The 87420-nt window shown below is 62.1% G+C and carries 83 protein-coding genes; 37 read left to right on the forward strand and 46 right to left on the reverse strand.

Translation table 11 applies throughout. The annotated features are described in order from the left end of the window. The coding region (locus tag AD663_RS23285; protein WP_305728867.1) for a carbon starvation CstA family protein at nt 1-858 on the reverse strand (858 nt) is incomplete at its 3' end. 158 nt (nt 859-1016) lie between these two features. Here AD663_RS23285 and AD663_RS23290 point away from each other — a divergent pair. After that, nucleotides 1017-1373 carry a PilZ domain-containing protein gene (locus tag AD663_RS23290; RefSeq protein WP_003185643.1) on the forward strand — a complete coding sequence of 119 codons (357 nt, stop codon included), beginning with the start codon at nt 1017-1019 and terminating at the stop codon, nt 1371-1373. A gap of 46 nt (nt 1374-1419) precedes the next feature. On the opposite strand, the gene radA is transcribed toward AD663_RS23290, so the two are convergent. The 3 genes from radA to katB all read right to left on the reverse strand — a co-directional run bounded on the left by radA (nt 1420) and on the right by katB (nt 5034). Continuing rightward, a complete protein-coding gene (radA, locus tag AD663_RS23295) occupies nt 1420-2787 on the reverse strand; it encodes a DNA repair protein RadA (RefSeq protein WP_003185644.1) in 1368 nt (455 codons plus the stop codon). Between the two features lie 43 nt (nt 2788-2830). Next, nucleotides 2831-3379: an ankyrin repeat domain-containing protein gene (locus tag AD663_RS23300; RefSeq protein ID WP_053214617.1), complete on the reverse strand. Its 549-nt coding sequence runs from the start codon at nt 3377-3379 to the stop codon at nt 2831-2833. A gap of 113 nt (nt 3380-3492) precedes the next feature. Continuing rightward, the gene (gene katB, locus AD663_RS23305; protein WP_003185646.1) at nt 3493-5034 is read right to left on the reverse strand and encodes a catalase KatB; all 1542 of its coding nucleotides are present in this window, start codon (nt 5032-5034) and stop codon (nt 3493-3495) included. 283 nt (nt 5035-5317) lie between these two features. Here katB and mscL point away from each other — a divergent pair, with 283 nt between their 5' ends. After that, nucleotides 5318-5731, forward strand: coding sequence for a large-conductance mechanosensitive channel protein MscL (mscL, locus tag AD663_RS23310; RefSeq protein WP_003185647.1), 414 nt, complete (start codon nt 5318-5320; stop codon nt 5729-5731). A gap of 42 nt (nt 5732-5773) precedes the next feature. Here mscL and AD663_RS23315 read toward each other — a convergent pair whose 3' ends face one another. Next, nucleotides 5774-6550: a ferredoxin--NADP reductase gene (locus AD663_RS23315; protein ID WP_053214618.1), complete on the reverse strand. Its 777-nt coding sequence runs from the start codon at nt 6548-6550 to the stop codon at nt 5774-5776. Between the two features lie 265 nt (nt 6551-6815). Between AD663_RS23315 and AD663_RS23320 the strand changes: the two genes are divergently transcribed. Then, nucleotides 6816-7556 (forward strand): autoinducer binding domain-containing protein, encoded by a 741-nt coding sequence (locus AD663_RS23320; protein ID WP_172680634.1) that lies wholly within the window; start codon nt 6816-6818, stop codon nt 7554-7556. A 182-nt stretch (nt 7557-7738) separates the two neighbouring features. Next, nucleotides 7739-8863 carry a methyltransferase gene (locus AD663_RS23325; protein ID WP_003185652.1) on the forward strand — a complete coding sequence of 375 codons (1125 nt, stop codon included), beginning with the start codon at nt 7739-7741 and terminating at the stop codon, nt 8861-8863. A 71-nt stretch (nt 8864-8934) separates the two neighbouring features. Here AD663_RS23325 and AD663_RS28670 read toward each other — a convergent pair whose 3' ends face one another. The 3 genes from AD663_RS28670 to AD663_RS23335 are packed head-to-tail and all read right to left on the reverse strand — an operon-like array spanning nt 8935 to nt 11571. Further along, the gene (locus tag AD663_RS28670) at nt 8935-9099 is read right to left on the reverse strand and encodes a DUF2474 domain-containing protein (RefSeq protein WP_003185653.1); all 165 of its coding nucleotides are present in this window, start codon (nt 9097-9099) and stop codon (nt 8935-8937) included. 21 nt (nt 9100-9120) lie between these two features. Then, on the reverse strand, nt 9121-10128 hold the full coding sequence (gene cydB, locus AD663_RS23330) for a cytochrome d ubiquinol oxidase subunit II (RefSeq protein WP_003185655.1): 1008 nt from the start codon (nt 10126-10128) through the stop codon (nt 9121-9123). Between the two features lie 3 nt (nt 10129-10131). After that, complete coding sequence (locus AD663_RS23335; RefSeq protein WP_003185657.1) at nt 10132-11571, reverse strand: cytochrome ubiquinol oxidase subunit I; 1440 nt, start codon at nt 11569-11571, stop codon at nt 10132-10134. 495 nt (nt 11572-12066) lie between these two features. Between AD663_RS23335 and AD663_RS23340 the strand changes: the two genes are divergently transcribed. Beyond that, nucleotides 12067-13305 (forward strand): MFS transporter, encoded by a 1239-nt coding sequence (locus AD663_RS23340; RefSeq protein WP_003185660.1) that lies wholly within the window; start codon nt 12067-12069, stop codon nt 13303-13305. Here AD663_RS23340 and AD663_RS23345 read toward each other — a convergent pair. The 5 genes from AD663_RS23345 to AD663_RS23365 all read right to left on the reverse strand — a co-directional run bounded on the left by AD663_RS23345 (nt 13302) and on the right by AD663_RS23365 (nt 18285). Further along, a complete protein-coding gene (locus tag AD663_RS23345; protein WP_053214619.1) occupies nt 13302-15503 on the reverse strand; it encodes a xanthine dehydrogenase family protein molybdopterin-binding subunit in 2202 nt (733 codons plus the stop codon). The genes AD663_RS23340 and AD663_RS23345 overlap by 4 nt on opposite strands. Continuing rightward, on the reverse strand, nt 15503-16504 hold the full coding sequence (locus AD663_RS23350; protein ID WP_053214620.1) for a xanthine dehydrogenase family protein subunit M: 1002 nt from the start codon (nt 16502-16504) through the stop codon (nt 15503-15505). The genes AD663_RS23345 and AD663_RS23350 overlap by 1 nt, the downstream gene beginning before the upstream one ends. After that, the gene (locus tag AD663_RS23355) at nt 16501-17025 is read right to left on the reverse strand and encodes a (2Fe-2S)-binding protein (protein WP_053214621.1); all 525 of its coding nucleotides are present in this window, start codon (nt 17023-17025) and stop codon (nt 16501-16503) included. The genes AD663_RS23350 and AD663_RS23355 overlap by 4 nt, the downstream gene beginning before the upstream one ends. 171 nt (nt 17026-17196) lie before the next feature. Beyond that, nucleotides 17197-17763, reverse strand: coding sequence for a DJ-1 family glyoxalase III (locus AD663_RS23360; RefSeq protein WP_003185669.1), 567 nt, complete (start codon nt 17761-17763; stop codon nt 17197-17199). A 66-nt stretch (nt 17764-17829) separates the two neighbouring features. Continuing rightward, nucleotides 17830-18285: a DUF4879 domain-containing protein gene (locus AD663_RS23365; protein ID WP_053214622.1), complete on the reverse strand. Its 456-nt coding sequence runs from the start codon at nt 18283-18285 to the stop codon at nt 17830-17832. A gap of 205 nt (nt 18286-18490) precedes the next feature. On the opposite strand from AD663_RS23365, the gene AD663_RS23370 reads away from it, so the two are divergent. The 4 genes from AD663_RS23370 to AD663_RS23385 all read left to right on the forward strand — a co-directional run bounded on the left by AD663_RS23370 (nt 18491) and on the right by AD663_RS23385 (nt 22425). Further along, nucleotides 18491-19786, forward strand: coding sequence for an NCS2 family permease (locus tag AD663_RS23370; RefSeq protein ID WP_003185674.1), 1296 nt, complete (start codon nt 18491-18493; stop codon nt 19784-19786). Further along, nucleotides 19783-20862, forward strand: a complete 1080-nt coding sequence (trmA, locus tag AD663_RS23375; RefSeq protein ID WP_003185676.1) for a tRNA (uridine(54)-C5)-methyltransferase TrmA — start codon at nt 19783-19785, stop codon at nt 20860-20862. Before AD663_RS23370 ends, trmA begins: the two co-directional genes overlap by 4 nt. A gap of 265 nt (nt 20863-21127) precedes the next feature. Further along, a complete protein-coding gene (gene aroQ, locus AD663_RS23380; protein WP_003185678.1) occupies nt 21128-21568 on the forward strand; it encodes a type II 3-dehydroquinate dehydratase in 441 nt (146 codons plus the stop codon). A 5-nt stretch (nt 21569-21573) separates the two neighbouring features. Then, nucleotides 21574-22425, forward strand: coding sequence for a shikimate dehydrogenase (locus AD663_RS23385; RefSeq protein WP_371261238.1), 852 nt, complete (start codon nt 21574-21576; stop codon nt 22423-22425). A 117-nt stretch (nt 22426-22542) separates the two neighbouring features. On the opposite strand, the gene AD663_RS23390 is transcribed toward AD663_RS23385, so the two are convergent. Both AD663_RS23390 and quiC read right to left on the reverse strand, forming a co-directional pair. After that, complete coding sequence (locus AD663_RS23390; RefSeq protein ID WP_003185680.1) at nt 22543-23220, reverse strand: TetR/AcrR family transcriptional regulator; 678 nt, start codon at nt 23218-23220, stop codon at nt 22543-22545. Between the two features lie 102 nt (nt 23221-23322). Then, nucleotides 23323-25224 (reverse strand): 3-dehydroshikimate dehydratase QuiC, encoded by a 1902-nt coding sequence (gene quiC / locus AD663_RS23395; RefSeq protein WP_003185683.1) that lies wholly within the window; start codon nt 25222-25224, stop codon nt 23323-23325. A 277-nt stretch (nt 25225-25501) separates the two neighbouring features. Between quiC and AD663_RS23400 the strand changes: the two genes are divergently transcribed. Then, nucleotides 25502-26839, forward strand: coding sequence for an MFS transporter (locus tag AD663_RS23400; RefSeq protein ID WP_003185685.1), 1338 nt, complete (start codon nt 25502-25504; stop codon nt 26837-26839). A gap of 192 nt (nt 26840-27031) precedes the next feature. Here AD663_RS23400 and AD663_RS23405 read toward each other — a convergent pair whose 3' ends face one another. Continuing rightward, on the reverse strand, nt 27032-27910 hold the full coding sequence (locus AD663_RS23405; RefSeq protein ID WP_033046618.1) for a DMT family transporter: 879 nt from the start codon (nt 27908-27910) through the stop codon (nt 27032-27034). Between the two features lie 252 nt (nt 27911-28162). Here AD663_RS23405 and AD663_RS23410 point away from each other — a divergent pair, with 252 nt between their 5' ends. Next, on the forward strand, nt 28163-29047 hold the full coding sequence (locus tag AD663_RS23410) for a neutral zinc metallopeptidase (protein ID WP_003185689.1): 885 nt from the start codon (nt 28163-28165) through the stop codon (nt 29045-29047). Next, a complete protein-coding gene (locus AD663_RS23415; protein ID WP_053214624.1) occupies nt 29048-29995 on the forward strand; it encodes a hypothetical protein in 948 nt (315 codons plus the stop codon). Between the two features lie 117 nt (nt 29996-30112). On the opposite strand, the gene AD663_RS23420 is transcribed toward AD663_RS23415, so the two are convergent. The 3 genes from AD663_RS23420 to AD663_RS23430 form a co-directional block, all read right to left on the reverse strand. Then, nucleotides 30113-30706: an HAD family hydrolase gene (locus tag AD663_RS23420; protein WP_003185694.1), complete on the reverse strand. Its 594-nt coding sequence runs from the start codon at nt 30704-30706 to the stop codon at nt 30113-30115. Next, nucleotides 30703-31572, reverse strand: a complete 870-nt coding sequence (gene tesB, locus AD663_RS23425; protein ID WP_003185696.1) for an acyl-CoA thioesterase II — start codon at nt 31570-31572, stop codon at nt 30703-30705. Before tesB ends, AD663_RS23420 begins: the two co-directional genes overlap by 4 nt. Nucleotides 31573-31675: 103 nt before the next feature. Beyond that, complete coding sequence (locus AD663_RS23430; protein ID WP_003185698.1) at nt 31676-32245, reverse strand: GNAT family N-acetyltransferase; 570 nt, start codon at nt 32243-32245, stop codon at nt 31676-31678. A 72-nt stretch (nt 32246-32317) separates the two neighbouring features. On the opposite strand from AD663_RS23430, the gene AD663_RS23435 reads away from it, so the two are divergent. Both AD663_RS23435 and AD663_RS23440 read left to right on the forward strand, forming a co-directional pair. After that, on the forward strand, nt 32318-33238 hold the full coding sequence (locus AD663_RS23435) for a histone deacetylase (protein WP_003185700.1): 921 nt from the start codon (nt 32318-32320) through the stop codon (nt 33236-33238). Nucleotides 33239-33442: 204 nt separating this feature from the next. Next, nucleotides 33443-34690: a TIGR03862 family flavoprotein gene (locus AD663_RS23440; protein WP_053214625.1), complete on the forward strand. Its 1248-nt coding sequence runs from the start codon at nt 33443-33445 to the stop codon at nt 34688-34690. A gap of 63 nt (nt 34691-34753) precedes the next feature. Here the strand turns inward: AD663_RS23440 and AD663_RS23445 are convergent, their stop codons facing one another. The 5 genes from AD663_RS23445 to AD663_RS23465 form a co-directional block, all read right to left on the reverse strand. Then, on the reverse strand, nt 34754-36091 hold the full coding sequence (locus AD663_RS23445) for a DEAD/DEAH box helicase (RefSeq protein ID WP_003185703.1): 1338 nt from the start codon (nt 36089-36091) through the stop codon (nt 34754-34756). A gap of 58 nt (nt 36092-36149) precedes the next feature. Next, on the reverse strand, nt 36150-37052 hold the full coding sequence (gene yedA / locus AD663_RS23450) for a drug/metabolite exporter YedA (RefSeq protein WP_003185704.1): 903 nt from the start codon (nt 37050-37052) through the stop codon (nt 36150-36152). Nucleotides 37053-37280: 228 nt separating this feature from the next. Next, a complete protein-coding gene (locus AD663_RS23455) occupies nt 37281-37892 on the reverse strand; it encodes a PolC-type DNA polymerase III (protein WP_053214626.1) in 612 nt (203 codons plus the stop codon). 22 nt (nt 37893-37914) lie between these two features. After that, a complete protein-coding gene (locus AD663_RS23460; RefSeq protein ID WP_003185707.1) occupies nt 37915-38394 on the reverse strand; it encodes an NYN domain-containing protein in 480 nt (159 codons plus the stop codon). 138 nt (nt 38395-38532) lie between these two features. Then, nucleotides 38533-39312, reverse strand: a complete 780-nt coding sequence (locus tag AD663_RS23465) for a DUF2076 domain-containing protein (RefSeq protein ID WP_003185708.1) — start codon at nt 39310-39312, stop codon at nt 38533-38535. A gap of 180 nt (nt 39313-39492) precedes the next feature. Here AD663_RS23465 and AD663_RS23470 point away from each other — a divergent pair, with 180 nt between their 5' ends. From AD663_RS23470 to AD663_RS23480, 3 genes are all read left to right on the forward strand, one after another. Then, nucleotides 39493-40155, forward strand: coding sequence for a YciC family protein (locus AD663_RS23470; protein WP_053214627.1), 663 nt, complete (start codon nt 39493-39495; stop codon nt 40153-40155). An 88-nt stretch (nt 40156-40243) separates the two neighbouring features. Beyond that, on the forward strand, nt 40244-41323 hold the full coding sequence (locus AD663_RS23475) for an endonuclease/exonuclease/phosphatase family protein (RefSeq protein ID WP_033046297.1): 1080 nt from the start codon (nt 40244-40246) through the stop codon (nt 41321-41323). A 13-nt stretch (nt 41324-41336) separates the two neighbouring features. Next, a complete protein-coding gene (locus AD663_RS23480) occupies nt 41337-42572 on the forward strand; it encodes a hypothetical protein (protein ID WP_003185714.1) in 1236 nt (411 codons plus the stop codon). A gap of 18 nt (nt 42573-42590) precedes the next feature. On the opposite strand, the gene hrpB is transcribed toward AD663_RS23480, so the two are convergent. Then, nucleotides 42591-45110: an ATP-dependent helicase HrpB gene (hrpB, locus tag AD663_RS23485; RefSeq protein ID WP_053214628.1), complete on the reverse strand. Its 2520-nt coding sequence runs from the start codon at nt 45108-45110 to the stop codon at nt 42591-42593. A gap of 95 nt (nt 45111-45205) precedes the next feature. Between hrpB and AD663_RS23490 the strand changes: the two genes are divergently transcribed. Both AD663_RS23490 and AD663_RS23495 read left to right on the forward strand, forming a co-directional pair. Beyond that, complete coding sequence (locus AD663_RS23490; RefSeq protein ID WP_003185719.1) at nt 45206-45625, forward strand: hypothetical protein; 420 nt, start codon at nt 45206-45208, stop codon at nt 45623-45625. A gap of 28 nt (nt 45626-45653) precedes the next feature. Further along, nucleotides 45654-46547: a cation diffusion facilitator family transporter gene (locus AD663_RS23495; protein ID WP_003185721.1), complete on the forward strand. Its 894-nt coding sequence runs from the start codon at nt 45654-45656 to the stop codon at nt 46545-46547. Between the two features lie 67 nt (nt 46548-46614). Here AD663_RS23495 and AD663_RS23500 read toward each other — a convergent pair whose 3' ends face one another. Continuing rightward, a complete protein-coding gene (locus AD663_RS23500; protein ID WP_003185722.1) occupies nt 46615-47625 on the reverse strand; it encodes a DUF6515 family protein in 1011 nt (336 codons plus the stop codon). Nucleotides 47626-48039: 414 nt separating this feature from the next. Here AD663_RS23500 and AD663_RS23505 point away from each other — a divergent pair, with 414 nt between their 5' ends. Together AD663_RS23505 and AD663_RS23510 are read left to right on the forward strand one after the other, a co-directional pair. Beyond that, entirely contained in the window at nt 48040-48519 is a 480-nt protein-coding gene (locus AD663_RS23505) for an Lrp/AsnC family transcriptional regulator (RefSeq protein WP_003185723.1), read from the forward strand. A 244-nt stretch (nt 48520-48763) separates the two neighbouring features. Beyond that, a complete protein-coding gene (locus AD663_RS23510) occupies nt 48764-48973 on the forward strand; it encodes a DUF2788 domain-containing protein (RefSeq protein ID WP_003185724.1) in 210 nt (69 codons plus the stop codon). On the opposite strand, the gene AD663_RS23515 is transcribed toward AD663_RS23510, so the two are convergent. The 4 genes from AD663_RS23515 to AD663_RS23530 all read right to left on the reverse strand — a co-directional run bounded on the left by AD663_RS23515 (nt 48968) and on the right by AD663_RS23530 (nt 55459). Next, nucleotides 48968-49534: a pseudouridine synthase gene (locus tag AD663_RS23515; RefSeq protein WP_172680635.1), complete on the reverse strand. Its 567-nt coding sequence runs from the start codon at nt 49532-49534 to the stop codon at nt 48968-48970. The genes AD663_RS23510 and AD663_RS23515 overlap by 6 nt on opposite strands. Before the next feature lie 138 nt (nt 49535-49672). Then, nucleotides 49673-51172: an AMP nucleosidase gene (amn, locus tag AD663_RS23520; protein ID WP_172680636.1), complete on the reverse strand. Its 1500-nt coding sequence runs from the start codon at nt 51170-51172 to the stop codon at nt 49673-49675. Nucleotides 51173-51350: 178 nt separating this feature from the next. Continuing rightward, nucleotides 51351-53000, reverse strand: coding sequence for an acyl-CoA dehydrogenase family protein (locus AD663_RS23525; protein ID WP_003185728.1), 1650 nt, complete (start codon nt 52998-53000; stop codon nt 51351-51353). 74 nt (nt 53001-53074) lie between these two features. Further along, nucleotides 53075-55459 (reverse strand): hybrid sensor histidine kinase/response regulator, encoded by a 2385-nt coding sequence (locus AD663_RS23530; RefSeq protein WP_003185729.1) that lies wholly within the window; start codon nt 55457-55459, stop codon nt 53075-53077. A gap of 405 nt (nt 55460-55864) precedes the next feature. On the opposite strand from AD663_RS23530, the gene AD663_RS23535 reads away from it, so the two are divergent. From AD663_RS23535 to AD663_RS23550, 4 genes are all read left to right on the forward strand, one after another. Continuing rightward, nucleotides 55865-56662: a hydroxymethylpyrimidine/phosphomethylpyrimidine kinase gene (locus tag AD663_RS23535; RefSeq protein WP_003185731.1), complete on the forward strand. Its 798-nt coding sequence runs from the start codon at nt 55865-55867 to the stop codon at nt 56660-56662. A gap of 17 nt (nt 56663-56679) precedes the next feature. Then, nucleotides 56680-57306 (forward strand): thiamine phosphate synthase, encoded by a 627-nt coding sequence (gene thiE, locus AD663_RS23540; RefSeq protein WP_003185732.1) that lies wholly within the window; start codon nt 56680-56682, stop codon nt 57304-57306. A gap of 27 nt (nt 57307-57333) precedes the next feature. Beyond that, complete coding sequence (gene hemL / locus AD663_RS23545) at nt 57334-58617, forward strand: glutamate-1-semialdehyde 2,1-aminomutase (protein WP_003185734.1); 1284 nt, start codon at nt 57334-57336, stop codon at nt 58615-58617. A gap of 217 nt (nt 58618-58834) precedes the next feature. Next, the gene (locus AD663_RS23550) at nt 58835-59389 is read left to right on the forward strand and encodes a tetratricopeptide repeat protein (protein ID WP_003185735.1); all 555 of its coding nucleotides are present in this window, start codon (nt 58835-58837) and stop codon (nt 59387-59389) included. Between the two features lie 121 nt (nt 59390-59510). Here AD663_RS23550 and AD663_RS23555 read toward each other — a convergent pair whose 3' ends face one another. Beyond that, nucleotides 59511-59840 (reverse strand): DUF1820 family protein, encoded by a 330-nt coding sequence (locus tag AD663_RS23555; RefSeq protein WP_003185742.1) that lies wholly within the window; start codon nt 59838-59840, stop codon nt 59511-59513. Between the two features lie 133 nt (nt 59841-59973). Here AD663_RS23555 and miaB point away from each other — a divergent pair, with 133 nt between their 5' ends. The 5 genes from miaB (at nt 59974) to lnt (ending at nt 65412) form a co-directional block, all read left to right on the forward strand. Then, entirely contained in the window at nt 59974-61302 is a 1329-nt protein-coding gene (gene miaB, locus AD663_RS23560; protein WP_003185744.1) for a tRNA (N6-isopentenyl adenosine(37)-C2)-methylthiotransferase MiaB, read from the forward strand. Between the two features lie 218 nt (nt 61303-61520). Beyond that, the gene (locus AD663_RS23565) at nt 61521-62531 is read left to right on the forward strand and encodes a PhoH family protein (protein WP_003185746.1); all 1011 of its coding nucleotides are present in this window, start codon (nt 61521-61523) and stop codon (nt 62529-62531) included. Beyond that, nucleotides 62524-62982: an rRNA maturation RNase YbeY gene (ybeY, locus tag AD663_RS23570; RefSeq protein ID WP_003185749.1), complete on the forward strand. Its 459-nt coding sequence runs from the start codon at nt 62524-62526 to the stop codon at nt 62980-62982. Before AD663_RS23565 ends, ybeY begins: the two co-directional genes overlap by 8 nt. Nucleotides 62983-63022: 40 nt before the next feature. Next, nucleotides 63023-63862: an HlyC/CorC family transporter gene (locus AD663_RS23575; RefSeq protein ID WP_003185751.1), complete on the forward strand. Its 840-nt coding sequence runs from the start codon at nt 63023-63025 to the stop codon at nt 63860-63862. A gap of 26 nt (nt 63863-63888) precedes the next feature. Continuing rightward, nucleotides 63889-65412: an apolipoprotein N-acyltransferase gene (gene lnt / locus AD663_RS23580; protein WP_053214629.1), complete on the forward strand. Its 1524-nt coding sequence runs from the start codon at nt 63889-63891 to the stop codon at nt 65410-65412. A gap of 136 nt (nt 65413-65548) precedes the next feature. On the opposite strand, the gene AD663_RS23585 is transcribed toward lnt, so the two are convergent. After that, nucleotides 65549-66310: a YdcF family protein gene (locus AD663_RS23585; RefSeq protein WP_053214630.1), complete on the reverse strand. Its 762-nt coding sequence runs from the start codon at nt 66308-66310 to the stop codon at nt 65549-65551. 102 nt (nt 66311-66412) lie between these two features. Continuing rightward, nucleotides 66413-66733 (reverse strand): hypothetical protein, encoded by a 321-nt coding sequence (locus tag AD663_RS23590; protein WP_003185756.1) that lies wholly within the window; start codon nt 66731-66733, stop codon nt 66413-66415. A 291-nt stretch (nt 66734-67024) separates the two neighbouring features. Between AD663_RS23590 and leuS the strand changes: the two genes are divergently transcribed. The 5 genes from leuS (at nt 67025) to AD663_RS23620 (ending at nt 73066) form a co-directional block, all read left to right on the forward strand. Then, nucleotides 67025-69631: a leucine--tRNA ligase gene (leuS, locus tag AD663_RS23600; RefSeq protein WP_053214631.1), complete on the forward strand. Its 2607-nt coding sequence runs from the start codon at nt 67025-67027 to the stop codon at nt 69629-69631. A 90-nt stretch (nt 69632-69721) separates the two neighbouring features. Continuing rightward, a complete protein-coding gene (gene lptE / locus AD663_RS23605; RefSeq protein WP_003185759.1) occupies nt 69722-70327 on the forward strand; it encodes an LPS assembly lipoprotein LptE in 606 nt (201 codons plus the stop codon). Nucleotides 70328-70366: 39 nt separating this feature from the next. Next, on the forward strand, nt 70367-71404 hold the full coding sequence (gene holA, locus AD663_RS23610; RefSeq protein WP_053214632.1) for a DNA polymerase III subunit delta: 1038 nt from the start codon (nt 70367-70369) through the stop codon (nt 71402-71404). A 102-nt stretch (nt 71405-71506) separates the two neighbouring features. After that, the gene (gene arfA, locus AD663_RS23615) at nt 71507-71671 is read left to right on the forward strand and encodes an alternative ribosome rescue factor ArfA (RefSeq protein ID WP_003185764.1); all 165 of its coding nucleotides are present in this window, start codon (nt 71507-71509) and stop codon (nt 71669-71671) included. Nucleotides 71672-71743: 72 nt separating this feature from the next. Next, the gene (locus AD663_RS23620) at nt 71744-73066 is read left to right on the forward strand and encodes a lytic murein transglycosylase (RefSeq protein WP_003185767.1); all 1323 of its coding nucleotides are present in this window, start codon (nt 71744-71746) and stop codon (nt 73064-73066) included. A gap of 130 nt (nt 73067-73196) precedes the next feature. Here the strand turns inward: AD663_RS23620 and AD663_RS23625 are convergent, their stop codons facing one another. Further along, nucleotides 73197-74147, reverse strand: coding sequence for an LD-carboxypeptidase (locus AD663_RS23625; protein ID WP_003185769.1), 951 nt, complete (start codon nt 74145-74147; stop codon nt 73197-73199). Nucleotides 74148-74318: 171 nt separating this feature from the next. Between AD663_RS23625 and AD663_RS29460 the strand changes: the two genes are divergently transcribed. Then, nucleotides 74319-74444 (forward strand): hypothetical protein, encoded by a 126-nt coding sequence (locus AD663_RS29460; protein ID WP_256217239.1) that lies wholly within the window; start codon nt 74319-74321, stop codon nt 74442-74444. A 634-nt stretch (nt 74445-75078) separates the two neighbouring features. Here AD663_RS29460 and lipA read toward each other — a convergent pair. From lipA to AD663_RS23685, 12 genes are all read right to left on the reverse strand, one after another. Then, nucleotides 75079-76101, reverse strand: coding sequence for a lipoyl synthase (lipA, locus tag AD663_RS23630; protein WP_003185770.1), 1023 nt, complete (start codon nt 76099-76101; stop codon nt 75079-75081). 1 nt (nt 76102) lies between these two features. Continuing rightward, nucleotides 76103-76750, reverse strand: coding sequence for a lipoyl(octanoyl) transferase LipB (lipB, locus tag AD663_RS23635; RefSeq protein ID WP_053214633.1), 648 nt, complete (start codon nt 76748-76750; stop codon nt 76103-76105). Beyond that, nucleotides 76750-77025, reverse strand: a complete 276-nt coding sequence (locus AD663_RS23640) for a DUF493 domain-containing protein (RefSeq protein WP_003185772.1) — start codon at nt 77023-77025, stop codon at nt 76750-76752. The genes lipB and AD663_RS23640 overlap by 1 nt, the downstream gene beginning before the upstream one ends. 81 nt (nt 77026-77106) lie before the next feature. After that, entirely contained in the window at nt 77107-78264 is a 1158-nt protein-coding gene (locus AD663_RS23645; RefSeq protein ID WP_003185773.1) for a D-alanyl-D-alanine carboxypeptidase family protein, read from the reverse strand. Between the two features lie 166 nt (nt 78265-78430). Beyond that, on the reverse strand, nt 78431-79441 hold the full coding sequence (locus tag AD663_RS23650; protein ID WP_003185774.1) for a septal ring lytic transglycosylase RlpA family protein: 1011 nt from the start codon (nt 79439-79441) through the stop codon (nt 78431-78433). Further along, complete coding sequence (mltB, locus tag AD663_RS23655) at nt 79441-80451, reverse strand: lytic murein transglycosylase B (RefSeq protein WP_003185776.1); 1011 nt, start codon at nt 80449-80451, stop codon at nt 79441-79443. Before mltB ends, AD663_RS23650 begins: the two co-directional genes overlap by 1 nt. Before the next feature lie 17 nt (nt 80452-80468). Continuing rightward, nucleotides 80469-81572 carry a rod shape-determining protein RodA gene (rodA, locus tag AD663_RS23660; protein ID WP_050551607.1) on the reverse strand — a complete coding sequence of 368 codons (1104 nt, stop codon included), beginning with the start codon at nt 81570-81572 and terminating at the stop codon, nt 80469-80471. Between the two features lie 31 nt (nt 81573-81603). Then, entirely contained in the window at nt 81604-83499 is a 1896-nt protein-coding gene (gene mrdA, locus AD663_RS23665) for a penicillin-binding protein 2 (protein ID WP_003185779.1), read from the reverse strand. 10 nt (nt 83500-83509) lie between these two features. After that, complete coding sequence (gene rlmH, locus AD663_RS23670) at nt 83510-83977, reverse strand: 23S rRNA (pseudouridine(1915)-N(3))-methyltransferase RlmH (RefSeq protein WP_003185785.1); 468 nt, start codon at nt 83975-83977, stop codon at nt 83510-83512. Between the two features lie 9 nt (nt 83978-83986). Beyond that, nucleotides 83987-84481: a ribosome silencing factor gene (gene rsfS / locus AD663_RS23675; protein ID WP_003185787.1), complete on the reverse strand. Its 495-nt coding sequence runs from the start codon at nt 84479-84481 to the stop codon at nt 83987-83989. A 71-nt stretch (nt 84482-84552) separates the two neighbouring features. Then, nucleotides 84553-85269 carry a nicotinate-nucleotide adenylyltransferase gene (gene nadD, locus AD663_RS23680; protein ID WP_033046300.1) on the reverse strand — a complete coding sequence of 239 codons (717 nt, stop codon included), beginning with the start codon at nt 85267-85269 and terminating at the stop codon, nt 84553-84555. Next, nucleotides 85238-86509 carry a glutamate-5-semialdehyde dehydrogenase gene (locus AD663_RS23685; protein ID WP_003185790.1) on the reverse strand — a complete coding sequence of 424 codons (1272 nt, stop codon included), beginning with the start codon at nt 86507-86509 and terminating at the stop codon, nt 85238-85240. Before AD663_RS23685 ends, nadD begins: the two co-directional genes overlap by 32 nt. Before the next feature lie 186 nt (nt 86510-86695). Between AD663_RS23685 and AD663_RS23690 the strand changes: the two genes are divergently transcribed. After that, entirely contained in the window at nt 86696-87376 is a 681-nt protein-coding gene (locus AD663_RS23690; RefSeq protein WP_003185793.1) for a DNA-3-methyladenine glycosylase, read from the forward strand. The last annotated feature ends 44 nt before the right edge of the window (nt 87377-87420 follow it).

The raw sequence follows: 87420 nt of genomic DNA on the forward strand, positions 1-87420 counted from the left end.
CGACAGGTAGTCCCGCGGCGCCAGGATCAGCCACACCGGCAACACCGCTGCGACAAAACCGTAGCCGATCAGCATCCAGGTGATCTGGATCCCGGTGAACGAGAACGCCTTGGCCCAGACCGGATCGGCGGCAATCTGCCCGCCCAGCCAGATCGAGCCCAGCAGCAACAGCACGCCGATCAGCGAGATCTCACCGATGCGGCCCGGGCGGATGTAGCGCATGTAGACGCCCATGAACATCGCGATCGGGATGGTCGCCATCACCGTGAAGATGCCCCACGGGCTCTCGGCCAGGGCCTTGACCACGATCAGCGCCAGCACCGCGAGGATGATGATCATGATCAAGAAGCAGCCGAACAGCGCGATGGTGCCGGGGATGCGGCCCATTTCCTCGCGCACCATGTCGCCCAGGGAGCGACCGTTGCGGCGGGTGGACAGGAACAGGACCATGAAGTCCTGCACCGCACCGGCCAGCACCACGCCGGCGATCAGCCAGAGCGTGCCGGGCAGGTAGCCCATCTGCGCCGCCAGCACCGGCCCGACCAGCGGCCCCGCGCCAGCGATGGCCGCGAAGTGGTGGCCGAAGAGGATGTGTTTGTTGGTCGGGACGTAGTCCAGGCCATCGTTGTTGAGCACGGCAGGCGTGGCCCGGCGCGCATCGAGTTGCATCACGTTGTTGGCGATGAAGAGGCTGTAGTAGCGGTAGGCGACCAGGTAGATGGCCACGGCTGCGACGACGATCCAGAGGGCGTTGATCGCCTCGCCTCGGCGCAAGGCCACGACGCCCAGGGCGCACGCACCGATGACGGCCAGCACTAGCCAAGGTACATGGCGCAGCAGGCTATTATTGTTTTTCATTTTTATATTCCGGCCAGGGTGGACAAGAAAGACAGCACCCCGAGTTTAGCGCTTACCGGCGCAAAGGCCATACCCGACATTGGTCTGTCACCGGTCGAACGGTGAGGACGTGTTGCCAGTTGGGTCTATAGTCAGTGAATCTTCAGAGGGAACGCGTAATGAGCGAACGCCGCCGCTTCGTGCGAATCGAATTCCATGCCAAGACCGAACTGACCCAGGGCCCGTTCACCTGGCCGGTGAAACTCCTGGACCTGTCCCTCAAGGGACTGCTGATCGAAAAACCCCAGCCCTGGCTGGGCAACGCCCAAGAACCGTTCACGGCTGATATTCACCTGAGCAACGAAGTTGAGGTGAAGATGAAGGTCCGCTTGACCCACGACGATCACGGCCACCTGGGCTTCGTCTGCAAGCATATCGACCTGGACTCCATCGCCCACCTGCGCCGGCTGGTGGAGCTGAACCTGGCCGATCATGACGAGCTGGAACGAGAATTGGCCGCGTTGATCCAGATTTGACCGCCTGTGGTGACGCAACTTGCTCCCTCACCACAGGGAAGGCGAGTTACTCGAACAACGCATCCAACGCCTGTTCCAGGCGCGTCACCGCAATGATCTGCAACCCTGGCGGAGCTTCCTTCGGCGCGTTGCCCTTGGGCACGATGGCGCGCTTGAAGCCATGCTTGGCCGCTTCCTTGAGCCGCTCTTGACCACTGGGCACCGGCCGGACCTCGCCCGACAGCCCCACTTCACCGAACACCAGCAGGTCATGGGGCAGAGGCCGATTGCGCAGGCTGGACATGACTGCTGCCATCAAGGCGAGGTCGGACGCGGTTTCCAGCACCTTGACCCCGCCCACAACGTTAAGGAAAACGTCCTGGTCGTGCGTGGGAATACCACCGTGCCGATGCAGGACGGCCAACAGCATGGCCAGCCGATTCTGATCCAGGCCCAGGGTGACCCGGCGCGGGTTCGCCAGGTGGCTGTCATCGACCAGCGCTTGCACTTCCACCAGCATCGGTCGGGTGCCTTCCCACGTCGCCATGACCACGCTGCCCGGTACTTCTTCCTGGGCACGCGTCAGAAAAATCGCCGAAGGGTTCGAGACCTCTTTCAAGCCCCGGTCGGTCATGCCGAACACACCCAATTCGTTGACGGCGCCAAAGCGGTTCTTCACAGCCCGCAGCAAACGCAGGCGACCGTCGGATTCGCCTTCGAAATACAGCACGGTATCGACCATGTGCTCCAGGACGCGCGGTCCCGCCAGCGCGCCCTCCTTGGTGACGTGACCCACCAGGAAAATCGCCGTGCCGCTCTGCTTGGCATAACGCACCAGCAACGCCGCGCTTTCGCGCACTTGGGACACGCCGCCTGGGGCCGATTGGAGTTGCTCGGTGAAAATCGTCTGGATCGAGTCGATCACCATCACCTTGGGTTTTTCCAGGCGCGCCGTGGCAATGATGGTTTCGATGCAGGTCTCGGTCATGACCCGCAACTGGTCCTGGGGCAGTCCCAGGCGCCGGGCTCGCATGGCGACCTGTTGCTGGGACTCTTCGCCGGTGACGTAGAGCGCCGGCATACGGGTGGCAAGGTTGCACAAGGTTTGCAGCAGGATGGTCGACTTGCCGATGCCCGGGTCGCCGCCGATCAGCACCACCGAACCGTCCACCAGGCCGCCGCCCAGTACCCGGTCGAGTTCACCGGATGCGGTGGAGAAACGCGGAATCTCCTCGACGCTGACTTCGGCCAGGGTCTTGATCTGCGCCTGCTGGCCGGCCCAACCGGTGCGACCGGTAGGCGCGGCCGCACCGCCGCTTTCCACCATGGTTTCGGTCAGGGTATTCCAGGCACCGCACTCGCTGCACTGGCCGGCCCATTTGGGAAAGGTCGAGCCGCACTCGGTGCAGCCATACATGCGCTTTGCCTTGGCCATCTGAACTCCGGGATAAAAACCGCGATGATAGCCCAGGCAGGCTTCACTGCGGGGCCGGCATTCTGATTTCACCCTTGGCCAGGCCGGCCGCCGTATTGCCCAACGGGTCTTGCGCCTCCAGGTCGGCACCTTTGGCCCGCAAGGCGTCGAGCAACTCGGCACGCTTGAACAAACCGGCGTACATCGCGGCGGTCTGCCCGGCGCCGTTGCGCTGGTCCGGGCTGCAATCGGTCGCGAGCAAACGCCGTGCAATCTGCACCTCGCCCTTGAAAATCGCGCCCATCAGCGCCGTGTTGCCGCGCTTGTCTTGGGCGCAAGCATCGGCGCCAGCGGCCAGCAGCCGCTCGACTGCGGCGTCATGGCCGTGATAAGCGGCCAGGATCAAAGCCGTGTAACCCTTTTCGTCCTGGGTGCCCAGCGAATAACCGGCCTCGATAAAGGTATCGAGCATAGGTATATCGCCCCGGCGGGCGGCGTCGAAGTAATAGGTTTGCAGCTGCTCCTGTACCGCCGCCGGCTCGGTGGGTATTGGCTGATCGGCCAATACGCTGACCGACCAGGTCGCAAGTACCGTTAAAAAGAATTTTCCCATCGTGACGTCTCCTCATGACTCAACGCTTTGGGAGCGAACTTGCTCGTGATGCACACTGCTGCGGCCAGACCGAGTTGTCTGAATCGCGAGCAAGCTCGGCTCCCACAGACCCATCAGTCGGTCAGTTTTTCCGCCAGTGCCTTGACCCGGGCCAGATCGCCCTTAGCGACGCGGGCCACGCCGGTGCCGTACTCAGGGTCAGCCTTGTAGAGGAAGGACAGGATGATGTGCTTGCTTTCGTCATCGGTGGTCGCCAACGACCCGCCAAAACTGTCGATCAGGTCATTGCGCTCCTTCTGGTTGAACGAGCGGTACAGCTCGCCGGCCTGCTTGAAGTTCTGCTCGCGCTGGATCTTCGCCTGCTGGGTACTGCCGCTCAGCGCAGTCTGGCTGTAGCGGGCCGCTGGCGCCTCTTCACGTGGCGTCAGGCGGCTCGGCTGGTAATTCACGCCGGTGCTGGTGCTGCCGGGGTTCATCGCGCCGTCCTGGTTACCGTTGTTCACCGCCACCTTGGGGGCGTTGATTGGCAGTTGCAGGGCATTGGCGCCCAGGCGATACATCTGCGTATCGGCGTAGGAAAACACTCGCCCTTGCAACAGGCGATCCTCGGAGGGTTCGATCCCTGGCACCAGGTTGGCCGGCGCCATCGCTACCTGTTCGGTTTCCTGGAAGACGTTCGCCGGATTGCGGTTCAAGACCATCTGCCCGACCTTGCGCTCAGGTACGCCCGGCCAGATTTTGGTGGCGTCCAGCGGATCGAAGTCGAAGGAGGCCAAGTCCTGTGGGTTCAAGACCTGAACGTACAAGTCCCACTTGGGAAAGTCACCCTTATTGATATGGCTGACCAAGTCGGTGGTCATATGGCTGTAATCTTGACCTTGAACTTTCACTGCTTCTTTCGGATCGAGATTTTTCAGCCCCTGCAAACTTTTCCAATGAAACTTAACGTAATGAATCTCACCCTTCGCATTAACCAACTTATAGGCATGCACGCCGTTACCGTCCATTTCACGATAACTGGCCGGCGTGCCAGCGTTGGAATACAGCTCGGTCAGGGTTCGGGTCGATTCGGGAACATGGGAGAAAAAGTCGAAACGCCGTGAATCATCGTCCAGGTTGGTCCGTGGGTCGGGTTTGAATGCGTGGACCATGTCGGGAAACTTGATGGCGTCGCGAATGAAAAAGGTCGGGAAGTTGTTACCCACCAAGTCCCAGTTGCCGTCGGCGGTATAAAACTTCGTGGCAAAGCCACGGGGGTCGCGCAGGGTTTCCGGGGAATGATTGCCATGCACCACGGCGGAAAAACGCACGAACACTGGCGTGACCTGGCCGGCGGCAAACACCTTGGCCTTGGTCAGATCGCTCAGGTCATCGGAAACCGTGAACGAGCCATGGGCACCGGTGCCGCGGGCATGCACCACGCGCTCGGGGATACGTTCGCGGTCGAAACGCTGGAGCTTCTGGATCAGTTGCACGTCTTGAAGCAGGGCCGGGCCGTTGGGTCCGGCGGTTTGTGAGTTCTGGTTGTCGCCCACTGCCGCACCGTTGTCCCGGGTCAGGGTGGCCGCTTGCACGGACAAGGACAACAGGCTGGCGGTCAACACGAAAAAAGCGCGGCGGTGGCGAAAAGCCCCGTAGCCAAGGGAAGTGTTCATAGGCGTGTTCCTCTGATTTTATAGAGCGCATCCATGTGCGCCATCCAGAGGCTAGTGTTCGAAGAAGAAAAACCTAAATAGAAATCCCGTACCGCGTTGATAGAGAAAACGTTGTAAGGGATCACCTTGAAACCGCGTATCACGCGCGATTGATGGCACTTTGAAAACTTTCCTCCCTCGTCGGGGTCGATAACGGGAGCTTGTAAGCAGAGGTTTCAAGCAGGACGCGTTGGGCTGGCTTACACTGCCAACTATCCATTTCAAATGCCACAAGGAATAACTCATGGGCGTGCTAAGCGAGTTCAAGGCCTTCGCGGTCAAAGGCAATGTCGTCGACATGGCCGTCGGGATCATCATCGGTGCCGCTTTCGGCAAAATCGTCTCGTCATTTGTTGGCGATGTGATCATGCCCCCCATCGGCCTGCTGATCGGCGGGGTGGATTTCAGTAACCTGGCCATTACCTTAAAGGCCGCCCAAGGCGATGCGCCTGCCGTGGTTGTGGCCTACGGTAAATTCATCCAGAGCACCATCGACTTCATCATCGTGGCGTTTGCCATCTTCATGGGCGTCAAGGCCATCAACCGCCTCAAGCGCGAAGAAGCCGTTGCGCCAAGCGCACCGCCAGTGCCAAGCAAGGAAGAACTGCTGCTGAGCGAAATCCGCGATCTGCTCAAGGCCCAGAACGAGCGGCCCTGACGCATGCACCGTTAAAAATGGCGTCCGTTGGGCGCCATTTTTCTACCAGTAGTTTTCCACCGCCACCTGGCCTGGCCGGCGGCTGAGGCTCAGTTGCAGGCCCCTGGCCTTGAGCAGCTTGCGGGTGTCGTCAATCATTTGCGGATTGCCGCACAGCATCACTCGCGAATGCTCCGGCGTCAGCGCTACTCCGGCCGCCCGCTCCAGCTCGCCATTTTCGAGCAGCGTGGTAATGCGCCCATTGAGCGCCCCGGGATGCTGCTCACGGGTGACCGTGGCGATGAAGCGAAACTTGTGGGCGTACTCGGCCAAGTACTCGCGCTGGGGCAACGCCTGAATCAGCTCCTGATACGCCAGCTCCCGCGCCTCGCGTACGCTGTACACGAGGATGATCCGCTCGAATTTTTCCCAGGCTTCGAAATCCTGGAGGATCGAAAGAAACGGTGCGATTCCCGTTCCCGTGGACAGTAGCCACAAATCCCGGCCCTCCACGAAACGGTCCAACGTCAGATAGCCAAACGCCTGCCGATCCACCAACAGGCTGTCACCGGGGCGCAGGCGGCTGAGTTCGCTGGTGAACTCGCCATCCGGCACCACGATGGAAAAGAACTCGAGATATTCATCGAACGGCGAAGACACCATGGAATACGCCCGCCAGACGGTGGTGCCGTCCGCCTTGACCACGCCCAGCCGGGCGAACTGGCCAGCCTTGAAGCGAAAGCCGCGGTCCCGGGTTGTACGCAACGTAAACAGATGGGGCGTCAGTGGCTGGACTTCGAGGAGCGATTGGCGGGTGAACTTCTCTGCGTTGTCGGTCATGAGTCACTCCAGCGGGACAAGAAACACAGTGTCCCGCAAAGTGAGCGGCGCCACCACCCAAAGACGAGTAATGGCACTTTAATCGCAACTCTGATTTATCCGCCCATATCCTTTACCAAACTTGTACAACTTTAAGCACATGTAAAAACAAATTGACTAAAAGCGTCTTTCGCAAGATAGGACAGCATTGTAAGCAGATTAAAAAAAATCACTACGAAGCAAGAATAGTCCTACACTAAAAATTCGCATCAGGGATTGGATCCGCATGGACGAATCAACCCAGGAGAGAGCGATGGACAAGTGGAAGGACTTACAGCTGAGGAAGTTAGCCTGTGAAAAAGATCTGCAGACGGCTTATCGTCTGATTTTGAATTTCTTTAACAATCAGGGATTTGAATATTGCGCATTTGCCGCCTACCACGGGAGCCCAGACAAGCACGCCAGCAAGGTGAACCTCAACAATTATCCTTATGGATGGGACAGGATATATGAACAAAACGGTTATGCTTCAAACGACCCGGTAATAGCACATTGCAATCAATCACCGCTCCCGATCCTCTGGGACGAAGATGTTTACGCCCAGGCACCGAAGTTGTGGCGCGAGCTGAATCGACAGGGGCTCAAATATGGTTGGACCCAAGCGGTCCATGATGAAAAGGGCGTCCATCACAGCCTGTTCAGCCTTGCACGGACCCACTCCCCCATCGATATAGAAGAGCACTACGGGAACCTCGGCTACGCCATTTTCGCCAGCCAGAAACTGCATGCCCTGGCCGGCAAGAAAATGTCCGAGACCGCGGCCGACCAGCAGCAGTGCCACTTGTCACCCAGGGAGATCGAGGTGCTGAGGTGGTCAGCCCAAGGCAAGACCGCGTCGGAAGTGGGCAGAATTCTTTGTCTTTCCGAGCGCACGGTGAATTTCCATGTTTGCAGCTGCATGCGAAAGCTGAACGCCAGCAATAAAATTTCAGCGGTGGCCAAAGCCGCCCAGATCCACGTGATCTGAACCCACGACGCGGCATGGCCGCCCTGAAAAACCCACGGGTAATGCGCGACAAAAAAACGTACCATTTACGGTTCCACTTGAATGATGACGCGCTAGACGCGCGACGCGGTTCATTCAGGCGGTCCCGCACAGAACCTGCCTCCAGGCAGCGGGACATCCGTCGATCCCCAGAGTCCCCAGCCATGCCCCTGCTTGATACTCCCTTCGCCCAGCTCGACCTGATCCGCCAACCCGAACAGCAGAACGAACCGCTGCAAGCCTTCGATGCGGCCGATGAATACCTGCTCGCGTACCTGGCCGAGCAACAGCCTGACGCGCAGACACGGGTGCTGGTACTCAATGATGGCTTCGGCGCCCTGGCGGCCAGCCTGGCCGGCAAAGTGGAGGTGATCAGCAGCGGTGATTCATTCCTGGCGTTGCAGGCGCTCGGCAAGAATCTGGTGCGCAACGGCCGGCCTTTCGATGCGGTGCCGACGTTGCCGGCCAGCGAGCCATTGGCCGGCCCCTTCGACCGCGTCCTGATCAAGGTCCCGAAAACCCTCGCCTTGCTGGAAGAACAACTGATTCGCCTGCAAGGCCAGCTGGCGCCAGGAGCCCAGGTGATCGCGGGCGCCATGATCAAGCATTTGCCCCGGGCGGCCGGAGAGCTGCTGGAGCGTTACATTGGATCTGTACAGGCTTGCCTGGCGGTGAAAAAAGCCCGCCTGTTGATCGCGACGCCAGAGCCCAGGTCGTCCGTTGTATCGCCCTACCCCACCCGATACTGGCTGGATGAACCCCGGATCGAATTGCTCAATCACGCCAACGTGTTTTGCCGCGAAGGGCTGGACATCGGCACTCGTGCATTCCTCCCCCACCTGCCCAAAAACCTGGGCACGGCCCGGGTCGCGGACCTGGGTTGTGGCAACGGCGTGCTGGCAATCGCCAGTGCCCTGCAGAACCCTGAAGCCCGCTATACCCTCGTGGATGAATCCTACATGGCCGTGCAATCGGCGGCCGAGAACTGGCGAGCTGCGCTGGGCGAGCGGGAGGTGACCCTGCGCGCAGGCGATGGCCTCGCCGGACAGGAAGCGCAATCACTGGACGTGGTGCTGTGTAATCCGCCGTTCCACCAGCAGCAGGTAGTAGGCGATTTCCTGGCCTGGCGAATGTTCCAGCAGGCCCGCGAAGCGCTGGTGGTAGGCGGCGCGCTGTACATCGTCGGCAATCGGCACCTGGGTTACCACAGCAAGCTGGCGCGGCTGTTCCGCGGCGTCGAGCAAGTGGCCGCCACACCGAAATTCGTGATCCTCAAAGCTCGCAAATAACTTATCCACCGCTCAAAAAAACCCTCCTGACGGAGGGTTGAAGCCGTGCCGCAAGGCAACGGGATGGGAAATCAGTGGGTGGTCAGGCCTGCCGCGTTCATGAACATGCGCATCAGGCTCGCGACGATGAACAGCGCCAGCACACTCCCAGCCCAGATCAGCGCCAGCCAGCCGAGCCGCTGCCAGAGGGGTTTTCTTTCGGCGGCTTCGATGTCTTTCAATTCAGGCTTGGCCATGCTCAACACCTCCCGGCGCAATCAATGGTAACCATCGTCATGGGTCACCTTGCCGCGGAACACGTAGTAGCTCCAGAAGGTGTACACCAGGATCAACGGAATGATGAACAGCGTGCCGACCAGCATGAAACCCTGGCTCTGGGGCGGTGACGCTGCGTCCCAAATGGTGATGGAAGGCGGCACGATGTGCGGCCACAGGCTGATGCCCAAGCCGCTGTAGCCGAGGAAAATCAACACCAGGGTAAGGATGAAAGGTGTGTAGTTGGCGTTGCGGGCTACCGCGCGGAACAATCCGTACATAGTCACCAACACCAGGATCGGCACCGGCAGGAACCAGAACAGATTCGGCAGGGTGAACCAGCGGGCCGCGATATCCGCGTGGGCCAGCGGCGTCCAGATACTGACGATACCGATCACCGCCAACACCACGAACGCCAGCGGCCTGGCCAGGTTATGCATCTGCTCTTGCAACTTGCCTTCGGTCTTCATGATCAGCCAGGTACAGCCGAGCAATGCGTAGGCCGCGATCAGCGCCAGGCCACAGAACATCGTGAACGGCGTAAACCAGTCCAGGGAGCCGCCGGCGAACTGCCGATTGACCACCTCGAAGCCGTCGATGAACGCTCCCAGCGCCACACCCTGGAAGAAGGTTGCCGTCAGCGAACCGCCAATGAACGCCTTGTCCCACAGATGCCGCTTCTCGGCCTTGGCCTTGAAGCGGAATTCGAAGGCCACGCCGCGGAAGATCAAACCGACCAGCATCAGGATCAGCGGCAGATACAACGCCGAAAGCACCACCGAATAGGCCAGGGGAAATGCCCCGAACAGGCCGGCACCGCCCAGCACCAGCCAGGTTTCGTTACCGTCCCAGACGGGCGCCACGGTGTTCATCATCACGTCCCGGTCACGCTCGCCCTTGACGAAGGGGAAGAGAATGCCGATCCCCAGGTCGAAGCCGTCCATGATCACGTACATCATGATGCCGAAGATGATGACCACGGCCCAGATCAGTGGAAGATCAATACCCATGATTCAATTCCCCTTGTTCGAGCGGTCGTTGTGGTCCACTTCGTCGTCGCCTTGGTTGGCGGCCGACAGCGGACGCGCCGGGGTGCGTTTCTGGCCTGGCCCACCACCGGTCGGCTCGGCTTCGTGGGCCTCCGGCCCTTTGCGCACCAGACGCATCATGTAGCTGAGGCCAGCACCGAACAGCGCGAAATACACCACCACAAACATGACCAGGGTGAAGCTCATCTGGGCAAAACTGTGGCCGGAAGAGGCGTCGGCGGTGCGCATCAAGCCGTAGACGACCCAGGGCTGGCGGCCGATCTCCGTGGTGAACCAGCCGGCCAGGATCGCGACCAGGCCGGACGGGCCCATCCACAGCACCAGGTGCAGGAATGGTCGGGATCGGTAGAGCCGATCGTTTCGGCGCAGCCAGAGACTGCACAGGCCGGTGAAAATCATCAGTAGCCCGAGGCCGACCATGACCCGGAACGACCAGAACACAATGGTCGAATTTGGCCGGTCTTCAGGTGGAAATTCCTTGAGGGCAGGCACCTGGTCGGTCAATGAGTGAGTCAGGATCAAGCTGCCCAGGTAGGGAATTTCCACCGCGAATTTGGTCCGTTCTTCTTTCATGTCCGGCAGGCCGAACAGGATCAGCGGCGTGGGTTCGTTGCCGACGTTCTCCCAGTGACCTTCGATGGCGGCGATTTTCGCTGGTTGATGCTTGAGGGTGTTAAGACCATGGAAGTCGCCGATGACCGCCTGTATCGGCGCCACCAACAAGGCCATCCACATGGCCATCGACAGCATGCGGCGCACAGCCGGATTATCGCGACCGCGCAACAGATGCCAGGCCGCCGACGAACCGACGAAGAACGCCGTGGCAACAAATGCCGCGACCGACATGTGCATCAGCCGATAAGGGAACGAAGGGTTGAACACCACCGCCAGCCAGTCCACCGGTATCACCCGACCGTCGATGATCTCGTAGCCCTGCGGGGTTTGCATCCAGCTATTGGAAGAGAGAATCCAGAAGGTCGAAATCAGCGTGCCGATCGCCACCATGACCGTGGAAAAGAAATGCAGGCCACGGCCGACTCGATTCCAGCCGAACAGCATCACACCGAGAAAACCCGCTTCGAGGAAGAACGCCGTGAGCACCTCGTAGGTCAGCAGCGGCCCGGTCACCGCACCGGCGAAGTCCGAGAAACGGCTCCAGTTGGTCCCGAACTGGTAAGCCATGACCAATCCGGACACCACCCCCATGCCGAAGTTGACGGCGAATATCTTCGACCAGAAATGGTACAGGTCGCGGTAGGTGTCATCGCGCGTCTTGAGCCACAGGCCCTCGAGTACTGCCAGGTAACTCGCCAGGCCAATGGTGATGGCCGGGAACAGGATGTGGAACGAGATCGTGAACGCGAACTGGATTCGGGCGAGATCGAGCGCCTCCAAACCGAACATAAGTCTTCCTCTGTCAGGTAAAACCGGCTGCGGGCGAGGCTTGCATCAGCCCCCAGGGATATGGAGTGCGATGCTTTTCAAATCGTTCTTTTTTAAACCGTCACAACGCAGGACTCTGGCCGAATGGCCGCCAGGCCGACCCACTCAAGGGTATTGACCTGGATCAAGCAATGTTCAAAGAGTAGTCGCATTATTGCCGACGGACGGCGTGGTCTTTTGTCGCGTGGCAGGTTGTCTCAGTGCCGTAAACCTACCCTGGTCATGATTTCCAAACCCACACGGACCCCGTGGCGAGGGAGCTTGCTCCCGCTCGGTTGCGCAGCGACCGCAAAGTCGGGGGGCCGCTTCGCAGCCCAGCGGGAGCAAGCTCCCTCGCCACAAGAGCCCGCACCGGTTTGAAATTGATGCTTGGCTAACTATTTTTTTCGGCAGACGTAATTTCCGGTTACAGCTCGGTGATAATCTCCGACGCCTTCCTCACCGGACCCGTCATAGATGCCCAGCCAAGCGCCGTTGCTGCTCCGTCACCATCGTCCCTTCATTGCCTTCTGGCTGGCCAGGATCTTTACGGCCAGCGGCTTCCAGATGCTCACCGTGGCCATTGGCTGGAACCTCTATCAACTGACCGGTAACGTCCTGGACCTGGGCCTGGTGGGGTTGGTGGAGTTCGCCCCTCGCGTGTTGTTCATGCTTCATACCGGGCATGTGGCTGATCGCTATGACCGCCGCAAAGTCGCGGCCATCTGCCAGTCATTGCAGGCGATGATTGCCCTGGCGCTGGTGATCGGCAGCGCCACCGACAATGTCACCCGCGAAATGATCTTTATCCTTGCCTTCCTGCTGGGTGCCGCCCGCTCCTTCGAAATGCCCACCACTCAGGCGTTGTTGCCGAGCATCGTCCCGGCGGCGCTGTTTCCCCGGGCGGTAGCCGCCGCGCAATCGGCCCAGCAATCGGCCACCATCGTCGCGCCGGCGCTCGGTGGCTTGCTCTATGCCTTCGGCAGCGTCTGGGTCTACGGCCCGACGGTACTGCTCTACATCATCGCTTGCTGCTTGATGCTCAACCTTCCCGCCCGGCAGACGCCGCTGAACAAAGGCAAGGCGACGTTGGACTCGTTGCTCGCCGGGATTCGCTTCATCCGCAGCCGCCCGGACATTCTCGGGGCGATTTCCCTGGACCTGTTCGCCGTGCTGCTGGGCGGCGCCACGGCACTGCTGCCGGTGTTCGCCAAGGACATCCTGCTCACCGGTCCGTGGGGGCTGGGCCTATTGCGCTCGGCGCCAGCGGTCGGGGCCTTGCTGATGTCGCTGTGGCTGGCGCGGTTTGCCGTGGAGCGCAACGTGGGCCGGGTGATGTTCACCGCGGTCGGTGTGTTCGGCGTCGCCACCATTGCGTTCGGCCTCTCCACCTCGTTCTGGTTTTCCTTGGCGGTGCTGGTGGTGCTGGGCGCGGCGGACATGATCAGCATGGTCATCCGCGCCTCTTTCGTGCAGTTGGAGACGCCGGATGAAATGCGCGGTCGGGTCAGCGCGGTGAACGGGTTGTTCATCGGCGCATCGAACCAGCTCGGCGAGTTCGAATCCGGCCTCACTGCGCACTGGTTCGGCACCGTGCCGGCGGTGGTCATGGGCGGCGTCGGCACGCTGCTGGTGACCGGGACCTGGATCAAACTGTTCCCGACCCTGGCCAGCCGCGACCGAATGCACGAACCGGCCGAGGAAGCGAAAGCCTAAAGCAACTTGTCCAGGGTGATGGGAAAGTCCCGCACCCGTTTGCCGGTGGCATGATAAATCGCATTCGCCACCGCCGCCGGCACCCCGACAATGCCAATTTCACCGACGCCCTTGGAACCGAGCGCGTTGACGACTTCGTCATGCTCCTCGACAAAAATCACCTCGATGTCGCCGATGTCGGCGTTGACCGGCACATGGTACTCGGCCAGGTTGTGATTCATGTGGCGGCCCAGGACGTGGTCGGTCAGGGTTTCCTCGTGCAGGGCCATGCCGACGCCCCAGACCACGCCGCCCAGGATCTGGCTCCGTGCGGTCTTCGGGTTGATCACTCGCCCGGCGGCGATGGCGCTGACCACCCGATTGACCTTCACCGTCCCCAGGTCTTCATCCACCAACACCTCGACGAACACGGCTGAATGAGTGGCGGTGGCATAGGCTTGGCGTTTTTCGTCCGGCCCGGTGGTGACCTGGGCCTGCAACGGCGTCTCGCCACTTTTCTGTGCTAACTCGGCCAGGGCAACAGTCGCCTCGCCGAGCCGCAGTTGGCCGTCGGCGAAAGTGACTTGTTCAAGGGTCGCACCGCTGAAGGCCGGGCAGGTCTGCCGGGCCACGGCCAGCAGTTTTTCGTTCAGCGCTTCACAAGCCTTTTGCACGGCAGTGCCGACAGACGAGACGGTGAACGAACCGCCTTGCAGCGGTGCGGTAGGCAATGATGAATCCCCGAGGACAAAGGTGACGTCGTCCAGGGAAATGCCTGACGCCTCGGCGGCGATCTGGGTCATGACCGTGTAGGTGCCTGTGCCGATGTCGGTGGTGGCGCTGCTGACGGTCAACTGGCCGTCCGATCCCAACGAGGCTCGGGCACTGGCCTTTTGCTGCATGGCTTCCCACACACCGCCGGCCATGCCCCAGCCCACCAGTTGCCGGCCTTCGCGCATGCTGCGCGGCTCGGGGTTGCGCTTGTCCCAACCAAAACGGCGAGCGCCTTGGGCGTAACACTCGCGTAATTCCTTGCTGGAATACGGCTTGCCTTCGTTCTCGTTGCGCTCGGCGTAGTTGAGCAACCGCAACTGCACCGGATCGATCGCCAGGGCACAGGCCAGCTCATCCAAGGCGCATTCCAGGCCGATCAACCCCAGGGCGGCGCCGGGCGCGCGCATGTCCAGCGGCGTATAGACGTCCAGCGGCACCAGTTTGTAGGTCAAGGTCACGTTATCGCAGTGATAAAGCATGCCACTCCATTCCACCACGTGCTCGGTGAAGTCCTCGAAGCTCGAGGTCTGGCCGATGGCGGTGTGCGCCACGGCCAGCAGGCGCCCATTGGCTGCGGCCCCCAGTTGCAGGTGCTGGATGGTGCGCGGGCGATAGCCAAAGGTAAACATCTGCTGGCGCGTCAGGCTGACCCGCACGGAGCGCTTGAGGGCCAGGGCCGCCATCACCGCCAAGGGCAATTGATATTGAGGGCGCAGCCCGGAACCGAAGGCGCCGCCGACAAAAGCGGCGAACACTCGCACCTGCTCTTTTTCCAGCCCGAACACTTCTTGCACATAGGCTTGGCAGTTTTGCGTGCCTTGGGTCTTGTCGTGGATGTGCAGGCTGCCGTCGGGTTGATACAGCACTGTTGAAGCATGAGGCTCCATCGGGTTGTGGTGTTCCACCGGTGTGCTGTAGGACACGTCCACGCTGAGCGCTGCGCTGGCGTATTCACCCTGAAAATTCCCACGGGGTTTGGGCAGTTCGGCCGGTGCAGGATGGGCTTCGTTTTGCAGGGTTTTCAGATCGGTCTGATGGCCCTGGATGTCATATTCGATCTCGATGAGTGAACCGGCGTAGCGAGCCAGTTCCAGATTTTCCGCCACCACCAAGGCCAACGGTTGGCCGCTGTACAGGATCCGGTCGTTGTACAACGGTCGGAACGGCGAACCTTCTGCCGCGTCGGCATCCTGATAGGGTTCGTCGTAGCTGGCGATCCTCGGGCGGTTGGTGTGGTCGATCACCGCGACCACGCCGGGCAGCGCCAAGGCTCGGGAAGCATCGATACGCAACACCCGGCCACGGGCAATCGCGCCCGACACGACGCTGCCATGCAGCAGGCCATCCTCAGGGTATTCAGCGGCATAACGGGCCTGGCCCGTCACCTTGAGCAAGCCATCGACCCGGTCGAGTGGTTGCCCTATGGTTTTGCTCGAAGCATTCATCAGGCTTGCCCTCCCTGCGGTGCGGTACCCAGCGCGGCATCGCCCAAGGCCCGGACGATGGCCCGGCGCGCCAGTTTGATCTTGAAGCCGTTGTGCTCCAGCGGCTCGGCATTCTGCAGCAGCGCATCGGCGGCAGCCGTGAAGGTTTCGCGGCTGACGGTCTGGCCGGCCAGCCAGCTCTCCACCGCCCGGTCGCGCCAGGGTTTGTGGGCCACGCCGCCCAAGGCCAGGCGCGCCTGGCGGATCACCGGCCCATCCAGCTCCAGCGCCGCCGCCACCGACACCAGCGCAAAGGCGTAGGAGGCGCGGTCGCGAATTTTCAGGTAGTGGCTATGCTCGGCGAAACCGGGCGCCGGTAGCTCAATGGCGGTGACCAACTCATCATCGGCCAGTTGATTATCCCGCTCCGGGGCATCACCGGGCAGTCGATGAAAATCGGCGAATTCGATGGTCCGCGCTCCGCCCCGGCCCAACACGTGGACCACCGCTTCCAGGGCGGCCAGGGCCACGCACATGTCCGAGGGATGGGTCGCGACACATTGATCACTGGCGCCGAAAATCGCGTGGATCCGGTTCAAGCCGTCCCGGGCCGGGCATCCGCTGCCCGGCCGGCGCTTGTTGCACGGCACGCTGGCGTCATAGAAGTAATAACAGCGGGTACGTTGCAGCAGGTTGCCGCCGGTGCTGGCCATGTTGCGCAACTGTGGCGAGGCACCGGCCAGGATCGCTTGGGACAGCAGCGGATAACGGCGCTCGATCCAGGGATGCCAGGCCAGATCGGCATTGCTGACCAAGGCACCGATCATGACTCCGCCGGAAGGCGTTTCGCTGAGATCCGCCAAGGGCAACCCGGTGATATCGATCAGGTGCTCGGGGCGGGTGAGGTTTTCCTTCATCAAGTCCAATAGGTTGGTGCCGCCGGCAATGAAGCGCGAAACCGGGCTCGACAGGTCGATGGCCGCCTGAACAGTGTCGGGCTTGCTGTACTGGAACGGGTTCATTGATCGCCTCCCGACTGCTGGCAACGTGGCAGGGCTTCTTCGATGGCGTCACGAATGTTGGTATAGGCACCGCAGCGGCACAGGTTGCCGCTCATCAGCTCACTGATCTCGCCTGGGGTTTGCGCCCTGCCCTCGTTGGCCAACCCGACTGCCGAACAGATCTGCCCGGGCGTGCAATAACCACACTGGAACGCGTCGTGCTTGATGAAAGCCTGTTGCATGGGATGCAGTTGGTCGCCGTCGGCCAAGCCTTCCACGGTGGTCAATTCGGCGCCATCGCACATCACCGCCAGGGTCAGGCAGGCATTGATCCGTTTGCCGTCGCGCAGCACCGTGCAGGCGCCGCATTGGCCGTGGTCACAGCCTTTCTTGCTGCCTACCAGGTCCAGTTGTTCGCGCAGCAGATCCAGCAGCGTGGTCCAGGGCAGCACGTGCAATTCACGCGACTGACCATTGAGTATCAGACGGATCGGATGACGGGCGAAGGCCGCCTGCGTCGCTTCGGACAGGGTCGCGCTCATGGAACACCTCACGGTTGGTCGTACTCGCGGCGTTTTGGGAAACCGCCGTCATAAGGGGTACGACTTCAGGTGGGGGTGAGCGTTCAAGGCAATTTAGCGATGAAAAAATGCCAGCGCCTGCTGCGCAACCCAGCGGGAGCAAGCTCCCTCGCCACGGGCCGGTGCCGCGTATCAGGCCAGCAATTCTGCCGCCACCACGCTCCTGACGCCCTTGCCACAGAGCTGCTCCACCAGCGCCAAGGCGAACGCCAGGGCGGCGGCCGAGCCTTGGGCGGTGATGCAATTGCCATCCACCACCACAGGCTGGTCGACGAAATTGCAACCGGACAATTGTTGGCTCACCGCGGGGAGGCAGGTCATGCGCCGCTGGCGCAACACGCCGAAAGCCAGCAGCGCCACGGCCGGGGCTTCGGCGATGGCGGCGAAGAAACGTCCGGTGGCGGCCTGGTTCTTGACCAATTGTTGCAGTGGCTGATGAGCCGCCAGGTGCTGAACGCCGATGATGCCGCCGGGCAGGGCGATCAGGTCGAAGTCCTGCACCAGCACGTCCACCAACATGCCATCGGCGGTCAGGCGCGTACCGCGGGCGCAGGTGAGCATCCGCCGGCCTTCGATGCTCGCCACCACCACTTCGACCTGGGCGCGGCGCAGCACGTCGATCAGCGTCACCGTTTGCAAATCATCGACACCTTCGGCGACGGCAATCAGGGCTCTGGGGATCTTGGTTCCAGGAATCATGGGCGCTCTCCGCTGGGTGATCCCTAAAGACTAGTCAGCTTTGCCGGGTCGCGTGGGCCCGGCGGCTCACTTGATGTACAGCTGGGCCGACATTCGATTGCCAGGAGCATTGATCGAGACGTTACTGAAGCTGAACGTGCCTTCCTGCTTGCCCTTCAGGTCGAAGGTGTACAAATAACCGACGACTTTGGTCCTGACGGAACAATCGTTGAGATTGCCGTTATCGAAGGCACACACCGGCGAGCGGGTGCCGTCGACTTCAAAGCCGTCCAGGGTGACCACGGGCTGGCGGCCATAGCCGACCTCCAGCACGTAGACCTTGATATTCGGGCCACTGTGATCGCAACGGGTCTGCGCCTGCCCCGGGGTAATGTCCTCGAAGCCACAGGCCGGCGACTCGACCTTGAGTACCTTGACCTCGCTCAGGGGCGGCGCCGAGGCGGCTTTGACGGCCTGCCAGGGCCACCCCAGAGCCAAGGCACAACCGAACGCCGCCAGCAGTTTTTCATTCACACGATACATTGAGACCTCCCGGAACCGCGCGCAGTATGGCCCACTTGGCGCATCGGCAAAACATCGACGACGATCGCAGCCACAACGCCAAGCTGCTGGTATGATGCGCGGCTTTTTCCGACCCGCAGAAAAATCCCGGGCGCCGCTGGCGACCTGTGCTTTGCTGTTTGAGGTCGATACATTCACGGCGCTCCGGGCGCCACGGGGAGCAGACATGCTGGAAAGGCTGTTTCAACTCAAGGCACACAACACCAACGTGCGGACCGAGATCCTGGCGGGCATCACGACCTTCCTGGCCATGGCCTACATCCTGTTCGTCAACCCGAGCATCCTCGGCGAAACCGGAATGGACAAGGGCGCAGTGTTCGTCGCCACTTGCCTGGCCGCCGCCATCGGTTCCACGGTGATGGGCCTGATCGCCAACTATCCGATCGCCCTTGCGCCGGGCATGGGCCTGAACGCCTTTTTCACCTACACCGTGGTCCTGCACATGGGCCATACCTGGCAAGTGGCCCTGGGTGCGGTGTTCATTTCCGCCGTGCTGTTCTTCCTGCTGTCGATCTTTCGCATCCGTGAATGGATCATCAACAGCATCCCGCTGCCCCTGCGCTCGGCCATCGCTGCCGGTATCGGCCTGTTCCTGGCGCTGATCGCCCTGAGCAACGCCGGCATCGTCGTGAAAAACCCGGCGACGATGGTCGGCCTCGGCGACCTGAAGCAACCGGCGCCGATCCTCGCGACCCTTGGTTTCGTCCTGATCGTCGCCCTTGAAGCCTTGAAAGTGCGCGGCGCAGTGCTGATCGGCATCCTGACGGTCACCGTCGTCTCGATCCTGATGGGCTTCACCCCGTTCGGCGGCATCATGTCCGCGCCGCCGTCCCTGGCCCCGACGTTCTTGCAACTGGACATCAAGGGCGCCCTGGACATCGGTCTGGTGAGCGTGATCTTCGCGTTCCTGTTCGTCGACCTGTTCGATAACTCAGGCACGTTGATTGGCGTCGCCAAGCGCGCCGGGTTGATGGGCAAGGACGGCCACATGCCGAAGATGGGCCGTGCGCTGATCGCCGACAGCACCGCCGCCATGGCCGGTTCGCTGTTGGGCACCTCCACCACTACCAGCTACATTGAATCGGCGGCGGGCGTCAGCGCCGGCGGCCGCACTGGCCTGACCGCCATCGTGGTGGCGATCCTGTTCCTGCTGGCGCTGTTTTTCTCGCCACTGGCCGCCAGCGTCCCGCCCTTCGCCACCGCGCCGGCGCTGCTGTTCGTCGCCGTGCTGATGACCTCGGGCCTGGCGGAAATCGACTGGGACGACATCACCGTCGCCGCGCCAGTGGTGATTACCGCCCTGGCAATGCCATTCACTTATTCCATCGCCAATGGCATCGCCTTCGGTTTCATCGCCTGGACCGCCATCAAGCTGGTGTCCGGCCGTGGCCGTGAGCTGAACCCGGCGCTGGTCATCCTGTCGATCCTGTTCGTGATCAAGTTGGGTTGGTTCAACGCATGACTTTTGATTCCCAGGCCTACGCCACTCAGCTCCAGGACAAGGTCACCCGTTTGCGTGACCTGCTGGCCCCGTTCGAGGCACCGGAACCTGCGGTGTTCGACTCGCCACTGGAGAATTTCCGCCTGCGCGCCGAATTCCGCCTGTGGCGCGAAGCCGGCGAGCGGCACTACGCGATGTTCTCCCAGGACGACAAGCGCACGCCGATCCTCATCGAGCAATTCCCTATCGCCAGCCTGCGCATCAACCAATTGATGCCGCAGCTCAAGGCGGCATGGCAGGCCAGCGCGCCACTGAGCCACAAGCTGTTCCAGGTGGAATTCCTGACCACCCTGGCCGGCGACGCGATGATCACCCTGTGCTACCACCGTCCGCTGGATGAACATTGGCACGCTGCGGCGTCCAAACTGGCGAGCGACCTGGGCGTCAGCATCATCGGACGCTCCAAGGGCAAACGTGAAGTGATCGGCCATGACTACGTGGTGGAGAAGCTCGACGTCGGCGGCCGCACGTTCAGCTATCGCCAACCGGAAGGCGCATTCACCCAGCCCAACGGCACGGTGAACCAGAAGATGCTCAACTGGGCCTATGAAGCCCTGGGCGATCGCAGCGACGATCTGCTGGAGCTTTACTGCGGCAACGGTAATTTCACCCTGCCCTTGGCCACCCGGGTGCGCAAAGTGCTGGCGACCGAAATCAGCAAGACTTCGGTGAACGCCGCATTGAACAACCTCAGCGAAAACGCTGTGGATAACGTGACGCTGGTGCGCCTGTCGGCCGAAGAACTGACCGAAGCCCTGAACGAGGTCCGGCCGTTCCGGCGCTTGCATGGCATCGATCTGAAAAGCTATGAGTTCGGCAGCGTCTTCGTCGACCCGCCCCGCGCCGGCATGGACCCGGACACGTGCGAACTGACCCGGCGCTTCGACAATATCCTGTACATCTCCTGCAACCCTGAAACCCTCGCCGCGAACATCGCGCAATTGCACGACACTCACCGCATTACGCGGTGCGCGCTGTTCGATCAATTCCCCTGGACCCATCACATGGAATCCGGCGTGCTGCTGACCCGGCGGTAAGCCGAGCCCCGTGGCGAGGGAGCTTGCTCCCGCTGGGCTGCGCAGCCCCAAGCTTTTTGCGGTTGCTGCGCAACCGAGCGGGAGCAAGCTCCCTCGCCACAACTGCGATCTGCAAACTACCGAACCTGCGGCTCTTGTTCGATCATCGAACACTTATTGCCCAAGGACGGCGGCTTTGTTTGACCAAATTAACCATCTAGTACAATTTATCTCCACCGGCTGAAATCCCGCCGACGCCAACAATAAAAATGTGGAGAAAATTGCGATGCCTCCTATCGTTCTGGTGCTCAACGGCCCGAACCTGAACCTGCTCGGCACCCGCGAGCCGGCGACTTATGGCCATGAAACCCTGGCTGACATCTCCGCATTGTGCGGCCGGGCCGCTGAAGAGTTCGGCCTGGCGATAGAGTTTCGCCAGACCAACCAGGAAGGCGAATTGCTGGACTGGATTCATGGCGCCCGCGGACGCTGCGCCGGTATCGTCATCAACCCGGCGGCCTGGACCCACACCTCGGTGGCGATTCGCGACGCCCTGGTCGCCAGCGAAGTTCCGGTGATCGAAGTTCACCTGTCCAACGTCCACGCCCGGGAAACCTTTCGCCACCACTCCTTCGTTTCTTCCGTCGCCATCGGCGTGATGTGCGGGTTTGGCAGCCATGGTTATCGCCTGGCCCTGGAACATTTCAGTCAGCGGTTGAAGGGTTGATGAGCATGTCGAACATCACTGTGCTGGCCGGGCTGATCGGCGCGGGTATCCAGGCCTCGCGCACACCGGCACTTCATGAGCGCGAAGGCGACGCCCAAGGCATGCGTTATCTCTATCGGTTGATCGACCTCGACGCGCTGAACCTCGACAGCAGCGCCCTGCCCGATCTGCTGAAGGCTGCCGAACGCATGGACTTTACCGGCCTGAACATCACCTTTCCCTGCAAGCAGGCGATTATCCCGTTGCTGGATGAGCTGTCGCCCGAAGCCCGGGGCATTGGCGCGGTCAACACCGTGGTGCTCAAGGGCGGCAAGCGCATCGGCCATAACACCGACTGCCTGGGCTTCGCCGAAGGTTTCCGTCGCGGCCTGGGGGATGTTGCCCGCCAGCGCGTGGTCCAGATGGGCGCAGGTGGCGCCGGTGCGGCCGTGGCCCATGCCTTGTTGGCAGAGGGCGTACAGTTGCTCAGCATTTTTGACGTCGAGATCAGCCGGGCCGAGGCCCTGGCGAACAACCTGAACCAGCATTTCGGCGCTGGCCGCGCCCGGGCCGGACACGATTTACCCAGCGCCATGGCCGAGGCGGACGGCCTGGTGAATACAACCCCCATGGGCATGGCGAAACTGCCGGGCCTGCCCGTGCCCGTCGAGTTGTTGCGGGGGCAATTGTGGGTCGCAGAGATCGTCTACTTCCCGCTGGAAACCGAACTGCTACGCAACGCCCGAGCCCTCGGCTGTCGCACGCTGGATGGCGGCAACATGGCGGTATTCCAGGCGGTGAAGGCATTCGAACTGTTCAGTGGCGTGGCCCCGGATGCGCAGCGGATGCTGGAGCATTTCCAAAGCATGAATCACTAAAGCCTGATGATAATCCCCTGTGGGAGCGGGCTTGCTCGCGAAGGCGGTGTGTCAGTTGGAAGATGTGTGACTGACACACCGCCTTCGCGAGCAAGCCCGCTCCCACATGGTCCAGCGTCAGGGCTGTAGGTAGCGCAACACCGACTCGCAAACCATCGCGCGATGCCGCTGCTTGATCGCTTCCTCCGACAGGTCGATCTGAAAGATCTCACCAAACGTCTGGCGGTTGGACACGCGATAAAAACAGAACGAACTGATCAGCAGATGCACATCCAGCGGCTCCAGGCCGGCACGGAACACGCCCTCTTCAGCGCCTCGACGCAAGATCACGCCCAGGGAATCGAGGATGGTATTGGTCATCGCCTTGATCGCGCCGGATTGCTTGACGTATTCAGCGTTGTGAATGTTTTCGATACAGACGATGCGCACGAAATCCACGTTGCGGTCGTGGTGGTCGAAGGTGAATTCCACCAGGCGCCGGATCGCATCGACCGGGGCCAACTCCGCCAGGTGCAGGCGACTTTCGGTGGTACGGATATCACCATAGAGCTTTTCCAGCACCTCGACGTACAGCTGCTCCTTGCTGCCGAAGTAGTAGTAAATCATCCGCTTGGAGGTATGGATGCGCTCAGCGATGGCATCGACCCGGGCGCCGGACAGGCCCTGCTGGACGAACTCAACGATGGCTTCCTGAAGAATGTTCTCCCGGGTTTTCTCCGGGTTGTTCTTGCGACTCTTGCGCGGCGTGGCGACAGGTTCGTCGAGCGCTGCGGAAAGTTCTGGATTCATAGTCATTGCGGGCTCACGGCCATCACTGCACAGGCTGGCGATTATGGGCCGCACCGTGCAGTGAAGGAAGCCACGGTATTGCCCTTTACCGCCACGTTTACGATTTACCTACAACTTGGCGTGACGCAAGCCTCCGCTGCGGGACTTGGCCATGGCCGCCAGCCGCACCGCGACGTTGGCCGCACCGTAGCCGGCGTAACCGTTCTTGCGCTGAATGATCTCAAAGAAAAACCGCCCCTCGAACGGCTCGGTGTAGACGTGGAACAGCTCGCCGCCTTGGGCATCACGGTCATACAGCACATTGAAATACGCCAGCTCGCTGAGAAACTCATCATCGAAGTCGAAGCGCGCCGCCAGGTCGTCGTAATAATTGAGGGGAATGTCCAGCAGCGGTACGCCGGCCTCCTTGGCGCGGCTGACCTGGGTGAAAATGTCATCGCAGTCGAACGCAATGTGATGCACGCCAGAACCGCGATAACTCGACAGCGCGTGTGAGATCGCGGTGTTACGGTTCTCGGAAATGTTCAACGGCAAGCGGATCGAACTGCAGCGGCTGCGCAGGGCCCGGCTTTTGACCAGGCCATACGGGTCGGGCAGCACCACTTCGTCATCCGCCTCGAAATCCAACAGGCTCTTGTAGAACAACACCCAGCTGTCGAGGCTGTCCGCCGGCAGCGCCATCGCCATGTGATCGATGCGCTTGAGCCCCGCGCCGATGACCGCGCCGGGTTGCAGATTGAAATCGGTACCGTAGACATCGGCGTCCTGGTCCACCAGGTAGATGAGGCTGCCGTCCGGTGCTCGCACCGCCGCCAACTCCAGTTCATTGGGCCCCACCAGGCCGCGATAGGGTTGGCCTTTGTAGGCCACGGCCCGCTCCAGGGCGCTGGCGCTGTTCTTGACGCGCACGGCAGTGGCGCATAACGACGGACCGTGGGCTTCAAAAAAACTGTGGGCGAAAGAATACGGTTCGCTGTTGAGGATCAGGTTGATATCGCCCTGGCGCAGCAAGCTGACGTTCTTGGAGCGATGCTGGCCGGCCTTGACGAACCCCAGGCGCTCCAGCCAATGAGACAACTTGGCGCCGAGGTTATCGTCCACGGCGAACTCCAGGAATTCGATGCCGTTGTATTCGCTGGCCGGCGGCGTGGCGAAAAGGATATCGGCATTGCTGACAGGCGTGGCTTGCTCGGCCAAGCGCTGGCGGGTCTTTTCCTCCAGGTACAACAACGAGCGCAAACCGTCGGCGGCATTGGCCCGCGGCGGCGCCGCGCGAAAGCCGTCATTGAAGATTTCCAGCGACAGCGGCCCGGTGTAGCCGCTCTTGATGATCGGCGCCAGGAAGCCCGGCAAGTCGAATTCGCCCTGGCCCGGGAAGCAGCGGAAATGCCGGCTCCACTCCAGGACATCCATCGCCAGGATCGGCGCATCGGCCATTTGCACGAAGAAAATCTTCTCGCCTGGAATCTCGGCAATCGCGCTTGGATCGCCCTTGAGGGACAACGTGTGGAAACTGTCGAGCAAGACGCCGAGGCTTGGGTGGTCAGCCTGGCGCACGATATTCCAGACCTGTTGATAAGTATTCACGTGCCGGCCCCAGGCCAACGCCTCATAACCGATGCGCAAGCCCCGCGCACCGGCCCGTTCGGCCAGCAGGCGCAGGTCATCGACCAGGATCTGCGGGTCGCCGACGCTGTCGGCCGAGGCGTTGCTGCACACCAACACCAGATCGGTGCCCAGCTCCTGCATCAGGTCGAACTTGCGCTCGGCGCGCTCCAGGTTGCGCGCAAGGCGATCGCGACGGCAGCCTTCGAAGTCACGAAACGGCTGGAACAAGGTGATGGCGATGCCCAGGTCAGCGCACATCTGCCTGATTTCCCGCGGGCTGCCATCGTAATAGAGAAGGTCGTTCTCGAAAATCTCCACCCCGTCGAAACCGGCGGCGGCAATGGCCTCGAGTTTTTCCGGCAGGGTGCCGCTCAAGGATACGGTGGCAATGGAACGCTGCATGACGTCGGCTCCCGGGACAGGCATCGGCTACAGAAGGTGCGCCGCAATTGAAATGTTATTAAAAGAGTGAGCCGATTATTGAGCTGACGGTTTGTTTCAGCAATTTAATATGTACCGTCTGGTTAGTTTTTTGGGCGATTATCGAACACAATGCCGATTGCCGAATTGACGATTTTTTGCTCACTGCGCACCATCGGCCCCACATTGACGCCGGCCCTGCCGGCAGCGATGGACAGACCCAGACCAACCATAAGAATTTCAAAAACGGGTACACGCTATGATTCCTTCCCAAAGCTCCCGCCTGGCTCCCGGCCTGGGCGTCACCACCGGCGGCATCGGTGACAAGATCCGCGGCGCCATGGCCGTGGGCAAGACCCGTTGGGGCATGCTCGCCCTGGTATTTTTCGCCACCACCCTGAACTACATCGACCGCGCCGCCCTGGGCGTCATGCAGCCAATCCTGGCCAAGGAGATGAGCTGGACGGCGATGGATTACGCCAACATCAATTTCTGGTTCCAGGTCGGTTATGCCATCGGCTTCGTCTTGCAGGGACGGTTGATCGACCGGATCGGCGTCAAACGCGTGTTTTTCTGCGCCGTGCTGCTCTGGAGCCTGGCGACCGGCGCCCATGGCCTGGCCACCTCGGCGATAGGTTTCATGGTCTGCCGTTTCATCCTCGGCCTGACTGAAGCGGCCAACTACCCGGCCTGCGTGAAGACCACGCGGCTATGGTTCCCCGCCGGCGAGCGAGCCGTGGCCACCGGCATATTCAACGCCGGGACCAACGTTGGCGCGATGTTCACGCCGATGCTGCTGCCTTTGATCCTGCACGTGTGGGGCTGGCAGGCGGCGTTCCTGTGCATGTCCGCCCTGGGTGGGATCTGGTTGCTGTTCTGGGGCCTGAAATACTTCAACCCCGAAGATCACCCCACGGTGAAACCGTCGGAACTGCAATACATCCAGGCCCAGGATGAGCCGGATCAGGTCCGCGTGCCCTTTACCCGCATCCTGCGCATGCGCGGCACCTGGGCGTTCGCCCTGGCCTATTCGATCACCGCGCCCGTGTTCTGGTTCTACCTCTATTGGCTGCCACCGTTCCTGAACCAGCAATACAACCTGGGCATCAACGTGACCCAGATGGGCATCCCGCTGATCATCATCTACCTCACTGCCGACTTCGGCAGCGTGGGCGGCGGGATACTGTCTTCGTTCCTGATCGGGCGCGGACTCAATCCGATCAAGGCGCGACTGGTGTCGATGCTGCTGTTCGCCTGCTGCATCATCGGCGTGATCATGGCCGCCGGCTCCAGCAGCCTGTGGATGGCGGTGTTTGCCATTTCCCTGGCCATCGGCGCGCACCAGGCCTGGACCGCCAACATCTGGAGCCTGGTGATGGATTACACGCCCAAGCACATGATGAGCACGGTGTTCGGCTTCGGCGGCATGTGCGCGGCCATCGGCGGGATGTTCATGACCCAACTGGTGGGCCACATTCTTACGATCACCCACAACAACTACACCGTGTTGTTCACCCTGATCCCGGCGATGTATTTCATCGCCCTGACATGGATGTACTTCATGGCGCCGCGCAAGGTGCCTACCCTGGAAAACTGATGAGCCATTAAGGCTGGAACGCAACTTTGTGGCGAGGGGATTTATCCCCGCTGGGCTGCGCAGCAGACCTGAAATCAGGCAACTCGGTGTGTCAGCCAAATCGAGCTGATTGTTTTGGGGCTGCTGCGCAGCCCAACGGGGATAAATCCCCTCACCACTGGGTCCACCATGTCCCGGACCAAACAAGTCTATTTACTTACGCCGCTGCTGCCACGCCGCCGCGAGCCCGCTCAAGCAGATCAGGGCGATGCCCACCACCGTCATCAGCGTCGGCGTGTGGCTGAACAACAACCAGCCCAGCAGCCCGGCAAACACGATCTGGCAATACCCGAACGGCGCGAGCAGCGCCGGGGCGGCGAAGCGGAAGGCTTGGGTCAGCATCAAATGCGCGGTCATCCCGCAGGCGCCCAGCGCCAGCATCATCAACCCATGCACCAGGCTCGGCACTTGCCAGAAGAACGGTACCAGTGCGCTCATCACCAATGTGTTGCACAGGCCGGCGAAGAAATTACTGGTGGTCGGGCTGTCGATCTCGCTGAGCTTGCGCGTGAGCAATTGATAGAAGCAGAAAAACAGCGCCGAACAGAACGGCAGCAACACCGCCGGCGTGAACAGATCGCCGCCGGGATGAACAATGATCAGCACGCCGATAAAACCGAAAATCACGGCGATCCATTGCCCGCGCGTCACACGCTCGCCGAGCAATGGCACCGACAAGGCCGTGACCAGCACCGGAGCCAGGAAGTTGACCGCCGTGGCTTCGGCCAGCGGGATATACAACAACGCCGTGGTGAAGAACAGACTGGTACCGAGCAGGCACAGCGCCCGAGCCAATTGCCACAACGGGCGCTTGGTACGCAGCACCCGCAGCCCCGAGCGCGGCAGGAAAATACCCGCCATCAACAAGGTGTGCACCACGTAACGCGCCCAGACCACCATGATGATCGGATAAAAACCGGAAAGGTATTTGGACAACGCGTCATGACTGGAGAACAGGAACGTTGCGACCAGAATAAGCACGATGCCCTTGAAAGCCTGATTGACGCCGGAGAGCGGAGTGCTGAGGGTCATGAGGAAAACCTGCGCTGCTTGATGTAAGGGCCGTGACGCACAGTGAAGTTGTTGGGCCAGCGAAAATACCGATAAGTTCTGAATCCGCAGTGTAATGAAAATTCCGGAGCCAGGCAGAATCGGCTTGTCGATGAACCAAAACCCGCGTCCGTTGCCTGACAGCTCAAGCACGCCGCGCACCTTTGGCGCCTGAAAGCTAGACTCACCCCCACAGCAGTCATTTCTCGCCGGGTCATTCAGAGGACTTCCAACATGTTATGGAAAAAAGGTCGCCGCAGTGACAACGTGGTGGACGCCCGCGGCGATGAGGGCGGCGGTGGCGGGATGCGGTTTGGCGGCGGCAAGGGATTGAGCCTGACGGCCATTCTGCTGATCGTCGGCATCGGCTGGATCACAGGCCAGGACCCGATGCAGATTCTCGGGCAACTGGCGGGGCAGATGGACTCATCTGCGCCGGCGTCCTCCCAGACTCGCCAGGCGCCACCGGCCAACGACGAGCAGGCCGAATTCGTGCGCTCGATCCTCGGCGATACCGAAGACACCTGGGGCCAGGTCTTCCAGCAGGCCGGGCGGCAATATCAGCAGCCTAAACTGGTGCTGTTCAGTGGTCGGGTCAACTCGGCCTGCGGCCTTGCCTCATCGGCGACCGGGCCGTTTTATTGCCCGGCAGACCGCCAGGTGTATCTGGACATGAGTTTCTTCAAGGAAATGTCCCAACGTTTCTCGGCCGCCGGTGACTTCGCCCAGGCCTATGTCATTGCCCATGAAGTCGGCCACCACGTGCAAACGCTGCTTGGGGTCTCGGCAAAAATCCAGGAGGCCCGCCAGCAAGGCCGGCAGATGGAAGGCGACGGTGGCCTGTTGGTGCGCCAGGAATTGCAGGCCGATTGCCTGGCCGGGGTCTGGGCCAACCACGCGCAAAAACGCCTGAACTGGCTGGAGCCGGGGGACATCGAGGAAGCCTTGAACGCCGCCAACGCGATTGGCGATGACCGGCTGCAACAACAAGGCCAGGGCCGCGTGGTGCCGGACTCCTTTACCCACGGCACCTCGGCGCAACGGGTGCGCTGGTTCAAGACCGGCTTCGCCCAGGGCCAGGTCAGCCAGTGCGACACGTTCGCGGCGAAAAACCTGTAGATGACGTGGCGCGCGCTGATCGGGCTGTTGTTGTGCTGCACCTGGGCCCAGGCGGACGAACACGGCGTGAACGTGGTCGCTCAGGGGCGATTGCAGTTCAAGGGCGGCGCCATGGCCGTCGCTGTCAGCCCGCCCCCTGCGTCCATCCAGCGCGTGGTGATCATCGTCCCTGGTCGGCTGCGCAATGCCGAGACCTACCTACACAGCGCAGAACAAGCCGCCGCCCAGGCCGGACAGACGGCCACCACACTGATCATCGCCCCACAGTTTCTTAACGAACAGGACGTGACACGTCATCAATTGCCCAACGACCTGTTGCGCTGGCGCGGCAACGACTGGATGGCCGGCGATTTATCCACAGGGCCAAGCCCAGTCAGTTCATTCCAGGTTCTCGATGACATCGTGGCGCGGGTCAGTGATCGACAGCAGTTTCCCGAAGTGAAGGAAATCGTCATCGCCGGCCACTCCGGCGGCGCCCAGGTCGTGCAGCGTTATGCCCTGCTCGCCCACGGTCCCTACCGGATCAATCCGCGCTTTGTGATTGCCAACCCGTCGTCCTACGCCTACTTCGATGCCCAACGCCCCATGGCGTTCGACCCGGCCAGTTGCCCTGGCTTCAACCAATGGAAATATGGCCTGCAACAGCTTCCCGCCTATGCCGCCGGGCAATCACCCGCATGGCTGGAGGAAAACTACGTCAAGCGCGACATCGTTTATCTGCTTGGGCAGCAAGACATCGATCCGAAGCACCCAGCGCTGGACAAAGGCTGCGAAGCGCAGACCCAGGGGGCGTATCGGTTATTGCGCGGGCATTTCTTTTTCGACTACCTGTCCCGACGCCATCCCGTGGGGCTGAACCAACGGCTGATCGAAGTGCCGGGGGTTGGGCATGATGGGAATGGGATGTTCACTTCGCCTGAAGGTTTGAAGGTGTTGTTTGGGCAGTAGGCCTTATGTCGACAGGCCCGGCCTCATCGCGAGCAAGCTCGCTCCCACAAGGGCACCACGAATCCACTGTGGGAGCGAGCTTGCTCGCGAAAGCGATTAGCCGGCCAACACAGAAACTCAGGCCGAAAGCATCCGCCGCAACTCAACACAATCCCGAGCATGCCAATCGGTCAGCTCCGGCCACGGATTGTCCGGCAGGTTCACCAGCACCGTCCGCGCCCCCGCCGCACGACCACAATCCAGGTCAAAGCGATAGTCGCCGACCATTACCATGGCCCCGGGCGTCACGTTCCAGGCTTCGGCCAGCTTCAACAGACCGCCCGGGTGAGGCTTGGGTGGAGCTTCGTCGCGGCCCAGCACGTCCGCCACGGCGAAACAGTCCACCAGGCCAATGGCCTCCAGGGTCACATGGGCCAGCTCGCGGGCGTTGCGGGTCAGGATCCCCAGGCGGTAGCCACGGCTGGCCAGTTCACGCACCAGCTCAACCGCCCCCGGCGCAGGCTTGGAGCCCAGCGCCAGGTCGCGCTCGTGTTCCAGCAACCAGGCATGCTTGGCCGCCGCTTCGTCAGCCGGCAATGCCGCCAGGTGGGTGAGGATGTCATCTTCGGCCGGGATCGCCAGGGCTACGCGAATCGCGGCGAAATCATGCACGGCGATGGTCAGCGTGCCGTCCATGTCAAAGACCCAATGCCGGACCTCGGCCAGGCTCATGCCCAGTCCTTGCGATGCCGGATCAGGCCTTCCTGGGTCACCGAAGCTACCAATTGCCCGGCGCGGTTGAATACGCTGCCCCGGGAAAACCCTCGGGAATTGCCGGCCCACGGGCTGTCCATGGCGTAGAGCAACCAGTCATCGGCCCGCAGATCGGCATGGAACCACAAGGCATGGTCGAGACTGGCTACTTGCATGTCCTTGTGCCACACCGATTTGCCATGGGGCAGCAGCGACGTGGTCAACAGGCCGAAGTCCGACGCGTAGGCCAGCAGGTATTTGTGCAAGGCCGGCGAATCCGCCAGGGCGCCATCGGCGCGGAACCACACGTATTTGATCGGATCAGCGGGTTGCGGGTTGTAGGGGTCTTTCTCGGTGACCGGGCGTACTTCGATCGGCTTGGGGCACAGCAGTTTTTCCCGCATGTGCTCGGGCAGCAGGTGCGCCCGCTGCTGGGTCAGTTCCAGTTCGGACGGCAGGTTTTCCGGCCCGACCACCTGCGGCATGCTGCTTTGATGCTCAAAGCCCTGCTCGTCGTACTGGAACGACGCACTGCAGGTGAAGATCGGATTGCCTTTCTGGATCGCCGTGACACGTCGGGTGCTGAAGCTGCCGCCGTCACGCACCCGGTCGACCTGATAGACCACCGGCAACGCGGCATCACCCGGGCGCAGGAAGTAACCGTGCATCGAATGCACATGTCGAGCCTCCTCCACGGTCTGGCTGGCCGCCGACAGCGACTGGCCCAGTACCTGGCCGCCGAACAGCTGGCGGAACCCCAAGTCCTGGCTGCGACCGCGAAACAGGTTCTCTTCGATCGGTTCCAGGGTCAGCAGGTCGACCAGATCTTCCAACACGTGGCTCATTCAGATTTTCCTCACACAGCACACACCGCGCAGGCTGTGCTGCGGCGGTGGATCGATTGTTGGCCCGGGCCACTCTGGCGGGCATTGTAAACGTCCGTGTCGGCTAACCGTGCAGGGTCTGTAGCCACTGCTCACGATTGATGCGATAGAGCACATGGTGACGCAATGGATGCCCGACTGCGAGTTTTGGATGTTCGAAATCATCCGCCGGGTCATGCTGCATGCCGATGGCCTGCATGACTTTCTGTGACGGTAGGTTATCGACGGCGGCGAACGCCACCACCTCTTCCAGGGCCAACTGATCGAAGGCACAACGCAGTGCAGTCCACGCCGCTTCGCTGGCATAACCCAGGCCCCAATGTTCCCGGGCCAGGCGCCAGCCGATTTCGATGGCCGGGGTGAAATGCGCGTCGAACCCGACCACGCCCAGCCCGGTAAACCCGATGAAGGCCCCCGTGTCCTTGCGCTCCAGCGCCCACAGGCCAAAACCATGCTCGGCAAAATGCCCGCGCACGCGACCGATCAGGGCAGCGCTTTCCAGACGGCTCAGGCGCTCGGGAAAGTAACGCATCACCTGCGGGTCCGCGCACATGGCAGCGAATTCCGGCAAGTCGTCATCGCGCCACTGTCGCAATATCAACCGCGCGCTTTCCAATTCCAGTATCGGCTCCATCATCACTCCCTTTCCATGCCCAGAGTCTACATCGCTGGTAGGATCCGTCATTCAATCACCACTGAAAACACCATGCCGCTGCCGCTGATCTACCACGAAGACTACAGCCCCGAATTCCCGGCGGAACACCGCTTCCCCATGGACAAGTTCCGCCTGTTGCGCGATCACCTCGTTGACAGTGGGTTGACCCGGGACGTCGACCTGTTGCGCCCATCGCTGTGTCCGCCCGATATCCTCGCCCTGGCCCATGACCGCGCCTATATCGAACGCTACATGGGCGGCGAGTTGTCCCGTGAAGACCAACGGCGACTTGGCCTGCCTTGGAGCGAAGCCCTGGCCCGCCGAACGGTACGCGCCGTGGGCGGTTCGCTGCTGGCGGCCGAACAGGCTCTTGAACACGGGCTGGCCTGTCATTTGGCCGGGGGCACCCATCACGCCCATTACGATCACCCGGCCGGTTTTTGCATATTCAACGACCTGGCGGTGATCAGCCGGTACTTCCTGGCCAGCGGCCGAGTCTCGCGGGTGCTGATTTTCGACTGCGATGTGCATCAGGGTGACGGTACGGCCCGAATACTCCATGACACTCCCGACGCGGTGACAGTTTCCTTGCACTGCGAAAAGAATTTTCCCGCGCGCAAGGCCCAAAGCGACTGGGACATCCCGTTGCCGATGGGCATGGACGATGGCGCTTACCTCAAGGTCGTGGATGACGCGCTCAACTATCTGCTACCGCTCTACCAGCCGGACCTGGTGCTGTATGACGCCGGTGTCGATGTGCACAAGGACGATGCCCTCGGTTACCTGAAACTGACCGACGAAGGCCTCGCAGCCCGGGACGAGAGCGTCATGCGCCATTGCCTGGGGCGCGACATCCCGGTGGTCGGCGTGATCGGCGGTGGCTACAGCAAGGACCGCAAGGCCCTGGCCCGACGCCACGGGATCCTGCACCACAGCGCGGAAAAGGTCTGGGTGTCATCAGGCTGTCATTGAATGCTGGGCGCGTTACCCACAATGCCTGTGGAGCGGCCTGTGGATAACCTGAGCGAAACGGCCTACAAGCTATGGCGTATGGTGCCTGCACAGGAATGGTTGTTTTTTGATCAGCCATATCCCCTGTGAGAGCGGGCTTGCTCGCTCCCACAGGGACCTCTACTGGTAGAATGCCCCGCCTATTCCCGCGCCCAAGTTCAAATCATGACCTCGACCGCCAAGCCCATCACCCCAAACATCGCCATCATCGGCGGCGGCCCCGCCGGCCTGATGGCGGCTGAGGTGTTGAGCCAGGCCGGCGTCCGGGTCGACTTGTACGACGGCATGCCTTCGGTCGGCCGGAAATTCCTGCTGGCCGGCGTCGGCGGCATGAACATCACCCATTCGGAAGCGTTCCCGGCCTTCCTGTCCCGTTACGCCGAACGTGCGCCGAACCTGGCGCCGCTGCTGCGAGCCTTCGGCGCGGATCAGTTGTGCGCATGGATTCATGGGCTGGGCATCGACACCTTTGTCGGCAGTTCCGGACGGGTCTTTCCGACCGACATGAAAGCCGCCCCGCTGCTGCGCGCCTGGCTCAAGCGTCTGCGTGATGCTGGCGTGGTGATTCACACACGCCATCGCTGGCTTGGCTGGAACGCCGACGGCAGTCTGAGGATCGCAGCGCCGGAGGGCGAAAAGACTCTGCAACCCGACGCGACGCTGCTGGCGCTGGGCGGCGGCAGTTGGTCGCGCCTGGGCTCCGACGGCGCCTGGATGCTTGCGCTGGAGCAGCGCGGCGTCGACCTGGCGCCCTTGCAGCCGAGCAACTGTGGGTTCGACGTCCAGGCCTGGAGCGAGTTGATGGTCAATAAGTTCGCTGGCGCCCCCCTGAAGAATATCGCCATCGGCCTCAATGATGATGTGCCACGCCTCGGCGAATGCGTCATCACCGCCACCGGCATCGAAGGCAGCCTGATCTATGCGCTGTCGGCTCCCATCCGCGAAGCGATCAACCATCACGGCAGCGCGACCATTCACTTGGATCTGCTGCCAGGGCGGCCTGTGGATAAAATCGAGCAAGCCCTGAACAAGCCTCGCGGTTCACGCTCGATGGCCAAGCATTTGCACAGCCAGTTGGGGATCGATGGCATCAAGGCCGCGCTCTTGCGCGAACTCGCACCAAGCGAATGCTTCACTGATCCTGCACGGTTGGCCCAGGCGATAAAGGCACTGCCGCTCACCTTGGTGAAAACCCGGCCGCTGGATGAGGCGATCAGCAGTGCGGGTGGCGTGACATTCGAAGCCCTGGATGAACGCTTGATGCTCAAGCAACTACCCGGCGTGTTTTGCGCCGGGGAAATGCTCGACTGGGAGGCGCCGACCGGCGGCTATTTGTTGACGGCCTGCTTTGCCAGCGGCCGGGCGGCGGGGTTGGGGATGGTGGAGTTTCTGCGAAACAGCTGCGAGCTATAAGTTGCAAGCTGCAAGCAAACCGCTTCCAACTTGCAGCTTGCAGCTTAAGACTGGCAGCTGCCCCTACGGCTTCCTCTTACGCGGCCCGGTGTTGAATACCGGCACTTTTCGCACAGGCTTGACCGAAGGTTCCACTGGCGCTGCGTCGCCGCTGTCCACCCACTTGCCCAGGTTGCGCTTGCCGCCACCACCCGAAGCTTTCGGCTTCTTCGGTTTTTTCGGTTTCTTCACGACCTGGCCGCTGGCATCGGTATCCGGCACGCGGTGTTCAGGCTCGAAGTCGTATTCCATCTGCCGGGGCAAGGTCTGACGAGTCAACATCTCGATGGCTGACAGCAGATTCACTTCGTCCGCGCAAACCAGGGAAATCGCCTGCCCCGTGGCGCCCGCCCGGCCCGTACGGCCGATACGGTGGATGTAGTCTTCAGCGACGATTGGCAGGTCGAAGTTCACCACCAGCGGCAAGTCTTCGATATCCAGGCCGCGGGCGGCGACATCGGTCGCCACCAGAATCTGCACTTCGCTGGCCTTGAAGCGATCCAGCGCGCGCTGCCGAGTGGCCTGGGGCTTGTCGCCATGGATGCCGTCGGCGTTGACACCCAGTCCCTGGAGTTTTTCCACCAGCGCATCGACGCCGTTGCGGGTCTTGGCGAACACCAGCACCTGCTTCCACTTGTGCTGGCGCATCAAGTGCACGAACAGCTCCGGCTTGCGCTTCTTGTCCACCGTCACCACCCATTGCTTGACGGTGTTGGCGGCGACGTTGCGCGGGCTCACTTCAATACTCAGTGGATCGTTGAGCATTTGCCCGGCCAGCAGGCGGATCGCGTCGGAGAACGTTGCCGAGAACAGCAGCGTCTGGCGCTTTTTCGGCAAGGCCTTGTAGATATTCGCCAGCTCTTCGGAGAAGCCCAGATCGAGCATGCGGTCGGCTTCGTCCAGCACCAGCGTTTGCAGCTGGTTGAATTTCAGCGCGTTCTGCCGGAACAGATCGAGCAAGCGGCCCGGCGTGGCGACCAGCAGATCGACGCCTTTGCGCAGTTTCATCATTTGCGGGTTGATGCTGACGCCACCGTACACCGCGTAGGTGCTCAACGGCAGGTTCTGCGCATATTCGCGCACGCTTTCATGGACCTGCTCGGCCAGTTCCCGGGTTGGCACCAGGATCAGCGCCCGCACCGAGTTGGCGGCGACTTTCGGCCCTTCTGTGGTCAGCAACTGCAACAGCGGCACGGCGAAACCGGCCGTCTTGCCCGTGCCAGTCTGGGCCGCGGCCATCAAGTCACGACCGGCCAGTACCGCCGGCATGGCTTGAGCCTGCACCGGGGTCGGGGTCTGGTAGCCGAGCGTCTCGAGGGCGCGCAGCAAGGGTTCGATCAGGCCAAGGGTGGCGAAAGTCATGGAAATACCGTAGGAAAAATCAGCGCAAGGTGTGCAATGCGCGGCAGTTTACCCTAATTCACGCGGCGGCCGGCGCAGGCTTGGGCTTACGCCACTGGGGCAAGCCAATCAACACCACGGCACTGATGATCACCAACATCGCCAAAGCCTCCTCGACACCGATGGTTTCGCCGGCAAACACGATGCCCAGCAACACCGCCACCGCCGGGTTGACGTAGGCGTAACTGGTGGCCGCCGCCGGGCGCACGTGCTTGAGCAGGTACATATAGGCGTTGAAGGCGATGATCGAACCGAAGCCGATCAGATAGAACAGCGCGAACCAGCCCTCCAGCGGTGGCACGCTGTCCAGGTGTTCACCACTGGCGAAGCTGCCAATCAGCAGAACCACACCCGCCACGAGCATTTCCACAGCGCTGGCCATTGCCCCAGCCGGTAACGGCACGTGCTTGCTCAACACCGAACCAAAGGCCCAGGACGCCGCCGCGAATACCAGCAAGGCCGCGCCCAGCGGGCTCGACTGCAAATTGGAGCCCAGATTGAGCATGGCGATACCAATCAGCCCCAGCACAATCCCCGCCCATTCCAGACGGGTATTACGCGCGCCCCAGAAATATCCGCACAGCAGGGTAAACAAAGGCACCGTCGCCACGGCCAACGCCGCCACACCGGACGCCACGCCCGTGTGCTCGGCAATACTCACAGCGCCATTGCCAAAACTGAGCAGCAGCACACCGATGAGCGCCCCAGCCTTCCATTGCGCCCAGGTCGGTGCAGGTGCCCCGCGCCAACGCAAAAAACCGTACATGAGCGATCCGGCCAACACAAAACGAATCCCGGCCAGCAACAGCGGCGGCCAATACTCCACACCGATACGAATCACCAGGTAGGTCGAACCCCAGATGACATATAAGGCGAAAAAGGCGGCGATCAACGGCAGGGGAAAACGGCGTGGGCCAGGCATGTTCAACTCGAATTAAGGACGATGAAAAGCACTATTCTAGGAAGGCGATGGGCAAAGATTAAGTTACAAAAGCTGTTTATCCCACCCATACACTTTGCGGGCGCCAGGCATTTCCAACTGTGGGAGCGGGCTTGCCCGCGAAGGCGGTGTGTCAGTCGACTGCCCTATCAACCGGTACACCGTATTCGCGAGCAAGCCCGCTCCCACAGGATTTGTCAGGTGGTGTGTCTAGAACCCGCGATGGCGCTTGAGGTGTTCATTGATCTTCGCCGCCGGCACTTTCTGCAAACTGCACAGCAAATCATGGGACAACTCCCGCAACCCATGCTTTTGTCGCAGTTCCGCAGCCAGGTGCGCGGTAAGGTTGGCGGCCATTTCGGCGTCGGCCATGGCCCGGTGAGCCTGGCCGGTGTGGGGCAGGCCGGCGAACGTATTGAGCGTGCCGAGCTTGTGGTTCGGCGCCGCTGGCATCAGGCGGCGGGCCAGCAACAGTGAACAGGCAAAGTTCTGCAGGCGGGTGCGCTTGATGCGTCCCAGCTCGAAGTCCCAGAACTTCTGGTCAAACGCGGCGTTATGGGCCAGCAACGGCGTGATGCCAACGAACTCGTTGACCTCATTCATGACCTTTTCCGCCGATGGCGCGCTGCGCAGCATGGCGTTGCTGATGCCGGTCAGTTGCTCGATGAACGCGGGCACGCGCACATCGGCATTCATCAGGCTTTGGTAGCGGTCGACGATCCGACCCTGCTCAAGGATTACCACGGCGATTTCGGTGGCCCGGCAACTGCTGCTTGGCGTGATGCCGGTGGTTTCAAAGTCGATGACTGCGATGCGTTCCAAACCTGTCTGAACTCCGTAAAAATCAATTCTTGAGCAGCAATGCGCCTTCGATCGGCACGTAGCGGCTGGCGGCGCGGATCAGCGAGTTGGCGGTCAGCCCCGGCACGCCATAGGCCACGGCCTGGACCCCATGCTTGCTGATGATGCGTTCGAGCAGCATGTCGAAATCGCCGTCACCGGAGGCCAGCACCACTTCATCGACATGATCGGCGGCGTCCATGATATCCAGCGTGATACCCACGTCCCAATCGCCCTTGGCCGAGCCGTCGCTGCGTTGGATGTAGGGCTTGAGTTTCACGACAAAGCCCAGGTTGCGCAGGATCTGCTGGAATTGCTGCTGCTTGCTGTCGCCGCGATCGATCGCATAGGCATAGGCCTCGACGATCTGTCCTTGCTTGCTGACATCGGCCCACAACGCGGCATAGTTGAAATGGCAACCATAGGCCTGGCGCACGGTGTAGTAGAGGTTCTGGACATCGGCGAACACTGCAATTTTTTTCACCGCGTTTCCTCTTGGATGCACGAGCGCACAGGCTGAACCGGGCACCGGGGCCCGAAAAGTCGCCCAGTATGCCAGCCCCGAGGATTGTTCCGCGAATAATCGGCCCGAGGCGCCAGGGCGCCCCGGACGAATGGCAACTCAGACGAAGGAGTCGTCGTCGCCGAAGGAGGATGAATCGTCGCTGTAGTCCGCGTCGCTGAAACCGTCCTGGTCGCTGCCGTAGGTATCGGTATCGGCCACACGCTGGTCATCGCCCCAGCCGTTGTCGCTGCTGCCGCTGTCGTTGACCGGTTGGGCCGGCTCCTCCTTGAGGATTTCGACAATTTCCTGGGGCTGCTGATTGCTGTGGAACAGGCTGCTGATGCCTTGGGCCAGCATCACGCCGCCGGCCACGCCCGCCGCGGTTTTCAGGGCGCCACCCAAAAAGCTGCCGGCGGCTGGGGCCTGCTGTTGCGGCGCGCCATAGTTGCCGGGCGGCGTGCCATATTGATTGGGCGGCGCGCCAAAGCCCTGCTGGGCAGGCGCGTTGGAGGCAGGCCTTGCCGGTTCGCGCCAGCCGCCACCGGATGCCGGAGCGCTGGGCGCGGGCCGTGAATCGCGGTTGCTGCTGCCACCAAAAATACTCGAGAGAAAACCACCGCTGTTGCCAGATGTCGGCGCCTGGTTGCGCGCCTGTTGCAGCTCAGCCTGCAATTGCTCGACCTGGGTGGTGAGCTGGCGGTTCTGCTCGTCGAGGCGCTTGATCGCAGCCTCTTGCACCAGAATCGCCTGGGCCATGAAATAGCCCGCCGCAGGCTGGCTCGCCAGATGTTCCTTGATCCGCGCCTCGGCCTGGGCATCGCGTGGGGCTGAGTCCTTTTCGGCCTGTTGCAGCCGTGAAAACAGTCCATCGATCAGGGTTTGTTCTTCGCTGTTCATGGCGACCTCATTAGATTGCCGGATAAAAAAACCAAACCGGTCCCCAAAAGACCGGTGCCAGCCAGTAATGGGGTTCGGCGAAATGGTTTCAATAGCGTTTACCTGATGATGACGTTTGTTTCATGCAAGCGCCCGATCAGTTTAAAGTGTCGGACCGCTTTGGAACTGCGATACCGACCCATGAATCCGTTTGACGTGTTGCGCGACTCTTTGTATTTCTTCAAGCGTCATCTGGGCCGGATCGCCCAGCTGTGCCTGCCGCTGGTGATACTTGAGGCCCTGCTGCAGCAAGGCGTGGACAGCGCCGTCGGCCCCGAGGGTTTCCCCGGCTACAGCGTGGTCGTCGGGCTGCTGGTATATCCGCTCTACACCGCCGCACTGATCCTGTTTCTCGACGCCCGCAGTCGCGGCGAATCACCACGCCCCCGGGACCTGCTCGCAATGGGCGTGACCCTGTGGCCACGCTTCGCCCTGTTGACCGCCCTCAATACGCTGCTGATTCTGGTCGGCCTGTCGTTGTACTTCCTGCCGGGCCTGTGGCTGATGGTGACGCTGGCCTTCAGTGAATACCTGCTGGTATTGAGGGGCCTCACGCCGCTGGCGGCGATGAAGGAAAGCCTGAACATGACCCGCGGCAATTTCTGGCGGATCCTGCTGTGCATCCTCTGCGTCATGGCCCCGCTGTGGCTGCTCAAGGGCGCCAGCATCTCGGTGTACCCTGCGCCCCAGAATCCACTGGTCAGCCTGTTGATCGACAGCGTCCACAGCTTCCTGCAATTGTTTACCAGCGTGGTGCTGTACCGTCTGTTCATGCTGATCGAAGCGACGCCCGGCAATCGCTGACGACACGGCGACGGCTCCGGGCTTGGGCCTGGGAACCGCTCTCGGGTATGCTCGGGATCACTTTTGCGTATCGCCCATAAGCCGAGCCATGACCCGTCTACTGCGCTACACCTTGCTGGGCCTGCTGTTGATCCTCAGCCTGGCCGCCCTTTCGATCTACGGCCTGACCTGGCGCCCCCAACCCCGGGAAGCCGTGCCAGTCAGTTGCAGCGCCAACGCGGCACCGCTGATGCCTGGCCAGGCCCTGAAGGTAATGACCTGGAACGTGCAGTTCCTGGCTGGCAAACGCTATGTGTTCTGGCATGACCTGGCCCAGGGCGACGACGAAAGCCCGACCCTTGAAGACATGGCCTTCAGCCTCGACGAAGTGGCACGGGTGATCCGTGACGAACAGCCGGACGTTGTGCTGCTCCAGGAATTGGACAACGGCGCCAAGGCCAGCGATTACCAGGACCAGCTCAAACTCTTGCACGAACGGCTGGCCGATCTCTATCCATGCACCACCAGCGCCTTCGACTGGAAGGCCGATTTCATCCCCCTCCCCCACATCTTCGGCAGCGTCGGCCGGCAGCTGGCGACGCTGAGCCGCTACCGCATCGACCACGCCGAACGGGTGCAACTGCCGGTGGCCGACGCCAACTTCGTCAGCCGGCAGTTCCAACCCAAAAATGCCCTGTTGGCGAGCACCCTGGCGCTGAGCGGCGGCGGTCAGTTGGTGGTGCTCAACACCCACCTGGAAAGGGCCACTGCACCAGACGAAACCCTGCCCAGCCAGGTCAGCGCCGTGTCCAAGGCGCTGGATAAACTCGAATCCTCCGGCACGCCATGGCTGATCGGTGGCGATTTCAACCTGCTGCCCCTGGGCCAGTATCGGCGCTTGCCTGCCGAACAGCGCACGCCCTACTCGGCCGACAGCCCGTTGCACCTGCTGTGGGACAAATACCCGATGATCCCCACCAACAACGAGGCCAGCGGCATCGACCGCGAACACTGGCTGACCCACTACCCCAACGACCCCGGCCTCAACGGCCCCGACCGCACCGTCGACTACCTGTTCTACAGCCCACGAATCAAACGGGTCGAAGCCCAGGTACGGCAGGACGATACCTTGCGCATCTCCGATCATTTGCCGGTGATTGCACGGTTTTTGTTGCCGGCAATGCCTTGAACGGAATTTCACCGTGACCGTAATCGTCCTGATCAACCCCGAGAATGACCCGCACTTGATCGCCGACTGTTTGATCAGCGCGGACGGTCCAGACAAACGCCAGTCGTTGTCCGTATGGATTCCTTCACTGGGGTTGATACCCACTGATTGGAATGATGATGGCGGACCATTTCATATCGCGCGCATGGGGCGAAAAACCTACATCCTGCCGAACAACAGCGGCATGCTCGCCTTTGCGGGGGATTGTCGATCGGCGTATGAATTCTGGGTGGCGCTTTCAAAGTCGATTGACATCAAGCTCGGCTACCAGCCCGATGCCATGATCGATACCAACACCATCGACCAGGTTCTATTGGGCATGAGCAGGACCGCGGGGGCATTTCACATACTGGGCGTTTTACTGGATGGAAAAGGTGGAAAGCACGCCTATATTCATCGCCCCGAAGCCATGATGACCACGCAGAATTTTGGAACCTGCTACCTCGCCGGCTCAGGGACAAATCATCTAAAGAGCCAGATCGAAACGGAAGACGAACGCTTCACTTCAATCGAGCAATGGCCTTGGGCACATATCTCCCCAACTGAAGAACTGGCGGAGTCCTTGTGTTCCAACATGCTGTATTACGAATCCGACATCCACAACGGACGCAAACCCAATACGCCTATCCATGACCGGTTCGGCGGATTTTATGAATGGTACAGCATTAAATCTGCCGGGATAAAACCCACGCCTCCCAGAATCGACTTGAATATCCTGGTCAAGGACGATGCCCTGTATCTGACCCGCCTCCATTTTTCCGAAAGCACTCACCCACCTTTGGATGACGCTGACTTCAAAGGGTCGCAAATCATCTTGAAGGTTTTGACGTTCTGCCTGAAAACAGAAGAATTTGACCCACATCGGCTGTTTGACAAACTGGCGTTCACATTCGAGCAGGTCGACGGCGTACTCATCGAGCGGTTCTTCAACCACTACGATAGAGATGCAAATTCGTCGCTATCGGACCCCAGAATTTCAGGCATCGTCCCAGCGGACGTCCTGCAACAGGACTTTGGACACGGCTTGCCGGTCAAGAGAGTTCGCCTGACCGTATCGGTCAACGGATACGCCGTTGTAAAGGGCGTGACCGAAAGCGACGAATCCCTCGCACCGGCGAGAATCCATTATGCCAACGGCCAGGTATCAGTGGCCTTCTCCGAAAAAACAGCTGTTTTGATTGCAGACATCGTCTCTAGGCATCTGAACTAGTATCTGTGATACCAGGCACTAGGCCTTACGCGGCTTGACCCGCGCCGTCGCCTCCGCCACCAGCGGATCATCCGGCCAGTAATGCTTGGGGTACCGCCCTTTCAGATCCTTCTTCACCTCGGCATAAGTGCTGCGCCAGAAGTTCGCCAAATCCTGGGTCACTTGCACCGGACGCCGTGCCGGTGACAGCAGGTGCAGCTTGACCACTTGCCGGCCGCCGGCGATGCGCGGCGTGTCGGCCAGGCCGAAGAGCTCCTGCAAGCGCACGGCCAGGACGGGAGGATGTTCGCTGTAGTCCAGGCGAATCGACGAGCCCGAGGGCACGCTCAAATGGTGCGGCGCCAGTTCATCCAGGCGTTGCGGCAACGGCCAGGGCAGCAGGTTACGGACAATGCTCGACAAGTCCAGGTTGGCGAAATGACTGAGACGCGAGACTCGTCCCAGGTACGGCATGAGCCAGTGCTCAAGGGTCTTCAACAAAGCTGTGTCGCTGACGTCTGGCCATTCGCTTTCGCCCTTGGCCTCCAGGTCCAGCCGACGCAGCAGCGCCACCCGCGCTTGCCATTGCCGCAGCTCCGGGGTCCAGGGCAGCAGCTCCAGCCCCTTGCGCCGCACCAGGTTCACCAGCGCCTGGCTGCGGGCTGATTCGTCCAGGCCGGTCAGCGGTTCACGGCTGAGGACCAGTTCGCCGACCTTGCGCTGGCGCTCGGCCCGCAGCACGCCTTCGCGCTCGTCCCAATCCAGTTGGTCCACCACGCGGACTTGCTCGGCCAGCACCGAATCGAACAGCGCCGGGTCGAAATCCGTCGCCAGGTAGATCCGCTCTTCGCGCTGGCCCTGACGGCTGCCCAGGTCGGCGATCACCAGCCAAGGCTGTTTCATCAAGCTGTCGGCCTCGGCGAACAACGCCGCTCGACCATTGGCCAGACGGTACTCCGCCCCACCGGGCCGCCGTTGCTGGGCGACGCGGTCCGGATAGGCCAGCGCCAGCAACGCGCCGAGCCAGCGCGGATGATCGGGATCGGCGACGGCTTCATCGGCCTTGCCTCGCAGGTAGCCACGATACTGCCGGGCCAATTGCCGCGCCCGCTGCACGCCGCCCTGAGTGCCGCGCGAGGCGCGCTCTTCGCCCGATAGCAGGACCAAACGACTGTGCAGGTCCGCGCCGGCACCGCGCAAAATGTCTCGCTCACCCAACAACGCGGCGACGTTGCACGCCATCTCCGCCAACCCCAGCGCCTGACCGCGCAGCAGCAGATGAGCGATGCGCGGATGCGCCGGCAGTTCGGCCATGGCCTGGCCGTGGCGGGTCAGTTGCTCACCGTCCAGCGCGCCCAGGCGTTGCAACAGATCCTGTGCCTGGGCATAGGCGGCGCTGGGCGGAACGTCGAGCCAAACCAATTGCTGCGGCGTCACGCCCCAGCGCCCCAATTGCAGGGCCAGCCCGGCCAGGTCCGCCGAAAGAATTTCCGCGCTGCCATAAGCGGCCAATTGTTCGTGTTGATCTTCGGACCACAAGCGGTAACACACCCCCGGCTCCAGGCGCCCGGCCCGACCAGCCCGCTGCGTGGCGCTGGCCCGGGAAATGCGCTGGGTGTCGAGGCGGGTCATGCCGCTGCCCGGATCGAAACGCGGCACCCGCGCCAGCCCGGCGTCGATCACCACCCGCACGCCGTTGATGGTCAAGCTGGTTTCGGCGATGTTGGTGGCCAGCACCACTTTTCGCTGACCGGGCGGCGCCGGGTCGATGGCGGCGCGCTGGGCGGCCAGATCGAGTTCGCCATGCAGCGGGCACAGCAACACGTTGCCGCCCTCGCCCAAGGCCTCGGCCAATTGTTGGTGGACGCGACGGATCTCCGCCTGCCCAGGCAGGAACACCAGCACGCTGCCGGTTTCGTCATGCAGCGCTTCCAGCACGGTCTGCACCAGCCGCGGCTCGATGAATTCACCGGGCTGGAACGGACGCCCCCAGCGCACCGTCACCGCAAACATGCGCCCTTCGCTGCGCAGGATCGGCGCATCGTCCAGCAACCCGGCCAGGCGTTCGCCTTCGAGGGTCGCCGACATCAGCAGGATTTTCAGTGGCTGGTCTTCGCGAAACAACTCCCGGCCGTTGAGGCTCAAGGCCAGGGCCAGGTCGGCGTCGAGACTGCGTTCGTGGAATTCGTCGAAGATCAGCAATCCCACGTCTTCCAGCGCCGGATCGTCCTGCAAGCGGCGGGTAAGGATGCCTTCGGTGACCACTTCGATGCGGGTCCTGGGACCGACCTTGCTGTCGAGACGAATCCGGTAGCCAACCGTCTCGCCGACTTTTTCCCCGAGCTCGCTGGCCAGGCGCTCGGCCGCTGCGCGCGCGGCCAGGCGCCGGGGTTCAAGCATCAGGATGGTCTGCCCGGCCAGCCAGGGCTCGTTCAGCAGGGCCAAGGGAACGCGGGTGGTTTTACCGGCGCCGGGCGGCGCTTCGAGCACGGCTTCATGGCGCGATGCCAAGGCCTGGCGCAGGGCGGGTAAAACTTCATCAATCGGCAAAGAAATCATGCTGGCTCCAAAACAGAGGGCCGAGTATAACGGCGAACTGTTTAGCGTGGTCTGGACTCCAACCAGCAACGCCTTTACCTGCTCAGGAGATTGTTATGCGTATTCCCTTTCGCGTGATCGGCGGCGTCCTGGTCGCCACCCTGCTGACCCAGATCAGCGCCTGCGGCTCGATCTTCTACCCTGACCGCCGCGGCCAGATCGACGGCAAGATCGACCCGGCCATCGCTGCGCTCGATGCCGTCGGCCTGCTGTTCTACATCATCCCCGGCCTGATCGCGTTCGCGGTGGACTTTGCCACCGGCGCCATCTATTTCGAACCGGGCAGAAGCGTCCAGATCGAGCCAGAGAAACTCAAGCCGGCCATCAACCCGGACGGCACCGTCAACAACCACAAGCTGCAGGCAATCCTGGAGCGCGAATTGGGCCGTAGCTTCCCGCTGGATGACCCACGCCTGATCCAGCATAAAGGCAGTGCGCAACAACTGGCTGCACTTGGGCTCAAACCAGCCGCGTGATGCGCGCCATAGAAGGAACGACCGCGCCATGACCACCGCAACCGAACATGCACGCCTGCTACGCCTGGCCACCCGGGCGTCGGTGGCCGTGGCGCTTATCCTGGTCGTTGCCAAGGCCCTGGCCTGGTGGCTGAGCGGTTCGGTGAGCATGCTCGCCGGCCTGACCGACTCGGCGCTGGATGGCGTCACCTCGCTGCTCAACCTGCTGGCGGTGCATTACGCGCTGCGCCCCGCCGACGATGATCATCGCTACGGACACGGCAAGGCCGAATCCCTGGCCGGCATGGCCCAGGCATTGTTCATCGGCGGCAGTGCCGTATTGATTGCCTTGCAGGCATTCGAGCGCCTGAAACAGCCCGTCCCAGTGGACGCGCCCTGGCTCAGCGTCGGCGTGATCGTGTTCTCCCTCGGGCTGACCCTGGCCTTGTTGGCGCTGCAACACCGGGTCGTCCAGGCCACCGGCTCCAACGCCGTGCGCGCCGACTCGCTGCACTATCGCTCCGACCTGCTGCTCAACGGCAGTATTTTGGTTGCCCTGGTGCTGGCCGGGTTTGGTTGGTATCAGCTCGACGCCTGGTTCGGCCTGGGCATCGCTGCGTACATTTTATGGAGCGCGGTGCAGATCGCCCGGGAAAGCTTCGCGGTACTGATGGACGAGGAATTGCCACCCGACGTCAGCCAGCACATGCTGGAACTGGCCTGTGCCGTGCCCGGCGTGCTGGGCGCCCACGACCTGCGCACGCGGATCTCCGGTAACCATTGGTTCGTGCAATTGCATTTGGAGTTGCCGGGCGATCTGACCCTGTCGGTCGCCCATGGCATCAGCGACCAGGCCGCCGACGCCATCCATCGCGCTTATCCAAAGGCCGAGGTGCTGGTGCATGCTGATCCAGTAAAGACAGCTGCAAGCGGCAAGCTTTAAGCGGCAAGCCGAATCGCGATCAGCTTTTACTTGCAGCTTGGAGCTTGGAGCTTGCAACTTGAAGCTGCTACTGAACCTGATACCCACGACTGCTCAAGCAACTGCCCTGGGCCTGGCGATAGGTCTGCACCACTTCCGGTGCTGGTGGGTAGGTGTAGTTGCGCGGATCGAAACCACTCTGCTGCACCGCAAAGCGATAGCAATCGTACCCGTCCTGATTGACCTGCTCGGGCGACTGGCCGTTGGCCGGGTAGGCCACTACATCATAGTTGTTGCCCTGGGGCTGGGGTTGCGGGTTGGCCACTGGCGGCTCGACCACGACGTAGTCCTGGGTATTGGCCTCGTAGATGTAATAGGCACCGGCGGCGAGGAAAAACAGCGAACTGCCGATCCATACTTCCCTGGCGTAATCCGGCAGGTAACGGGTGCGAATGCCCCGCGGCGGCTCGACCACTACATAGCGCGGACCTTGGGGGCGATACCAGTAGCCACCGGAGTAGAAATAATCCTGGCCGCGATAAGGCACGCGGTAGTTGCGATCCGGGAAGCGGTCGATCACATAACCCGGACGATACTGCGGGCCCGGACCCCAGCCATTGCCATGGCCGTCCGGCCGACCGGACCAGTGCTGGTCGGGGCGATTGTCATGACCTGGGCGCGGACCGCCATTGGGATAACCGTCGTTGCGGCGCGGAATGTCACGGTAATAACCCGGTTGCGGCTCCCGGGTCTGGTTCACGCTGTCGGGCCGGCCCTGGATCGGCAGATTGTTGCCAGGTTGCTGCGGCGGGCGGCCATAGCCATTGGGGTCTTGGGGCGAACGTTCATAATGCTGGCCCCCTCCCTGGTTTCGGGGCTGTGGCTGGACCTCGAACTGACGACTGTTGTCGCCGCGAATGATTTCGTTGCTCTGCGGCCGCTGCTGCCCCGAGTAACCCTGACCGTTGCCGCCGCGCCCTTCATGGCCGCGACCGCCGTCCGGACCACCAGGATTTTGCTGATCATCGGCCATTCCCTGCGCACTGACACTTGCCCACAACAGACCAACACCTGCCAAACGCCAGATGCGCGACTTCATGTTATTCCTCACAACGGTTCAGGGCCTGATGATAAGACTGGAGAACGCCCAGGCCGGTTCTGCAACAGGTTATCAGTCGCGGGGTTTATTTCGCAGGCATAAAAAAGGGAGACCCGTCGGCCTCCCCTTGAGAATTTCGTCCGTGCTCGACGCTTTTGACGTCGGCTCACCTCACGCCGTCTTCTGGACAGTGTGCAGCTCGGGGGTCTGCCGACACCGGTGGGTGCCGCGACCGCAGCCGGCCTGATTGGGCGGGCCGCACTGGACTGTTTGTCCGAGCAGTGATCTTGGTGATAAGGATAAGGGCCGGGCACCGACGGATGATTGCGAAGATTGCGTTAATAAACACCACTTGCGCAATTTTTAACCCCGGATAGATAATCCGCCGCAATTATCGAGATAAAGGCACGACCGATGAGCAAACTGGACCGCTATGACCTGAGCATTCTGGCGGAATTGCAGCGCGACGCGCGCATTTCCAATCAGGAGCTGGCCGAACGCATCGGCCTATCACCCTCCCCTTGTTCACGACGGGTCAAGCAGTTGGAGGACGACGGCTACATCACCCGTCAAGTCGCCCTGCTCGACCGCAAGCTGCTCGGCCTGAGCCTGACCGCCTACGTGCTGATCGGCATGGACCGCCACACCCCCGAGCGTTTCGAGAACTTCGAAGCGGCTATCCGCAACCTGCCGCAAGTGCTGGAGTGCAGCCTGGTGACGGGTATGGACGCGGACTACCAGCTCAAGGTGGTGGTGCCGGACATGGATCATTACCAGAAATTGCTGCTGGGGCACCTGACGCGTATCGATGGCGTCACCAGCGTGCGTTCGAGCTTTGTGCTGAACCAGGTGCTCAACAGCACCGAATTGCCGCTGACTCACCTGCGCAGCTGACCGCTTTTTTGTGGCGAGGGAGCTTGCTCCCGCTGGGTTGCGAAGCGACCCCAAGCTTCGGCCGTATTGCCTGTGGACCGGTTTGCGACTGCTGCGCAGTCGAGCGGGAGCAAGCTCCCTCGCCACAACGCGCCAGCCCAGCCGATGAATAGCTGCGACACACCGCCGCAGGCCAATCCCCGGCCCCCGTCCTGTGCCGTATACTCGCCCCGCCTTTTCAACCGCGCCCACGCCGGAGTGCCCGATGGATCCTGCTGTTTTCGAAGAGTGGATGATGACTGGCCTGGTCAGCATCCTGATCATTTTCATGGGTTTCATCGTCTGGGATCTGGCGAAGAAGTCCAAGGCCGGGCGTTTCGGCTCGTTCATCCTGTTTTTCGTGCTGGGCCTGGGCGTGGCCGCGTTCGTCATCAAGAGCGTGGTGATCGGCCTGATCGAGTCCGGGGCCTTATAAGCGCGCTGGCACTTCCTTCCACTGGCCTTGATCGAGCCCTTCGATTGTCCAGTCACCGATCCTGACCCGCACCAGGCGCAGTGTCGGCAAGCCCACCGCCGCAGTCATGCGCCGTACCTGGCGGTTACGCCCCTCGCGTATCACCAATTCCACCCAACTGGTGGGCACGCTTTTTCGAAAGCGCACCGGCGGGTTGCGCGGCCACAGTTGCGGTTCGTCCAGTTGGCGCGCCTCGGCTGGCAAGGTCATGCCATCGTTCAGTTCCACCCCATCACGCAAACGCTGCAACTGCTCGGCACTCGGCTCACCCTCCACCTGCACCCAATAGGTCTTGGCCAGTTTGTGCTTGGGATCGGCGATACGCGCCTGCAATTGCCCGTCATTGGTGAGCAACAGCAACCCTTCGCTGTCGCGGTCCAATCGTCCGGCCGGGTAGATACCAGGCACGTCGATAAAATCCTTGAGCGTCGCCCGCCCCTCGCCGTCACTGAATTGCGTCAGCACATCGAAAGGTTTGTTGAACAGGATCAGCTTCGGCTCGGCCGGCGGCGCCTTGGCCACCCGGCGCGGGGCGGTTGCTGGAGGCTTCACGCCAGGGCGGCGGGACATGGGGCGAGGTGGACGGGGCATGGCGGCACGAGATCCAGCGGTCAGGGCCGCTAATGCTAGTGGCCTGACCGCTAAATGACCACCGCCGAATCAGCGGAACGGCGGCTCGTCGAAGCTGCGCAGCTTGCGCGAATGCAACGAATTGAGCTCGGTGCGCAGCAGATCCAGCGCGGCGATGCCGATCTTCAGGTGCTGGTTGACCGCCCGCTCATAGAACGCGTTGGCCGAACCCGGCAGCTTGATCTCGCTGTGCAGCGGTTTGTCCGAAACGCAAAGCAAGGTGCCATACGGCACCCGCAGGCGATAGCCTTGGGCGGCGATGGTGCCGCTTTCCATGTCCACCGCCACGGCGCGGGACAGGTTGATCAACGGACGCTCCTGGGCCCAGCGCAGCTCCCAGTTGCGGTCGTCATAGGTCAGCACGGTGCCGGTGCGCAGGCGCTTTTTCAGCTCATCGCCCTTTTCACCTGTGACGTTCGCTGCCGCCTGTTGCAGCGCCATTTGCACTTCGGCCAGGGCCGGGATTGGAATGTTCGGCGGCACCACCCGGTCGAGGATCCCGTCGCGGCGCATATAGGCGTGGGCCAGCACGTAGTCGCCAATGGTCTGGGACTGCCGCAGCCCGCCGCAGTGGCCGATCATCAGCCAGCAATGCGGTCGCAGCACGGCCAGGTGGTCGGTGATGTTCTTGGCGTTGGACGGGCCGACGCCGATGTTCACCAGGGTCACCCCATGGCCATCGCTGGCTTGCAGGTGATAAGCGGGCATCTGATAGCGGTGCCAGACCACGCCAGCGGCGATGGCCGACGCTTCGCTGTGATCCATGTTCTTGTCGATGATCACGTTGCCCGGCAGGACCATGCGCACGAAGCGCGGGTCGCTGCGCAGTTGCTCCAGGCCATGGACGATGAACTGGTCGACATAGCGATGGTAGTTGGTCAGCAGGATCCATGGCTGCACGTGGCGCCAGTCGCTACCGGTGTAATGCACCAGCCGGCGCAGGGAAAAATCCACCCGGGCAGCGTCGAACAGCGCCAGGGGCAGCGGGTCGGTGTTTTCCCAGTCGTAGAGGCCGTCGGCGATGCCATCGGTGGCGGCGGACAGGTCGGTGCTGGGGAATACCCGCGCCAGCACTGCAGCGGTCACGCCGGAACCGGCCAGTTCGTCGCCCTGCTCCACCACGTATGGGTAGGGAATGTTCTGCTCGCTGACGCCCACTTCCACCGTGACGGTAAAGTCGTGCATCAGCGGGACCAACTGCTCCAGCAGGTATTTACGGAACGCGGCCGGGTGGGTGACGGTGACGCTGTAGGTGCCCGGCAGCTGGACCTTGGCGTAGGCGCGCGTGGTTTGCGGGACTTCGCCGTGGCAGTGATAGGTCAGGCGCAGGGCCGGATACCGAAACAAAGCCCGTTGCTCGGCGTCGGGCTCGACACGGTCCTTGAGGTAGCGCATCAGCGCCTGGTTCAACGCAGTGGTCGCACGCTCGTGCAGGGCCGCCAGACGATCCACGGCTTGTTCGGCGGTTTGAACGACAATAAACGCTTCGGTCACGATCAGCTTCCTGTGTTCTGACTTGCAAGCCTTCATCTTGCCTGCATCGCCGCCCGACGGGAACAGTGGCGTAGTGGGTATTCTCGGAGTCATGAAAACCTGTGGGAGCGGGCTTGCCCGCGAAGGCGTCGGCACATCCAGCCTCTTCGGCGGCTGGCACACCGCTTCGCGAGCAAGCCCGCTCCCACAGGATTCTGTGTTGGCCGTAGCCTGCCTAGAATCCGTGGGGGGTAGAGCGCGCCACGATCGCCTCGACATTCAGGCCCCGGGGCAAGGCGCCGTAGGCCCGACCAGCCGAGCCAAGGCGGCTGGCGATAAAGGCATCGCTGACATCGCTGTTGCCCGCTTCGAGCAACAGCTTGGCCTGCAAGGCCAGCGCAATGTCTTCGGTCAATTGCCGGGCGCGGTACTGGATGTCGTCGGTGTCCTTGAACGCTGCCTGCAACCGGTCGATGTGGCTGGCCAGGCGCTTGTCGCCGTGGCCATCGCCCAGTTCGCTGAACAGCACTTCCAGGACGCCGGGCTCCTTGGACAACGCCCGCAGCACATCCAGGCATTGCACGTTGCCCGAGCCTTCCCACGTCGAATTGACCGGCGCTTCGCGATACAAACGGGGCAAGATGCTGTCCTCGACGTAGCCCGCACCGCCCATGCATTCGGCGGCTTCGTTGATCATCGCGGGGGCGCGCTTGCAGATCCAGTATTTGCCGACCGCCGTCACCAGCCGGGCGAACTTGGCCTCGTGCTCGTCGCTCAAGTGATCCAACGCCCGGCCCATGCGCAGGCTCAAGGCCAGCGCGGATTCGCTTTCCAGCGCCAGGTCGGCCAAAACGTTCTGCATCAGCGGTTGCTCACTCAACAGCTTGCCGCCGACCTTGCGGTGCGCACAGTGGTGACTGGCCTGGGTCAGCGCCTGGCGCATCAGAGCGCTGGAGCCGACCATGCAATCGAAGCGGGTCATGGCGACCATCTCGATGATCGTCGGCACACCGCGCCCCTCTTCGCCGATCATCCAGGCCAGTGCGCCGCGGAACTCGACTTCGCTGGAGGCATTGGAGCAGTTGCCCAGCTTGTTTTTCAGCCGCTGGATGTAGAACTGGTTGCGCGTGTCGTCGGGGCGGTGGCGCGGCAGCAGGAAACAGGTCAGGCCCTTGTCGGTCTGGGCCAGCGTGAGGAAGGCGTCGCACATCGGCGCCGAACAGAACCACTTGTGGCCCACCAGTTCATAGGCCTGGCCCGGACCGCTGGCGCCCACCGGGAAAGCCTTGGTGGTGTTGGCCCGCACATCGGTGCCGCCCTGTTTCTCGGTCATTGCCATGCCCAGGGTGACCCCGGCCTTGTGGGCCATGCCGACATTGCGCGGATCGTACTCGGTGGCCAACACCTTCGGCAGCCAGCGCTCGGCCAGGTCAGGCTGCAAGCGCAGGGCTGGCACGCTGGCGAAGGTCATGGTCAGCGGGCAACCGGTGCCGGCCTCCGCCTGGCTGTGCAGGTACGTCATGGACGCTCGGGCAACGTGCGCCCCCGGTTGGGGATGAGCCCAAGGCAAACTGGGCAAGCCGTGCTCGACAGCGGCACGCATCAACTGGTGATAAGCGGGATGGAATTCCACCAGGTCGATGCGATGGCCGTAGCGGTCATGGCTGGAAAATACCGGCTTGTTCTGGTTGGCCAGGAACCCCGCTTCCATCAGCGGCCCGCCGGCCAGCGCGCCATACGCATCGATCCGCGCCTGCGCCCAGCCTGCACCGAAACGCTGCGACCATTGTTGCAGGGGCAGGTCGATTCGGTACAGGTTGGCGCCATCCAGGGGGGGCGGCTGATTGGTGACGTCGTGGGTTTCAGCGAACTGGTGCAGGTTCATGACGGGGCTCCTCGATCGGCCAGCAGGGATTCAGTTAAGCATCGCCTCCAGGCCGAACAAAGTGTCATATACGCCTAAATATCGGCGCTTTCACCCTGTTTCGGACACAGCACCCGCCGCTGGAGCATCACCTGCAATGCTTCGAATTTCACCGGTTTGCTCAGGTAATCGACCAAGGCGCCCGACGGGCAGCATTCCTGCCCCAGGTTCGGACTCACCACCAGCACCGGCAGGTCTTCGCAGCCGGGCAGCGCGCGGATTTGGCAGCAGACCGAGACACCGTCCAACGGCGCCGACTGACAATCGAGCAGCACCGCGTCGACGCTCTCGCAATGCAACAGCTCCAAGGCCGCGCGGACGCTGTCAGCGCTGCGCACTCGGTAGCCGAGCTTGAGCAACATGCCGCGCATGACCAACTGATCGACGCTGTTGTCATCGACTAGCAGCACCGTGCAATCCTCGGGCAGGCGCGAGTCTTGGCGGCTGCCGAAGGAAAACGTCGTGGGCACGGCCGCCGGCAAGGCAACGTCGAATTCGACATCCAGTTGGAAACGGCTGCCGCGACCGGGCTCGGAGGTATGGGTCAGACGCCCGCCCAACAGCTCCACCAGTTGTCGGCAGATCGCCAGGCCGACCCCAAGGCCGCCGTACTCGCGGGTCATCGAGCCGTCGAGCTGGAAGAAACGCTGGTACAGGGTCGCCTCCCCAAGGTCGGTGAAGCCGATACCGGTGTCGATCACCGCGAAAGACAGCGCCAGCCGATCCAGCTCCGTCGGCTTTGCGCTGACCCGCAGCGCCAGGCCGCCCACGCGGGTGAACTTGATGGCGTTGTCCAGCAGGCACTCCAGGCACTGGGCCAGTTTGCCGCTGTCGCCCAGCAACCGGTCCGCCAAGCCCGGGGCCACATCCACTTTGAAATCCAGGCCCTTCGCCGCAGCGTTGGCACCGAACTGCATCTGCAGGGCATCGATCACCCCGCGCAGGCTGAACGGTGCCGGGTGGACCTTGAGCTTGCCCGCCTGCAATTCGGTGAGGGTCAGCATGCCGTTGACCATGCGCATCATGTCCCGCGCCGAACCGGCAGCGGTCTGCTGGTACTGGGTCAGTTCGTCGTCCATCTCGACGGTTTCCATCAGCTCCAACGAACCGATCACGCCATTCATTGGCGTGCGCAGTTCGTGGGTCAGGGTGGCGAGGAATTCGTCCTTCAGCTTGTTGCCTTGGGCCAGTTGCTGGTTGAGCACTTCCAGTGTCTGTCCGGCATCGAACAAGGTCTGGGCCTGCTGCTCGCGCATGGCATTGATGCGGTCGGCCAGTGCCAGGGACAACAGCGCCACCTCGATGGCCGAGCCGATCTGGCTGGCGTACATGGTCAGGAATACGTTCGGCAGATAACCGAGCACCATCAGCGTGTTGACGATGCCCCCCAACAGAAACGCCGACCAGGCAATGATGAAATAACGCGCTACCCGCAAGCCACGCCACCAGGCAAACAGCCCGGCGGTAAAAATCACCACCGTGAACACCAGCGCCAGCAGCGTCGCCAGGCGCAGCGCCAGGGCATAGCTGGTCATCAGCGACAGCCCGACCACCACGGCGCTATAGGCGATCAACGCCAGCAACAGGCGATCCAGCCAGCGGCTATGCTGGGCCGTTTGCAGGAAGCTGCGGGCGAACTGGCTGCCAAACAGGCCCGCGCAACCGATGAAGAACGGGGTCGCGGCGTTGGCCCACCAGGGGTTGTCCGGCCAGAAATATTCCACGGCCGCGCCGTTGACCGATAACTGGTACAGGCCGAACGAGGCGATATAGACGATGTAGTAAAGGTAGCTGGTGTCCCGCACGCTCAGGTAGATGAACAGGTTATAGACCAGCATGCCCAGCAACACGCCGTAGATGATCCCCAGCACATACAGGCGCAACGGCTGTTGTTCGAGGTACGCGGTGCTCGACCACAGCGTCAACGGTGCCTGGATCGAACCCTGGCTTTGCAGGCGCAGGTACAGGGTCTGTTGCTGCTCGGGCTTGAAAGCCAGGCTGAACAGGTAATTGTTCTGGCGAATCTCGCGGCTGGCGAACGGCAGCGCATCGCCGGTCTGGCGAACCAGGCGATACGCGCCCCCGGCATCGGGCAGGTACAGGTCGAGATGGTCGAGTGGCGGATACGCCAGTTCCAGCAGCCAGGTGCGCTGGGCATCCGGATTGCCGGGGCGGTAGTGCAGGTCGATTTTCAGCCAGAACACTGACCGCGAATAACCGGCATTCAGCGTAGCTTTGTCGTGGGGCTTGAAAGCGCCCGCCGAGGCCTGAGCCAGCACATCGTCGATGGTGGCCGTGCCGTTCGCATCTTCCAGCACTTGCAGGGCATGGCCCAAGGGCAGGCTTTGGGTGAACTCATCAAATTCGAGGGCACTTGCCAGAGGGGACAAGCACAGCAGCAACATCAGCAAATAGCGCATTTAAGCCCCAGCGTGGCCTGTCCGGTTGAGTCAGGAAGCCCCCCATTCCCTGAGTAGACGTAAAACCGGCATTACCTGTTATTGGTTGGATCCATGTCTAGCATAGCCGCTGATGGCCAAATTGCACCATTGAAATTTTTCCTACAGAAGGCTCTAGAACGGGCGTTTCAGAGCAAACCATTGAGATAGAGCTGTTCCATTGGTCAGGTCGGCGACTCGCGGGTCATTGTGGCGAGGGAGCTTGCTCCCGCTGGAGTGCGAAGCGCTCCCAAAAACCGGGGCCGCTTTGAAGCCCAGCGGGAGCAAGCTCCCTCGCCACAAAAGCACTCACCAGCAAGCCACTCAGTACAAAACCCTCAGCGTCCGAGCACCGATAAAACAGGTTTGGTGGTAAGCTCGCGCACCATGAATATCTACAGCTCTCGCCCCGTTGTCCTCTGTCTCTCCGGCCACGATCCCAGTGGTGGCGCCGGCTTGCAGGCAGATATCGAAGCCCTGCTCGCCCAGGGCTGTCATGCCGCCCCTGCGGTGACCGCATTGACCGTGCAGGACACGGTCAATGTCAGTGATTTCCGCGTACTCGATCGGGAGTGGGTCCTGGCGCAAGCCAACGCCGTGCTCAACGATTCGCAGGTCGCGGCGGTCAAGCTGGGGATGCTCGGCTCGCTGGAAATGGTCGACACCGTCGTCGAACTGCTCCAGGCGCACCCGCACCTGCCCATGGTCTGCGACCCAGTGCTGCGCGCCGGTGGCGGCGGGCGACTGGGCAAGGATGAAGTCGGCTACGCCATGCGCGAACGCCTCTTGCCCCTGGCCATCATCGCCACCCCCAACCTGCCTGAAGCGCGCATTCTTGCCGAACTGCCCGAGGGCAGCGCCGATGAGTGCGCCGAAAAATTGCTGCCCTTCGTCAAGCACCTGTTGATCACCGGTGGCCACGGCGACGAACATGAAGTCCATAATCGCCTGTACAGCCGCGACGGCCGCCGCGAAACGTTTACCTGCCAACGCCTGCCCGGCAGCTACCACGGTTCCGGCTGCACCCTCGCCAGCGCCCTCGCCGGGCGGCTGGCCCAGGGCGAACAGCTCGCCAGCGCCGTCAAGACGGCACTGGATTACACCTGGCGCACCCTGCGCGACGCCGAACAACTGGGCCAAGGCCAGTTCGTACCGCGTCGCCTGCCGCTGGATTTCTGCTCGTAGCACCGGAGGCCTGTGGAATGAAATTACGTGGCCTTTACGCCATCACCGATAGCCAACTGCTGGCCGGCAAGTTCCTCGCATATGTAGAAGCCGCGCTGGAAGGTGGCGTGACCCTGTTGCAGTACCGCGATAAAAGCAGCGACGAGGCCCGGCGTCTGCGCGAAGCCGAAGCGCTGCGCAACCTGTGCGAGCGCTACAAGACCCAGTTGATCATCAACGACGATGCCGAATTGGCCGCACGCCTGGGCGTCGGCGTTCACCTGGGCCAGACCGATGGACCGTTGGCGCCGGTGCGTGCCCTGCTCGGGCGCCAGGCGATCATCGGTTCCACCTGCCACGCCAGCCTGGAATTGGCCGAGCAGGCCGCCGCCGAAGGGGCCAGCTACGTCGCGTTCGGGCGCTTCTTCACTTCAAACACCAAGCCCGGCGCGCCCAGCGCAAACCTTGAACTGCTGGAACAGGCCCATATCAAACTGCATGTGCCGGTTTGCGCCATCGGCGGTATCACCCTGGACAACGCCGCCCCGCTGGTGGCCCACGGTGTCGACCTGCTGGCCGTGGTCCACGGCCTGTTCGGCGCCGACAGCACGGGGGAAGTGACGCGCCGCGCTCGCGCCTTCAACGCCCTGTTGCAGATCAAATAGACTTTTTCCGTTTTCGAGAGCCCAACCATGTCCCGTTCCGAAACCCTGTTTGCCAACGCCCAGAAACACATCCCCGGCGGCGTGAACTCGCCCGTTCGTGCATTCAAGAGCGTCGGCGGCACCCCGCTGTTCTTCAAGCACGCCGAAGGCGCCTACGTCACCGATGAAGACGACAAGCGCTATGTGGACTACGTGGGCTCGTGGGGTCCGATGATCCTCGGCCACAGCCATCCCGACGTATTGGATGCGGTGCGCAATCAACTGCAACACGGTCTGTCCTACGGCGCCCCGACCGCCATGGAAACCGAAATGGCTGACCTCGTCTGCTCGATCGTGCCGTCGATGGAAATGGTGCGCATGGTCAGTTCCGGCACCGAGGCGACCATGAGCGCGATCCGCCTGGCGCGAGGCTTCACCGGTCGCGACAGCATCATCAAGTTCGAAGGCTGCTACCACGGCCACTCCGACAGCCTGCTGGTCAAGGCCGGCTCTGGCGCCCTGACCCAAGGTGTGCCGAGTTCGGCCGGTGTACCGGCAGCGTTCGCCAAACACACCCTGACCCTGCCGTTCAACGATCTTGAAGAAGTCGAGAAGCTGCTCGGCGAAGTCGGTCAGGAAGTGGCGTGCATCATCGTTGAGCCGGTGGCTGGCAACATGAACTGCGTGCCTCCGGCGCCGGGCTTTCTCGAAGGCCTGCGCAGCCTGTGCGACCAACATGGCGTGGTGTTGATTTTCGACGAAGTGATGACCGGTTTCCGCGTAGCCCTTGGTGGCGCCCAGGCCCACTACGGCGTAACACCGGACTTGAGCACCTTCGGCAAGATCATCGGCGGCGGCATGCCGGTCGGCTGCTTCGGCGGCAAGCGCGCCATCATGGAGTGCATCGCGCCGCTGGGCCCGGTCTACCAGGCCGGCACGCTGTCGGGTAATCCGCTGGCCATGGCCGCCGGCCTGACCACCCTGCGCCTGATCAGCCGCCCGGGCTTCCATGCCGAGCTGACCGACTACACCACCCGCCTGCTCGATGGCTTGCAGGTCCGTGCCGACGCGGCCGGCATTCCCTTCGTGACCACCCAGGCCGGTGGCATGTTCGGCCTGTATTTCAGTGGCGCCGATGACATCGTGACCTTCGAAGACGTAATGGCCAGCGACGCCGATCGCTTCAAGCGCTTCTTCCATCTGATGCTCGACGGTGGCGTTTACCTGGCACCGAGCGCATTCGAAGCCGGGTTCACCTCTATCGCCCATGGTGAGGCCGAGCTGAAAATCACCCTCGATGCGGCCGAGCGCGCCTTCGCTGCCCTGAAGTAAGCTTGTGGATAACTGACGCTGGCTGACACCGGCGTCAGTTATTACTGACAACCGTCCGCCCTTTTCCTACGTATTTATCCGTGAAGCGGTTGCTGGCGTTCCCCCGCAGCAGAAAAACGAGTAAAGACTTTGTAAGGATGGCCCCGCTTATTTCATAATGCGCGCTTATTGGATCCCCCGGAGGGTCCGCGCGCCCCTCAGAGGTAAGTCGATTCCCATGAACCGCACCGGCCGCACCCTTGCCTTGGGCTGCCTGTTGCTCCTTCAGCCCCTGCTGGCGAATGCCCAGGCAGGCGGCAACTCGTTGTTGATCCCGGCGCTGGGCCGTTGCACGCTCAATACCCAGCCACAAGATCTCGCACCGGCACTCGACGCCTGTCAAAAAGCGGCGGACGCGGGTGATGCACAAGCGCAATACGAGTTGGGTGAGTTCTACTACGAAGGCAAGGCTGCGCCGCGCGACCTCAAGCTGGCCCTCAGCTATTTCGAAAAAGCCTCGCTACAAGGCCATGCCCAAGCGCAGTTCAAGCTCGGTGGCATGTTCTTTCATGGCGAAGGTGTACCCGCCAATAACGTCCAGGCCTACATCGTGTTGAAGATGGCGGCGGTCAACGGCGCCGAAGAGGCCCTGGACACCGCCGACGAAGTCGCCGAGCAAATGCCCCGTGACGAACTGGAAGTCGCCACCCAGGTGCTAGGGCAGATCTTTCGCAAATACTTGATGGAATTGCAGAACGCCGACGGGCGCACGCCTTTTTCGCCGCTGCCCTGAATCCGGCCCACCCGAAAACTATTGTGGCGAGGGAGCTTGCTCCCGCTGGGCTGCGCAGCGGCCCCAAGATTTTTGGGAGCGCTTCGCACTCCAGCGGGAGCAAGCTCCCTCGCCACAGGGGCTACTTCTCAGGCATCGGCATCGGAAACGGCATCACATTGCCGACCGCGCCGCGGGCTTCGCTGATTTTCGGAGTGCCCAGGCGCTCGACTTCGTCGATTCGCACGATCGAGTGCATCGGCACGAAGCTGCGCACCACGCCTTCGAACTGCGCCTTGAGCTTTTCTTCGCTCGGGTCGACGACCACTTGTGTGCGCTCGCCAAAGACGAACTCTTCCACTTCCAGGAAACCCCACAGATCACTCTGATAGATCTGCTTGGCATACATTTCGAATACCTGGCCCTGGTTGAGGAAAATCACCTTGTAGATTGGAGCTTCACGTTTGGTCATGGCTGGCGAAACACATCGGCGGGTAAAAATGAGGGCGCGAACTATAGCATAGCCACTGCTCGCACAGCGGTAGGAACCGGGGGACTTGTTCCCTATAATGCGCGGTTCTTTGAATCACGTGATGATCCCGTCCATGGCCAAGAAGCTTTACATCGAAACCCACGGTTGCCAGATGAACGAGTACGACAGCTCGCGCATGGTCGACCTGCTGGGTGAACACCAGGCCCTGGAAGTCACCGCTCGCGCTGAAGACGCCGACGTGATCCTGCTCAACACCTGCTCGATCCGCGAGCGCGCCCAGGACCGGGTGTACTCGCAACTGGGCCGCTGGCGCGAACTGAAACTGGCCAACCCGGAAATGGTCATCGCCGTGGGCGGTTGCGTGGCCAGCCAGGAAGGCGCCGCCATTCGTGATCGCGCGCCCTACGTGGATGTGGTCTTCGGCCCGCAGACCTTGCACCGCCTGCCGGAGATGATCGACGCGGCGCGCATGACCAAGTTGCCGCAGGTGGACGTTTCGTTCCCGGAAATCGAGAAATTCGACCACCTGCCCGAGCCGCGCATCGACGGCCCGAGCGCCTACGTGTCGGTGATGGAAGGCTGCAGCAAGTACTGCACGTTCTGCGTGGTGCCCTACACCCGCGGCGAAGAAGTCAGCCGGCCGTTCGACGATGTGCTCGCCGAGATCATCCACCTGGCGGAAAACGGCGTGCGCGAAGTGACCCTGCTGGGGCAGAACGTCAACGGTTATCGCGGCCTGACCCATGACGGGCGCCTGGCGGACCTGGCCGAACTGATCCGTGTGGTGGCGGCAGTCGATGGCATCGACCGCATCCGCTACACCACCTCGCACCCCCTGGAGTTCTCCGACAGCCTGATCCAGGCCCACGCCGAAGTCCCCCAGTTGGTCAAGCACCTGCACCTGCCGGTGCAATCGGGTTCCGACCGGATCCTCGCGGCCATGAAGCGCAACCACACGGCCCTGGAATACAAATCCAAACTGCGCAAGCTGCGGGCAGCGGTGCCAGGTATTTGCATCAGTTCGGACTTTATCGTCGGTTTTCCCGGCGAAACCGAGAAAGATTTCCAGCAGACCATGAAGCTGATCGAAGACGTCGGCTTCGACTTTTCCTATTCCTTCGTCTACAGCCAACGCCCCGGGACTCCGGCGGCCGACCTGGCGGACGAAACACCGGAAGAAGTGAAAAAAGAACGGCTCAACGCCTTGCAGCACCGTTTGAATCAGCAAGGTTTCGAGATCAGCCGACAAATGGTCGGTTCCGTCCAGCGGATCCTGGTGACCGATTACTCGAAAAAAGACCCGGGCGAACTGCAAGGTCGCACCGAAAACAACCGCATCGTCAATTTCCGTTGCGACACCCCGGCCTTGATCGGCCAGTTCGCCGACGTGCACATCGACGCCGCGCAACCGCACTCGCTGCGCGGTTCGTTGATCCAGTAACGACACAATCCCCCTGTGGGAGCGGGCTTGCTCGCGAAGGCGGTCTATCAGCCGACACATGCGCTGAATACAAGACCGTTTTCGCGAGCAAGCCCGCTCCCACAAAAGACCGCGCCGGTCGCCGGAACCAGATTCGCCTGTTTAAGACCTTTCGCACCCAGCCTACTGGCGTTATCCTTGGTTTCATCTCAATTGCCCCTGGGCGGCTAAAAACGACCTTGAACGCACCCATCGAACCACATCGCTTTATTCTCGAGCCCTTTGAGGCTCGCCGCTTCGCCAATCTGTGCGGGCAATTCGACGAGCACTTGCGCTTGATCGAACAGCGCCTGGCCATCGAGATCCGCAACCGCGGAAACCAGTTCGAATTGATCGGCGAACCCAAGCACACCACCTCCGCGGAAAACCTCCTGCGCCGCCTCTACCGGGAAACCAAGGGGAGCGAGCTGTCGCCGGACACCGTCCATCTGTTCCTGCAGGAATCGGCTGTCGAAGAACTCGACAACCCGGCGCCGTCGGAACCGGCCGTGGCCCTGCGTACCAAAAAAGGCATGATTCGCCCTCGCGGCTTGAATCAGCAGCGCTACGTGAAGGAAATCCTCGGCAACGACATCAACTTCGGCATCGGCCCGGCCGGTACCGGCAAGACCTACCTGGCCGTGGCCTGTGCGGTCGATGCGCTGGAGCGCGAACAGGTGCGCCGCATCCTGCTGGTGCGTCCGGCGGTCGAAGCGGGTGAAAAACTCGGTTTCCTGCCCGGCGACCTGGCCCAGAAGATCGACCCATACCTGCGCCCGCTCTATGACGCGCTGTACGAAATGCTCGGCTTCGAATACGTCGCCAAACTGATCGAGCGCCAGGTCATTGAGGTCGCACCGCTGGCCTACATGCGTGGCCGGACGCTGAACAACAGCTTCATCATCCTCGACGAAAGCCAGAACACCACCGTCGAGCAGATGAAAATGTTCCTGACTCGGATCGGTTTCGGCTCCACCGCCGTCATCACCGGCGACATCACCCAGGTCGATTTGCCTCGCGGCACCAAGTCCGGGCTGAACCATGTGATCCAGGTCCTCAAGGACGTGCCGGGCATCAGCTTCACGCACTTCATGCCCAAGGACGTGGTGCGCCACCCGTTGGTGCAGCGCATCGTCGAGGCCTACGAGCGCTTCGAGAATCGTGCGGACGAAGACGCGCCCGAAGGCAAAGGCAATCGCCACAATGCTTGAACTCGACCTGCAAGTGGCCTGCGAAAACGCCGCCCCCAGCGAAGCCCAGTTCCGCCAATGGTGCGAACTGGCCCTACGCCAGCGCAGCGCCGACTCGGAGCTGACGATCCGCCTGGTGGACGAGCCCGAAGGCCGCGAACTGAACCACACCTGGCGGCAGAAGGACTACGCCACCAACGTGTTGTCGTTTCCTGCCGACGTGCCCGATGAATTGCTCGACATCCCCCTGCTGGGCGACCTGGTGATCTGTGTCCCGGTGGTGGAGCGCGAGGCGGCTGAACAAAACAAGGCGCCCGAAGCCCATTGGGCCCATCTGGTCATTCACGGCTGCTTGCATCTATTGGGTTACGACCATATAGAAGATGACGAAGCCGAGGAAATGGAAGCACTGGAACGAACGTTGCTTGCAGAGCTGGGTCACCCCGATCCCTACGCCGGCGACGAACACTGATACATCAACCTGTAACGACAAAGGATTCAGAGTAATCGCTATGAGCGAAGATCGATCGAGCAACGGGCAGAAGTCATGGCTGGGCAAGCTCACCCAGGCTTTTGCCCATGAGCCGAAAAACCGCCAGGAGCTGCTGGAGCTGCTGCGCGATGCACACCAGAACAAACTGCTGGACAGCGAAGCGCTGGCCATCGTCGAAGGCGCCATCCAGGTCGCGGACCTGCAAGTGCGGGACATCATGGTCCCGCGCTCGCAGATGGTCAGCATCAAGGCGACCCAGACCCCTCGCGAATTCCTGCCCGCCGTGGTGGACTCCGCTCACTCGCGCTATCCGGTGGTCGGCGAGAGCCATGACGATGTCATGGGCGTGCTGCTGGCCAAGGACCTGCTGCCGCTGATCCTTCAGGAAAACGGCGACAGCTTCAACATCAAGGACCTGCTGCGCCCGGCCACCTTCGTGCCCGAGTCCAAGCGCCTGAACGTGTTGCTGCGGGAATTCCGTGCCAATCACAACCACATGGCCATCGTCATCGACGAATACGGCGGCGTGGCTGGCCTGGTCACTATCGAAGACGTGCTTGAGCAGATCGTCGGCGACATCGAAGACGAACACGACGTCGAAGAAGACAGCTACATCAAGCCATTGCCCAGCGGCGACTTCCTGATCAAGGCCCTGACGCCGATCGAGAACTTCAACGAGTTCTTCGACAGCGAATTCTCCGACGATGAGTTCGACACCGTTGGCGGCCTGGTGATGAGTGCTTTCGGGCACCTGCCCAAGCGCAACGAAACCACGGAAATCGGCTCCTGGCGCTTCCGCATCTTGAACGCCGACAGCCGTCGGATTCATCTGCTGCGCCTGTCTCCTATTGCCCGATAACCCCGCGAGCCCCGCTAAGGACAAAAATGCGCTGGATAACCCGCCCCGGCTGGCCCGGTAACCTGCTGGCCGTGGTGGCCGGTGCGATCACCACCCTGGCCCTGGCGCCATTCAACGTCTGGCCGGTGGCATTGCTCGCGGTCGGCTTGTTCTACGCTGGCCTGCGCGAGCTGTCGCCGCGCCAGGCCCTGGGCCGTGGCTGGTGTTTCGGATTTGGCCTGTTTGGCGCCGGCACCAGCTGGATCTACGTCAGCATTCACAACTTCGGCGGCGCCTCAGTGTTGCTCGCCGGGTTCTTGATGCTGTTGTTTGTCGCCGCCATCGCCTGGTTCTTCGCCCTGCCCGCCTGGTTGTGGGCGCGCTGGTTACGGCGTAATGAGGCACCACTGGCCGACGCCTTGGCGTTCGCCGCGCTGTGGCTGGGCCAGGAAGCCTTTCGTGGCTGGTTCCTCACTGGTTTTCCATGGCTTTATTCCGGTTACAGCCAGCTCGACGGCCCGTTGGCCGGCCTCGCGCCAGTGGGCGGAATGTGGCTGATTTCCTTCACCCTGGCCCTGACCGCCGCGCTGCTCTGCAACGCGCCGCGGCTGATCCGCAACGGGCGCAAAGGTTTTGTCGCCGCCGGCGTGATCCTGCTGATCGGCCCTTGGGTGGCCGGGATGGCATTGAAGGGCCACGCCTGGACCAGCCCTTCGGGCGAGCCACTGAGCGTCGCGGCGATCCAGGGCAACATCGAACAAAGCATGAAGTGGGATCCGGAACAGCTCAATGCGCAGTTGGCGCTGTACCGCGACATGAGCTTTGCCTCCAAGCGCGTCGACCTGTTGGTCTGGCCGGAAACCGCCGTACCGGTGCTCAAGGAGTCGGCCCAGGGCTACATCGACATGATGGGCAGCTTTGCCGCCGAGCGGCATTCGGCGCTGATCACCGGCGTGCCGATTCGCCAATTGGTGCGCCACGAGAAACGCTACTTCAACGGCATCACCGTGACCGGCGAAGGCGACGGTACTTACCTGAAGCAAAAACTCGTGCCGTTCGGTGAGTACGTACCGCTGCAGGACATCCTGCGCGGCCTGATCGCCTTCTTCGACCTGCCAATGTCCGACTTCGCCCGAGGCCCCGCCGACCAGCCGTTGCTGCAGGCCAAGGGTTACCAGATCGCGCCGTTCATCTGTTACGAAGTGGTCTACCCGGAATTCGCCGCCAGCCTCTCGGCCCGCAGCGACCTGCTGCTGACCATCAGCAACGACACCTGGTTCGGCACGTCCATCGGCCCGTTGCAGCACCTGCAGATGGCGCAAATGCGCGCCTTGGAAGCCGGTCGCTGGATGATCCGCGCCACCAACAATGGTGTCACCGGCCTGATCAACCCCTTCGGCCAGATCACCGCGCAGATCCCGCAATTCGAGCGCGGCGTCCTGTACGGCGAAGTGGTGCCGATGCACGACCTGACGCCTTATCTGCAATGGCGCTCGTGGCCGCTGATCATCCTGTGCGTGTTGCTGCTGGGCTGGGCGTTGATTGCGAGCCGGATGGCGAAGACGGTTTAAGGCCTTTTGGTCACTCTGTGGCGAGGGAGCTTGCTCCCGCTGGGGCGCGTAGCGGCCCTGTTTTTTGGATCGGCTGCGCAGCCCAGCGGGAGCAAGCTCCCTCGCCACGACGGTGTACGTCCGGTCCTTTCGTATTTCAGCGGTAGAACAGCGAATACCCCACCAGCCCCACCGCCTCATTCAACAACTGCCCCGACTGCCAGATCGACTTGAACTCCGGCATCCAGCCGCCCAGCGGCCGGGCGTTATCTGGCCCGAGGAAGCCCACCGGCGCCGGTACCACCTCGAATCCCGCTCGCTGGAAGCTCAAGACCGCCCGCGGCATGTGCCACGCCTGGGTGATCACCACGACACGCTTGATGCCCGCTGGCAGGAGTATCTCCGCGCTCATCTGGGCGTTTTCCCACGTCGTGCGGCTGCGCTCCTCCTGCCAACGGACGTCGACAGCAAAATCATCCTGCATCGAATCAGCCATCAGCCTCGCCTCGCTGGGCGGCGTGCCGTAGTGCAAGCCGCCGGAAGTCAGCACCGGTAACCCCGAGGCCTTGGCCAATCGCGCCGCGTACCGCTGGCGCTCCAAGCCGACACCGGTGGGCTGGTCGGTGCCCCAGGCCGGGTCACCCCGCTCGCGACCGGAACCCAGCACCACGATGGCATCGGCCCGTTGGGCCAGGGTCGCCCATTCACTGCGGGCCAACGGCGGCTCGCGCTCCAGGGCCTTGGCGCTCCACTGCACCACCACTGGCAGGCTCATCAGCCAGAAACCACCCAGCCCCACGACGAAACACAGGCGGGCCAGGCGCGGCCGGGAATTGCGCCACCACCAGGCAAGCGCCAGCAGCAGCAACAAAATGCCGGGGGGCAGTAATAGTTGTTTGATGAAATAGCGAAACGGCATCGGGCATCTCCATAGATGCCCGAAGCCTAAGTGGGTTGACGCAAAGCGACAACAGATTCGAAAAAGCCTTGAATCAAAAAAGTGACACGCGCGAATCCGGCGTTACTTGAACTGCAGTGACCGGACCTTGACCGCATCCTTGTCCGGCGTCCGGTCCTTGAGCCATACAACCTTGGCCGAACGGGGCGCATCGGTACGCTTTCCTGCCAGGGCCCCACTGGTGGGGGCCTGATGTCCGACCTGCTCGAGATAAGCCTCGACCAACTCGAACTCCGCGGGGGTAAGGCCTCGCAGCTCCAGCTCTGCCGGGCGTTCATCACGCAAGCGACCGGCGGTTCTTGCAGCGTCCAGGGCCACCCCGAGACGATCGATCAGTTTTTCGTACAACTCAGGTGTCGTTACTTTTCGCTGTGATTCAACCATCCCTCACCTCATTGAAGATAAGACTCACTCCCCAATGAGAAGCTTAGCTTCGCTGGGCAAACCGGCAGGACGCCGCGACAAACGGCCCTGAACGCCCGCCACCGCCATGGGTCGGCCCGGTCCGAGCGCAATCAGGGTTTCCCTCGGCAGAGCGCGGTCATGTATGCTACGGCGCTTCCTGTAACTCCACTTCCAGCTCCGCTGGGCATCGAAAACGCCGCATTCGGCGTCGTCTGCGTCCAGCATGGCAACGAAGAGGATTGGGCCACCCCATTCAGTACAAAAGTAGCCATGCACGAACTCTACCAGCCCCGTGAAATCGAAGCCGCCGCCCAGTCGTTCTGGGACGAGCAAAAGTCCTTTGAAGTCAGTGAACAGCCAGGCAAGGAGACTTACTACTGCCTGTCGATGTTCCCTTACCCCAGCGGCAAGCTACACATGGGGCACGTGCGCAACTACACCATCGGCGACGTGATCTCCCGCTACCAGCGCATGCAAGGCAAGAACGTCCTGCAACCGATGGGTTGGGACGCCTTCGGCATGCCGGCGGAAAACGCCGCGATGAAGAACAATGTGGCCCCTGCCAAGTGGACCTACGAAAACATCGCCTACATGAAGACCCAGCTGCGCAGCCTGGGCCTGGCGGTGGATTGGTCCCGCGAGGTCACCACCTGCAAGCCGGACTACTACCGCTGGGAACAATGGCTGTTCACCCGCCTGTTCGAAAAAGGCGTGATCTACCGCAAGAACGGCACCGTCAACTGGGACCCGGTGGACCAGACCGTGCTGGCCAACGAACAAGTGATCGACGGTCGCGGCTGGCGTTCCGGCGCGCTGATCGAGAAGCGCGAGATCCCGATGTACTACTTCAAGATCACCGCCTACGCGGATGAACTCCTGGAGAGCCTCGACGAGCTGACCGGCTGGCCCGAGCAGGTCAAGACCATGCAGCGCAACTGGATCGGCAAGTCCCGGGGCATGGAAGTGCAGTTTCCGTACGACGTCGCCTCCATTGGCGAAGCCGGCAACCTGAAGGTTTTCACCACCCGTCCGGACACCCTGATGGGCGCCACGTATGTCGCCGTGGCCGCTGAGCATCCGCTGGCGACCCTGGCCGCGCGCAACAACCCCGAGCTGCGGGCGTTCATCGCCGAATGCAAGGGCGGCAGCGTCGCCGAAGCCGATGTCGCCACCCAAGAGAAAAAAGGCCTGCCGACCTCGCTGTTCGTCGAACATCCGCTCACCGGCGAGAAACTGCCGGTATGGGTCGCCAACTACGTCCTGATGCACTACGGCGACGGCGCTGTCATGGCAGTACCCGCCCACGACGAGCGTGATTTCGAGTTCGCGCAAAAGTACAACCTGCCGGTCAAGGCCGTCGTACGCACCAGCGCCGGCGACCAGACCCCGGCGCCTTGGCAGGACGCCTACGGCGAACACGGCGAGTTGATCAACTCCGGTGAGTTCAACGGCCTGGATTTCGCCGGCGCGTTCGATGCCATCGAAGTCGCCCTGATCAAGAAGAACCTCGGTGCCTCCCGCACCCAATTCCGCCTGCGGGATTGGGGCATCAGCCGCCAGCGCTACTGGGGCTGCCCGATCCCGATCGTGCATTGCGATACGTGCGGTGACGTCCCGGTGCCGGAAGACCAACTGCCCGTGGTCCTGCCGGAAGACGTCATCCCCGACGGCGCTGGTTCGCCCCTGGCGCGCATGCCCGAGTTCTATGAGTGCAGCTGCCCGAAATGCGGCGCACCGGCCAAGCGTGAAACCGACACCATGGACACCTTCGTCGAGTCCTCCTGGTATTACGCTCGTTATGCCTCGCCACGCTATGAAGGCGGCCTGGTAGAAAAGTCCGCGGCGGACCACTGGTTGCCGGTGGACCAGTACATCGGCGGCATCGAACACGCCATTCTTCACCTGCTCTATGCGCGCTTCTTCCACAAGCTGATGCGCGACGAAGGCCTGGTGAGCTCCAACGAGCCGTTCAAGAACCTGCTGACCCAAGGCATGGTGATCGCCGAGACCTACTATCGTCGCGAAGCCAACGGTGCCTATACCTGGTTCAACCCGGCGGACGTCGAACTCGAACGCGACAGCAAGGCCAAGGTCATCAGTGCCAAGCTGATCGCAGACGGCCTGCCGGTGGAAATCGGCGGCACCGAGAAGATGGCCAAGTCGAAGAACAACGGCGTCGATCCACAATCGATGATCGACCAGTTCGGCGCTGACACCTGCCGCCTGTTCATGATGTTCGCCTCGCCACCGGACATGAGCGCCGAATGGTCCGACTCCGGCGTCGAGGGCTCGCACCGCTTCCTCAAGCGCGTCTGGCGCCTGGCCCAAGGCCACGTGACTCAGGGCCTGCCAGGCAAGCTGGACGTCGCAGGCCTGAACGACGAACAGAAAGCCATCCGTCGCGCCATCCACCTGGCAATCAAGCAGGCCAGCCATGACGTGGGCCAGAACCACAAATTCAACACCGCCATCGCCCAGGTGATGACGCTGATGAACGTCCTGGAAAAAGCTGCCCAGGTGACCGAGCAGGATCGCGCACTGGTTCACGAAGGCCTCGAAGCCGTGACGCTGCTGCTGGCTCCGATTACGCCGCACATCAGCCATGAGCTGTGGAATCGCTTGGGCCATGCTGACCCGGTGATCGATGCCGGCTGGCCGGTGGTGGACGAAAGCGCGCTGGTGCAGGACAGCCTGACCCTGGTCATCCAGGTCAACGGCAAACTGCGCGGCCAGATTGAGATGCCAGCTGCGGCCACTCGCGAAGAAGTCGAGGCCGCTGCACGGGCCAACGAAAACGTGTTGCGCTTCGTCGATGGCCTGACGATCCGCAAAGTGATCGTCGTGCCCGGCAAACTGGTCAACATCGTCGCAAGCTAATTGGATCGGGCGCCAGGCCACGGGTCTGGCGCCGAATTTATCCTGCCGGGTCGCACGGTCGACCCATAGGGTTTCAAGGGGAGCAACAAGATGATCAAACGTAATCTGCTGGTAGTGGGCCTGGCGGTCCTGTTGAGCGCCTGCGGCTTCCAGCTGCGTGGCACCGGCACCACCGAGCTGGCCATCAAGGAACTGGACCTCAGCGCACGGGACGCCTACGGCGAAACCGTGAAGATGCTGCGCCAGACCCTGGAGAACAGCGGCGTGAAAGTCTATAGCGGCGCGCCGTACAAGCTGGTGCTGACCAGTGAACAGCAAAGCCAGCGCAGCCTGAGCTACGCCGGTGCCGGTCGTTCGGCCGAGTACGAGCTGACCAACGTGCTGAACTATGAGATCCGCGGCAATAACAACCTGTCGTTGCTCGACGACAAGTTGCAAGTGCAGAAGGTCTACCTACACGACGGCAACAACATCACCGGTTCCGACCAGGAGTCCATCGAAGTGCGCGGCGAAATGCGCCGTGAACTGGTACAGCGCATGATGCTGCGCCTGCAACAGCTGAGCCCGGCCCAGCTGGAGCAGCTGCAACAGACGGCCAATGCCCGCGCCAAGGCTGAGGCCGACGCGCTGGAAGCGGCACGCAAGGCTGAGGCGGAAACCCCGCAACAGTCGCCGATGCAAATCCCGGCTGAATAAGCCTTGCGGGGCGCTCAAGCGCCCCGCTCGCCTGCCCTTATGAAGCTCGCCCCCGCCCAACTCGGTAAACACCTGCAAGGTGCCCTCGCGCCGATCTACATCATCAGCGGCGATGACCCGTTGCTGTGCCAGGAAGCCGCCGACGCCATCCGCAGCGCCGCACGCCAGCAAGGCTTCGACGAACGCCAGGTATTCGCCGCCGACGCCAGTTTCGACTGGGGCACCCTGCTGCAGGCGGGGGCAAGCATGTCGTTGTTCGCCGAGAAACGCCTGCTGGAACTGCGCCTGCCCTCCGGCAAGCCCGGTGACAAAGGTGCCGCCGCGCTGATCGAATACTGCTCGCGCCCAGCCGAAGATACGGTGCTGCTCATCAGCCTGCCGAAACTCGACGGCAGTGCGCAGAAGACCAAATGGGGCAAGGCCCTGGTTGAAGGCCCACAGACCCAGTTCGTGCAGATCTGGCCGGTGGACGTCAGCCAGTTGCCGAGCTGGATCCGCCAGCGCCTGTCCCAGGCCGGTCTCTCGGCCAGCCAGGACGCAGTAGAGCTGATCGCCGCCCGGGTCGAAGGCAACCTGTTGGCCGCCGCCCAGGAAATCGAAAAGCTCAAGCTGATGGCCGAGGGCGGGCAGATCACCGTGGAAACGGTCCAGGCCGCCGTGGCCGACAGTGCGCGCTTCGATGTCTTCGGGCTGACCGATGCAATCCTCAACGGCGAAGCCGCCCACGCCCTGCGCATGCTCGAAGGCCTGCGAGGCGAAGGCGTCGAGCCACCGGTTATCCTCTGGGCCCTGGCCCGGGAGCTGCGCCTGCTGGCCAACCTGTCGCTGCAATACAGCCAAGGCGTCCCGCTGGACAAAGCCTTCAGCCAAGCCCGTCCACCGGTATGGGACAAGCGCAAACCATTGATGAGCAAGGCCTTGCAACGCTATTCGGCGTCACGCTGGGCGCAATTGCTGCTCGAAGCCCAGCGCATCGATGCGCAGATCAAGGGCCAGGCCGCCGGTTCACCGTGGATGAGCCTCAGTCGGTTGTCGCTGTTGATGGCCGGCCAACGGCTGGCGTTGCCTGCTGAATAAACACTCTCTTCAGGCCAGAGGGCTTCTGTGCAGGGACTGGACAGCTGCCCAACTCTGCCCCATCATTTGCCCCGCAAAACCCACCCCACGAGAGAACCCAGCATGAGCAAGAAGCCATCCAAGCATGGCCCCAACAAGGCCAAGTCCATCATCGCCCAGCCCTTGTTCCGCAGCCGCCAGGAACGACCCAACAAGGGCAAAGGCAGCTACCGCCGCGAAGCCTTCCAGTCTGACAACTGGGAGGCTTCTTGCTTTGTGGCAGCTTGAAACACCCGGACAAGCCCTACACCCCTTTCGCATGATAAGGTCAGCACCTGATTTGTATTTCTGGACCCGTGCATGCCCTTTTGTCTTTCCCGTCGCTGGCCACTGCGCCAGATGATCGTTGCCGCAAGCGTCGCCCTGCTTGTCGCCTGCGCCGAAAAACCTACCGCCGCCGATGCCCAACCGCTCCAGACCGTCCCTGCCGTGACCGCGCCGGCCATCGTGCCGCCTGTGGTACCGAGCGGTGAAGACCTGGCCATTGCGCCCACCCAGACCTTCGCCGAATGGCAGGCCGGGTTTCGCAAGGAAGCATTGGCCGCCGGGATCCGCGCCGACCTGTTCGACCGTGCCTTTATCGGCGTCAGCCCGGACATGAGCGTGATCAAGGCCGACCGCAGCCAGCCGGAATTCACCCGGCCGGTGTGGGAATACCTCGACGGCGCGCTGTCACCGCTGCGCGTCAGCAAAGGCAAAGCCCTGCTGCAACAGAACGCGCAAATCCTGCAAAGCATCGAGCAGCGTTATGGCGTCGACCGCCAGGCATTGGTCGCGGTGTGGGGCATGGAAAGCAACTTCGGTCAATTCCAGGGTAACAAGTCGGTGATCAACTCCCTGGCGACCCTGGCGTACGAAGGCCGCCGCCCCGGTTTTGCCCAGGCGCAGCTGATCGCTGCGCTGCAAATCCTGCAGCAGGGCGATATCGCCCCAGAGAAAATGCTCGGTTCCTGGGCCGGCGCCATGGGCCAGACCCAATTCATTCCGACCACCTATAACACCCATGCGGTGGATTTCGACGGCGACGGGCGCCGTGACATCTGGGGCAGCTCCACCGACGCCCTGGCCTCGACCGCGCATTACCTGCAAAGCTCGGGCTGGCAACGCGGCCAACCGTGGGGGTTCGAGGTCTCGCTCAAGGAGGGCTTCGACTACACATTGGCCGATGGCACCCTCCGCAAGCCTGTGTCCGAATGGATACGACTGGGCGTTTCGGAATACGGCGGCTTACCCACAGCCCCCGATCAAGCACAGCTATCGGCGGCCCTGCTGTTGCCCGCCGGGCACCGCGGCCCCGCGTTCCTGGTGTTCGATAACTTCCGCGCCATCCTCAAGTACAACAACTCGTCCTCCTACGCCCTGGCGGTTGGCCTGTTGTCGCAACGTTTCGACGGTGGGGGGTTGGTCTACGGCCAATGGCCAAAAGACGACCTGCCCCTGAGCCGCAGCGAACGCATCGAGCTGCAAACTCTCCTGGGCAAGCATAACTACGACGCCGGCAACCCGGACGGCATCATCGGCGCCAACACGCGCAAGGCGATCCGCAGCGCCCAGCAGTCGTTCGGCTGGCCGGCGGATGGCTACCCGACGCACCAGTTGCTGGAAGGGCTGCGTAACCGCTAGATCGCCTTATGGCAGCTGACATCATCGCGAGCAGGCTCGCTCCCACAGTTGGACCGTACTCCTCTGAAGGAACGCGGTTCCCTGTGGGAGCGAGCCTGCTCGCGATGACAGACTTCCAGACAACGCATCACTAGCGGCTGACCACCACATCCTGCTCCAACACCAGCAGCTTTTCCCCCGCATCGAGCTTCACCAGCGCCCCCATGGGCAAGGTCAGGTTCGGATCGCAGTGCCCGCTGCGCCAGCCGGACAGCACCGGAATGCGCAATGGCTCGAAGGTCTGCTTGAGCAACCGGTTCAACGCCTCGATATCCACCCCAGCGATATCTCCCACCAACACGCCACGCAGCTTCGCCAACGTGCCGGCCAGGCGCAGTTGCGTCAGCAAGCGGTCGATGCGATACAGCGGTTCGTTGACGTCTTCGATGAACAGGATCACGCCCTCGGCGTCGATCTGATAAGGCGTGCCCATGGTCGCGGCAATCATCGATAGATTGCCCCCCAACAGGCGCCCCTGGGCGATGCCAGGTTCGACGGTGGTCAACGGGTATTCGGCGGGATGGTTCAGCGTGCTGCCGGCCTTTATTTGTCCACGCAGCATGTTGAAAAACGAGGTGACGGTGGGGGGTTCCTTGTCGCCCAGGAGATCGGCGTTGAGCAGCGGGCCGTGGAAGGTGACGAACCCGGCATAACGGCTGATGGCCAGGTGCAGGGCGGTGATGTCGCTGTAGCCGACGAAGGGCTTGGGGTTGCGTTTCAGGAGTTCGAAGTCGATGCGATCCAGCAGGCGTGGGGTGCCGTAGCCGCCGCGTAGGCAGATGATGGCTTTTATTTCTGGGTCGGCGAAGGCGGTGTGGAGGTCGTTGAGGCGTGCTTCGTCGGTGCCGGCGAGATAGCCGTTTTTTTCATAGACGCCTGGGAGGATTCGTAGGCCGTGGCCTCGTGCGTGCATCCATTGGATGGCTTTTTCTGTGTCCAGGGGGGCGGGACCGGCGGGGGCTATTACGGCGATCAGGCCCTCGGGGGGGAGTGCTGGGACGGAGTGATGTGGAGATAGGGTGTGGGTGGGGCGGACGGTCATCCATGCATCTCCCGGTTTGAGTCGTGCTTATGTGTGTATATCCGTTGCTGCGGTAACGGCTTCTTATGGTTCCGCTCTTACAGCGGGTCACTTTTGAAAAGCCTGCGCGGCCCGGCGAAAAGTAACCAAAACGCTCTTGCCCCACCACTCGGTGCCTCGCTAGGGCTCGGCATGCCCGAACGCAGGCATTGCTCCGTGGGCCGCCGCGAAGGGCCATCCATGGCCCAGCGCGGCTATCCCGGCATCCATGCCGGGATTCCCACTGCGCAATGCCTGCGTTCGGCCAGCGTGGTTTAACGGGGCGCCCAGATCAAGATCAAGATCCAAAGCAAAGCAAAGCAAAGCAAAGCAAAGCAAAGCAAGAGCCGAGCACTTCCAGCATCTATGTGGCTGAACCACCGCCATCGAGAGCAAGCTCGCTCTCACATGGAATTGCGGCTGTTCACAGCCTCTGCACACGACACAAAAACTTGTGGGAGCGGGCTTGCCCGCGAAGGCGTCGGCACATCCAACATCATCACAAACTGATACACCGCTTTCGCGAGCAAGCCCGCTCCCACAGGAGAAACGCGGTCCCCACCAAGAACCAGGTCGGCTCTAAGGCCGCCTCGCGAAGGACGTTGATCTGGGCGCCCCGTTAACCACGCTGGCCGAACGCAGGCATTGCGCAGTGGGCACCTCGGCATGGATGCCGAGGTAGCCGCGCTGGGCCATGGATGGCCCTTCGCGGCGGGCCCACGGAGCAATGCCGGAGTGAGGGCACACCGAGCCTAAGCGAGGTGCCGAGTGGTGGGGCAGGAGCGTTTTGGTTACTTTTCGCCGGGCCGCGCAGGCTCTTCAAAAGTGACCCGCTGTAAGAGCGGAACCCTAAGCAGCCGTTACCGCAGCAACGGATATTCACACCACCCCAAAACCACCACCCAACAAAAAATCAGGCCCCCAGCAGCTCAGCCTTAACCAACTTAGCCTGCTCATCCGCATGATACGAAGACCGCACCAACGGCCCCGAAGCCACATTCTTGAAGCCCATCTTGTACCCCTCCTCCGCAAACCAGGCAAAGGTATCCGGATGCACAAACCGCTGCACCGGCAAGTGACTACGCGAAGGCTGCAAGTACTGGCCCAAGGTCAACATGTCAATGTCATGCTCACGCATGCGCTTCATGACCTCGATAACTTCCTCATCCGTTTCACCCAAGCCCAGCATCAAACCAGACTTGGTCGGAATATGCGGCATCATCTGCTTGAAGCGCTGCAGCAAGGTCAGCGACCACTGGTAGTCCGAACCCGGACGCGCAGCCTTGTACAAACGCGGCACGGTTTCCAGGTTGTGGTTGAACACATCCGGTGGCTCGGCGGCGGTGATTTCCAGGGCGATGTCCATGCGGCCACGGTAATCGGGCACCAGGGTTTCCAACTGCACGTTCGGCGACAGCTTGCGGATCTCGCGGATGCAGTCGGCAAAGTGCTGGGCACCGCCGTCACGCAGGTCGTCGCGGTCCACCGAGGTGATGACCACGTACTTGAGCTTCAGGTCGGCAATGGCGATGGCCAGGCTTTCCGGCTCGTTGGCGTCCAGTGGCTTCGGACGGCCGTGGCCGACGTCGCAGAACGGGCAGCGACGGGTGCAGATATCGCCCATGATCATGAACGTGGCGGTGCCGCCGGAGAAGCATTCGCCCAGGTTCGGGCAGGAGGCTTCTTCACAGACGCTGTGCAGCTTGTGCTTGCGCAGCAGGGCCTTGATGCGGTCGACTTCCGGGGAAACCGGGATGCGCACGCGGATCCAGTCGGGTTTCTTCGGCAGTTCGGTGGTCGGGATAATCTTGACCGGGATGCGTGCAACCTTCTCGGCGCCGCGCAGCTTGACGCCGGCCTCTACCTTGGCACGCGGGGCCGGACGTTCGGTGACGTCCTGCGTCGGGATTATGGTTTGCACTGCATCAGTAGTCATATCAGTCGATTCCGCCCGTGAGGGTCGTCTGCTCAGCATAGTCGAGGTGTTTGACGAGCTGCGCGCGCAGCCGGGCACTTACCTCGGCAAATTCAATCGATCCTGTGTGATCGCGCAGCTGGGTCATCGCCAGCCCCGCGTAGCCACAGGGATTAATCCGTCGAAACGGCGAAAGGTCCATGTCCACGTTCAACGCCAGGCCGTGAAACGAACAGCCGTGGCGGATCCGCAACCCAAGGGAAGCGATCTTCGCCCCATCGACGTAGACGCCCGGCGCGTCCGGCTTGGCCGCCGCTGTCACGCCGTAGCTGGTCAGCAGCTCGATCAGGCACGTTTCCATGCGCGTGACCAGTTCGCGCACGCCGAAGCCCAGCTTGCGCACATCCAGCAACAGATAGGCGACCAACTGGCCGGGGCCATGGTAGGTCACTTGCCCGCCCCGGTCGACCTTCACCACCGGGATATCTCCCGGCAATAACAGGTGCTCGGCCTTGCCGGCCTGGCCCTGGGTGAACACCGACGGGTGCTCCACCAGCCAGACTTCATCGTCGGCGGTGGTGCCGCGTTCGTTGGTGAAGCGCTGCATGGCATGCCAGACCGGTTCGTAAGCCATCTGGCCCAGCTCGCGAAAGCCCAGCGTGCCCGGCATCACAACACCATGTGCACGAAACCGGTCGCTCGCAGCTCGCTGTTGATATCGTAGAGCTGTTCCTGACCGGTGGCGATGATGTGCAGCTGGATGGTCGTGTACTTGCCGTTGGTGCTCTGGCGCTCGGCCAGGGTCTTGTGGTCAACGGTGGCATGCTTTTCAAGGATCGCGATGATCCGGTCCTTGAAGCCCACACCGGTGTCGCCGATCACCTTGATGGGGTAATCCGCGCAGGGGAACTCGATTTTTGGCGCCTTTACTTCAGAGTCTGTCATGGCGTAACGGCCTCGTAAGCCGTGGTAACGCACATGGCCCCGCTCCGGATGGAAACGGGGCCATGCAGGTCAACACTTCGATCAGTTGAACAAGCCGTAGAAGAATAGACGGATGCTATCCCAGATGCGGCGGAAGATACCACCTTCCTCGACCGCGTCCAGAGCGATCAGGTCAGCGCTGTGCACCACTTTGTCGTCCAGCTTGACTTCGACTTTACCGATCACGTCGCCCTTGGCGATGGGAGCGGTCAGTTGTGGATTCATGGTCATGCTGGCAGCGAGCTTCTTGAGCTGGCCCTTGGGCAGCGTCATGGTCAGGTCCTGGGCCAAACCGGCCTTCACCTGATTGCTGGTGCCCTTCCAGACCTGGGCCTGGGCCAGTTCGGTGCCCTTCTGGTAGAAGGTCTGGGTTTCGAAGAAGCGGAAACCGTAAGTCAGCAACTTCTGAGTCTCGGCGGCACGGGCCACTTCACTGCTGGTGCCGAAGACCACTGCAATCAGGCGCATGCCGTCGCGCACAGCCGAAGACACCATGCAGTAGCCGGCTTCGTCGGTGTGACCGGTCTTCAGGCCATCGACGGTCTTGTCGCGCCATAGCAGCAGGTTGCGGTTAGGCTGCTTGATGCCGTTCCAGAAGAATTCCTTCTGGGAGTAGATCGCGTAGTGTGCCGGGTCTTCGTGGATGATCGCCCGCGCCAGGAGCGCCATGTCGTGCGCCGAGGAATAGTGCTCGGGGTTCGGCAGGCCGGTGGGGTTCATGAAGTGGCTGTTGGTCATGCCCAGGTCGGCGACGGTTTTGTTCATCATGTCGGCGAATGCATCTTCGCTGCCGGCGATGTGCTCGGACAGGGCAACGCTGGCGTCGTTACCGGACTGGATGATGATGCCATGCAGCAGGTCGCTGACGGTGACTTGCGAGCCGACCTTGATGAACATCCGCGAACCGCCGGTACGCCAGGCGTTTTCGCTGACGGTCACCGGATCGTTTTCACCGATCTGGCCACGACGGATCTCCAGGGTGGCGATGTACGCGGTCATCAGTTTGGTCAGGCTGGCCGGTGGCAGGCGCTGGTCACCGTTGTTCTCTACCAGCACCTCGCCGCTGCTGGCGTCCATGAGCACAAAGGATTTGGCGGCCAGTTGAGGGGGCGCTGGCATCATCTCGACCGCGAACGCGGCGGGTGAGAGCAGCAGCGGGACTAGCAGGCAAAGGCGTTTGGCAAAGGTGGTGATGTTCATCCGTCTCTCGAAATCGCTAATGGGACTGCCCGAAGGCAAAACTAACAGGCAGCTTTCTAACGAGCTGCCGCGTATTTAAGTTGCTCACTCACAACCCTTGCCGGGCTTTTGTTATTCATGGAGCCAACAACCTGACCCGCTCCGACCACAAGCGGGCCTCAATCAATTACTCGGCGGTGACCACGCTCGGCGAACCGAGATTGGCCAGTCGCACGCTGTTCTGTACCTGCTGGACTTCACCCGGAGAACCGATCGGTCCCAGGCGCACCCGATGCAGAGTCTGCTGGTTGCGCACGATCGAGCTGATGAACACCGGCGCGCTCACCATCGAGCTGAGCTTCGACCTCAGCAGCTCGGCAGCGTCCGGGTTGGCGAACGCGCCCACCTGCAGATACTGGCCAGACGCTGTTGCAGAAGCGTTTTTTTTTGCGTCCAACTGCACAGGCACTACGGCCGCGGCGTGTTGCTGCGGCGGTGGCGTCCATTGTTCGACCGTGCCGGTGGACGCCGTCACGGTCGGCGCGGCATTTTGCGCCACTTTCGGCTCGTTGAGCATCAAAGGCGCCGGACGGCCACGCTGGGCCCACCATTCCTGCGGGTCGATCCCTTCGACCTTGACCCGCGCGGTGCCGATTTCAGCGTAACCCAGCTTTTTCGCCGCCGCATACGACAGGTCGATGATGCGGTCGGAATAGAACGGCCCACGGTCATTGACCCGCAGGATCACGCTCTTGTTGTTGTCCAGGTTGGTCACCCGCACATAGCTGGGCAGCGGCAACGTCTTGTGGGCCGCGCTCATGCCATACAGGTCATACACCTCGCCGTTGGCGGTGTTCTGGCCGTGGAACTTGGTGCCATACCAGGACGCCGTCCCCGAAGCGACATAACGCTTGGAATCGGACAGCGGGAAATAGGTCTTGCCCAGTACCGTGTACGGGTTGGCCTTGTAGGGGCCGGTGTGCAGGGTCGGCGTGGCGTCAGGAATGCGCGAGACATCGACGTCCCACCACGGCGCGCCATCCTTGTGGGCCCGGTTGATGTCCAGGCCCGGCGTAGCACGCACGGCGGTGGAGTTTTTCTGGGCCGGCGCGCGGCTGGTCGTACAACTTACGACCAGCAACGACAACGCGGCCAATGCCACGAGCTTCAGGGGTTGATAGGTAGGCAATGCCCGCATTATTTGACGCCCCGTGCTTTGACCAGCTCTTCAGACAGTTGATATACAGCCATGGCGTACATCACGCTGCGGTTATAACGCGTAATCGCGTAGAAATTCTTCAGGCCCATCCAGTACTCAGGCCCTTGTTCGCCTTCCAGGCGCATCGCGGTGACCGGCATGTCGTCACGCAGCGCATCATGACTCGACCAGCCCAACGCCCGCAACTCCCCGACGGTTTTCGTCGGCTCGATGCCCTCGGTCAAACCCTCGTCCACCTGGTCGCCACGCACGTCGGCGCGGCTGACCACCGGCTCGCCGGCCACCCAGCCATGGCGCTTGAAATAGCTGGCGACGCTGCCGATGGCATCGGTCGGGTTGTTCCAGATATTGATGTGGCCGTCGCCGTCGAAGTCCACCGCATAGGCGCGAAAACTGCTGGGCATGAACTGCGGCAAGCCCATGGCTCCGGCGTAGGAGCCCTTGAGGGTCAGCGGGTCGACTTGTTCTTCGCGGGCCAGCAGCAGGAATTCACGCAGCTCCTTGCGGAAGAACTCGGCCCGTGGCGGGTAATCGAAGCCCAGGGTCGACAGCGCGTCGATCACCCGGAAATTCCCGGTGTTGCGGCCAAAAAAGGTCTCGACGCCAATGATGGACACGATGACCTGGGCCGGCACGCCATACTCCTGCTCGGCACGGGCCAGGGCGGCCTCGTGCTGGCGCCAGAAGTCCACGCCCCGGGCAATGCGCGCCTCGGTGATGAACATCGGCCGGTACTCGTTCCACTGCTTGACCCGTTCGGCCGGCCGGGAGATTGCATCAAGGATCGACTGCTTGCGCTCGGCCTCGCGGAACACCCCCATCAGCTGTTCGCCGGCGAAACCGTAGTCGCGGGTCATTTCGCCGACGAACTCGGCCACCTGCGGCGAACCTTCGTATTCGCCCGCCGAGGCATGCGGCGCACCGCCGAGGAAGCCGACCAGGCCGATCCAAGGCGCGTATCGCGTCGACCAGCCACGCATTGCTTGCATTGAACTCTTCACCTTATTCAAACCTGTGCGATCCACTTGCGATGGGTATGGATCGACATCAAGACCCCAAACGCTGACAGTAGTGTCACCAGCGAAGTTCCTCCGTAGCTAATGAAGGGCAACGGCACCCCCACCACCGGCAACAGGCCACTGACCATACCGATGTTGACGAAAACATAAACAAAAAACGTCATGGTCAGGCTGCCCGCCAGCAACTTGCCGAACAACGTCTGGGCCTGGGCGGTAATCACCAGGCCCCGGCCGATCAGCAACAGGTAGATCAGCAGCAGCACGCAAATGCCCACCAGGCCGAACTCCTCGCCCATCACCGCGATGATGAAGTCGGTGTGGCTTTCCGGCAAAAAGTCCAGGTGCGACTGGGTGCCCATCAGCCAGCCCTTGCCGAACACCCCGCCGGAACCGATGGCCGCCTTGGACTGGATGATGTTCCAGCCGGTGCCCAGCGGATCGCTCTCCGGGTCGAGGAACGTGAGGATGCGCTGCTTCTGGTAGTCGTGCATCACGAAGTACCACATGGCCACCGACACCGGTACGGCAATGGCGACTACGCTGAGAATCCAGCGCCAGCGCAACCCGCCCATGAACAGCACGAAGGCGCCGCCGGCCAGGATCAGCAGCGACGTGCCAAGGTCCGGCTGGCGCACGATCAGGATGAACGGGATGCCGATCAGCAACAGGCTGATGCACACATGCTTGAGCTGCGGCGGCAAGGTGCGCTTGGACAGGTACCAGGCGATGGTCGCCGGCATGATGATCTTGAGGAATTCCGAAGGCTGGAAGCGAATCACCCCGGGGATGTTGATCCAGCGGGTGGCGCCCATGGCGTTGTGGCCCATCACGTCCACCACCACCAGCAGGCTCACGCCCACGACATAGGCCAGCGGCACCCAGCGCGCCATGAAGCGCGGCTCGAGCTGGGCGATGACGATCATCGACACCAGGCCGATGCCGAACGAAGTGGCTTGCTTGATCAGCAAATCCCAACTCTTGCCGCTGGCCGAATACAGCACGAACAGACTGCCGGCGGCCAGGATCAGCAACAGGATCAGCAGCGGGCCGTCGATGTGCATGCGCTGCAACAGCGTGGCACGCCGACGCATCACGTCTTCGCTGGAGAGGATCCGGTCGAAATTATTCTTCACGGGCCGTAGCCTCCGCAGTGGTGGGGCTTGCGTATTCAGGCTTGAGCTGGCCGTGCTCATCCAGCAACCAGGCGTCCATGACCTGACGCACCACCGGAGCCGCGACGCCGGAACCGGACTCGCCGTTCTCGACCATCACCGCCACGACAATCTTCGGGTTGTCGGCCGGGGCGAAGCCGACGAACAAGGCGTGGTCGCGGTGGCGTTCCTGAACCTTGGAGCGGTCGTATTTCTCGCCCTGTTTGATCGCGACGACCTGGGCCGTACCGCTCTTGCCGGCAATTCGGTAGGGCGAGCCGATGGCTGCCTTGCGAGCGGTGCCTCGGGCGCCGTGCATCACTTGCTGCATGCCGTTGTTGACCTTCTGCCAGTCCGACGGGTTGCGCAGGATGATGTCCGGCATCGGGTCCGGGTCCACCGGTTTCTGCCCTTCGATGGTCTTGGCCAAGTGCGGGCGATACCACTTGCCCTTGCTCGCCACCAGCGCCGTGGCTTGGGCCAGCTGCAAAGGCGTGGCCTGCATGTAGCCCTGGCCGATCCCCAAAATCAGGGTTTCACCTGGGAACCAGGCCTGGCGCCGGGTGGCGCGCTTCCATTCCCGAGACGGCATCAGGCCGGGCGATTCTTCGAACATGTCCAGGGAGACTTTCTGGCCGATGCCGAACTTGCCCAGGTACGACGACAGTCGGTCGATCCCCAGCTTATGGGCCAGGTCGTAGAAGTAGGTGTCGTTGGAACGCATGATCGCCGTTTCCAGGTCCACATAGCCGTCGCCGGTGCGGTTCCAGTTGCGGTACTTGTGGTCATAGTTCGGCAGTTGGTAGTAGCCGGGATCGAAGACCCGGCTCGACGCGGTCACCACGCCGGAGTCCAGCCCGGCAATCGCCACGGCCGGCTTGATGGTCGAGCCCGGCGGATAGAGGCCGCGCAGCACCCGGTTGAACAGCGGCCGGTCGATGGAATCGCGCAGCTCGGCGTAGGCCCTGAAGCTGATGCCGGTGACGAACAGGTTCGGGTCGAAACTCGGCTGACTGACCATCGCCAGCACCTCGCCGGTGTTCGGATCCAGCGCCACCACAGCGCCACGGCGCCCGCCCAGCGCCGCTTCGGCGGCCTCTTGCAGCTTGATGTCCAGGCTCAGGACGATGTCCTTGCCGGGAATCGGATCGGTACGCTTGAGGACCCGCAAGACGCGCCCGCGGGCGTTGGTCTCGACCTCTTCGTAACCCACCTGCCCGTGCAATTCGGGCTCGTAGAAACGCTCGATGCCGGTCTTGCCGATATGGTGGGTGCCGCTGTAATTGACCGGATCGAGGGTCTTGAGCTCTTTCTCGTTGATCCGTCCCATGTAGCCCACCGAGTGGGCGAAGTGTGGCCCCTGGGGATAATGCCGCACCAGTTGCGCCACCACCTCGACGCCGGGCAGGCGGAACTGGTTCACGGCGATCAGGGCGATCTGTTCTTCAGTCAGCTCGAACAGGATCGGCACCGGCTCGAATGGCCGGCGCCCCTGGCGCATGCGCTTCTCGAAGATCGCCCGGTCCTCGGGGGTCAGTTGCAGCACTTCGACGATCACATCGAGCACCTGCTGCCAGTCGCCGGAGCGTTCGCGGGTCATGCTCAGGCTGAAGCTGGGCCGGTTATCCGCCACCACCACGCCGTTGCGGTCGAAAATGAGCCCGCGGGTCGGCGGAATCGGTTGCACATGCACTCGATTGTTTTCCGACAGCGTCGAGTGATACTCGTACTGGATCACCTGGAGGAAATACAACCGCGCGATCAGCACGCCGATCAGCGTCACCACCGTTATAGCGCCGAACACGACGCGGCCTCGCACCAGGCGGGCGTCTTTTTCGTGGTCCTTGATGCGGATCGGCTGGGGCATGAGGGCAGGATTACTTGTGGTAAGGGTGCCCGGACAGGACTGTCCAGGCACGATACAACTGTTCGCCGATCAGGATCCGCACCAGTGGGTGCGGCAACGTCAACGGCGACAACGACCAGCGCTGATCGGCCCGGGCACAGACTTCCGGCGCCAGCCCTTCCGGGCCACCGACCATGAAGTTGACCGTGCGCGAGTCCAATCGCCAGCGATCGAGCTCCACCGCCAGTTGCTCGGTGCTCCAGGGCTTGCCATGGACTTCGAGGGTGACGATCCGCTCGTTCGGCCCGACCTTGGCCAGCATGGCCTCGCCTTCCTGGCGGATAAAGCGCGCCACGTCGGCGTTCTTGCCACGGGTATTGAGCGGAATTTCCACCAGTTCCAGCGCCAGCTCGGACGGAAGACGCTTGGCATATTCATGCCAGCCTTCTTCCACCCATTTGGGCATGCGAGAACCGACGGCGATCAGGCGCAGTCGCACAGCGAACCCTTATTGCTGGTCTTTGTTGAGCTTGGTGAAATGCTCATGGGTGTTTTCCGGGCTGTGGTGCGCAGCGCTCGCCGAACGGCTCTGCTCGGCACCGGCCCACAGGCGCTCCAGGTCATAGAACTGGCGCGCCGAGGCGGTCATCATGTGGACGATGACGTCGTCCATATCCAGCAACACCCAGTCGCTGTCGCCCTTGCCTTCTTCACCCAGCGGCTTGACGCCTTGGGCCTTGACCGCTTCGCGGACCTTGTCCAGCATCGCGCCGATCTGGCGGTTGGAGGTACCGGTGGCGATGATCATGTAGTCCGTGATGCTCTGCTTTTCACGAACGTCGATCACCTGGATGTCCTGGGCCTTGACGTCTTCCAGGGCCGCTACGGCAACCTTGACCAGTTCTTCACCGACCAGTGCCACGCCGGTATGAACTTCCACGGGCAGCGGGGCGCTTTTGAACGTGCCTTTGCGCTTTACTTTGTTTACGTCTTTGTCAGTCATATAAAACTCGTTTTGCTCGTATGTTCGGGCGCTTCGCTACACGCATTCACGTGCCTTGAAGCGCACCTTTTTCAGTTCGACGCACGGTAAAGTCCGTGCGCATCGATGTAGGCCAGGACCGCGTCGGGCACCAGGAAACGTACCGACTTACCGCTGGCCAGCAGTTGACGGATCTGGGTGGCGGATACCGCGAGCGGCGTCTGCCAGACGAATGCAATCTGTCCGCTCGGCCCTTTGAGGGCCAGCGGGTCGCTCACCGAGCGTGCCGCCAGCAGGTTGCGCAAGGCATCCGGCGGCTCGCTGTCGGCATCCGGGCGTTGCAGCACCAGGATGTGGCAATGCTGGAGCAACTCTTCCCAGCGATGCCAAGTGGGCAGGCCGCAAAATGCGTCCCAGCCCAGAAGCAGAAAAACCTGGGCATCAGCGGCCAGCTCGGCACGCATCAGCTCCAGGGTATCAATGGTGTAGGACGGCTTGTCCCGCTGCAATTCGCGGGCGTCCACCACCAACGGCGCCACACCGGCCACCGCGCACTCGACCATGGCCAGGCGATCCTGCGCCGACACCTGCGGCGTGTTCCGATGCGGCGGCCTGGCGCTGGGCGTCAGGCGCAACTCATCGAGGGCCAGGGCGTCAGCGGCCTCCAGCGCACCGCGCAAGTGCCCGATATGCACCGGGTCGAACGTGCCGCCCAGGATACCGATGCGCCGGGGCGGGGTTGTCGTCACTGCGGCTGACGGGTCGAGGTCGCCCAAGTCAGGCCGGCTCCTGTCCGCGCAACTGGCCATCACCGACCACGATGTACTTCTCGCAGGTCAGGCCTTCGAGGCCCACCGGGCCGCGGGCGTGCAGCTTATCAGTAGAAATGCCGATCTCGGCACCCAATCCGTATTCAAAGCCATCGGCGAAACAGGTCGGGGTGTTGATCATCACCGACGCCGAGTCCACTTCGGCCACGAAACGCCGGGTTTCACCCTGGTGTTCGCTGACGATGGCGTCGGTGTGGTGCGAGCCATGGCGGTTGATGTGCTCGATGGCCTGGTCCAGCCCGTCGACCACGCGGATCGACAGGATCGGCGCGAGGTACTCGGTGTTCCAGTCTTCTTCAGTGGCGGTCACAGCGTCGATAATCGCCCGGGTACGCTCGCAACCACGCAGCTCGACGCCTTTTTCGCGGAACTGGGCGGCCATCGGCGGCAGGAAGTCCTGGGCGACGGCTTGGTCCACCAGCAACGTTTCCATCGCACCGCAGATGCCATAACGATAGGTCTTGGCGTTGAAGGCGATGCGCTGGGCCTTCGGCAGTTCGGCGTGGGCGCTGACATAGACGTGGCAGATGCCGTCCAAGTGCTTGATCACCGGCACGCGGGCGTCGCGGCTGACCCGTTCGATCAGGCCCTTGCCACCGCGCGGGACGATGACGTCGACGAACTCGGGCATAGTGATCAGCGCACCGACGGCGGCGCGATCAGTGGTTTCCACCACTTGCACCACGGCGGCCGGCAGGTTGGCCTCGGCCAGGCCGCGCTGGATGCAGGCGGCAATGGCGCGGTTGGAATGAATCGCCTCGGAGCCGCCACGCAGGATGGTCGCGTTGCCGGACTTCAGGCACAGGCTTGCGGCGTCGATGGTCACGTTCGGCCGTGATTCGTAGATGATCCCGACCACACCCAGGGGTACGCGCATTTTGCCAACCTGAATGCCCGACGGCCGGTAGCTCATGTCACGGATCGCGCCGATCGGATCCGGCAGCGCCGCGACCTGACGCAGACCGACGATCATGCCGTCGATACGCGCCGGGGTCAGCGCCAGGCGCTCGAGCATGGCCGGTTCCAGGCCATTGGCCCGGCCGGCGGCCAGGTCCAGTTCGTTGGCGGCGGTCAACTCGGCGCGAGCAGCGTCCAGCGCATTGGCGGCGGCTTGCAAGGCGCGGTTTTTCTGCGCGGTGCTGGCACGGCCGATGATGCGCGACGCTTCGCGAGCGGCGCGACCCAGGCGGGTCATGTAGTCAAGAACGGACTCAGTCATGGTCTGTGTGGTCTTGGCAAAGAGGAAAGCGGCAGATTATAGCTGTCGTAACCCTGGACTAACAGCATGGACTCACGGTGGTGACCGGCGGAGGAGCAAATCCTTGGGAAATTGTCACTGTTCAGCGGCGATTAAGCTTTCCATTGCTATCATCGCGCTTCCTTTGGCCGCTCCTCATCCATCGACATGACCGACTCACCTCGTCCGCCGAACGCCCTGCCCCACGCTTTTTTCGATCGCGATGCCCAAGTGCTCGCCCGGGACCTGCTGGGCAAAGTCATCCGCCACAAAGTCGGCGATTTGTGGCTGAGTGCGCGAATCATCGAGACCGAAGCGTATTACTTCGCCGAAAAGGGCAGCCACGCCTCGCTGGGCTACACAGAAAAACGCAAGGCTTTGTTTCTGGATGGCGGCCACATCTATATGTACTACGCCCGGGGCGGCGATTCGTTGAACTTCAGCGCCCAGGGCCCAGGCAACGCGGTGCTGATCAAATCGGCGTATCCGTGGGTCGATAGCATCAGCGGCCCGGCGAGCCTGGCGCAGATGCTGTTGAACAACCCCGACGCCCAAGGGCGGCCGCGCACACCGCAGAAGCTCTGCGCCGGCCAGACCTTGCTGTGCAAGGCGTTGGGGCTGAAAGTGCCAGACTGGGACGCCAAACGCTTCGACCCCGAGCGCTTGCTGGTGGAAGACGTGGACGTGCCGACAGTCAACGTGATCCAGACCACCCGCCTGGGCATCCCCCTGGGCCGGGACGAACATCTGCTCTATCGCTTCGTCGACGCGGCCTACGCACCGTGGTGCACCCGCAACCCATTACGTCGTGGGCAGGTCGAAGGGCGCGATTATTTTTTGCTGCCCTGATGAAATACCGCATCCCCCTGTGGGAGCGGGCTTGCTCGCGAATG

It is taken from the genome of Pseudomonas sp. Q12-87 (assembly GCF_001269755.1).
GTDB lineage: Bacteria > Pseudomonadota > Gammaproteobacteria > Pseudomonadales > Pseudomonadaceae > Aquipseudomonas > Aquipseudomonas fluorescens_S.

Bases quoted from the DNA above. Each gene is read 5' to 3' on its own strand.
- AD663_RS23555 (WP_003185742.1), bottom strand. From the start codon at position 59,840: ATGACCAAACGTGAAGCTCCAATCTACAAGGTGATTTTCCTCAACCAG.
- ybeY (WP_003185749.1), top strand. From the start codon at position 62,524: ATGCTTGAACTCGACCTGCAAGTGGCCTGCGAAAACGCCGCCCCCAGC.
- AD663_RS23300 (WP_053214617.1), bottom strand. From the start codon at position 3,379: ATGGGAAAATTCTTTTTAACGGTACTTGCGACCTGGTCGGTCAGCGTA.
- AD663_RS23505 (WP_003185723.1), top strand. From the start codon at position 48,040: ATGAGCAAACTGGACCGCTATGACCTGAGCATTCTGGCGGAATTGCAG.
- AD663_RS28670 (WP_003185653.1), bottom strand. From the start codon at position 9,099: ATGGCCAAGCCTGAATTGAAAGACATCGAAGCCGCCGAAAGAAAACCC.
- AD663_RS23575 (WP_003185751.1), top strand. From the start codon at position 63,023: ATGAGCGAAGATCGATCGAGCAACGGGCAGAAGTCATGGCTGGGCAAG.
- hrpB (WP_053214628.1), bottom strand. From the start codon at position 45,110: ATGATTTCTTTGCCGATTGATGAAGTTTTACCCGCCCTGCGCCAGGCC.
- mscL (WP_003185647.1), top strand. From the start codon at position 5,318: ATGGGCGTGCTAAGCGAGTTCAAGGCCTTCGCGGTCAAAGGCAATGTC.
- AD663_RS23355 (WP_053214621.1), bottom strand. From the start codon at position 17,025: ATGAGCGCGACCCTGTCCGAAGCGACGCAGGCGGCCTTCGCCCGTCAT.
- AD663_RS23445 (WP_003185703.1), bottom strand. From the start codon at position 36,091: ATGACTTTCGCCACCCTTGGCCTGATCGAACCCTTGCTGCGCGCCCTC.
- AD663_RS23625 (WP_003185769.1), bottom strand. From the start codon at position 74,147: ATGACCGTCCGCCCCACCCACACCCTATCTCCACATCACTCCGTCCCA.
- AD663_RS23470 (WP_053214627.1), top strand. From the start codon at position 39,493: ATGAATCCGTTTGACGTGTTGCGCGACTCTTTGTATTTCTTCAAGCGT.
- AD663_RS23510 (WP_003185724.1), top strand. From the start codon at position 48,764: ATGGATCCTGCTGTTTTCGAAGAGTGGATGATGACTGGCCTGGTCAGC.
- AD663_RS23530 (WP_003185729.1), bottom strand. From the start codon at position 55,459: ATGCGCTATTTGCTGATGTTGCTGCTGTGCTTGTCCCCTCTGGCAAGT.
- lipA (WP_003185770.1), bottom strand. From the start codon at position 76,101: ATGACTACTGATGCAGTGCAAACCATAATCCCGACGCAGGACGTCACC.
- rsfS (WP_003185787.1), bottom strand. From the start codon at position 84,481: ATGACTGACAAAGACGTAAACAAAGTAAAGCGCAAAGGCACGTTCAAA.
- yedA (WP_003185704.1), bottom strand. From the start codon at position 37,052: ATGCCTGGCCCACGCCGTTTTCCCCTGCCGTTGATCGCCGCCTTTTTC.
- quiC (WP_003185683.1), bottom strand. From the start codon at position 25,224: ATGCAGCGTTCCATTGCCACCGTATCCTTGAGCGGCACCCTGCCGGAA.
- amn (WP_172680636.1), bottom strand. From the start codon at position 51,172: ATGAAGGCTTGCAAGTCAGAACACAGGAAGCTGATCGTGACCGAAGCG.
- AD663_RS23640 (WP_003185772.1), bottom strand. From the start codon at position 77,025: ATGACAGACTCTGAAGTAAAGGCGCCAAAAATCGAGTTCCCCTGCGCG.
- AD663_RS23360 (WP_003185669.1), bottom strand. From the start codon at position 17,763: ATGATTCCTGGAACCAAGATCCCCAGAGCCCTGATTGCCGTCGCCGAA.
- AD663_RS23620 (WP_003185767.1), top strand. From the start codon at position 71,744: ATGCCCTTTTGTCTTTCCCGTCGCTGGCCACTGCGCCAGATGATCGTT.
- AD663_RS23475 (WP_033046297.1), top strand. From the start codon at position 40,244: ATGACCCGTCTACTGCGCTACACCTTGCTGGGCCTGCTGTTGATCCTC.
- AD663_RS23440 (WP_053214625.1), top strand. From the start codon at position 33,443: ATGACCTCGACCGCCAAGCCCATCACCCCAAACATCGCCATCATCGGC.
- AD663_RS23500 (WP_003185722.1), bottom strand. From the start codon at position 47,625: ATGAAGTCGCGCATCTGGCGTTTGGCAGGTGTTGGTCTGTTGTGGGCA.
- AD663_RS23405 (WP_033046618.1), bottom strand. From the start codon at position 27,910: ATGACCCTCAGCACTCCGCTCTCCGGCGTCAATCAGGCTTTCAAGGGC.
- AD663_RS23435 (WP_003185700.1), top strand. From the start codon at position 32,318: ATGCCGCTGCCGCTGATCTACCACGAAGACTACAGCCCCGAATTCCCG.
- AD663_RS23385 (WP_371261238.1), top strand. From the start codon at position 21,574: ATGTCGAACATCACTGTGCTGGCCGGGCTGATCGGCGCGGGTATCCAG.
- lnt (WP_053214629.1), top strand. From the start codon at position 63,889: ATGCGCTGGATAACCCGCCCCGGCTGGCCCGGTAACCTGCTGGCCGTG.
- arfA (WP_003185764.1), top strand. From the start codon at position 71,507: ATGAGCAAGAAGCCATCCAAGCATGGCCCCAACAAGGCCAAGTCCATC.
- AD663_RS23340 (WP_003185660.1), top strand. From the start codon at position 12,067: ATGCCCAGCCAAGCGCCGTTGCTGCTCCGTCACCATCGTCCCTTCATT.
- AD663_RS23465 (WP_003185708.1), bottom strand. From the start codon at position 39,312: ATGAACAGCGAAGAACAAACCCTGATCGATGGACTGTTTTCACGGCTG.
- AD663_RS23420 (WP_003185694.1), bottom strand. From the start codon at position 30,706: ATGAGCCTGGCCGAGGTCCGGCATTGGGTCTTTGACATGGACGGCACG.
- thiE (WP_003185732.1), top strand. From the start codon at position 56,680: ATGAAATTACGTGGCCTTTACGCCATCACCGATAGCCAACTGCTGGCC.
- AD663_RS23590 (WP_003185756.1), bottom strand. From the start codon at position 66,733: ATGGTTGAATCACAGCGAAAAGTAACGACACCTGAGTTGTACGAAAAA.
- AD663_RS23645 (WP_003185773.1), bottom strand. From the start codon at position 78,264: ATGAACATCACCACCTTTGCCAAACGCCTTTGCCTGCTAGTCCCGCTG.
- lptE (WP_003185759.1), top strand. From the start codon at position 69,722: ATGATCAAACGTAATCTGCTGGTAGTGGGCCTGGCGGTCCTGTTGAGC.
- radA (WP_003185644.1), bottom strand. From the start codon at position 2,787: ATGGCCAAGGCAAAGCGCATGTATGGCTGCACCGAGTGCGGCTCGACC.
- nadD (WP_033046300.1), bottom strand. From the start codon at position 85,269: ATGGCCAGTTGCGCGGACAGGAGCCGGCCTGACTTGGGCGACCTCGAC.
- AD663_RS23350 (WP_053214620.1), bottom strand. From the start codon at position 16,504: ATGAACCCGTTCCAGTACAGCAAGCCCGACACTGTTCAGGCGGCCATC.
- AD663_RS23430 (WP_003185698.1), bottom strand. From the start codon at position 32,245: ATGGAGCCGATACTGGAATTGGAAAGCGCGCGGTTGATATTGCGACAG.
- AD663_RS23525 (WP_003185728.1), bottom strand. From the start codon at position 53,000: ATGAACCTGCACCAGTTCGCTGAAACCCACGACGTCACCAATCAGCCG.
- lipB (WP_053214633.1), bottom strand. From the start codon at position 76,750: ATGCCGGGCACGCTGGGCTTTCGCGAGCTGGGCCAGATGGCTTACGAA.
- rodA (WP_050551607.1), bottom strand. From the start codon at position 81,572: ATGCGTCGGCGTGCCACGCTGTTGCAGCGCATGCACATCGACGGCCCG.
- AD663_RS23345 (WP_053214619.1), bottom strand. From the start codon at position 15,503: ATGAATGCTTCGAGCAAAACCATAGGGCAACCACTCGACCGGGTCGAT.
- AD663_RS23320 (WP_172680634.1), top strand. From the start codon at position 6,816: ATGGACGAATCAACCCAGGAGAGAGCGATGGACAAGTGGAAGGACTTA.
- AD663_RS23535 (WP_003185731.1), top strand. From the start codon at position 55,865: ATGAATATCTACAGCTCTCGCCCCGTTGTCCTCTGTCTCTCCGGCCAC.
- AD663_RS23410 (WP_003185689.1), top strand. From the start codon at position 28,163: ATGTTATGGAAAAAAGGTCGCCGCAGTGACAACGTGGTGGACGCCCGC.
- AD663_RS23365 (WP_053214622.1), bottom strand. From the start codon at position 18,285: ATGTATCGTGTGAATGAAAAACTGCTGGCGGCGTTCGGTTGTGCCTTG.
- cydB (WP_003185655.1), bottom strand. From the start codon at position 10,128: ATGGGTATTGATCTTCCACTGATCTGGGCCGTGGTCATCATCTTCGGC.
- hemL (WP_003185734.1), top strand. From the start codon at position 57,334: ATGTCCCGTTCCGAAACCCTGTTTGCCAACGCCCAGAAACACATCCCC.
- AD663_RS23415 (WP_053214624.1), top strand. From the start codon at position 29,048: ATGACGTGGCGCGCGCTGATCGGGCTGTTGTTGTGCTGCACCTGGGCC.
- AD663_RS23550 (WP_003185735.1), top strand. From the start codon at position 58,835: ATGAACCGCACCGGCCGCACCCTTGCCTTGGGCTGCCTGTTGCTCCTT.
- AD663_RS23315 (WP_053214618.1), bottom strand. From the start codon at position 6,550: ATGACCGACAACGCAGAGAAGTTCACCCGCCAATCGCTCCTCGAAGTC.
- AD663_RS23370 (WP_003185674.1), top strand. From the start codon at position 18,491: ATGCTGGAAAGGCTGTTTCAACTCAAGGCACACAACACCAACGTGCGG.
- AD663_RS23290 (WP_003185643.1), top strand. From the start codon at position 1,017: ATGAGCGAACGCCGCCGCTTCGTGCGAATCGAATTCCATGCCAAGACC.
- trmA (WP_003185676.1), top strand. From the start codon at position 19,783: ATGACTTTTGATTCCCAGGCCTACGCCACTCAGCTCCAGGACAAGGTC.
- tesB (WP_003185696.1), bottom strand. From the start codon at position 31,572: ATGAGCCACGTGTTGGAAGATCTGGTCGACCTGCTGACCCTGGAACCG.
- leuS (WP_053214631.1), top strand. From the start codon at position 67,025: ATGCACGAACTCTACCAGCCCCGTGAAATCGAAGCCGCCGCCCAGTCG.
- AD663_RS23585 (WP_053214630.1), bottom strand. From the start codon at position 66,310: ATGCCGTTTCGCTATTTCATCAAACAACTATTACTGCCCCCCGGCATT.
- miaB (WP_003185744.1), top strand. From the start codon at position 59,974: ATGGCCAAGAAGCTTTACATCGAAACCCACGGTTGCCAGATGAACGAG.
- AD663_RS23650 (WP_003185774.1), bottom strand. From the start codon at position 79,441: ATGCGGGCATTGCCTACCTATCAACCCCTGAAGCTCGTGGCATTGGCC.
- AD663_RS23690 (WP_003185793.1), top strand. From the start codon at position 86,696: ATGACCGACTCACCTCGTCCGCCGAACGCCCTGCCCCACGCTTTTTTC.
- AD663_RS23400 (WP_003185685.1), top strand. From the start codon at position 25,502: ATGATTCCTTCCCAAAGCTCCCGCCTGGCTCCCGGCCTGGGCGTCACC.
- AD663_RS23685 (WP_003185790.1), bottom strand. From the start codon at position 86,509: ATGACTGAGTCCGTTCTTGACTACATGACCCGCCTGGGTCGCGCCGCT.
- aroQ (WP_003185678.1), top strand. From the start codon at position 21,128: ATGCCTCCTATCGTTCTGGTGCTCAACGGCCCGAACCTGAACCTGCTC.
- AD663_RS23390 (WP_003185680.1), bottom strand. From the start codon at position 23,220: ATGACTATGAATCCAGAACTTTCCGCAGCGCTCGACGAACCTGTCGCC.
- AD663_RS23325 (WP_003185652.1), top strand. From the start codon at position 7,739: ATGCCCCTGCTTGATACTCCCTTCGCCCAGCTCGACCTGATCCGCCAA.
- AD663_RS23490 (WP_003185719.1), top strand. From the start codon at position 45,206: ATGCGTATTCCCTTTCGCGTGATCGGCGGCGTCCTGGTCGCCACCCTG.
- holA (WP_053214632.1), top strand. From the start codon at position 70,367: ATGAAGCTCGCCCCCGCCCAACTCGGTAAACACCTGCAAGGTGCCCTC.
- AD663_RS29460 (WP_256217239.1), top strand. From the start codon at position 74,319: ATGCCCGAACGCAGGCATTGCTCCGTGGGCCGCCGCGAAGGGCCATCC.
- mltB (WP_003185776.1), bottom strand. From the start codon at position 80,451: ATGCAAGCAATGCGTGGCTGGTCGACGCGATACGCGCCTTGGATCGGC.
- AD663_RS23335 (WP_003185657.1), bottom strand. From the start codon at position 11,571: ATGTTCGGTTTGGAGGCGCTCGATCTCGCCCGAATCCAGTTCGCGTTC.
- mrdA (WP_003185779.1), bottom strand. From the start codon at position 83,499: ATGCCCCAGCCGATCCGCATCAAGGACCACGAAAAAGACGCCCGCCTG.
- AD663_RS23495 (WP_003185721.1), top strand. From the start codon at position 45,654: ATGACCACCGCAACCGAACATGCACGCCTGCTACGCCTGGCCACCCGG.
- katB (WP_003185646.1), bottom strand. From the start codon at position 5,034: ATGAACACTTCCCTTGGCTACGGGGCTTTTCGCCACCGCCGCGCTTTT.